The sequence below is a fragment of the Fodinibius sp. GM21 genome, from assembly GCF_058386955.1.
In genome coordinates this window covers 1-115,343 of the sequence record NZ_JBYEIQ010000007.1, presented here as the reverse complement: position 1 = coordinate 115,343, position 115,343 = coordinate 1, and the positions used below count along the sequence as shown (strand labels likewise).

Genomic DNA, 115,343 nt, shown 5'->3' with positions numbered 1-115,343 from the left:
CAGCGGAGGCGCCATCGGCATTGGAATGGGCAATGAGGTTTATATGATGGAGAATACATGGTATTCCGTCATTTCTCCGGAATCCTGCTCATCCATCTTATGGAAAACATGGGATTATAAGGAACAGGCAGCAGCGGTACTAAAACTTACGGCTGAAGATCTCGAGGGAATGGATGTTATTGATGGAATTATCAAAGAGCCGCTTGGCGGGGCTCATCGTGATTCTGATCAAGCTGCTAAAGCCGTTAAGGAACAAATTCTGGAATCCCTTAAACGGTTAAAGAAAAAATCCCCTGAGAAATTGGTTGAATCCCGTATTGATAAATATGCCAATATGGGTGAATTTAAAAAAGTATCTAATAAGAAGTAGACGGGTGTTCATTGTTTCCTGATAAAGATCCTATTTATAGCTATACCCATCAGTTGCGCAGTCGATATGGCGAAACCGACCAAATGGGATACGTTTATTACGGGCGATACCTGGAATATTTCGAGGAAGCGCGTACCGAGATGATACGGTCACTTGGATTACCCTATGCCAAATTAGAGCAAGATGGTATTATACTCCCGGTCATTCACACACAAGTAGATTATAAATCACCGGTTTTTTATGATGAGCTGATGGATGTAGAAGTATTGCTATTTGACATCCCCACCGTACGGCTCGAAACGTATTATTATGTTAAAACAGAGCGAAGAGAAGACCCCCATATTCAGGGCAAAGTTGAACTTTGTTTTATGAAAGAGGATACTCGCAAGCCGTGCCGGGCTCCGTCTGATTTTGTAAATGGGTTAAAGAACGTAGTCAACGGTTAATGCTGATATGCTAATACGCCAGCCAATATTATTTGGATCGATATTATTATTGGCTTCCATAGTAGTAGTTGTTGCCATTGGGGGTGGTTTGTTTAACCAATCTACTCCATGGCTTTTACAATGGCAGCACCAGACTTTTTATAGTTTATGTCATCAAATTGCTGATCGCTCATTTTGGATTAACGGTCAACCTATGGCTGTTTGCAGTAGATGTCTGGGGATTTATTCCGGTTTTGCATTGGGATGGGGGTTGTTACCCATACTCTCGTTAATAAAAATTACAAGGCTGGTATATATAAAGAAAATTGTAGTATTTGTGCTATTAATTAATCTTATTGATGCTATCGGAAATTTCTTTGGCCTATGGCACAATACATTGATTTCGCGAACGGTTTTAGGTGGAATGCTGGGAAGTTCAGCAGCACTAATTTTTGTCGGAGATTTTTTTCATCATAACTAAAACGAAAGGGGATCATTATGGATGAAGTAGCAGAACAACAAGCAGAGCAAAACAATCAGCCGCCGTACTGGACATCGGTGGGAATAGCAGGGTTAATTTTTGGAGTTATTGTTTTTGCATTGTCATTAGTAACCAGCTATGCAATGATTAATTCTGAACCAACCGGATCTTTATTTTCTCCGGTACAGCTGTTGGGCGTTTTTGTTTGCTTGGTGGGTGCCTTTGGGGGAATGTTGGCGATTTGGCATTATGCTAATGAATATGAAATTAGCATCAAGCTCGGAAAAGGCGCACTTATCGGATTATTTACCGGTATTTGTATTACCTTGGTGACCGTGGTGTTTAATCAGATATGGCAGGTCATCGATCCCGATATGACGCAAAAATTAATTGATAGTACAATTGCTAATTTTGAGGCAGCCGATCTACCCGATGCTACCAAACAACAGATGATTGATTCTACGGTGCAAAGTATGCGGGATCAAAATAGTATTGGCACACAGCTTTTATATAATCTGCCTATGTATGGAATTTTGAATGTTCTAACAGGGATGATTGGAGCCAAGCTCTTTGGAAAAAAGGAAGGATAATTTAGGTAATTATTTAAGTTAGTGAATAATAATTCGGCTGATTCAGGTATTATTAACTCAAATTATCAATCATGGGCCGAACGCAACGGTTTTTCTGACTGGGCGCTGGCCCTGCTTTGGATTATAACGGCGTTTATCCTTTTCCAGGTCACAGCCTCGGTAGTGGCTATTGCATTGATGGTGATGGAGGGTGGATTAAATGCAGACGCAAACGAGATGATGTCGCAACTTACGCAAAACCTGGATCTGCTTTTTATTGGCAATTCAGCGGGGCAGGTGTTATTTCTGGGATTAGCAACCTGGTTTTTTGCACGCTTGCACAGCTCTAAGGAGGGACGAAAAAAGTTTCTCCGGTTTTCTATTCAGTCGGATACACTTCAAAAATCAGCCATAACAGTTGTTTTAATTATTGCGATACAACCTACAATTTGGTTTTTATCGTGGATTAATGCTCATGTGCCCGTGCCCGAAATGTTTAGTGATATGCAAAATACCCAGATGCAGATGATCGAAAATTATCTGCGTGGTGATCACTTGCTGTTGCTAACGTTATTTCATGTAGCGCTGGTACCGGCCATTTGTGAGGAAACCCTTTATCGTGGCTATGTAATGAGCGCGTTTCAAAAAAGCTGGGGTATTTGGCCGGCTATTATCGTATCAGGATTACTCTTTGGATTGTATCATATTCAGCTTAGTAATTTAATACCGCTTGCAACATTAGGTATGATCTTCGCATATATCACGTGGGTATCAGAAAGTATTATACCGGCTATTATCGCACACTTAATTAATAATGGTGGTAGCGTGTTGGTGGGGACCTATTATCCGGAATCAGCTTTTGCAGAAATTACACCAGAATCAATGCCACCATTGTGGGCCGTAATAATCAGTCTGTTAATTTCTGCTTATATTGTATATTGGATGTATAAGAGAAATGAAAATCACACCAATGTTGGAGGTTAATTATGTTAAAGGGTTCTGAACCAAACGATATTGAAAACTGGGCTTGTATTTTAGAGGGCGGTACAGAGTACGAAGTTGAAAGTGCTAAAAATTATCTTGCCAGCCTTGATATCCCCTCTAACATCTTGTCAAAACGAGATTCCTCATTCAGTGTGAATTATGGTGAAATGGGCATGGTATATTTATATGTGCCTAACGAATACGAAGAGGAGGCCAGAAAAGCATTGTCCGAATTTGAGTTGCCGGAAGAAGGGAAAAACGAAGAAGAATAATTGATCTGTGACTGAGCTTACAAAACGCATTCTATTTGCTGTGCCGGCTGCGGCTTTCTTTATCTTTATTACATGGCTTGGTGACTTTTTTTTTGTTGGATTAGTTGTTCTTGTTACTCTTTTAATTCAGCGAGAGTTGTCTATGTTGGCGGCCGGGGCCGGATTTGAGCCCGATAACCTCTTTCCGTATACCATTGGATTGTGGATATTATTGAGTCCCTACCTGCCCCATGCACTTGTCATTGGTATGGGTATCTTTTTGCTGTTTATAGCTATTCAAATTTTTAAAACTGCTGACCATGCTCTAAACCAGGTGATTGGTACGTTCTTTTGTGGTATTTATGCCCCCCTTGGATTGTTGGCTATTATTTTGATCAGAAATACAGGTGCGGCTGAAGTTGGTTTTGCACTGACGATGGGCTTGCTTTTTATGGTCTGGGGTAATGATGTGTTGGCCTATTTCGGAGGTAAGTATCTTGGAAAGTATAAATTAGCTCCTTCCATTAGTCCGAACAAAACCTGGGAAGGTTTTTTCTTTGGGATACTTGGAGCACTGGTTGGATTAACTATAGCCTATTATGCAGTACCGGTTGACCTTTCAGCCTCACTGCTTGTATTAGCTCCTGCTACACTACTGATTAGCATATTTGGTCCCATCGGTGATTTAACTGCCAGTAGAATAAAGCGGGCAGCCAATGCCAAAGATGCCTCGGACATTCTACCCGGACACGGGGGATTTTTCGACCGTTTTGATGCCCTTATTTTAGCAAGTCCTGTATTTTATATTTACATCTACGTACTTAACATTTTTGGATATGTCTCGTTTTAAACTCGATTTTGAAAAGTTAGAACTTATACCTTCTCATCCATTTACAATAGCACGTGGGACCAAAGAAACAGTTCCCAATGTGTTAGTCAAGTTAACTGCTAATGGTGTTACCGGATTGGGAGAAGCCGGTCCCAATAGTCGGTATAACGAAGATGCAGATAGCGTCATTAATTTTCTGAACCGACTTTCTTCTTCATTTTTTGATGAGGTTAATTCTGCTGCTGAACTTCGAAAAAAAATGCAACAAATCGATCAGCCCGTACAGTCGGCAAAGACAGCCATAGAAATGGCTTGGCTGGATTGGTGGGGTAAAAATAAAGGACAGCCGCTTTGGAAATTATGGGATACTCCTTCACAAACAACGCCTGCGACCTCTTTTACAATTGGCCTTGATGATATGAGTGTAATGCAGCAAAAAGTAGAAGGAGCAAAAGATTATCCCATATTAAAAGTAAAGCTCGGTACCGATCGGGATAAAGAAATTATTATAGGTATTCGCGAGGTATCTGATCAGATTATAAGGGTGGATGCTAATGAAGGATGGCAGGATTTAGCTGCAGCTAAAGAAGCCATTCGTTTTTTAGCTGATCACAATGTGGAATTTATTGAACAGCCCATGCCTGCCTCTTGTAAAGAGGAATTGGCTGAGTTAAAAGAATGGTCGCCGTTACCTATCATAGCGGATGAAAGCTTTGTGGGCAGAGAGTATCTGGATGAAATAGTCGATCAATTTGATGGGATTAATATCAAGCTCCAGAAAGTGGGTAGCTTTGTTGAGGCTTCTAAGTTAATTGAACAGGCTCGTGAGCGAAATCTAAAAGTAATGATTGGATGTATGATCGAGAGTTCGCTGGGGATATCTGCCGGAGCACTATTGGGAACATGGGCCGACTATGTGGACCTCGATGGCCATCTATTGATCAGTAATGATCCCTTTTCGGGATTGACGATTACGGAAGAAAAAAGAATCAAACTATCAAATTCGCCGGGACTGGGAGTATCTCGAAATTAATCAGAAATTATTGCCAATTTGCGAGGTCTTCGTTTTTGCATTCAGTATAAATGCAACGATGGCAAGCAGGATAAGCACAGCATTTCGAATCAGAGTAAATTCCAGTCCGGATGCAAAACCAAAGGCGCCAAAGCAGCCACAGTTTTCAACCGACATCCCCTGAAAATAAAAGTACGAAAGCACCGAAGAGAAGCCGAAAAGCATGGCTAAGGTACCTGCCAAAGCCCATTTTAGAAATTTATTCCAGATCAAAAAGGCAGCCAATATGATTTCGAGAATGGATGTTGTAATCACAATAAAATTGGCATATTCAATAAGCCAATAGTATTTAGTAGCCAACAACTCAACGAGGTATCGGGCTTCAGAACCGCTGATGAGTTTTCCTACTCCCGAAACCAAAAATAAAATCCCCAAAAACAGACGAATGGCTGTTAATGATTTATTGAGATACGATTGATTCATTACTAAACTAATTCTTTATGGAATGCTACTGAGATTCTAAATGTAATAGCTTCATACGAATAAAAAAGAAAATATTTATGAACATTTTAATTACTGGCGCTACCGGTTTTATAGGATCCTATTTGCGAACAATGTTACTTCAAGATGGGCATTTTTTAACCATTGTAAGCAGATCCCCAAGAGAATATGAGGATGAAACAGCAAAAAACCAGCAATTTGTCTCTTGGGATGATAACCTTGTGCCGAATATGGAGGAGACAGATGCAGTTATCAATTTGGCTGGATCCTCGATATTTGGAACACGATGGACGGATGAAGTGAAAGAGAAGATATATTCAAGTCGCATAGAGTGTACCGAACAACTCGTTGAGGCAATTAAAGTAGCGGATAATCCGCCCGAGGTAATGATTTCTGCTTCGGGAGCGGATTATTATGAGCCGGCTGGCGATACGGTGTTAGATGAGTCGGCTCCGGCGGGAGAGAGTTTCTTATCGAAAGTATGTGTGGATTGGGAAGAGGCCGCCCAACCAGTGACCGAGTACGGAGTTCGTCTGGTAAATCCTCGTATTGGCGTTGTACTTGAAAAAGACGGTGGAGCGCTGGAACAGATGTTACTGCCGTTCAAACTTTTTGTGGGCGGGCCTATTGGCAGTGGCGAACAATATTTTCCATGGATTCATATGCTCGATCTATGTCGCGGATTAATATATCCGTTGCAGAATAAAGAGTTTAAAGGACCCTACAATTTGAATGCTCCCAATCCGGTAACGATGAATGAATTTGCCAGTGAGTTGGCATCCCAATTACATCGTCCGTCGCTATTTAGAGTACCGGAATTTGTATTGGATATTGTATTGGGAGAAGCAGCGAATCCCGTAATAACAAGTAAACGGATGCAACCAAAAAAGCTGCAACAACATGGATTTGAGTTTAAATTTGCTTACTTGCGACAGGCATTAGGCGATATCCTGTGATAAGGCTAATATTCTTTTAAATATTCATTGTCACCTTTTATTCTCTTTCTTCATCCGTACCGAAGATGGTCCAGGTGCGCAACCCTTCCCGCGTTTGAGCAATGAGTTCGTTATATCCATCACTGTCAATATCTGTAACAATGGGGTATTGCATGCCGCTGGTAGGCACCGAATAAATACGTTTGCTCTGTATTATTTCCCAAGCATATAGACGTCCGAAGTTTGCCAATGCGACAATATCATTTTGTCCATTCTTATCAATATCCGATACAAAGGGAGAGAACATTGGTGCGGCCGGTTGTCCCATACTCTGTGTAAATCGTAATTGTCCTTTCTGATTAATTAAAAATACCGACCCATTTGAGCTCATTGTTAAAATCATCGGTTCCTGATAGGTTTGGTTCTCATCCTGTACAGTTACATTTTGAACAGAAGGTGTTCCTACAAGTGCACTGTTTGAGGCATACACCGCTTCGATGGCAGAAGATTGGGTACTTGTTTCAAATACATTTAGTGAGTCAGCAAATAGTTGGTTCGGTCCTATGGAATATAGATAGCCGTCGGCCGCATTTCCCAATATATTGCCTTCATACAATACAGGGGAGCCGTTTAACGAAGCATTGATAAATTTTGGGAAGCCGTCTCTTTCATTGCCATTTGCTCGCCATCCATGCAGTGCGTTTTCAGCAAAAGCAAATATGGTTGTTGCTCCCTGATAATTAGTAACTGTTGGGCTGGTTGTAATTTCTGCATTTGTGGTAATCGGCCAGCCGTCAATATTCTCGCCGCGACCATTCATAAGGTGCAGCTTTCTATCTGCAGTAGCTACCATAGCATTGGGTAGGCCATCTCGGTCGATATCTTCTATGACTAACGGCGAAGTAATCTTTTCGTCGAGTTCAAATGGAAACTTGGGGAGCAACTCTCCATTGTCATTCCAACCGTAGATTTTATTACCAGCCGCAAGAAGAATTACATTTTGGTTGGTAGCATACCAGTCATAGACAACGGGAGAACCAATCGGAGTATCGGAGCCGGTGTCTGTTCGCATCACAACTGTTCCATCGGCTGCCAGGGCGTATAGATTGCCGGATTGTGTAGCAAAAATGACCTCATTTCTGTCACTGCCACCAATATCAGCTAAAATGGGTTTGCCTGTCAAGTCGGACCCGGTGGGGAATAGCCATTTTTCTTGATAAGGTGCCGATCGGTCTTCTGTTTGATACGCTTTTAAACTGAACGAGAAATTTTCGTCATTGTTTGCAGTCGTTGATGCCGTTAGGATGTCATACTTTGAGGTGAGTGCATTAAGATAATTATTGGGGGATAGAAAGGGTTCCATGAATGAATGAAAATCACTATTACCAATAAAGAATCCGCTTATTTCTTCAGGAAGATCCTCTTTTATATCCCGAAATGTTTGCTCATAGTACATGGTACGACGTCGGCTACGGTCAGAGGAAACCCCCTCGACAAGTCCTTTACGTTTTGAGATTGCTACAACATCTCCGATGATTCCCAGATAAAAATTCTGGAATGTGCAAAATGAGCTTCCTATTAGTTGGGCAATGGCATTGCTATGGATTACATAGGTGCCGTCACTGCGTTGAATATGATCATTGCGGGTAAGTGAATTAAGTGCTCGTCGCAAAGCCGGGACATCTGAAATTTTTCGCAAAAAGAGGTGTTCACCGGTAGAAAGGAATCCGGACTGTGCATACATAACCAGAGAAAACTCCGGATCAAGTGTATTTGCAATATCTGAATATGTAATTTGATCCGCGATAAGAACCGAATCCAATCTCGTGGTATCAGCAAGAGAAGTTGGGGGAACCTTTCTTGGTTCAAGACGAAATAATCCTGCTGCAGCTGCATTAGACGAAATATATTGGTCCAAAACAATGGGAGCATTGATAGATGATACGGCCGCTACCAGATCGGAAGGGGCCTTTTCGTTAAGTGGAATCATACCCGTAAGCTCGATCATGTTACCTTGGTCTTCGCCTTTTTGCGTAACGGATAATAATGTTGGCTCTGTTCCTTCAAGGGCATTCTTGATCATAGGTCGATAGGTAACCATGGAAAGCTGTTCCGCCCATTTATCAAGAGAGGGAGTGTTCATGATGATATTCCCGGCTTGGGGCGTAATATCTGACAGATTTGCCCGGGGATGCGAGCCTGTGTAGGCTCGGATTGTCTCTTCAAGTGCCAGGCTGGATTCAGAAATAAACAGATCATCATGAAGTTGGGCTGCAAAAAGTCTCCGATCACCAAGATGTAAAATGTGTATCTTCACCTTGTTGAAAGAGTATTGGTTTTGCGCAAAATCCAGATAAAAATTGTTCTGCATCCGTTCTATAAATCCTCCGGGTGCCTGTGCCATCCAGACAATGGCAAGCTGATTGTCAGCATCCGGATAGAGCGTGATGGCATTTAATGGAATCGGAGACTGCGCGGTAGAATCTACTCGAGATAAAAGTTGTACGGCCGAAGATGTGATATCATCTAATAAAGGAGTTTGAGGTGCATCAAGGACGGAATTTAGGGAAGCTGCTTCATTAGGAATGATTACAAAAGGTGCTTCTTTCGGCACGGCATCCGACCAGTTGCGATTCGGTATATCTGAACATGAGATTAAGAGTAAAACAGTACATAAAAAAATACCTGCAGCTTTAAACGTATTCATGAATGGGGATAAATTTTTCTCCGTAATAATTATTAAAATATCGCTGTTTATTTAATAGCTTGTGAGTGGGCAATTTTATTTGCAGCTTTCAAAAGTAACAATTTTGATATAAATGAACTTTCTTAATCCTCTATTTTTATTGGGGCTTTTAGCCGTAGCGTTACCTGTAATCATTCATCTGATTAATCTGCAACGGCCACAAAAGGTTGCCTTTTCAACCCTGTCTTTTTTTAATGAACTTCGTAAAAGTACAATACGTCGCATACGAATCAAACAATATTTACTGCTTGCGTTGCGAACGCTGGCAGTGTTGTTTTTAGCTCTTGCGCTGGCTCGTCCTTTTTTACCTCCAACTATAACTGGTTCAGCAAGTTCCGGTGAATCCCGATCTGTCGCTATTTTGATTGATAACAGTGCCAGCATGAGTCGGGTTGGAACGGATGGCCCGCTAATTGAGCAGGCGAAAGATATTGTTGGCCGAATAATAAGAAACGGTAGTTCCGACGATAAATTTCTTATTAAAACGACCAATATCACTGACGCTACTAATATGGGTTTTGTTAGCGCTGACCGGGCAAGTACACAGCTGGAAGATATAACATCAGTTAATCGTGGACATTATACTGAGGATAAGTTTAAGGAGATGTATCAGCAGCTGGAAGAGGCGCCAAGTCGTCAGTCTGTCCTGTATATTATTTCTGATGGACAGGTTAGCCAGCTATCAAGCTTGGAAGATATTGAACTTGGAGAGTCGGAAGAAAAGTCGATATCGGTACAACTTATTCAATTGGAAGAAGCCAAACAGCAAAATGTGGCTATCAAATCAGTTTCTCTCGAGAGTCAGTTGTTAAGTCCGGGATCGCCGATATCGTTGTCGGTGGAAGTGGAAAATACGGGTGAAGCGGCAGCTGCAAATCAGTTTTTATCGTTGCAGGTAAAAGGGGAGATGACGGGTCAATATGAAACTTCATTAGAACCGGGCGCAACAAAAGAGTTTTCATTTGAGCTTGTTCCTGAAAAAGTTGGATATCTGTCCGGTCGGATTCTTTTAGAGGGAGACGAAGTGAATTTTGATAATACAAGACATTTTGTATTACACATACCCCGAGAGCGGTCAATTTTGTTGGTTAACAATAGGCAGGAGTCCTCTTCTTTCACTTCGTATATAGCTCCGGCATTAGAAGCTGCCCGACAAACTAATGCGCGCATTCTATTTGAAGAAAAACAGATGGATGAGATTGAACAAGGGATATGGAAAGACTACGATGGGTTGATATTAAATGGACTTACTAATATTCCTGCATATTGGCATCAGGGGCTGCGAAAATATGTGCAAGATGGAGGAGGAATCTTGTTTTTTCCTTCTGAACAAGGTGATATAACAAGCTATAATCAATTCTTTTCTCTTTTTAACGCCGGACAGTTTGATAATGTGATAGGTGAGTACGCTTCATTTGAATCCATTACCAAGATGGGAGAACTTGAGGAAGGACATCCTGTTTTGGATGGTATCTTCAATAAAGAAGAGAATGAAGATATTCGAGTGGACTTGCCCTCGCTGTTCTACTATTACCATTATGAGCCCGTTTTAAATTCCAATAATTTAACACTCTTGAAAGCGGTAAACGATGATGTTTTACTTGCCGAACAAAGGTTTGGTGAAGGCATGTTGCTCATTTCTACATTAGGAGCTGATCCGGGCTGGTCTAACTTTCCGGTAAATCCTCTTTTTGCCCCCCTGTATTACCGAACCATATTATATGCATCGTCACCCGAAAGAGGTGGTCTTATGCAGCATCAGCTTGGTAATCCGTTTGAATGGGTAGAATCCATTTCTGAAACGGATATAACCCTTTCTATAAATGGGACAGATTACAAGCCGGAGGTTCAGCGGCAAGCTAATGGAATGAAAATAGTGTATGAAGGAAGAGAATGGGAGCCCGGAATAGTAGAAATATCGGCCGGTGACCAAGAAATTTTGGTAGCTGCTAATCAAGATATAATGGAATCGCACTTTGATACGTTAGATGAAGAGCAATGGCAAAATATGCTGGGCGATAAGGTTTATATGTCTGAAATTATTAGTGCAAATAACCTCTCAACAGATAAATTGGATGAACAGTTACGAACTTCTGTTTTCGGAAAAGAAATTTGGAATTGGTTTATTTGGATAGCATTGTTTTTTTTAATTACAGAAACTTTGATTACACGGTTATATAAGGCCGAATCAACATCGTAATATGATAAATTTGGATGCAGATATTGTCCTTTGGTTTGTACTGGGCATTTTTACGCTGGGTGCTGCTGTATTGGCTACTATTTCTGTAGCTAATGTTATTCGGTTGCGCAATGTGCGATTGAGTTGGAAGACCGGGAAATTAGGAGGATATCCACTGTTTTCAACATTGTTTATGCTTACCGTCTTTGTAGCGGGTGGTACGGCAATATACCGTGGAGCAATGATCGAAATAGCGCTTGCCGGCATGTATAGCTGGCTTGGGTTTTGTTGGTTTACAGCCAGTTACTTAGCAACAAAACGATATATTACTGATAATGGAATTGTGAAAAATGTGAATGAACCTTCACAAACTGTAGCTTGGCATCAGATTCGTGATTTTGTGGAAACAGAACACGAATCGTATACGCGTTATATTTTTATCTACAGTGCGGATAAACGTAATAATACGGATGAATTTATTCGCTTGGAATTGGATGTACCTCATCATAAAAAAGGTACCTTCAAAAAAATAATTTCTCATAAACTCGGACGACGTATTCGTTGTTATGTTAAAGATGATATAAACATTCAGCAGTTTAAAAAGCTGTAGCAATTACAATTAAAACTCTTAGACTTTACTCATTTGTTTGAAGAGATACGAAATTCTGATATTGTTCAAGAACGGGCAATCCTCGTAGGTGTATATGGTCCGGAAACCCCGCGCATCCAAGCTGAAGAATATTTGGATGAGCTTGAATTACTCACTTATACCGCTGGGGGCAAGACGATTGATAAGGTCTTGCAAAACCGAATGCACCCCGACCCATCGTCGTATGTAGGGTCCGGCAAACTTCGTCAGCTGAAATCGATGAAGGGCGAAAAAAAAATCGACACCTTTATCTTTGATGATGATCTTTCACCGACGCAGATTCGTAATATCGAAAAGGAAACAAAGGCCAAGGTATTGGATCGCAGTGGTTTAATCCTGGATATTTTTGCCTCTCGAGCTAAAACAGCTGCTGCCAAAACACAGGTAGAGCTGGCACAGTTACAATATCTGTTGCCGCGCCTGACTCGATTTTGGACTCACCTATCGCGCCAGCAAGGTGGTATCGGTACTCGTGGTCCCGGTGAGTCACAGATCGAGATGGACCGTCGTATGATTGATAAGCGTATAGCTACACTCAAAGAAAAGCTCGACAAGATTGATCAGCAGAGGCAGACCCAGCGCAAGGGGCGGTCAGATAAGGTTCGAATATCGCTCGTTGGTTATACCAATGCCGGTAAGTCTACTTTAATGAATGCATTGACAAATACTGAAGTGTTGGCTGAAAATCGCCTTTTTGCGACGCTTGACTCCACAGTGCGACAGTATGAAATTGGCAATCATGAAGCACTTTTGTCAGATACGGTTGGATTTATCCGAAAACTGCCCCATGATCTTATTGCCAGTTTCAAATCCACACTCGACGAAGTACGGGAATGTGATATTTTATTGCACGTAGTAGATGCCTCATCACGAGTAGTACAAGATTATATTGATGTGGTAGATGATACGCTGGAGGATATGGAGGTAAATGATAAAAAGAGTCTGCTCGTGTTTAACAAGATGGATGCCATCGATCCGCATCGCATTAATGAGCTGAAGCGGGCTTATCCCAATGCTGTTTTTATTTCTGCCGAGCGGGGTATTGGCCTTGATATGTTGGAAAATAGAATTGAGGAACTTATTGAGGAGGATTTCGTTACAGAAACAATGACTATCCCCGCAGCAAAGTACGAAGGGGTCGCGTTTTTACATCGCGAAGCAAATATTATAGAAAAAAAATACGAAGGCTCAGATATAAAGCTTACGTTTCGTATAGATAAAGCAGATTTAATGCGGCTTAACGCAATACTTGACAATATTGATACTACTGAATCAGTTATGTAACAAATTGTATTATATTATCTACTGATGCTTGCAAATAAATCCATAACAAAATCCGAGTTTGAACCTCTACGAGGCACCGATACCGTTGCAGCGGTAAGGCAACGTATGGAAGAGGAGCAGGTAAATGCCTTGCCGGTAGTAGATCCCACTACCCAAAAGCTTATTGGTCAGGTTGAATTCGATCAGCTTTCGCAGGTAGAGGACGATCAGCAGATTTCAGATCTGCAGATGGATAAAGTTGTCAAAATTTTTGAAGGTCAGCACATCTTCGAAAGTGTTCGGTTGATGTTGCAATATGAATTGAATTTGCTTCCATTGGTTAATAAGGAAGCTACTTATCTGGGAGTAATTACCAAGCAGCAAATCCTGGAGGCAATCTCCAAGATGTTGAACCTCGAACAAAAGGGATCAGTGCTGACAATAGAAATTGAGCCAATAGACTTTTCGCTCTCCGAGATAGTGCAGGTTATTGAGGCAGAGGGCGCTAAAATTCTGGGAGTGGCGGTAGAAAGTCCTGATAGTAATCATCAAGCATTTGAAGTATCCGTTAAGCTTAATCTAGAAGATATATCTCGTGTAACAGCTGCGCTCAAACGCTACGGATACTCTGTTCTTATTGAATCGGAGAGTACCGTGCTTGAAAATGATCTCGAATATCGAGCTGATGAATTGATAAAATACATAGATATGTAAAATCTATGTACATATGAAATTCCCTTCTGTTATTTGCGGAACAAAAACTCAATTCTTGGTATATTCAGTAATAACTGGAACCTGAATTTTATTTGATCAATGGTAAACGTGCGTCGAATAATTCCTTTACTACTCATCGGTATACTCACTGTATTAACACAACTCCAAGCGCAAGGAATACAGGAGTCTCCTTCCCAAGACTTCGACGATGCCGTCTTGCTTTTTAATAAAGGGCTTTTCGAAGAATCTATTGATGAATTCAAGTTTTTTATTCAGACCCACAAAAACCATCAGCTTGTTGTTTCCGCTAATTATTATTTAGCAAGAGCAAGGGCTAGGACAGACTCTGTAAATAAATCAGCTCATTTTGAAGAATTTATCAATGAATTTCCGTTTTCGAACTATTCTTCAAAATTACTTTTTGAACTTGGCCAGCAGGCCGATAGTGCAGGTCAGTACCAACAAGCGGAGACCTATTATAATCGAGCCCTGCAACTAGGACTGGATAAAAAGGGAGCTGCTAAGGCTTATTACTGGATGGGGGAATCGGCTGCAGCCGACAGCAATTTTGTACAAGCGCGGAAACATTTCATGACGCTGGCTGATAAACATCCCAAAAGTGAATGGGCAGCCAAGGCATTATATGCTCGGGGACGTTTGTACCTAAGTGAAAATAAGTACGATTCCTCAAGCGTTGCCTTTGAAGTTTTAAAAGACCGCTATCCCAATAACGAAATGACCCGTCGTGTAGGTACGGCATTGGGAGAATCCTATTACCAGCAGGGGCGTTATAAAAAAGCGATCGAGGCTCTTAAAAATGCGATGCCTCATCTTGATGATGAAATGCGTTCCAAAGCAGTTTACTTGATTGCAGAAAGCAGTAATTACCTGGGTAATTATGATGAAGCTTCAAGGTATTACAAACAATATATAAATTTAAACGAAGGAACCGACAAAGTACGTGTAGCCCATTATGGATTGGGATGGCTGTATCACAAACAGGAGATTTACCATTGGGCAGCTGATGAATTTGGAAAAGCTGCTGAGGGAGAAGATGAAACAGCACGAAAGGCCCTCTACTACAAGGCTGTGAATGAAAAGTTGGGTTCACGATATGCTGATGCATTAAATACCTTTCGAACTTTTGGTGATCGTTTTCAAGAAGGACTTTGGGTAGAACAGGCCTATTACGAATGGGCGGTGACGGCGTATGAGGTTGGTCGGCATACGGAAGCAATTAATGCCTTGCTTCCGTTGGTGCGAAGTGATCGTGAGTTAGACTGGAAAGGGAAAGTCTATACCTTACTGGGCGAAGCTTATTTTGCGAATAAAGAATATACCCGTGCTTTACAGGCTTTTGAGGCAGCCGAAAAAGTCACGGATGTTGATACGGGCATTAAGCGTCAGGCCAGATTTCAAAAAGCATGGGTGCAGTATAGTAATCATGCGTATAAAGAGGCACAGCCCATTTTTAGATCGGTATACACTGATGCTCCTGATTCTAAATTAGGACAAGAAGCACTTTTCTGGAGTGCTGATGCGCTGTACCACCTGCAGCAATATGGACAGGCGGCCCAGCAGTTTGCTGAATTTATTAATCGCTATCCCGATCATGAAATGATTGGTCCGGCTAATTACGCATTGGGCTGGAGCTATTTCAAAAACGGTGATTACAAGCAAGCTATTGATCCATTTAAAACATTTTATAAGGATTACGAAGCCCCGGACGTAGCATTATATCCCTATGATACCGATACGCAACTGCGGATAGGAGATGCCTATTATGCGATTAGTGACTACGAGAATGCCATTTCCTATTATCAGGAGGCGATAGGTGCGGAACCGGGTGGCGATTATGCAATGTATCAAATGGCGAACAGTTACTATCGGGATGAACAGACTTATGAAGCGGTAAAAACATTTCGGCGATTTCTGAGAATTTACCCTTACAGCCAGTTTGTAGAACAGGCTCAGTATAATATCGCCTATATCTATTTGAATACTGGAAACTACACCCAGGCGGTGGAAGAATTTCAGGAGGTTATTAATAAATATCCCAATACCGAATGGGCGGCACGTGCTCAGTATAACATCGGTGATGCCTATTATAATGCCGGTGATTATGAAAAAGCTATTACCGCTTATAAAGATGTGATGGAGGGATATCCACAGAGCGAGTATATCATTGAAGCGGTAAATGGCATTCAATACTCGCAGATGTCGTTGGGGCAGCCAGATTCAAGTTCGGCTATTCTGGAAGATTTTATTGCTGATCATCCTCAGACTTCAATGGCTGACAGGCTTCGATTTCGTCAGGCTGACAACCGAATGCAATCGGGCAATTACCAGGCAGCAATTGATGAATTTCAGCAATATATCAGAATCACAAATAACCAAGAGTTATTACCGGATGCCCATTTTAATCTGGCAAATGCTTACGAGCAAACCGATCAAATTGCCAAGGCAGTGGATGAGTACGAGATGATTGTTAATGAATTCCCGAACTCTAAACGGGTGGGACCTGCGCTGGCGTCATTGGGACGCATTGCCTATTCCCGGGTAAACTATCAACAGTCGTTTGAATATTTTAGTCAACTTGCCGATCAGGAACAAAAGTATCGACAAGAAGCATATATTGGTATGGGGAATGCCCAGTTGGCGATGAATAACTTGTCCGAAGCTGAAAAACATTACCAGGCGGCACTGGATAATAATGCGGACTATGAGCCTGCCAAGGTTGGATTGGCCAAAATTGCTATTGAAAAGGAAAACTACCGGCGGGCGCAAGAGTTATTGTCACCCATTGCCGAATCAAATACGACAGAAGTGGGAGCTGAAGCCCAATATTATCTGGGAGAAATTCATCAGCAGCAGGGCAATTTTCAACAGGCTGTAAAAGCCTATGCCAACGTAAATATTTTGTATGAGGCGTTTAGTAACTGGGTGGCCAAAGCGTTATTACGACAAGCGGAGAGTTATATCCAGATGGGGCAAACCGGTGAAGCACGATCTACCCTTAATACCCTTCTCGAAGATTATCCCGGGACGCCACAAGCTAAAGATGCACAGAAATTATTGGATTCACAGTAGGTTATGAATAAAGAAGTTCGTCCTGCCACCGCTCTAAACGGAACCGTAAAACTACCTCCTGATAAATCAATTTCGCACCGTTCGGTGATGTTTGCATCGCTGCACGAAGGCCGATCGGTTATTCGTAACTTTTCTTCTGCCGCCGATCCGCACAGCACTATCGCATGTATGCGGGAACTGGGGGTAAAGATCCACGAGGAGGAAAATACGGTGAAAGTGGAAGGAGTGGGGAGAGAGGGACTGCAGTCACCAGAAAGAGACTTAGACTGTGGAAACTCGGGCACTACCATGCGTTTGCTTAGCGGTATCATTGCTGGGGCTGGAATTCCGGCGCGCCTTGTTGGCGATGAATCCCTTTCAGCCCGTACGATGAAACGCATAATTGATCCGCTTACCCAAATGGGAGCCGTTATTACTGCCCGGGAAGACGATTTTGCTCCGCTAAAAATTAGTCGACCGGGAACATTGAAGCCTTTGCATTTTCCGCTTCCTATTCCCAGTGCTCAGCTAAAGTCATGCGTTTTACTGGCCGGTTTGTTTGGCGATAAGCGGACCGAAGTGATTGAAACGCTTTCGAGCCGTGATCACACCGAACGCTTGCTGAATCTTTCCATTACAGAAAAGGGTGAGGAGAAGCATATTTTTTCATCAAAAACTGATGAAATTCCTGAGCAATCGTATCGCATTCCAAATGATTTTTCGGCTGCAGCATTTTGGTTAGTAGCAGGAGCTATTCATCCCCATTCAAAAATTACGCTGCCCAATGTTGGAATGAATCCCACTCGTTTTGCGGCATTGCATATGCTAAAGCAAATGGGAGCTGATATCACTGTGAGTAATGAACATAAGGAAGGAGCCGAGCCGGTTGCAGATTTGATAGTTCGCAGTTCCGACCTTCAGCCGATTGAAATCACCGAGCAGGTTGTTCCCAACTGCATCGATGAAATCCCAATTCTGATGATTGCCATGCTTTTTGCTGATGGTGTTTCTCGTATATCCGGCGCCAAAGAGTTGCGTCACAAAGAAACAGATCGGTTGGCGGCAATGGCTGAGGTGCTTGAGAAAACCGGGGCCGATTTTACCGAATACAGTGATGGATTTGAAATTAAGGGCGCCCCCAACTTTGTGCCGGAACCGGCCTCCTATGACAGTTATCACGATCACCGTATCGCTATGTCAGCTGCTATATTAAGTATGTTGGGAGAACACCCATCGCAAATACAGCATGCCGAATGTACTGCCATTTCTTACCCATCATTCTGGGATGATCTGTCACTTCTGACGAATTGATTGCCCAATCCGCAAATCTGACAATTCACTCTTGTTGATGACGTAATAATGCCAATACGTCATAAAAGTATCCCGCCTTTACAGCTTGGCATTGTGATTGCTCACATAAAAGTGAATGCGAAACAAATGGGTAAATCCATGAATGACTTTACAGTAGATATTGAACGACAGTTGAACAAGCTGGGAAAAGATATACAGAACTTTGTTGAACGTATTGTGCCTCTGGAAGATAGAGGACATGATTTTGCCCCGGCTTGCGATATTGTAGAAAGTGATGAAACCTATGCGATAAAACTGGATTTGCCCGGTTTGTCAAAGAAAGAAATTAATATTGCTCTCAAAGAGCATGTCTTAACCGTGAAAGGCGAACGGGCTGAAGAATTAGATGATTCTGAGGTCTATCGTCGTCAGGAACGCTCGGCGGGTGTATTTTCACGTTCGTTTGCGTTGCCTGAAAATGTGAATACTGCTGAAATTGATGCGGTATTTCGCAATGGGGTATTAACAATTACAATGCCCAAATCGGATGTTCTCAGTGATGCAGAATCTATTCCGATTAAGTAAAAAATAAACTCATGTTATTTCCGAATCTGTTTGGAGTTACATGAAACACACGAAATTGCACAAAGAATTAAACAAACAACAAAAAATCATAAACTACTATTATGGGAAAGATTATAGGAATTGACTTAGGTACAACCAACTCCTGCGTTGCCGTAATGGAGGGCAATGAGCCTACTGTTATTCAAAACTCAGAAGGCGGTCGAACAACCCCATCGGTTGTGGCATTCTCCAAAGACGGTGAACGTTTGGTTGGTGCGCCTGCTAAACGACAAGCTATTACGAACCCCGAAAAAACGATCTCTTCAATTAAACGCTTCATGGGCCGCTTCTACGACGAAGTGGAAGAAGAGGCAAAGCAAGCTTCTTACGAGATTGTAAAGGGTGAAAATAACACGGCCCGTGTTCAAATTGAAGATCGCAAATATGCACCCCAGGAAATTTCTGCTATGGTGCTTCAAAAGATGAAGCAAACTGCAGAAGAATATCTTGGTGAAGATGTTTCTGAAGCGGTTATTACCGTTCCGGCTTACTTCAACGATGCGCAGCGAAAGGCTACGCAAGAAGCGGGTGAAATTGCCGGTCTTGATGTAAAAAGAATTATCAACGAGCCTACCGCAGCATCGCTGGCTTATGGTCTTGACAAGAAAGACGAAGACATGACCATAGCTGTGTACGATCTGGGCGGAGGTACATTTGATATTTCTATTCTGGAGCTTGGAGACGGTGTGTTTGAAGTGAAGTCCACAAGTGGTGATACACACTTGGGTGGCGACGACTTCGACTCTCGTTTGATTGACCATCTTGCCAAGGAGTTTAAGAAAGACGAAGGAATTGATCTCCGTGAAGATCCGATGGCAATGCAGCGACTAAAAGATGCTGCTGAAAAAGCCAAGGTTGAGCTGTCAAGTTCACAGAAAACGAACGTGAACCTGCCGTTTATTACCGCTACGGATTCCGGACCAAAGCACTTGAATATCGATATCAGTCGGTCTCAATTTGAGAAAATGATTGATGATTTGGTTCAGAAGACGCTCGATCCTTGCCAGAAGGTTCTGTCCGATGCGGATCTTTCAAAAAATGATATTGATCAGGTAATCCTGGTTGGAGGTTCTACCCGAATTCCGAAAATCCAGGAAATCGTAAAAGATTTCTTTGGTAAGGATCCAAGTAAAGGAGTTAATCCCGATGAAGTTGTAGCGGTAGGTGCTGCAATTCAAGGCGGGGTAATGTCTGGCGATGTTGATGATGTTGTACTGCTTGATGTAACGCCACTGTCGCTTGGTATTGAAACGCTTGGCGGTGTGTCAACGCAGCTTATTGAGGCCAATACAACCATCCCAACCAGCAAGACAGAAACATTTTCTACCGCTGCTGATAATCAGACCAGCGTGGAAATTCATGTGCTGCAGGGAGAACGTGCCAAGGCTCAGGATAACCGAACACTTGGACGCTTTCACCTGGATGGCATACCTCCCGCACCGCGCGGCGTACCTCAAATTGAGGTTAAGTTCGATATTGATGCCGACGGTGTTCTCAATGTAAGTGCCAAGGATAAAGGTACCGGTAAAGAACAAAGCATCCGTATCGAATCTTCTTCCGGATTATCTGAGGAAGAGATCGAGAAGATGAAAGAAGAAGCTGAAAAACATGAAGAAGAAGACGAGCGAATTCGCAAGCGTGCTGAGAAGTTGAACAAGGCTGACAGTCTTGTATTCTCTACACGCAAGCAGCTTGATGAGCACGAAGATAAGATCTCTGATGAAAATAAAGAGAAAATCGAAGCTGCACTTGAAAAAGTGAAAGAGCTCCACGACCAAGAGAAAGTCGACGAGCTTGATGAGGCCATGGAAGAATTGAATAATGCATGGTCAGAAGCTTCGCAAGAAATTTATCAGGGTGCTGCTCAAGGTCAACCCGGAGCCGGTGCAGCCGGACCGGGAGCTGCCGCAGGAGCCGCTGCCGGAGCTCCAAACGGAGCCGCCGGAGCCGAAGCTGATCAAGACAGTGACGATGAAGATGCTGTTGACGCTGACTTTGAGGTCGTTGATGACGAGGACAAAGAGTAAAACAGCACATAGATAAAAACTGATAAAAAGCCCTTCACCTGTTGGTGGAGGGCTTTTTTATTTGAAGGAAGCTAGGTTGGAAATAATTTTTTCAGCAACTGATTTAAAAGGTGTCTGAGTAGTTTCGGTAGATAGGGGGTTGGTTACAGTTTAAGGAACCGTTATATTTGCCTATTTCATTGGAATCGATCATAAGCAAATCGTATGAAGATCTTGGGCATTGAGTCATCGTGTGATGAAACGGCCGCTGCTGTTTGCACAGATGACGGACTGCAATCAAATATAATTGCTTCTCAGGCGGTTCATGAACAGTATGGCGGGGTAGTACCGGAGTTAGCATCGCGGGCGCATCATAAGACCATATGGCATACTGTACAGCAGTCCCTTGATGAAGCAGATACTTCATTGTCTGATATTGATGTTGTAGCGGTAACGCAGGGGCCCGGACTGATGGGATCGCTGTTGGTGGGACTCTGTTTTTCCAAAGGCTTGTGCCTTTCTCGAAAAATTCCAATTGTGGGAGTCAACCATATGGATGCCCATATCTATGCGAATTTTATTGATGAGCAGCCTGATTATCCCTTTGTATCACTTACTGTATCAGGCGGACACACGCAACTAGTTCATGTTTCTGCTCCATTTGAGCATGAACTATTGGGTCAAACCCGGGACGATGCAGCCGGGGAAGCCTATGACAAAATCGGAAAAATTTTGGGTTTGCCCTATCCGGCCGGACCGGTTATTGATGAGCGCTCACAGCATGGCGATCCCAATTTTCATGATTTTCCGCAGGCGATGCTGGATAACGATTTCGAGTTCAGTTTTTCGGGACTCAAAACATCAGTCAAATACTTCCTGAAAGATCAGGATAATCAAGAGCGATTTTTAGAGGATCACTTGGATGATATTTGCGCCAGTGTCTCACATGCTATTACTGAGGTATTGGTGAAGAAACTTCGTAATGCGATTGAGCATACCGGAGTAAAGACCATCACTCTGGCGGGAGGAGTATCAGCTAATTCTATGTTGCGAAGAAAGGCTAACGAATTGGCTAAAGAAACAGGGTGCAAACTACATATTCCCAAACTAGCTTACTGCACCGATAATGCTGCCATGATCGCTATTACGGGTTTTATGATGGCCGAGCGCCGAATGTATTCGGATATGAAGATGAAGCCTTTTGCGAATCTGAAGGCATTGGAAAAAATGAAATCAAAGTAGATATTTCGGTTCATCCTGAATTCATTGCAGGATCTAAATAACCTATTTCAACTGATAGAATTCTGCAATAACTTCAGAATGAGATTATCATTGAAACCGTTTTGAAGCTTCCACTGCCAAGGCATCTACTCGGTTATTTCGCTCATTATCGGAATGTCCTTTAACTTTTATCCACTCAACATCGTGTGGCTGCATAGCTGTGAGCATTTCCTCCCATAAATCTCGATTTTCAACCGGCTTCTTGTTGGCTTTTTTCCAACCGCGTTTAAGCCAGCCATCTATCCAGCCCTGTTTAAAAGCATTAACGATTAGGGCACTGTCGCTGTGGATTTTAACGTGGCAGGGCTGATTAAGCGCATTTAGCGCCTCAATTACTGCACGCATCTCCATGCGATTGTTTGTAGTATCTTTAGCACCCCCTGTCAATTCTTTCTCTTCACCATTCCATTGCAAAAGAACGCCCCATCCTCCCGGACCCGGATTTCCGCTACAAGCGCCATCTGTAAATACAATAACTGTTTTTTTCTGTTGCTTAGACATATCGATCTGTGATAGGAGCTAACTTCATTTTTAAATTTCTGGCCGCTTCAGCTACGTATTGGTCCCAATTTCTAGCATTCTCACCTGCATAAATAATGCTTCGGCTGGAGTTGATAAGGGGGATACCAGAATGTTGTTCTAATGATTTATTGAGTGCATTAATTGAGCCGCCCTGTTTTCCGACTCCGGGAATAAGCAACGGCGATTTTGGGAATTCATTAATAACAGGTTCTAATTTTTTTGCTTTGGTTGCCCCAACAACCATCCCAATAGACGTTTTGCTATCCTCTTGTTTCCCGTTTAGTTCTTTCGCAATATAGCTGGAAATCGTTTTACCATCAGCTAATTTTTTTAGCAGGATATCTTCGGCTCCCGGATTCGAAGTCAATGTCAGTACGTAAATGCTTTTAGAGGCATCGTTTAAAAATGGATCAAGAGTTTCAAAGCCCATGAGTGGATTCAGGGTTACGGCATCTACCTGAAAATACTTAAAAAAAGCAATGGAGTAATGTTCTGCAGTAGAGCTAATATCGCCCCGCTTCGCATCAGCGATTATGATCTTGTTATCCGGGATATAATCTAAAATAGCTTCGAAGGTATCCCAGCCGTCGGCACCCAGCGCTTCAAAAAATCCGAGATTAGGTTTGTAGGCTGCAGAATGTTCTGCGGTTACATCAATTACTCGTTTAAGAAATTGTTCAACTTTTGAGGGATCGGATTGCTCCGTTGAGGTGATCGGGTCTGGCATTAAAGCCAGGTTGGGGTCGAGTCCTACACAAAGCGTAGATTCAGCTGCCTGTACAGCCGATTTTAGTTTTTCGTTAAAAGTCATGCTGTCAATCATTTTAAGTTCAGCGGAAGATACAAAGGGCAGGAGGGAATCAAAATTTCAAGAAATAAAAAAAAGCGGAGGGCATATCCCTCCGCTTTAGAGCGTACCAAAAATTTATATTTAATTTGAAGCTACAGGAAATCCTTCTGGAATTTTAGCAACATTAATTTGATCAATATTGGCTCCATACGCCTCATTTATAGCTTTGATGGTTTCATTTGCAATTACAGCAGAACCTCTGTTTGTAGGATGAACGCCATCGAAGCTGAATAGTTCGCCCGGTACAGGGCGGAGATTGAGGCCATTGGTTTGGTAGCCATTTTCTCCACCAGAACTTTGAAATGCGCTAAAAGTTTCAGCAAATATTTGATTGATGTCAACAACAGTAAATCCAGCCGAAGTAGCTGAATTTACAATGGTAGCATTATACTGTTGGATAGCACCAGCTGCTTGTTCAAGTTCAGAGCTACCTTGGGGACCACCTGCAGGGCCATCAAGTACTAAATTATCTGGAATGGCTGTTTGTGGCTGTACGGGAGGTTGAGTTTCTCCAGCTTGAACTTGTGTAAAATAGGACTGAGCGGAAAGCAGTGGGAAATCGGCTTGACGCATTACGCGTGCCCCGCCGTCAGTTTCAATATAGATATCAAGATTCCCTTGCTGGGTAACGAGCTGATAACTCTGAGTTTCATCGTTAAATACTATAGCTCCTTGTTGTTCTAATTGAGTTCTTAGGTAGAATACATAGGGTATAGTTGTTACATCAGGTATGGTATAAACAGCAACATTAGCACCGGTTGAAGCCATTGCTTGAATTGATCCCTGGTAAAGCTGAGAAAAGTTATTTGGGGCAGTGATACTTTGTCCTTCTCCCCCGGATGTAACAAATCCAAGGACATCGTTATTGCCTAACCAGAAGGTAATAAACGATGGTTGTTGTTTGGCAACCTGATTATGCAGGTTAGGTGCATCTTTTTCAAGCTCGGACTGCTCCATTACAATACCATAAAATGGATTGTAAGCTGGGTTATTAGGATCTGTTGCCCGCTCATTAAGATTTCCTGAATTATTGGGATTTATATAATCAACAAGGACAGCGCCTGGTACCCCTAAATTTGTGAATGGTTTTGCTTGTTGAGTAGTTGGATTCCCCATTGAGCTATTTGTAGTTGTTTGAACGGGGTCCAAGTTAGTGAGTTCAATCCGTCCGTTACCGCTGCTAATACCGGGATCACTAATCAATGGTTGATCAAAAGATTCAGATTGGTTCACCTGTCGGGCAATGAGGTTGGGAAATGAGTATTGTTGCCCGGACTGATAAAGTGCGTTATTCTGAAAGCCGGCTGTTAAGCTATTGCCAACCGCAACGTACGAAGAAAAATCAGCATCGCCGGTATCGACCGGGTCAACATCCAGATCCTGATAATCCTTACAACTTGTGATAAGCGCCAGTACCAGAACCAGCGACAGTAATTTTTTGGAATGTTTTATCAAATAATTCATAGCGTAATATTCTTAATTCAATTATAAATTCAGTGTGAACCCAAGACCGGGAAGATTAGCATAGGTTGTATAAACACCGTCAATGCCACCTTCGTGTGTATTGGTTACTTTTCGCTGTTTGGCTCTGATAAAGATATAAGAAGCATCAACAGCGAGGTAATCGGTAACCTGATAGCTTAGTCCACCAGAAAACAACCAGCGATCGGAGTCGGGAAGGGTTGGATCTACATAACGATCGCGGATGGGATTTTCATCATAAGCAATGCCGCCGCGAAGAGTTAAGCCTTCAACAGGGAGTTCGGTGTATTCAGCTCCGAAGCGCAGTTGCCAGGAATCTTTATAGTTTCTTTCGTTTACAATAGTGCTGCCACCCAGGGCCGGTATGGGTTGATCAAACTCAATTGCTAGTTCATCATAACTTGACCAGCCCCACCACACGTAATCGAGTTCGGTGCGTAAGCCATCAATGGGTTCTACATTTACGGCAACTACATAGCTCGCGGGCAGGGTAATTTCGGCACCGCCTTGGGCCGAGGAGGGGAAGCCCACACTGAGGTTTTCAAAGGTAGCATCACCTTCAAATTCAGTTGTCACTTCGCTTCGATAAGTAAAACCAAAGGTGACGTTATCGGTTGGTTCGTACTGAACTCCGGCATTAAACCCAAAGGCCGGTTCTTTGAGATCTCCGTCGAGGGCAAACGTACCTTCAGGTGAAAAGCTCGTAACAGCGCGGCTTAACTTTACCTTGCCGTGTGCGGCAATACGTAGGCCGGCCCCAACACGAATCTTTCCAATGCCGGTGTCAGTAAACTGATATCCTACTGCAGGGGTTACAAAAATAGTTTCAATACTGGTTTCAATAGATGATCCTCGGCCAACCCAGTCGTCGGGCCATTTGGTACCCAGACCAAAAGGAGCATTTACGCCAATGCCTGCCGTTAGGTTATCGGTTATTTGATAGGAACCATAAAAGTTTGGAACCAAGAATTCCTGTTTCGTCATTTTGGTTTCCTGGCCGGTGGGGGCTAAAGGGGAAAGGTTTCGGAAAGACGAACGGGGCGCAATAATGGTAGCGCCACCAGTAATATTTATTCCTTCCAATCCACCTAAACCGGCGGGATTATAAAAAATGGTTGATGCGTCGTCTGCATAGGCCGAAAAGGCGCCGAGTACTCCGTTGGCTCGTACACTGGCCTCATAGATCGAAAATCCGCTGGAAAAAGCAGATCCCGAACACAATAAAACAAGACAAATAGTAGCAATTAATTTTCGCATAGATTCAAAATGTTTAGTTAGTTGTTGAGATGATCGTTATGGGGTAAAAATTACTTAATACTAATGAAGTGTAACCGGTTTCATGATTAGTTTACTAACAGTTAACGCCGTTAACTATAAATAATCAAAACCTTAGCAAATATAAAAGTATCAGTTTGCAATAAGCATACTTTTTTACTTCATTCGTGCATTAAATAATGTAAAAAGCAATAAAATAGTTATATGGATTGGTTTGAAGAGTGGTTTGACAGTCCGCTTTACGAAAAACTGTACGCTGATCGAGATGAGAAAGAAGCAGAGCAGCTTATTGAATTTTTAGAAGGAACACTGCTATCAGAGCAATACCATTCAATACTTGACTTGGGATGCGGGCGGGGACGGCATTCCCACAATTTAGCAAAGCGTGGTTATGATGTTACCGGAATTGATCTGTCACCGGAAGCGATTAAAACGGCCAAAGAAAAAGCCGAAGAACTGAACTTGTCAAACGTACATTTTGAAGTGCGTGATATGCGGGATCCGTTATCCCTGAAGTTTGATGCTATTGTGAATTTATTTACAACCTTTGGATATTTTAAAAGTGATAAAGAAAATGCTTCGGTACTTGATAGTGTAACACAGATGCTCAAGGATGAAGGACTTTTTGTACTCGATTATTTAAATGCGGAAAAAGTAAAACAGGATTTTGTGGCCGAGGAGGAGGGAGAGTTTCATGGAATCAGATATGAGATCAAGCGCTACATCAAAAATGGAGCTATCCACAAAGACATTGCCTTTGCTGGGGACCAATTGGATAAACCCCGTGTATACTGGGAGCGGGTGAAGTTGTATGGGTTGGATTGGTTTAAAAAAGAGATGGCCAAACGGGAGCTGGAAATTATTGATGTGAATGGGGATTACCGGGGCAGTGATTTTGACCTAGAGACAAGTCCCCGCCTACTAATAATCAGCAGGTTCTCAAAATAAGGAATAAAAAAAGGTTATCTCCAGGGTGGGATAACCTTTTTTAAAAAGTTAAATAAAATTAGTGAGTACTTACTTTGCAGAAATTCCGAAGGTGATATTTTCTGCGACTTCTTTTCCCTGTTGTTGGCTCACACAATCACCCGCACAAAGTTGAACGCTTGGAAGATTAAGTACATCTACTTCCGGGATACTGGCGCCAAAAGCATCCTCAATAACACGGATAAACTCATTAGCTAAAATGGCATTACCCCTGGGATTGGGATGAATGCCGTCCGTTGAAAATACGCCATTGGGAGAAAAGTCCGGCTGTAATAGCGTACCCTGAACTCTAATGCCCAACTCTCCATCAATTCCGAAAAGATCTGCAAAAGCCCCTAAATCGGTATTGGGGTTCCCCGGGAAACCGGCATTGATATCCAAAAGTGCCAATCGGTCGGAATTTTGGGCAACAGCGGTGGCAATAATCGTATTAAAGGCTGTGGTTCTGCTTTGAATTTGCTGCTGTTCCGGTACCGTTAAGTAGTAGGCATCTCCAAAAGCCGACTCCTGTGAGCTATATCCCAAAGGAATTACAACGCCTATGGTAGTTGGTGTTTGACTCTGTGGATTTAACTCTGTGCCAAGAACAGTCCCAGCTGATAAGGTAACAAGCTCATTTGCAGTAAGAGGGCGTGATTGTTCGTAGGGAACTAACATTTGTCGTTGTTGGGCTGATATGGCCCCTGCCTGTTCGAGCTGGTCGAACTCATTTTCGAGGTCAGGTAATTCAGGATCATTGACTAAAATGGGATTGCTGCCTTCCTGGTAATTCACCTTTCGGGCATCCATATCTTCCTGCGAACGATTGGGAAAGTTATCAGCTACTGCTTGCAAGGCAGCATTTACACCGGCCAATCCTTGATTTAGCTGCGTTGCTTCTTCAGCTGATAATTCTACGGCATCATAAGAAACAGCTTGGAAAAAGGGCACCGTTGAAACCGGTGGAATGGTAGCCACCACTCCACTCGCTGTAGTATTATTCATCAGTTGGCTTATCGTAGTAGTAAAATAATTTTGAAAATCCTGTTCGGATGTTAAAATATTGGGGTTTGAAGCTCCTGATACAGCGTAACCCAGCACATCGTTATTCCCAATCCAAAGGGTGAAAAATGAAGGTTGTGTGGCGATTGCATCTCCCAGTATGGTTGATGAACCTGGATTTGAAGCAAATCGAGCATAAAACGGGTTAAAAGCAGGGTCAGACTGCGGCCCACCAGTAGCAGCAGTTAAAAGCTGACCGACGAGAATACCGGGAACTCCGAAATTGTTGAGTTCGGCGGGATCACCGCCATAAGGAGCAATAGGGTCACCGCCTATCGTCGGAGATGGACCGGGGATGCTGGTATCCAGTTTATAGCGGCCTAATATTGGTCCTTCCTGGGGTTGTTCAACAGAAGTATTAAATCCAAGTTCAGAATTTATATCCGGTTGATTGAAATTACCGGATGTTCCTGTTTTCTGCATCTGCTGATGGATAAGAGCAGCAAGCGAATATTCTTGTCCCATGCTATAAAGAGCACCGTCCATATAGCCAGCCGTTAACGAATTGCCGATTGCTACATAGTTGCTGAAATCAGCGGACCCTGCATCACCCGAAATAGGTTCGGGAGTTGGATTTTCTTCAAGCTGATCTTCAACAAGGGAATCATAGCTTCCTTCACAAGCAAATAAGAAAGCAGCAAGAAATAATAAAGCAAATAATGTTTTTAAATAGGATATCATGGTGTCAGTAGTTTAATTCATGAATTGATCAAAAGTGAAGGAGATCATATAGATAGCTCCCAGCCGGGGATTACCAAATGAGGTTACATGCTGGCTGTTTAGAATGTTACTGCCGCTCAATTTTATTGAGGTATTCAAGGAAGGCAGGCGATAACTTACCTGAGCATCAAGTGTTCCATAGGCATCGATTACACCTTTTCCGAATGAGGATTCCCAAAGGAAGGCATCCTGCCAGCGATATACCACATTAAAGCCCACATTCGGGGTGAGCTTTCTGTTCTCGAATTTAAGATTATACCGCCACTCGGGTGTATTATATTCGGCGCGGAATCCCTGATCAATGAGATCTTGCTGCGATATCAGTTTGTTGAAGGCCACGTTTCCTCCCAACGAATATCCATCGCCGAGTATATACTTGGCTTCAAAAGCAAAGCCGTGTGCTTCAACGGTACCATCGGCGTTCACATCAAAGCCGTACGATTGAAGGCGGCCATTTGGTACATTATTGTTGATGATAGCTTCTTTACCGCTATCGGAATTGGGATCGAAACCCGGAGCAGGATCAAATCCGTCACGGGCATCTTCATTCCCTTGTTCGTTAAGATCAACTGCCTGGGTAAATTGAATTTCGGCGATAAAATCTTCATAGGCACTATAGTAATAATAAGCGTCTAAGAATAACTTGTTGTTGATAAGTGTTTTATACCCAATTTCGAATGAGTTTACCTTCTCGGTTTCGAACTCATCAAAGGTAACCGGTTCCAGCAAAGCACGGGCTTGGGCCATGGATTGTCCGGAATTGAGCGCTTCGCGGGCTTCTGCTATACTGTCATCGTAGTAAACTGTATTGCTTTCGAAGTTATAGCGATCGACCAGTACCGGATTGCTACCAATCAGACGGCGGGTTACCACATCTAGATCAATAAGCTGGGTTTGTGTGCTTGGAATACGGAATCCGCGCTGGAATGATGCCCTGATATTATGGTTTTCAGCAATCGTGAAAACGGCCGAAAATCGAGGACTGAACTGCCCGTCAAAATATTCGTTTTTATCATACCGCAGTGATCCCTGAAGATCTAACTTCTCATCAGCTAATGTTTTTGAAGCCTGAACATAGGCCCCGAACTCGTCGATATCGAATTCTTCTCCGTTATCCTGCAAGGCAAAAAGGGTTCCTTCTGAGTTCAAGTCATATCGTCGGACATTACCTCCCACGATAAGCTCTACGGTAGAGGGATCGATAATATCAGCAAAGTTGTATTTCGTTTCGGCATGCCATAACCCTGTTTTTTCGATAAACAGGGCACCCCCTTCAGCAATCGAGGTGCTTCTCAATTGATTTGATAATGATTGAAACTGTTGACTGCCAGGCTGGGCCTGGGCTTGATTTCCTGCTACACGTGCCTGCGCATGAGCCTCTTCAACAGTGGCTCCCTGGGTTCGAGCGTTCGCAAACGTTTGAAAGTAGGCAGGTACAAAAGTTTCCACGTTGATAAGTGTTGCCAAGGTGTTGGCGGCATAAGTATCTCCGGCATCTTCTTGGGTAGTATAAGCGCGGACAAAAAAGTTCGGATTTTTAACCTCGAATTTTGCTGTCCAGATATTAAAATCATCCAGTACAAATCGGTCATTTGCCGTATAGACCGAGCTGCCGGTGCCCCAGTTGAATTGCCCTAACATCTCATAGTCATCGGTTAAGCGATAATGAAGAGCACCACCCAGCTTTAAGCTTTCGGAGGTATTGTCCACGAAAGATGATTCCGGAAAACCGGTAGGAGTAAAAGCACCGGCCTCACCGTCGGACAATAAATTTCTAATGGCGGCTACATTTTGGTTGCCTGCAGCAATCTGCTGGTCTGCAATTTGCCCGATAGTGAGCAGCTGGTTGCCATAGACGTTGACGCCGTTATAAACACGGTTGCCGTTGCGTGAAGTAGCACCGCGTTCGACTACACCATAGGAGGCTGGACCTCTGTCGCGAGTATCCTGAGCAACGAAGTCCTTAGCTCGCAAATAGGAGAAATTAAACTTATACGCAAATTTGTTGTTGATGGCGTTAGCATAACGCAGCCCATAATCTTGATAAAGCGAGGGATCTTCAACATTGGAGTCAAAATGGTTGGCTCCCATTTTAACCTGTGCCGAAAGCCCTTGATACTGAAACGGACTTTTGCTATTCAGGAGAAGAATGCCGTTTACAGCATTTGGACCATAAAGTGCAGAGGCAACACCGGGAATCAGTTCAGCGCTTTCCAGATCCAGCTCAGGAATACCCACTACGTTTCCAACGGGGAAGTTTAAACCCGGAGCCTGATTATCAATACCATCAATAAGCTGAACAAAGCGGGTATTACCGTTAGCGTTAAAACCGCGGGTATTAATCGATTTGAATGTAATACTTTGTGTACTAAAATCGACCCCTTTTAAATTGGCAAGGGATTCATAAAAACTGGGTGAGGCAGTTTGCTGTATGCTTATCGCGTCTAATTTTTCGATAGATACGGGTGATTCAAGCATATTCTCTTCCACTCTGGAAGCTGATACAACGACTTCATCGCCTACAATGGCAGCTTCTGAAAGCTCGATTGTTAAATCAGTTACCGGGCTTTCGGTAATTTCTACTTCTTCGGTTCTAAAACCGACCATTGTAAAAACCAGGGTTAAAGGTGGAGCTTGTTGCACAGATAATGAAAACTGTCCATTAGTTCCTGTTGAGGTACCCACTACTTTGCCTTTAACACTTACATTTACGCCGCCTAGCACAGAACCGTCTACAGCATCCACAACGGTACCGGAAATTTTGGTTTGAGCGTAAGCTTGGGTGTTAATTGTCAAAGTAAATGTGAAGGCCACCACCAATGCCAATGATAACTTTTTTAGAATTACTCTATTCATATACATAAAGTTTTAGTGAAGGTTTGAAGTAGAGGGAGAAGGTGTACGGCAAATATAGATATCTGACATTAATGGATGATCTGTTTTGAGTAAGCCATACAAATTCCGATCCCTTATACTAATTGTTGTGATCAGTATATATTTTTTGAAGAAACCTGATCCCTTAGCTTTTAAATAAATGTAATGTATCCCTGAAGTACTTAAGAATATTAAGTATTAAATAACGAAAAGCGAATGTATTTTAAAAATTTATGGAAGGACAATAAAAGATTGAAGAGATTAGTAAAAATATAGTGGGTTAAAGAACGGTTTCTCGAAAAACCTCTTCTGCCCCATGTGGGGGATTATCCAGTGTCCACGTTTCAAAATAGAAGTGCCGCTCTGACCGCATACGCTTATTATTAATGCTAAAAAACCGGAACTCTTCATCAACTAATGGTTTAAAAGCTTCGAAAAGATGGGAGTAAATATTGTCCTCAGAAAATAAGTGTAGGTCATATCCATGATGCGCAGGTTCTTTATATAAGAGATAGGCTCCCGATTCAATGATAGTTCTTATCTCATCTTTTTTATGTCCTACCTTAGTTTCTTCATTAATAGTCAAGGTGGCCAAATCTACCTTAGGCAACTTGTCGCTATTTGAAATTACCAAGGCTTCTCCAATACGAATAGTTTCCAGCCCCTCCATCAGGGAATCAAATGATTTATTTGTAGTAGAGATAATCTGGTGATTCTTGAAAACAGAACAGAGGTTATCAAGTATTTCATCACTTTTGGAAAGAACGTCAATTCCAAATTGCTTTTTATCAAGATTTGTGCCCGTAATGTAAAATTTTGAATAGGTGGGATCCGGCTGCATAAAATCTTCAAGTGTGGTCTCGACCTCGTCTTTGGTCTTATTTGCATTGCGTTTGGCCAGTTTGTCCAGCCGAAGGTCATGATTGAAGAACAACTTAAATATTTCCATAAAAGTGATGCCTGTTTTGTATTGCCTGGAAGATTTATCAGAGGGAAAAGATACACAATACGTATCATGCAATAAACACAAATAAAAAAGCCCCATTCCGAGAAAACGGAACAGGGCTTAAAATTTTAATTTTTTAGCTTAGATCATCGTTGCAATTACAAGAGCTACAACAGACATAAGCTTAATAAGGATATTGAGGGAAGGGCCTGAGGTATCCTTGAAGGGATCTCCTACCGTATCTCCTACAACAGAAGCTTTATGGGCTTCAGAGCCTTTTTCAAGCATTTCTCCATTGTACTCATAACCTTCTTCAATCATTTTCTTGGCGTTATCCCAGGCACCGCCGGCATTCGATTGAAACAGGGCCATCAGTACACCTGAAGCAGTAACACCTGCAAGTAAACCGCCAAGCATTTCGGCTCCGCCAAGGAACCCGAAAGCAACGGGAACAACAACGGCAAGAACGCCGGGAGCTACCATCTCTCGGAGTGAAGCAGTTGTGGAAATAGCAACACATTTTTCGTATTCCGCTTTTCCAATCGCTGTTTCAAAGGTATCCTGATCTTCTTGCGACCAGTTTTCAAGCTTGGTGCCTTCGTTGCGATTCATGGCATCAAGACCAGCGCGCAGTTCAGGAATATCGTTGAACTGACGTCGTACCTCTTCAATCATTGACATAGCTGCACGTCCTACCGCTTTCATGGAAAGCGCAGAGAAGAGGAAGGGTAGCATCGCTCCGATAAAAAGAGCACCCATCACTTTGGGTTGTGTAATATTAATACCAGTTAATGCAACCTCGTGCGTTGCATTATAAGAGGTTATAAACGCAGCAAACAAGGCCAGTGCAGTAAGGGCAGCAGAGCCGATAGCAAAACCTTTACCAATAGCTGCTGTGGTATTACCAACGGCATCAAGTTTGTCGGTACGATCTCGAACCTCACCGGGTAGTTCAGACATTTCTGCAATTCCGCCGGCGTTATCAGAAATTGGTCCGTAAGCATCAACAGCCAACTGTATACCAGTGTTAGAAAGCATACCAACTGCTGCTATAGCAATTCCATATAATCCTGCAAATTCATATGATGCAATCATTGCCGTGGCAATAATTACGATGGGAATAGCGGTTGAAATCATTCCTACACCAACGCCGGAAATAATGTTTGTAGCTGCTCCGGTCGAAGATTGCTCAACGATAGATTTGACGGGACCAGTTCCGGTACCGGTGTAGTGTTCGGTAATAAGGCCAATAAGCAAACCTGCTGCAAGTCCAAAAATCGTGGACCAGAAAACACCCATGCTGGTAATGGTTAGTTCATCACCAAAGATAGTGGTATGTGCCCAGCTTTCAGGAAGCATCCATTGAATCAAGAGATAAGAGGCTACCAACATTACAGCAGCGGAAACAAATTCCCCAATGTTAAGAGCTGTTTGAGGATTTCCGCCTTCTTTAACACGTACAAAGAAGGTGCCCAGAATAGAAGTCAGAATTCCTGTTCCGGCAAGAACCAAAGGAAGAAGTACAGCAGAAAGTCCGCTAAAATTATCCGACCATTCCGGATTTGCCATAAAAGCAGCCCCGAGTACCATCGTACCGATGATAGATCCTACATAAGATTCAAAAAGGTCAGCTCCCATTCCGGCAACATCGCCGACATTATCGCCAACGTTATCGGCGATGGTAGCAGGGTTCAAAGGGTGATCTTCAGGAATACCTGCTTCAACCTTACCAACAAGGTCGGCACCCACATCTGCGGCCTTGGTATAAATACCGCCGCCTACACGAGCAAATAGCGCGATGGAAGAGGCTCCAAACGAAAAGCCGGTTACAACGGCCAGTACTTTGTTGACACTTGCGGCCGATCCGGTTCCAAACATGTCACCAAATACGAGGAATAAAACGCCGAGCCCGAGAACACCTAATCCAACAACACCGAGCCCCATTACAGAACCACCGGCAAAAGCGATTTTCAGACCTTCGCTAAGACCGCTTCTTGCGGCATTGGTTGTACGTACATTTGCTTTAGTAGCAACACGCATGCCAATAAAACCAGCAAGGCCTGAACAAAAAGCACCTATAACAAAGGAGACAGATACAAGCCAGTGCGATGTTTGGGCATTAGCTGTAACGGCCAACAGAATTGCTACAGAAATTACAAATATAGACAGAACTTTGTATTCAGCTTTTAAAAAAGCCATAGCTCCACGTTGTATGTGTGAGCTAATAGTCGCCATTTTTTTCGTGCCGGTGTCTTGCTTGTTAACCCAAGACGATTTTAGAAAGGTATACAGTAGCGCAAGTACACCACTAACCGGTATTAAGTAGGTTATTAAGGTATTCATGTCAGGTTTAGTTTATTAGTATAAGTTAGTAGTCGATTAGTTAAACTTGTTCATTGCCTGATCGATGCCTTCTCTGACAAAACAGAGAGCGGCATCCACCGCATTGTCCAAGGTTGGTTCTATAGTTGAACGCTCATCATCAGAAAAGGAGGAAAGTACATGTTGTACTTGTTGTCCTCTTGGAAATTCATTTCCAATCCCGATACGCAATCGAGGAAAAGAATTTGTCCCTAGCTTATTGATAATGTCTTTTATTCCGTTGTGTCCGCCTGCACTTCCGTCCGGACGCAAACGAATAGTTCCTACATCCAGATCCAAATCGTCATAGCAAACCAGGCAGTTGCCAACATCTTCTTTGTACCAATTCACAGCCTGACGCGCGGCATCCCCACTGTTATTCATGTAGGTGGTAGGTTTGACCAAATAAATCGAATGCCCTGCATGATTTCCTTTTCCCACATGAAAAGGGCCTTTTCCAGGCCCCATTCGTACTGACAGTGATGCTGCCAGCTTATCGATAAATTCAAAACCAATATTATGGCGAGTTCCAGCGTACTTACCCCCGGGATTTCCCAGACCTATGATTAACGGCATAAAGCAGTTACGCTGATTTGATCAACACTATTATTCGGTTGTTTCTTCGTCGCCTTCGGTTTCTTCGCCCTCTTCGGCTTCCTCACCTTCTGCAACTTCTTCGCCCTCTTCGAGTGCCTCTTCGCCTTCTTCGAGTTCTTCTTCGGCGGGTTCTTCGGTAACAAGAGATGATGTAAGTAGCGCTTCGGATTTTGGAGGACGAATAGTAACCAGCGTTCGTCCAAGATCGTCGAGCGGAATAATTCCTTCAAGCTCGAGGTCGCGTACGTGCAGAGAATCACCAATTTCTAATTCGCTGATATCAACCGTGTAAGCCCCGGGTATAAGATCGGGCTTGACGCGGATGCGTAAGATATGCATTGGTTGGAAAATACGACCGCCTCCCTCTGTGACACCGACAGGAGTACCTTCCAGTTTGATGGGTACACTCAATGTTACTTTGTGATCATCGGCCATTACATAAAAGTCGGCATGGACGGGACGATCGGTCAGTGGATGAAATTCCACTTCTTTGAGAAGGGTTTTATACTCTTCGCCATCAACAGTAATGTTAAGTATCTGACGCTTGCTTTCGCTTAGTATTTTTTCAAATTCGAGCTCATCAATTGAAAAATGTACGTTTTCGTCTACTTCAGGTCCATACATAACACACGGCACACGCATGGCATCCCGAAGAGCGTCAGCGGCCTTACGGCCTGTTTCTCTAATTTTTCCTTCTAAATCTACTACTTCTGGAGTAATCATAATCCTAAAACGTTAATTTAATCGTCAAAAAGTGCACTTATTGTATCATTGGTGTGGATACGCTGTATTGCTTCAGCAAAAATACCCGCTACGCTCAAAACCTTAATTTTGCTTGACGGTTTACGAAGCGGTACCGTATCAGTAACCAATAGTTGATCAATAGGTGAATCTTCAATTCGTTGGTACGCAGGGCCCGATAAAATAGGATGCGTACATGTTGCTATAATATTAAGTGCTCCGCGATCTTTCAGTGCGGCAGCTGCATTTGTTAGTGTGCCTGCTGTGTCAATAAGGTCATCAACGATCAGCACATTCTTGTTTTCAACTTCACCGACAATATTCATAACCTCGGCTACATTTTGTTTGGGCCTCCTTTTATCAATAAAAGCAAGCCGTGCCCCTAAACGTTTCGCATATGCTCGAGCCATTTTCAGGCTTCCTACGTCAGGAGCAACAACGACCAAGTTTTCAATCGGATGGTCGCTAAAATAATCAATAAATAACCGGCTGGCATATAAATGATCAACCGGAATGTCGAAAAAACCCTGAATTTGTGCTGCATGCAGATCCATTGTTAAAATACGATCAGCACCGGCCTCAGCAAGCAAATTTGCCATAAGCTTGGAGGCAATAGAAACACGCGGCTGATCTTTACGATCTTGACGGGCATACCCAAAATAAGGGATCACAGCGGTAACTCGCTTTGCTGAGGCCCGTTTTGCAGCATCCAGTAATAACAATAGCTCCATAATATTGTCACCCGGCGGCGGGGTGGATTGTACCACGAAGATATCTTCGCCGCGAATGCTCTGTTCGTACTTTACATAGAGCTCACCATCTGAAAACGGCTTGATGGTAACTTCACCTAAGTCTGTACCGTACTTTTCAGCAATAGCTCTTGAAAGAGCAAGATTGCTGCGTCCGGCAAATATGGCTAAAGGCGTATCCAACGAAGCGGTTTTTCAGGAAGTTATAAAAATAGAAAAGGATGGCTTTGAAGTCATCCTTTGTAATTTGTTGCCCGGGGAGGACTCGAACCCCCACTGACGGTACCAAAAACCGCTGTCCTGCCATTAGACGACCGGGCAATTATATGCCTTTTTCAACAGATGCAGATGATATGAATTTACACGTTCTGAATCAAGAAGAAATTGCACTTTTAAAAACTTTACAGTTTTGGCAATGGCGGGGACGACAGTAGGATCGCAGCTGATAGATGGATCCCAGTTTTTGCTTGTATAGGGATGGAGAAATATCTGTATTAGTAAATAACTTGAGCAGCGAAGAGGGAATATCGGCTTCATGATTTTGCCAAAGCGACCAGCATTCATTCTTTAGCTCTTCTTTGAAAAATAAATTTCCTAAAAAATACAGTGACGGCAGAAAAACAGTTCCGAAAAGAATGGAGCCCCGCTCTTGACCCAAGCCGGGTTTTGTTTGGATATTGTCGAGCAATTCTGCCCATAATGGTTTGGGATCACATCGCAACCAATGTTCGAAAGGGCGGCGATGGATCTGCCAATAAAGTTCTGCTCCTTGTTGAATACGTAGCCGAGGATGGTTTCCGGGTCGGCATCCTTTATGATTCCAGTTCATAGATATTTGAGGGCTATCGCAGTAATCAGCATTAATCGCCGAAAGTTTTAAAGCATGAATACGGAATGCATTTTTTGATAGTGATTCAATATTTTCGTTGCAGAGAAGATTGGCCAGCTCGCGCATTTGATGTCGATTGTGAGCTATCCCGAGGCCATCAAAAAGACCGGTTATGAGCATTTTTATCCATGCTCGGGATGGAGGCAGTGATGCATCATAAAAAGCCAGCTGATCATTCACCTTTTGTTCAAAATACTCTTTGTGAGCTTTTTTTAGCTGTTGGGCAAAGGCTTTGTCTGATATGAATGAAAGTTGACCGGCACAGGGGAGTTCGGGTTTGCTTTGATACTGTTCAAGGAACGACTGTAATGGCTGTGAGAGGTAAGGCGCTAAACAAAGAGTAGGAATTTGTGTTTCATCCCTTCTGCAGCTGTGGTTTTCAGTAGAATTAAAAACGACATGCAGAATAACGTTATCATAATTGGGATCGGTATGGTGGCTGTGAGCCTTCCAGTCGGATAACGACCAGTGCAGCTCAATATTTCCAAACCAGCGCAAATTGCCAATGGACACTTCCGCGGATAAAAAGTCGGGACCGTCTGACTTATTAAGTTGCCCTGTATTGTGTAGCCATACTTCCTGACCATCAATTGTTTTAAGGTTACGAAAATTGAACCGGCGGTTTTGCCAGATCCAGTGCAGCAACTTCTCGTGATATGGAGAGGCTGACTTACTCATTTAAGATATTATCATTGCTTAATGGGATAGTATCAGTGGCTTCATAAAGGTCGGGTATGTTTTGCTGAATACCCTGGTGGATATTTTTACGAAGCTTCTGGAGTTCTCGGGAGCTTTTTCGTTTGGCCAAATGGCGTTGAATTTTTGCCCACCGGTTCAACTCCAAGGCGTTATTTGACAACCAGGCTCTATTTTTTGCTCCCTTATTAGGTGATAACAGCAGCCCCGCAGCCAATCCTCCTAAAAACGAGGTGGTAAATAACAGGAAGTTGGTTTTGCTACTCATAATAAAACTCTCTTTCTATTTTTTATTTGTTTTAACTATTAATAATGTACAAAGCTGTATGTTTATTATAAATTGTTTGCAATAGTTTATTTCTAATATATAACGAATTAAAGTTAATGAACGCCGGATCAGAAATAGTATTGATGAACAAAGAACGCATTTCACGTTCTCTAAACCGAATGGCACACGAAATTGCAGAGCACAATGTGGATGATGCTCCTATTGATCTGTTTGGGATAGATGACCGAGGGTATGCGGTAGCCAGAGCTTTGGAGGATATTTTAAATCCCATATTTAATGATAAGGTACGACTGTCCAAACTTCCCCTAAAAGGAAAAAAATCAGATCCTGATTTGGAAGATATTAAGTTACAGGAAATTCACTATCCGGTTATTGTGGATGATGTTATTTTTTCGGGCAAAACAATGTTTCAGGCTCTGAAAATTATTTCGAACTATGTCAAGCCTTCAGAAATTCATACCGCAGTCTTAGTTGATCGCGGGCATCGTAAGTTTCCTATAAAAGCGGAATTTTATGGTATGGATCTGCCTACAAAATTGGATGAGCATGTCTCTGTAGTGGTAGAAAATCAACAGCTGCAAAACGTTACACTCATAAAATCTTGATTAGCGAAACTTTTATGGGCTTAAAAATGTCCATATATTCGAGTTGAAAATTTAATTATGAAGGTGATTATACCCCAAATTAATATTATGAAAAAATACCATTCATTTATTCTCTTCCTTGTTATCTCAGCTTTAATTAGTACGCCGGCTTTAAGTCAAGAGGCTATTGAAATAAGTCGATTACTTGAAAATGATAACGATATTTCTGTTAGGGACATGTCGAATGTGAATAATAAGGTAGTAGTTTCGGATACGCTTAAAGGGTGGACCGTAGATTGGGTAGGTGGACTTAACGGCTCCCAGGCTTCTTATGATAATTGGAGTCAGGGTGGTGTGAATACCATTAGTGTTACTGCTTCTACTGTGTTTAACGCGAAATACCGAAAGGGTAAATTTGCTTACGCATTGGCAACCAACTTTAAATATGGTAAGTCGCGTATAGAGGATGAGGGAACACGGAAAACGGATGATCGCATTGCGATAAATAATAAGTTTAGTTACCTCTTTAATGACGAACGGTGGAGCGCTTTTGGCAACATCAACTTTAGTACGCAATTTGATCAAGGATTTGATTATTCTACCGATCCTCCCACAGTAATATCTCGGTTTTTTGCTCCGGCGTATTTTACACAGATAGCGGGTATTTCATTTCAGCCGAAAGACTATTTTACTTCCGAAGCAGGTTTGGCGATGAAGGAAACCATTATATCCGACACAGATTTGTCCACACGCTATGGTCTTGAACCGGGCGAAAGTTTTCGTTTTGAGCCGGGTTATTCCATCGCGCTGAACTTTGAAAAGAAAATCGTGTCAAATGTTCGGTTAATCAGTTCAGTCGAAACATTTACTAATATGCAGCGGCACATAGATAATACGGATGTTAACTTCTCGAACGAGCTGATAGGGAAAATAAATGATTATCTTAACATGTCGTTTCAGTTTGTAATGGTATATGACAGCGACTTTTCCCGGGAGCTGCAAATTAAACAGGTACTTTCAGCCGGACTTTCCTACAGTATTCTATAATACAGAAGACACATTAAAAAGATATCTCAATAAAAAAGCCCCGAAACCGGGGCTTTTTTATTTATACAAGGTTGTTTGAACAGAAGCTATTCCACGTCAAATTCTATACCTTGAGCCAGCGGCATTTCATCACTCCAGTTGATGGTATTGGTTTGTCGGCGCATGTAAGCTTTCCAGGCATCCGAGCCAGATTCACGTCCACCTCCGGTTTCTTTTTCGCCTCCGAAAGCACCGCCAATTTCTGCACCGCTTGTTCCAACATTGATATTGGCAATACCACAATCAGAGCCGCGGGCACTCAAAAAGGTTTCAGCTTCTCTCATATTTAATGTAAACATGGAGGAGCTAAGACCCTGTTTAACGCCATTATGCTTGGCAATTGCTTCGTCGATATCACTATACTTAATCAAATACAGAATTGGAGCAAAAGTCTCTTCTTGCACAATATCGAACTCATTTTCGGCAATTAAGATAGCAGGATTCACATAATGTCCTCCGTCAAGTTTTTTCTTTTCTAGCATTTCTCCACCGTAAACAAGTTCTCCGCCGGCTTCTTGAACCTCCTGGAGGGCTTGTTGCATGCTCTCGGCTGCTTGCTTATCAATCAGTGGACCTACCAGTGTATCTTCATCCAGTGGATTGCCGATATTCACATCTTTGTAAATTTCGACCAGCCGATCTTTCAGCTCATCAAAAACATCTTCGTGGACGATAAGGCGTCGAGTAGAAGTACAGCGCTGACCACAGGTTCCCACGGATCCAAAAACGGTTGCCCGGGCCGCCATTTCGAGGTCGGCATTTTCGGAAACGATGATCGCATTGTTACCGCCAAGCTCAAGAATGGTTTTGCCGAGCCGCGCACCGACGGTTTTGGCGACTTCTTTACCCATCCTGATAGAACCGGTTGCCGAAATAAGGGGAATACGCTCATCTTCCGTCATCCATTCACCAACTTCGCGTCCGCCGGTAATGAGGTTGAATATGCCCTCTGGCAGATCATTGCGTTTTAACACTTTGCCAATAATATTTTGGACGGCAATGCCGCACAGAGGTGTTTTTTCGGATCCTTTCCAGATCATCACATTTCCACAGATGGCAGCAATCATGGCATTCCAGCTGTAGACAGCAACCGGAAAGTTAAAGGCTGAAATAATTCCGGTAATACCCAGCGGATGCCATTGTTCGTACATGCGGTGTTTGGGGCGCTCCGATTGCATTGTTTTACCATACAGCATGCGGGATTGGCCTACCGCAAAGTCGCAGATGTCAATCATTTCTTGTACTTCTCCGAGACCTTCTTGGTAAATCTTGCCCATCTCGTAGGTAACAAGGCGTCCGAGGTCTTCTTTATGCTTACGCAATTCGAGCCCTATCTGGCGAACAATTTCACCGCGCTTCGGGGCGGGTGTCATGCGCCATTCTTTAAATGCTTCTTGCGCTTTTGCTACTACCTTGTCGTAATCTTCGCGTGATGTCACTGTGGTATCGGCTATTTGAGAACCGTCAATTGGCGTGTGACTCGAAATGGTTTCTTTGCTTCCTGATCCGAAATAATTTTGGCCGGTACTTGTGCCCAGGTTTGTACCTTCAATACCTAATTTTTTGAGAAAATCCATAACTTTGGCTTGGTGATTTGTTAAATTTTGGTATTAAAATAAGGATCATTTTCATGATATGAAGCTTAGTCCACAAATAATTTTCATCTGATATTTTATTCAGAAGAATTTCAATACAAACAAGAACCAAGCAGTTATACATTGAACCTATCAACGGCCTCTAATCGTCAACAGACCTTACTTCGTAAATTAAATCGTAAAAAGTATCGCTACAAAGAGCGTCTTTTTTTACTGGAGGGGGCTCGTGCGGTGAAGCAGGTCATAGCGAATCAAGAGATCCATATACGGTCGTTATTTTTTGATGAAAGTCAGCGGTATTGGGAGCAATCCGACTGGCGAAGGGCGGCTGATGAATTGGAGGTCGCCACCTTATCGCAGGAGCTGTTTATGGAAGTCTCGGATACTGATACGCCGCAGGGCGTGTTGGCGTTGTGTGAGATGCCTTCGGAAGTGAGGGTTGAGGAGTTGGCCGGGCAATCAGGATTGATTGTTGCACTGGATGGGTTACAGGATCCGGGCAATATGGGCACAATTATTCGTACAGCCGGATGGTTTGGAATCTCAGGCATTATATCGGGTAAGGGAACGGTGGACATGTTTCATCCCAAAGTTGTACGGGGGACGGCAGGGGCAACGGGTACGATTCCATTTATAAATGCAGAATTATCCGAGGTTTTTGATACGCTTGAACGTGAGAACTGGCAGATTTTTCTGTTGGATGCGGGACCGCAATCGCAACCGCTGCACAAAATATCATCCATAAAAAAGGGAGTAATTGTGGTAGGGAATGAAGGACACGGTATTCGTGATGAGTTGTTGACGGGGAACCGGCATAGCGTGCAGATTCCGTCTCCGGTGGACCAACAAAATGTAGAGAGTTTGAATGCGGCTATTGCTGCATCGATAGCCCTGTATGATTTATCCGAAAAAAACTGAATTATTTAATTAAAAAATTGACAAGTATTGATTCTGACTGGCTTATTCGATAACCTGTTAGAAACATTTGCATAGAGGCTGTTTATTCCAATCTAAATCACTTTTGGCATGGCTAAATCCAAGAAAAAGAAAATTTATGTTCTGGATACCTCAGTATTGCTGTATGATTCTGAGGCGGTAAAGAATTTCCAGAAGAATGATATTGCAATTCCCATCACGGTTCTTGAGGAGATTGATACGTTTAAAAAGGGTAACGATGTTATAAATCTGCATGCTCGGGAATTCAGCCGCTATCTTGATAAGGTATCTGACAAAAACTTATTACAGAAATGGATACCTTTGAACGGGAAAACGCATGGGAAATTACGGGTTATCAGCAATGAAAATAGTGAGCTGGATGCTTCAAAAGTTTTTGGAAATGAGAAAAATGATCACCGGATTTTAAACTCGGTGCTGAAGCTGATGGAGGAGGAGCCGAACAAGAAGGTCATTCTGGTTTCGAAGGATATTAACCTTCGGATTAAAGCACGATCGCTGAATATTGATGCCGAGGACTATGAGACGATCCAGATAAAGGATCTTGATCACCTTTATCAGGGTAAAAAGGAAGTAAATTGTGACGATGCCATTATTGATAAAATTTATGATGAAGGGAAGTTGCCCTATACCGATTTGCAGGATGAGAAGCCCAATAACAATCAGTTCTTTATTTTAAAGGGGCAGTCGGGTTCGGCCCTGGGATACTTTAGAAAGGAGACTGATGCTGTAGAGCTCGTACAAAAGAGAACAGCCTATGGTGTAACGCCGAGAAATGCGGAACAGACGTTTGCACTAAATGCTATTTTAAATCCGGATAATTTACTGGTAACCATTACCGGTGCGGCTGGTACGGGAAAAACATTGCTTGCACTGGCCGGCGCGCTGGAACAGCGACGAAACTTTCATCAGATATTTCTGGCACGACCCATTGTTCCGTTGAGTAATAATGATATAGGCTATCTGCCGGGCGATATCAGCTCTAAAATTGATCCCTATATGCAGCCGCTCTGGGATAATTTATCGTTTATCAAAAATCAGTTTCCCGAGAGCAGCAAAAAATTCCAGAAGGTGGATGATATGCTGGAAACTGATAAGCTGCGTATTATTCCGCTGGCATATATTCGCGGACGCAGTTTGTCGAACGTAATTTTTATTGTGGATGAGGCGCAAAATCTGACCCCTCACGAAGTGAAAACGATTATTACCCGAGCGGGTGAAAACACGAAGATTATTTTTACGGGTGATATCTTTCAGATTGATACACCTTATCTGGATACTGAGAGCAACGGGCTGTCATTTCTGGTGGATCGCATGTACGATAGTGAGCTGTATGCACATATTAATCTGGAGAAGGGAGAGCGATCAGAGTTGGCAAATTTGGCCAGTAAGTTGTTATAAATTTATACCGCAGGTATTCAGGTATATCAACAGAATACGAATTAAAACAAATTTTCTAACCCGTTTACTTTCGCAGCTATTTTTAATCTAGATGTTGGGCAGCGATCCAGCCGGTAGTCCAGGCCGACTGGAAATTATATCCGCCGGTAATGCCGTCGATATTCAGCACTTCGCCGGCAAAATAAAGGTCGTCTATTTTTTTACTTTCCATGGTTCCCATATTTATTTCGTCCAATGGAATGCCACCGCTGGTAACAAATTCTTCTTTATAGGTGGTCTTACCCTCAATCTCATAGTTGGCATTCGTCAGTTCTTGCGTAAGATGATGAATTTGTTCGTTAGATAATTCTGCCCATCTTGTTTTGTGATCAATATTAGCCAAACTAAGGAATCGATTCCACAAACGGTTAGGGATAGGGAAGACATCTTGTTTTTGCGTTGTTTTTCGGGCGTTTACATCCCGAAGCTTTTTAAGCTTTTGTTGAACCTGTTTTGAAGTGAAAGGATGCAACCAATTGACCTGAATTGTAAAATCGTAGTTCTGTTTATAAAGATATCGCGCAGCCCAGGCAGACGTTTTTAATACCGCCGGTCCGCTGAGTCCCCAATGCGTAATCAAAATTGGGCCCTCATGTTGATAGGAAGTGCCCGCAATGCTGACAGATCCATTGGCTATCGAAATCCCGGATAGATTCTGAAATATTTTCTTTTTGAAGTTGAATGTAAACAGTGATGGAACAGGCTCAACAATAGAATGTCCAAGATCTTCCAGCCACTTATAGGTACTGCGGCGATTGGAGCCGCCGGTTGCAATAATTACGGAATCAAAAACCTTGGATTCTTTGTTTTTGATTCCCAGCTCAAATCTTGGGTCACCGGTGCAGGCAATGGTTTCCACCCGATGCCGGGTAAGTACATCTACGCTGTGATTATTAGCTTCCTTTTTCAGGCAATTGATAATGGTTGTCGAGTCATCCGTGATAGGAAACATGCGTCCGTCGCTCTCTGTTTTAAGCTCAACATCTCGTTCTTCAAACCATGTTACCGTATCGGATGGCTGAAACTGTTCAAATGCCCAGCGGAGTTCACGACCACCTCTGGGGTATGCTTTGGACATCACTTCAGGATCAAAACAATGGTGGGTTACATTACAACGTCCACCACCTGAGATGCGAACCTTGGAAAGAACTTCGCGACTTTTTTCAAAAATAGTGACCTTGAGTTCTGGGTTGAGGCGTGCTGTATTTACGGCGGAAAAAAATCCAGCCGCACCACCGCCAATGACGGCAAGTTTGTTGGATGGTGTCATATTTCTTAAAGATGGATGAACTCAGAAGTTATTGAATCGCCCCAGAAAACATTCGCATGTGCATCAAAATCGTCGGTAGAATCGGTGGTGAGAAACCTCCGCGTTCGATTTTGGGTGCATTTTTCTTCGATTTCGGGGTGTCGGTTTAAATAATCGGCAAGGCTTTTGGCTACAATCTCACCTTGGCTTAGAATTGTGATGTCATCTTGAACATACTGTTTGATTTTGTCAATTAGCAAGGGATAGTGGGTACAAGCCAGTAACAGCGTGTCTATTCCTTTGGATTGAGACAGAATTCTATCGATATGTTGTTTTACGAAATAGTCAGCGCCTTCACTGTCAAATTCTTTGTTTTCTACAAGTGGCACCCACATTGGACAGGCTTCCTGGTAGACTTTCAATTCCTGGAATTGCTTTTTGATCTCCATCACATATGAATGGGAATTTACGGTACCGCTTGTTCCAAGGATTCCCACATGCCCGGTTTTAGAGTAGTTTCCTATTACTTCTGCCGTGGGACGAATTACTCCGAGCACTCTACGTTTTGGATCAATATTTGGCAAATCTTTTTGTTGGATCGTTCGAAGTGCTTTGGCCGAGGCGGTATTACATGCCAAGATTATCAAGTGACAGTTTTGATCGAAAAGATACTTAACGCACTCCAGCGTGTAGTGATAAATTGTATCAAAAGAGCGGGTTCCATAGGGGGACCGTGCATTATCGCCAAGATAAAGATAGTCATATTGCGGTAGCTCTCTGACAATATCCTTCATGACGGTCAGTCCACCGAAGCCGGAATCAAAAATGCCAATAGGGGCAGAACTCATGTAATGTGATAGGAATTATTGATCTTGGTGTCAAATAAATGATCTAAAACTAAGAAAAATATCCCAATTCCTAATCTGCTAATCCTAATTAAGTTGTCGTGCAAGCACCACAGTCTTTTTAAAACTCAGGTCGTTCCCTGAGGTACTATCATAAGCTTCAAAAACAACAATATAAATACCGATACGGTTGCGGCTGTTGTCATCTTTTCGCCCATTCCAGATAAGCTGTCCCTCAAATCCGGCCTGTTTGTTGTCGGCCAATGTGCGAACAAGTCGTCCGTAGCGATCATATATACGAACTTTTATCAGATAGTCCTGCTGATCAAGCTTATAGTTGATGAACAGATTGTCTTCATAGCCATCACCATCCGGTGAAAAAGGATTGGGATCGAAACTGATTCCTGTTTCTTGATCAATTTGGGCGTTTTCCTGGTAGATGGAATTCTCTGATTGAGGGGTACCGCCTTTTTCTGTGGTACTGGATCCCCAATTCGATTCATCATTGCTTGACCCATCCGGAGAGATACGTTCAAGGGCAATACCACGACTATCGATAATATTGGGGTTGTGCCAGCTTTCATCATAAAAAACGGAATCGATGGTGGCCCCCGTACTGTCGGCTATGTAGATAGCGTCATCAGAAGAGCCCAAACTTAGACTGGATCGATCTGCCCGCATAATGGATTGCATATTTGATGATGGCAGATCAAAAAAGAGGGCAGTTTGACTCTCTTTAAAGTTTGAACTCTCATCGGCATGGATGAGTACATAACCTTTCGGAGGAACCCATTTTGCTGTTGTAGATACCGGTTGAATATCACGAATATTTCCGTTTTCATCGGGTTCGTCATGTAGAAAGAGTCCTTCGAGGGAAATAGCATAATCCTGCGTATTACGCAGTTCGATATACTCAGTTTGATCGGGTTGGTTGTCATCGGCTTTGGCCAGAGGATTAAACATAATCTCATTAATAACCAGATCTCCATTTTGTAGCGGTTGTGCTACTGAAATCTCAGAACTTGTTGTTGTGTTTCCCTTTACATCGGTCAGACTTTCTGCCCGTATTGTCGTGCTATTTGCAATAATATTATTGCTCATTGAAGCTGCTGAAGACAATAAAATCACATTAGCACTGGTTGAGTCAAAATCAGTGATTGAAAGACGCTCTGCTCCGGCATAAAAAGCAACATCATCAGTTAGACGGATAAATTCATTAAACTGAATTTTAAAATTTCCTTTATTCAATACTTTAGAAAAAATCATCCGTGGAGAATCGGTATCCTCTTGGAAAGTGATATTTTGGTTTCCTGCGGAAATGCCCCTTTCAGAGTTATTGGTTTGCCAGTTTGAGGCATCATTTGAAGCTCCTAATGGATCGTTACGTTCTAGGGAAGCTCCGTCGGTATTGCCACCCCAGCTCTGGTAATAGCGCAGAGAATCGATTGTAACGCCCTTTTGATTTCGAATATAGATGTCATCGGGAGTATTATTATTTAAAGAGGGGAATTCACTTATGGCAACAGCATTGGGAATAGCCGCTGCAAAATTTTGATTTCTGGTAAGCACGATAAATTCCCCGGCTTCGAGTTGCGTGGGAACGTCGATAGTGGTTTCAGCGCTGTAATCACCGACCACCCATTCGGTTAAATTGAAATTTTTATCTGTTGTATTGTAAAGTTCAATAAAATCAGCCTTTCCTCCGGATCCGGGGTTATAGAGTATTTCATTGATAACGATTTGTCCTGACTGAGCTTTATCAATTTGCAGGTAATTGAGTTCCCGGGAAGCATTTGTTAAGGTATTGCCAAAGATGTCAGAGATATTGGAAACGGTTACTTCATAGGTTTGTCCGTTAGTAAGTGCCTGTTCCAAAAATAGGGTCACCCTTTCATCCTGAACCGATATTAGCTGAATACCTATTGACGGGTCGAGTTGGTAATTTTGTTCATCTGTAGCTGATGGGGATGCTACTTTTTCTGAAAACGTAAGCTCAATCTTGTTGGTGTCGATGCTAATTAGGTTTTCTAAAGTAGGCGATGCCTGATCTTGAGGGACCTCATTTTGTGATCCTGGGGAACCAAATCCATTGGGAGCATCACTCCAGTTTTCACGAAATGTTCCTGAGACTGCTGTTGTGCGTCGCTCAAGTGCGACTTCGTCGCCACCCCAGCCAGAAGTATATTGCAGGGAATCTAACAATGTGCCACTTTGATTTCTTACGACGATCTGGTCGCCACTGTTATTAAGAGCAGGGAAGTCGCTCATTGCAAGAAGTGCAATATCGGGGTACTTTGTTAACAATGTATTGTCAGGGACTATTACTACGAAACTATCCGGGGGTACGATAAAACGTGCATTGGTAATAGTTCCTTGTATACCACGATTATCGCTTAGCGTCCATCCCTCAAGGTTAAACGATTTATTAGATGGATTATAAATTTCGATGTATTCGGTACTACCTGATGGGGGAACAAAACTAAATTCATTCACAAACACATCGCTTGAATTGGCATTTGAAACCTCATAATAGGTGAAGGAGGTATCCACAGGAGAAATCATATTGCCAAATAGATCTGCAATATTTTCTATGCCAAGAGTATAAGTTGCCGCATTTTGCAACTGACTACCGAGCGTTAATAAAACGGTATCGGGAGCTAAAAGCTGGGTATTTGCTACTGAAAAAGCATTAGAGATGGTATAATTACTGAGATCTTCTGCTGAATTTTTATCCAATTGTTCAGAAAAAATTAGAGTCAATTCTGTATTGCTTTTGATCTCAAATTCTTCAATTGTCGGAGCTTCACTATCAGGTTCAATATTGTTCGATGACCCCGGCGTCCCGAACCCATTGGGGGTATTGCCCCAGTTGCTTTGATAGGTGCCGGAAATATTGATAGTGCGTCGTTCGAGGGCTATTTCATCACCGCCCCAGTCAGAGATGTATTGCAGGGAATCCAGGAGAACGCCGTCTTGATCCCGGATAATAATTTGGTCTCCGCCATTATTGAGGGCCGGAAAATCTCCCATTGTCAACAGCGCGATAGTGGGGTAATTAGGTTCAATAGTGTTATCAGGAGCAATTACCACAAAACTGTCTGGAGGCACGATGAATTGATTGTTGGAAATGACTCCTTCAAAACCATCGCGGTTATCACTGAGCGTCCATCCCTGCAGATCAAGTGATTTGTTAGAGTGATTGTAGAGTTCAATATATTCGGAGCTGCTTGCCGGCGGGGCGTACATAAATTCATTAATGGCCACATCACCGGAATCTACCGGAGACGGATTGTAAAAGGTGAAGGATGTATCAGTGGAAACAAGAGTATTTCCAAAAATGTCTGTGGCATTATCGATGGATAGGGTATAATTCCGGGCATTTTGCAGGTCGGACCCCAGAGAGAGCTCAACGGTATCGGCTGCGGTCTGATTAACTGATGAAATACTGCTGTTGGTAATCCCATAGTTGCCGGCTTGATTCAGGCGCTCATTAAAAGCCAATTGCAGAGTTTGTGCTGATAGAATGTTCAGCTCAATAAACTTGGGAGGTGTGGTATCTTCAGCAATCTCATTGCTAACGCCCGGCGTGCCGCCATTGGAATTGGGAGAGTCGCCCCAATTTTCTTTGTAGATACTCGGAGCAGACGATGACCGTCGTTCCAGTGCTACATCTGTACCGCCCCAATCCGAGTTGTAGGTCAGGGAATCTGCTTTTGCACCCGTATCAGTAATTAATTGTACTGCATCAGGTGTTGAATTATTGAGAGCAGGGAAGCCAGTTTCATAATAAGTTCTATTGCCCCAAAGATCAGTCAGTTCAGTAGTGTCTGCTGAAATAACTAAGAAGCTGTCAGGCTCGATGGGGATAGGGTCGGAACCTAAATTGGAACTGCTGTTGTTATCTGCTATTTGCCAATTGGCAAGGTTTAGATACTTATTACTCGTATTCCGTATCTCGATATATTCTTCTGTAATTGTTGACGGATAATCGTAGGCAAATTCATTTATAATGATATCCCCCGGGGTATAGGAGTCAAAAAATTGAAATGGAAAACTCATATTGGGATCGATAGTGTTGCCTTCGTTGTCAGCAATGCCGCTGACATTAAGAGTGTATTGTCCGCCGTAAATGGGATTATTATATGAGAGTTGAACAACATCGCCCGCAATACTAAGATTGGTGGGATTCCCGATGTTTGGAGTAATACTAAAGTCTGATGTTTGAACACTGGCAGGATCGAGATCCAGATTAAAAGAAACTTCAAAAGTCTTATTATCTGCGACGGTAACATTTTGGATGTCGAGCGGTGGATTAACTTTCGTTACCTTGATATCATCGTATTCGAACAAGCTGGATCGGGTGCTGGTATAATCGCTGAATAGACCGATGAATTCACTTTGGCTATGTGTATTATCTGTTGCCGTCCCCTGCGAGGTATAAGTAGTGCCTCCGGCGGGATCAGCAAGCAGTTCCCAATTACCGCCAAGATCCCGCATGACTCGTATCCGCACTGTTACAGGGTCCGAGTCAACTAATCCATCGGTTCCATCGATAATTTTTATTGCACTGCTCCCATCCTGACGATAGAGACTTACTTCATCTTCGGTATCGCCTATTTGAACAAAATAACCCTCAATATTGCCTTTCATATCTTGATTATTAGCAATAATATAAAATCTTGACAGATTGCTACTCGATGGGTTGAAACCGAGTTCAATATATGCTTCCCATTCGCCATAAGCAGCTGTTGAGGGTGTACTGATTACCGCTTCAGCAGTTTCACTGGATGCATCAAGCTGAAGCATGCTTGAAGTATTTACAATATGTTTGGATTCACTATCGGTCCAAGTGGGATTACTTATAAAATCACCATCACTAAAATCATCATCAATTGTAACGGTTTGTGCTCGTGTCTCTGCAGAAATGAAAGTGATTATTAATAAAAAAAGTGCTGTAATGGTATATCGCATAATGATTTGACCCCGAAAAAATTATGGAAGAATACTTTGGAAGGGCATGAATGGCAAGAAAATTAAGGTTTGATAAAAAAGAGGGTGAAACTGCTATCCACAGCTTCACCCCGGAAGGACATTTGATATTACTCTCTATTTCAACGGCTTATACGCTTTTATGCGTTTCTGTTAGTAAGACCATTGAGAAGACAAATCCTTACAAAATTTTTCCAATTTTTTATATAATCATCTTTACAAAATACATAGCTCTAATAACTACGCATGGATTACACAAATAGCTCGACCATTCCATTCGAATCTGTTGATTACAACCATGGATTACAGGTGGCCAAAGGGTTGCTGAAACTGACTGAAAGTGGTATCGAACTGGAGTACCAAGTGCAGGATAGTTTTGTGGGAGTCATTAAATCAGATGTCAAAAACCTGCATTTGGACTATAAAGATTTGGATTCTATCGAGTTCAAAAAGGGATGGTTTAGTGCAAAAATCATTTTGAAAGCGACTTCGATGCGTGTTTTACAGGATCTGCCCGGAAATGAACTTGGCGAATGTAAACTTAAAGTAAAGCGAAAGCACAAGGATAAAGCTCAACAAACAATATCACGGGCGCGGGTAGCACTATCTGAGTTTAAGCTTGATCAACTTGGGGAAGGCGATTCTGATCAGTGATTTTCATCCCAAATAAAAGCCTGCCAGGATAGATTCTGACAGGCTTCTCGGGTAATTTTTTTTAAATTTTAGGTTATCGGATGTACTCTCTTGCAGCCAAGAGTTCAGCGTTCAATATAGCTCCTCCGGCAGCACCGCGAATGGTATTATGAGCCATAGTCACGTATCCCAAATCCATAACGGTTCCTTCGCGCAGACGTCCCACTGCCGTTTGCATACCGCCTTCACGATCAGCGTGGAGTCGCGGCTGTGGATAGCGATCTTCTTTGTAAAGCCGCACAGGATTAGCTGGGGATGAAGGTAGATCCAGGTCTGCGATAGGGTTTTCCCAGTCAGTAAAGGCCTGTTCGGCTTCTTCGATTGATGTAGGAGGATTTTTCAGTTTTACCGATACCGAAAGTAGGTGCCCTTCAATCGTGGGGACGCGCACGGCCGTAGCCTGTATTGTAAAAGTATTAAAGGCGATAGAATCGTCCGATAGGGCGCCTAACACTTTGGTGGCTTCGGTCTGTACTTTGGGTTCTTCTCCACCGATATGAGGCACAACATTGGCCACAATGTCCATGCTGGAAACGCCGGGATAGCCCGCTCCGGAAACGGATTGCATAGACGTGACTATCAAAGAATCGATGCCGAAAGCATCGCGCAATGGACGAAGGGACATCGATAGAGGCACCGATACGCAATTTGGATTGGTAACGATCCATCCATTTCCATCAGAATCAAAATCTTGTTTTTTAATAAGCTCTGCGTGATCGGGATTTACTTCGGGAACCAGCAGGGGTACCTGGTCGTGCATGCGGTAGTTTTTGGCATTGGAGATCACAGGAATGCCCGATTCGGCAAAGTTCTTTTCGATATCTCCGGCCACGGAGGAATCCAACCCTGAAAACACAAAGTCGACACCCTCAAAATTAGCTGGGTCACATTCTTGAACCTGAAGGTCGGCAGTATTAGCTGGCAGTTCAGTTTTCTCAATCCAGTGGACGGCCTGTTTGTATTTCTTTCCGGCCGAGCGTTGTGAGGCGCCCAATACTTTTACCGTGAACCACGGATGGTTTTCTAAAAGACGAATAAATTTTTGTCCGACGGCCCCGGTAGCACCGAGTACGCCAACCTGGAAAGAATGCATAATATTATTTCTTGATTAGTTTAGGTAATTCAAGGTGAAGTTATATAAATGGGATGAATGCAGAATCATTCCCATGGACCGCCAAAAATACGCATAAAAGGATAATTAATTAAAGCTGTAATTTTTTCTATCTTTGGGCTTCGTAAAATCATTGTTTTAACCCAAATTTTAGCACGTACATGTCAGTTACCGAACTCGATAGTTTAGATACGCTTGTATCATTGGCGAAGTCCCGCGCTTTCATTTATCAATCATCAGAAATATACGGCGGACTTGGAGCCGTGTATGATTATGGTCCGCTGGGGGCCGAGCTGAAACGAAATATCCGTGATATGTGGTGGAAGGATATGACTCAGCGTCACGACAATATTGTGGGACTTGATTCGGCTATTTTTATGCATCCCAAAGTGTGGGAGGCCAGCGGCCATCTGGATGGATTCAACGATCCGATGATTGATGATAAGCAATCGAATAAACGCTATCGGGCGGATATGTTGATTGAAAATCATATTGCCAAGTTGCGCAGCGATGGTAAGGCCGATAAGGCTGATGAGCTTCAGGAATTGTTGGATACGGCCGGATCGCGTAAGGGCGTGTGCGAAGATCTGCATCAAATTATTATGGATGAAGAGATCCGAGCTCCCGAGTCCGGCGCGTTTGACTGGACCGAGGTGCGCCAGTTTAACTTGATGTTCAAAACCCAGTTTGGGGCGACGTCATCTGGTGGGGATGGTGATGATGCTGTTTATTTACGTCCGGAAACGGCCCAAGGCATTTTTGTGAATTTTAAAAACGTGATGGATACCGCCCGGCAGCAAGTGCCGTTTGGCATTGCTCAGGTTGGGAAAGCGTTTCGAAACGAAGTTGTGGCGCGACAGTTTATCTTCCGCATGCGGGAGTTCGAGCAGATGGAGATGCAGTATTTTGTAGAGCCGGGTACCGATAAAGAAAGTTATGATTATTGGCTTAACAAACGCCTTGACTGGTTTAAAAAACTGGGCATTCGTGAGGATAAGCTTCGTACACATCCGCATCCCGAAGATAAATTAGCCCACTACGCAGAAGCTGCTGCCGATATTCAGTACGAATATCCTATTGGCTGGCAAGAGGTTGAAGGTGTTCACAACCGCACCGATTTTGATTTGAGTCAGCACAAGGAGTTTTCGGGCAAGAAGCTGGAATACTATGATCAGCAGAAGCAGGAAAAATATGTGCCTTATGTTATCGAGACTTCCATTGGGCTCGATCGTACGGTGATGATGGTGCTCTGCGATGCCTACCGCGAGGAGGAAGTGGATGGCGATACGCGAACGGTATTGAAAATGAATCCGCAGCTGGCGCCAACCAAAGTGGGCATCTTTCCGCTCATCAAAAAGGATAAGTTGCAGAATCTGGCGCATAAGATTACGGACGATTTGCGCGAAGATTATAACGTGCTGTATGATGAATCCGGATCCATAGGCAAGCGTTATCGTAGGCAGGATGAAGCGGGAACGCCCTTCTGTGTGACGGTCGATTTTGATGGCGTGGAATCCGAAGGTGAAAATACGGTGACCATCCGCTATCGCGATGATATGACGCAGGATCGCGTTCCGGTCAGTCGTTTAAAGGAGGTGATCGATGACAAGATGAAAGACTGGAATGCAGAATAGTCAGATAAAAAAATGGAGTCCAACCTGTGAGGTGGACTCCATTTGAGTAAAAAGCTTATATCTGGTACCGTAGCTCTGCTGCGGTACCTTTTTTACTGGATAAGTGATTTTGGTCTGATGCAGGAGAAGCAAATGGTAGAGAAAGGGGGGCATTTCGCAGCGGAGCTACGAAACGAGGATATTGAAGAGATGTTGATATAGGTGTCATCCTGAACTCGTTTCAGGATCTGTAGTATTTAATAAGAAAAGGAGTTCACTTTTGAAGTGAACTCCTTTTTTGTTTGAATTCGTAATGAATTACATATCAGCGTTAGCAACGCCAATTACGCCACATCCCATGCGAGGACCTGCAGCACCGGTTGGCTGTGACTCAAGATCATCTTCACCGCCGTGAATAATAACTCCACGCCCCATAATACTTTCAGGTCCATTTAGTGCGATGGTATTATCTACGTAATCGATAGTGGCATTACCATCGGCATCAGCCTCGAGGTTGCCCATATCGCCAACGTGGCGGCTTTCGGCATCAGGTCCTGCATGTGGATTATCGGCTGGATTATAATGTCCGCCGGCAGAAGTACCATCATCGGCGCGGCAGTCACCATATTGGTGGATGTGAAAGCCGTGCTTACCTTCTTCCAATCCACTGAATTCGCCTTGCACGCGAACGCCATCCTCAACCTTTGTAAAAGTAACATGGCCGGTCGCATTACCATTTTCAGTAGGATGGACAACGGCTACCGCTTCTGAAAAATCAGTCGCCGGTTCGGTTGTGGTTTCTTTCTGTTCCATCTCCTGTTGTGCGCATCCTATCGCGAAAAAGAGCAATACAAAAGAGAAAAAATACTTTTTAAATGATTGCATAAATAATATGATGTTTTGTTTTTGTTCGAGTTCCAATCCTAAGGCTTTAACAAGAGCTAATGTATTGGCATTCAATGAAATTTAAAAGTATCGATCGGCCCAGGCAGCAATTACTTCCGCCACAAAAATGCCGTCTTCTTCTTTGTTAAGTAAGTGATCGGCATCATCGAGTGATACAAAACTTTTGGGATGACGGGCCATTTTATAGAGGTGTGCGGCATTGTCTATGCTGACAATTTTATCGATCGGGGAATGGAAAATCATGAGAGGACGATCCAGCTTTTTCACTTTATCATCCATATTATTCTCCTCCAGATCAGCCAAAAACTGCTTTTTGATCGTAAAATCACGTCCGGCTAGTGTCACAGTAGCTTTGCCTTTCGTTTTTATGGTATCAAGCTTGGCCCCAAACTTGTCTTTGATGCTGGTGGGACTGCTGGGAGCGGCAATGGTTGCTACCGCTTTTGAGGATTCGATGCGTGAAGCCGCCTGAATCATTGCTGCTCCGCCCAGTGAATGTCCGATTAGGATAGCCGGACCCTGTAAATGCGATTCCATATATTCAGATGCAGCAATGAGATCTTCGATATTGGAGGAAAAGTTGGTATCGGCAAAATCACCCTCACTTTCGCCCAGCCCCGTAAAATCAAACCGAAAGACCCCAATATTGTGTTTGGTGAGGGTTTTGCTCAGGGTTTTAACAATTTTCAAATTCTTTGAGCAGGTAAAACAGTGCGCAAAAAGGGCATAACTTCGAGCTTCATCGTCAGGCTGATCTATCCGCGCTGCAAGTTGGTTTCCAAAAGCACCTTCGAATGTAATTTTTTCTGATCGCATGAGTGGTCCTCAATTTATATTTTATATGACTCTCTTTTGGCAAAAAATCTATTTCAAATAATTATAGTATTATGAGTGAACAATCAACACCGTTATTTCACTTGGCATTTCCGGTCTCGGATCTTGATGAAACCCTTACCTTTTATCGGGATGTTCTCGGTTGCGATACCGGGCGCAGCTCAGATAAATGGATCGACTTCGATTTTTGGGGACACCAGGTCGTTGCACATTTAAGCCCCGAAGAAGCCGGAAAGTCGAGCATGAACGATGTGGATGGACATGCCGTACCGGCCAAGCACTTTGGGCTGATTTTGGAATGGGAACAGTGGGAGGAGCTGGCCGAACGATTAGAGAGCGAAGGTGTGGATTTTATTATTGAACCCTACGTTCGTTTTGAGGGTAAGCCCGGTGAACAGGCCACGATGTTTTTCAAAGATCCCAGTGGCAATGCACTTGAATTCAAGGCCTTCCGGAATAAGGATCAGATTTTTGCGACCTAATGATGGACATGAGTAGTGAGAGGTGAGTATTGAGAAGGTGGCTTTCTCACTACTCATGACTCATTACTCACTACAATTATCAACTAAATTCTTCCTCAATTTCGCTCATCTTCGTTGCCAGCTCTTCCCACTCGGCATAGATCTCAACGAGTTTTCCTTTGAGTTTTTCATATTCCATCGAGATCTCTTTGACCTGCTCTTCATCATCATAGAAATCCGGCTCAGCCATCAGGTCTTCAATCTCATCTTTTCGCTCTTCAAGCTTTTCAATTTTGTCTTCCAGCGGATCAATTTTCTTTTTCAGTGGCTTTAGCTTGTCATACTTTTTCTGGCGTTTTTGCGCCGCAATTCGGCGCTCCTCCTTGCGCGATAGTCCGTTATTAGAAGATTCATTCCCATTATTCTGCTGGTTTTCCTCTTTTTCCTCCTCTTCCCGCTCTTCGACTTTATCCAAATAATATGAGACGTTCCCGTGAAAGGTGTTGGTCTCATTGGGACGCACTTCCAAGACTTTATCCACAGTGGGATCGAGGAAGTCTCGATCGTGACTCACAATCATATAGGTACCTTCGTATTGCTCGAGCGCCTGCTGTAGAATATCTTTAGATTGCATATCGAGGTGGTTGGTAGGCTCATCAAAAATAAGGAAGTTCGCCGGCTGCACGAGCATGCGCGCCAGGGCCAGCCGACTTTTCTCTCCACCCGACAACACCGACACTTTCTTAAACACATCATCCCCCTGGAAAAGAAAACATCCCAAAATGGTACGAAGGCGCGTTTCGTCCGTCTTTGGGGCAGCTTCCCGCATGATTTCGAACACTGTTTTATCGAGATCCAGCTCATCGGCCTGGTGCTGGGCAAAGTAGGAGGTGGTCACATTGTGGCCGGGTTCGCGTTCGCCGGCATCAAAATCTTCCAGTCCGGCAAGCATGCGAATCATCGTCGATTTTCCCGCGCCATTGGGACCCACGACCGCAATTTTGTCTCCGCGATCAATGGAGTAGGAGAGATCTTCAAATACTACATTCTCGTCGTACTGTTTACGGATGTTTTTGAGCCGCATCACCACCGCGCCGCTTCGTTCGGGGGGGGGAAACTCAAAGAAAATCTCTTCCTCACGTTCATCAAGCTCAATTTTATCCATTTTCTCCAGCTGCTTGATACGGCTTTGCACTTGCGCCGCCTTGCTGGCGTTATAGCGAAACTTGTCAATGAACTCCTGAATCTCTTTGATCTCCTGCTGCTGATTTTCATAGGCCTTGCGCAAATGTTCTTTTCGCTCGGCATGTTTTTCCTCGTAATAATCGTAGTTACCGGCATAATCCAGCAGATCCCCATATTCCAGCGCCAGCGTGCGCGTGGTGATCTTATTCAGAAACGCCTTGTCGTGCGATACAATGATGACCGCGCCCTCATAGCCATTCAAAAATTGTTCGATCCAGCGGAGCGACTCAATATCAAGGTGATTCGTGGGCTCATCCAACAGCAGATACATGGGACGCTGGAGCAGCAACTTCCCCAATGCGATACGCATCAGCCAGCCGCCGCTGAATTCAGTCGTAGAGCGTTCAAAATCATCCGGCGAAAAGCCGAGTCCCATCAACACCTTCTCGATGTTCGATTCCAGCGCATAAGCGCCCGATTGTTCAATACGATTTTGGAGCCTGCCCACTTCCTCCATTGCCGATTGATATTCGGAGGTTCCTTCCTCAAGTTCGCCAAGTTCTTCACGCGCTTTTTGCACTTTCTCTTCCAGCTCCTGAATATCAGCGAAAGCACTTTCCATTTCCTCATAGACTGTTAAATCCGGATCGGGATCAACGCCATCCTGCGGCAGATAGCCGACCGTTGCAGCCTTCGACATGGTGATATTTCCACCGTTGGGTTCGATTTCACCGGCAATAATTTTTAGCAGCGTCGATTTACCGGCGCCGTTGGGACCTACGAGTCCGACGCGTTCACCGGGATTAATGATGGTGCTTATTCCATCGAGCAGGGTTTCATCCCCAAAAGAAAGTGATATTTTTTCGAGTTGAAGCAAGGAGATAAGTTCTTTAAAATTGGCACTTAATATAATCAACAAAGCGCTTTGGCTAAATGTTAATTTCAGATAATAATTCGAAATCTTTAATCACATAAGACTGTTCAATAAGGTTTTTTAATCAGCTGTAATCCTGCTATTTTTGGTCTATGTATTTACTGTTTTTTTATTTAGCACTTGCTATAGGGGTATCGTTTCTGTGTTCAATTTTGGAAGCGGTATTACTTTCCGTGAGCCATTCCTATATTGCCATCATGGAGCGGAAGGGCACAAAGGTTGGAAAGCTTTTGCATCAATATAAAGAGGATGTGGATCGTCCGCTTTCGGCCATTCTTAGTTTAAATACCATCGCTCATACTGTGGGTGCTGCCGGAGTGGGGGCGCAGGCGCAAATTGTGTTTGGGGATGCATACGTCGCTATAACTTCGGCTGTGCTTACCTTCTTGATTTTGGTACTTTCTGAAATTATTCCCAAAACCATTGGGGCCACCTACTGGAGAAGTTTGGCACCAATGGCAGCCAAGACCCTGCGCGTATTAATGTTTTTGATGTATCCGCTGGTAATAATGTCGCAGGCAATTACGCGCTGGCTTTCGCAGGATGAAAAGATCCCCAGTTTTAGTCGAGAGGAGTTTGGCGCGCTGGCTGATCGCGGAGTGGAAGAAGGTATTTTTGAAGAGGAAGAGTCTCGTATTTTTAAGAATTTGATTCGCTTTAATTCCCTGCGCGTGAAGGATATCATGACCCCGCGGACGGTGGTGGTCGGTTTTGACGAGAATTTGAAGGTTGCCGATGTGAGTGAAAATGTCGAGCGACTTCATTTTTCGCGACTTCCAGTGTATGGAACAGGCCGGGATGAGGTTACGGGTTATGTGCTTAAAAATGATTTATTGTTGATGATGGCCCGTGGCGAAAGTGAAAAAGCCCTAAAGGAGTTGAAACGGGATATCCTGATTGTGCCCGAGATGATGCCGCTGCAGGATTTCTTTGAGCAGTTGATGAAAAAGCAGGAGCATATCGCCATCGTCGTTGATGAATACGGCGGTTTTGCCGGGGTCGTTACCATGGAAGATCTCGTAGAAACACTACTTGGGATGGAGATTATTGACGAGGTGGATACCATCGAGGATATGCAGAAAATGGCCCGCAAAAAATGGATGGAGCGTGCTAAGCGGTTGGGCATCGTTCCCGAAGATACCGAAGAAGCTTCATCACTGGACTCCGCTTCATAAAAGATATCAAGCTTTTTTACACTTTACACATTTTTGGTATTGATTCAGGTAGCAAATCTCGTTTTTATTTGACAGTATTACTGATCATACAAATAAGCAGAGTCTTAGGCTAATCGGGAGTATTTCTATGTAATTTTAAATGCGACTTACATTTTTTTACTGTTTAAAGTTCGCCATTTGTATAAATATTTGTGAGTTTTTGTTGGGAAGATTAAACAAGCTGGTTTCCCGATGGGAAAAAATTAATTGGGATCTTTTTAAAGAGCATGTATAGTTTGTGTCCTTAAGGGGATAATGAAGATATCAGCAGCAGGTGTAACAATACAAGGGAAAGAAATGCTCTGAGGGATGCAACTCATCCTGGTCAAAACTTATAGCATTAGTTGGGATGCCTGTGAATATGATCGTTAATAGCATCAACTTTGATGTAAGAACTGTCATCATATGTTTTCAATCTTCCAATAAGATTACCCCAGATCTTTTATGAGCTTTAAGAAAGAACGACATTTTGATGCAGGACTATTGATTACAATATCGGCTTTCGCAAATCTATGACTATAGCAAAAGAAAAAAAGGAAGAGCCTGGAAATAATCTGGTGGAGAGGATTCGCCAGGGGGATGAGCAGGCTTTTGAGAAGCTTTTCTATGAGTACTACTATGATTTATGTTCTTTTGCCTATCAGTTCACAAGCTGCAATGAACGTGCGAAAGATCTTGTGCAAGAGGTATTTTTTAAAATTTGGAAACGCCGGAAAAAGTGGAAAGTGCACCGTTCTGTTAAAGCCTATCTTCTAAAAGCAGTTCGTAATTCTGCCATTAATCATATCAATAAAAGAGATAATCGAAGTGAGGTTCGGGAGATATTTTCGAGAGAGATTCCGCAAAATATAAAACGATCGATTGATCAAAGATTTGATAAAAAAGATGAGTTAGTTGATCAAATCTGGGAAGCTGTTTTAACAATGTCTAAACGCCGGCGCCGGGTATTCATCCTTTATCACCGGCATGGCCTTAGCTATAGCGAAATTTCTGAAGTGTTGGATATTAGTCGCAAGACTGTTGAAAATCACATGGGATTGGCTCTTAAAGATATTCGCGCACAAATAGGGTGAAAAAGTACTACAGAGAGGACGATTTGCACAGTAATCCCTTTTCTTAAAACCCTCCCAGTGTTCTCAAAACACAGTTTTTCGGCAAACAAAGTTTTTATTGGGGGGAGTGCTTTTCGCAACTGTCTTATAAATGAAGATAAGATCGATTATTTAAAGACATTGTGATGGACTTAAATGGAAAAGAGTATCAATTGATTGCCAGTTATTTGGCAGGCGAATGTACCGACCAGGAGCAAAAACAAGTTGAGCAATGGATTGAGCAGAGCGAAGACAATAAGAAAAAGGTTCAGGAATTACGTCGTATCTGGCAGCTTTCCCGAGATGCCGTTTCCTCTCAGGATATGGAGTTGAATATCGATCAAGAATGGGATCGGTTGGGCAGACAAATCAAAGAGCAGAAAGCTTCATCAAGTAATAAAAATTCCGATCAAAAAGGATATTGGTCTTTTCGGAGTTCATCCATTCATTCGGGGACACAGAAATTTATTCGAATAGCTGCATTATTTTTGGTTGCGGGACTTTTCGGGGTTTTGTCGTACCACAGTTGGTATCAACCAGATAAAAAAGAACAAGTATTGCGCCAAATTAGTACTGATAATGGTCAGAGAGCCAATCTTACGCTGGCTGATGGTACTGAAGTTATGCTTAATGCTGACAGTGAACTTAAACTTCCTACAAAGTTTGCCTCTGATATTCGTGAAGTTCATCTGGATGGTGAAGCCTATTTTAAAGTATCAGAAAATGAGGAGAAGCCATTTTTAGTACACTCAAACGGGTCTACAGTGCGTGTTTTGGGGACGGCCTTCTCCGTAAGGGCATACCCGGAGGACGAGCAAGTTCAGGTTGTTGTTGAAGAAGGACGTGTTTCGTTTGGAAAGGAAAAGCAAGCCGAGGATCAAAAATCGATTTTAAGTCGGAATGAGCTGGGAACATTTGATCTTGCAACAAGTACCGTAGCTACCCGAACCGTAGATGATATTGAACTATATATGAGCTGGAGAAACGGATACTTGAAATTTGAGAAAAGCCGATTGAATGAGGTGGCGAAGGCCCTGGAACGGCGATATGATGTGGAAGTTAGTTTTGAAGATCCGGCTCTTAAGGAGCTTCTGCTCACTGCATATTTGAAGAGCCGGTCGCTCCGCAATGTCTTGGATGTTATTACGACATCATTGGAGATTAAATATCAATTAGATGAGAATAAGGTCACTTTTATGAAATGAGTAGACCATGTAAATGACTTTTTGCAACCGGTTTCATTAATCAGAAAAAGTAGTAGCTCAAAAGCGATAGTTTTTAAATAAAAAATCAATCCAAAAGGAGGTTCTATGAAAGAATCGTTATTGCATATTTTGTCAAAGTCGGTGCTCTGGTGCCTGGCGGTATTGTTGGTTTCGCCGGTAAGCCAGGCGTATACGACCGATGCTCAGGGGCAGTATTTAACGTCTGCTGCAAATGAGACTATTAGCAAGTCGTTTTATTCGGTTAGCAAGTATTCCGATCGCATTCCGGAATTACAGAGAACCGTTTCCGTTGATGTGGAGAATGCTCCGATACGAGAAGTGTTGGAAAACATTGTATCTCGAGCAAATTTGGGCATAGCTTACAATGCTGAAATGCTTTCTCTGGGACAGCCGATAACCGTTGATATGAATAATGTGACTGTTGCTAATGCGCTACAAAAAGTACTGAATGATACCCCATTTGAGGCGGCAATCTCCAAAACACGAGAAATAGTACTCCGGGACCGTCCTGATCCTCAACCGTTGGTAATACAGTTCCAGCAAGAAATTTCTGGTACGGTAACAGATGCCGAAACAGGTGATCCGCTACCCGGCGTTAATGTGATGGTGCCCAATACAACAGTTGGTACGTCAACCAACGAGAATGGTGAATATTCAATTTTAGCTCCTGATGAAGCTGATAGCTTAGCGTTTTCTTTTATTGGATATCAGCGGCAGGTAGTTCCCATCAATGGACGAAGTACTATTAATGTAGAACTGCAATCGGAGGTACAAACCTTTGCAGATGATGTGGTTGTTACGGCTTTGGGAATTACACGTGATGAGCGATCCATTGGATATTCTTCCCAGGAAGTAGGAGGAGATGAACTTACGTATTCTCAGGATCAGAATGTCATTGGTTCACTGTCAGGTAAAATTGCAGGAGTTCAAATTTCCGGATCCTCTGGTGCAAGTATGGGAGGTACTCAGACCATTAAAATTCGTGGCGTTAATTCGTTAAGCGGCGAAGGTCAGCCGTTAATTGTGGTTGATGGTACGCCCATTTCCAATCAGAATTTCGCCGGTAGCGGCGGAGCCGATTTCGGTAACTTGGCACAGGATGTAAATCCCAATGATATCGAATCTGTGAATGTGCTTAAGGGACCTGCGGCCTCTGCCTTGTATGGTATTCGTGGCCAGTATGGTGTGGTAATGATTACAACTAAAAGTGGCTCCGGACAAAGAGATTTCTCTGTAGAATTTAACTCCAGCTTTGAAGTACAGCGAGCCGGAAATTTCATGGAGTATCAGAATAAATATGGTGCCGGCTATAAACTGGATTTTAATACTCTTAGCAATGGTGATCCCTACGTAGCAACAAACTGGGATGAAAGTTGGGGACCCAGAATGGATGGTACCATGGTTCGCGAATTTTTCAGCTTTTATCCACAGGATCCACGATATGGTGAGCTGACCCCGTTTGAGCCACAGCCGGATAATGTGAAGAATTTCTTTGAAACAGGTTTTAAATCCAACCAGGGCATTACGATTGCCGGAAGTGGTGAAAATAGTAATTATCGGTTAAGTTTTAATGATGCCAGAACAGAAGGAGTTTACCCGAATACCTGGCATAAACGAAATAATCTGGGTGTAAGTGCCGGTATTGATGTAAGTGAAGATTGGCGGTTTACCACCAATCTTAACTATGCCCGAAACAGTGGCCAGCGACCTCCGCAGGGGTATGGTTATGGCTCCCAATACTTTCGACAGTGGTTCCAGCGTAATGTGAGCATGGAAGAACTGAAGGATTATCAATACGATGATGGTACCATCAAGCATTGGAATATTGGTGTTCCTTCCTCAGGAGAAACGCCCAGCCCTGCTTATTGGGATAATCCTTATTTTCTGGCTAACGAAAATGAAACTCAGGATGACCGAAACCGTGTGTTTGGTGATTTCGGGATAGAATACAGTGTCATGCCCGAACTTACATTAAAGGCCTCGCTCCGAGGAGATGTTTATGTACAGCATATCGAATGGAAGTCAGCAGTCGGTGGTACGGGAACGTCCGGCTACACGGTGGGTAAATACGAAAATCGAGAAATGAATTACGATATCTCGGCTGAGTATACCAACAGTTGGGATAAGATTTCTTTAGATGCTACGCTCGGCGGAAATATCTATGATCGTAATTATTCATACCTTCGTCAGTCGACAGTAGGTGGGTTGTCAACGCCGGGTTATTATAATATTGAGGCTTCTGTTGATCGTCCCGATAATACGTCTTATAAACTTGAAAAGCAGATATACAGTGCCTACGGACTGCTTTCGCTGGGATTTGATGAGACATATTTTGTGGATGTAAGTGTAAGAAATGACAAGTCATCCACCTTGCCAGAGGATAATAATTCATACTGGTATCCATCGGTTTCCGGTAGTTTCGTCTTTAGCGAACTTATAGACTGGGATCCGCTGACATTTGGTAAGCTCCGGTTGAGTTATGCACAGGCAGGATCTGATTTGAGTCCATACCAGACCACCTCTGCATATAGCATTGGTACTGTTTATGACGGTACAAACACACTTTCCGTACCTAATAACCTGAATAATTCGGAGATTGAACCCTCATTTTCACACTCCTATGAAGGTGGTTTCGATTTAAGTTTCTTTGGACGCTTGAAGCTTAACTTTACCTATTACGAACAGCAGAGCAAAAACCAGATTATTCCGCTTGAAATTTCAGGAGCCAGCGGATACAGTTCTGCTACTATTAATGCCGGACTTATCGAAAACAAAGGTATTGAGATAGCACTTTCCGGAACCCCTATTGAATCGAAAGATTTCATGTGGGATTCAAAGTTTAACTTGGGAAGAAATCAAAACCAAGTTGTTGAGCTTCATCCCGATATTGATTTATACGAACATGGGAGTCATGTTTACTCGGGCACTCGCAGTTACTTGAACTCTTATGAAGGAGAAGAATATGGGGTTCTGGTAGGGCAGGCATATGAGCGCGATGAAGAGACCGGCAAAATTTTATTAGATGACAATAATTTGCCGATCTGGACGGATGCTACCCACAATTTTGGAAGTGTTCTTCCCGAATTTACCGGTGGTTTCCAGAACACGTTCAACTATAAAAACTTTAGCCTTGCAACGATGATTAGCTTCCAGTCTGGCGGACAGTTCTTTAGCTGGTCGCGAATGCTGGCCCACAAAACAGGTTTGGCGCCCGCTACGGCGGCGGTCAATGATCGCGGTAACAATGTTCGCGATCCTGTTGCAGAAGGTGGTGGGGTTCATGTGGAGGGTATTTCAGCCTCTACAGGACAAGAAGTTTCCACTTACGTTGATGCGCGCGACTATTACAGAGGTGTACTTGGTGATGATATCTATGAAGATTGGGTGACCGATGCTTCGTATATCAAGCTAAGTGAAGTTAAATTTGGATATACGTTTGGCAACGATTTGATGGATAGATTGCCCGTCCGTTCAGCCGAAGTTGCTGTGTATGCCAAAAATCCGGTTATGATTTGGCAGGCGGCTCCGAAAGGGTTAGATCCCTCAGAGCTGTCATCAGGAAGCCAGGATATCACCTGGACAGAGACGGGACAGTTGAATACCGTCCGCACATTTGGCTTCAACTTAAGCTTAACTTTCTAAGAGTATAACTATGAAGAAACTACTATTATCCATAACGGTTATTGCATTTCTGGTTAGCAGCTGCGAAATCGCAAGCTTTGATGACGATATAAATAAAAACCCTAACTTACCGAGCGAAGCTGAAGCTTCTCAGCTTATTGCCAATGCGATGCTTTCGCTGCCATCATTGAGTTCATCTCCACAGGGAGAGTACAATGCGCAGTATTTATCGGAGATCATATATATTGATGATTCCCTATATCCTGAAAGTACAACCAGCTTTTACTGGCTGTATCAGGGGCCTCTAATTAATCTTCAAACAGCTATTGAGAACACAAATGTTGCTAACGAAGCGGCTGTTGCCAAGATCCTTAAAGCCTATTATTTCTGGCATATGACGGATCGTTGGGGAGATATTCCTTATTCAGAAGCGTTGAACGGAACCGAAGATTTTACTCCGGCCTATGATACGCAACAAGAGATTTATGAAAGTCTCTTTGCATTGTTAAAAGAAGCCAGAGATCAGCTTGAAGTCGGAGCGGGACTTTCAAACGATATTATGTATGATGGTGACATCGAAAAGTGGAGAAAGTTTAGCAATACCGTTCGCATGCTGATGGCGCTTCGTCTTTCCGAAGTAGATGCAACATGGGCCGAAGATGAGTTCACCAATGCCTTGGATGATGGAATTATGACTTCAAATGATGATAATTTCGTCTTCCAGCATCTGGCTGATGAAAACAATGAAAACTACTGGTACAACCAGATCATACGACAGTCTCGGATATGGTGGGCAATTCCAGTTAGGATAATCGATATGATGGAACCTTATAATGATCCAAGGCTCCCCGTTTATGGAGAACAGGCTGCAAATACCGGTGATTATACCGGCCTGCCATTTGGTACTCCAAACAGTGTTGAGGCTGATGACTACTCACTATTGGGAACGGATATTTATGAGCAGGATGCTCCGGTTTACCTGGTTACCTATGCCCAGGCCAAATTTGCATTGGCCGAGGCGGCCGAGCGCCAATGGATTACTGATACCCCAGAAACACATTATAATGAGGCTGTTGAAGCTTCTATTATACAGTGGACGGGCAGTGATGCTGGGGTTCAAAATTACCTCTCTGAGCCAGATATTGCTTATAACCCTGCAACCACAGAAGAGGGCATAGAGCAAATTTCGGAGCAGCGGTATCTGCACCTGTTTATGCATGGATACGAGGCATGGGCAGAATACCGCCGAACCGGCTATCCCGATAATATGGTGAATCCACAAGGCAGAGACCTACCATTGCGACAGGCTTATACGTCAGATGAGGCCTTGAATAATACCGAAAATTATGAAGAAGCGGTTGATCGTCAGTTTGGCGGTGATAACTCAATATACGGCCGAATCTGGTGGGATGTGGAAAACCCTTAAACGAATAAATGCTGGGTAGTAATTATTAAACTGTACAAATACTTTGGTAAAAGGCACAGGAGTTACATTTCCTGTGCCTTTTAGTTTACCATTAATAATTTTCTAAAGGATTTAATGCAATGAAATACCGATTTTTATCAACACCGTTAATTATATTCCTGCTTGTCTCGCTGATAGCTTGCGGGCCGGTCCAAAAACAAGATATTCAACAGAAAATCAGGAATACCTCTCAGCACTTTGCCCCCGACAGCAGGGTAGCTTTATTTGATGTAGAAGCAGTATCAAATAACGGAGAATGGATTCTGAAGGGAGAAACAAATCTCCCCGATGCCAAAGCCGCATTGCTGGATTCCCTTTCAGCAATGAACGTTACGACCGTTGACAGCATCAGTGTATTGCCCGATGAAAACCTCAAAGGCAAGACTCTGGGAATTATTAATAACTCGGTAGCAAATCTTCGATCGCGACCCTCGCACCCGGCACAACTAGTAACACAAGCTACCTTGGGGATGCCTGTAAAAGTACTTAAAAAAGAAGGCAGCTGGTATTTTGTACAGACCCCGGATGATTATTTGTCATGGGTTGATTATGGAGGAATCCACCAAATGAGCCAAGAAGAATATGAAGATTGGAAGTTATCCGATAAAATGATCTATATCGAAACCAATGGCTATGCGTATGAGCAGCCGGATCGAGAATCGGTAAAAGTTTCTGACTTAGTAAGCGGAAGTATTTTGAAAGTCACAGGAACAAAAGGAAATTATTATGAAGTTAGCTACCCTGATGGCAGAACCGGATTTGTAAGTCGTTCTGAAGCTCGTTCTTTTGATGACTGGAAGGCCTCAGTTAAAGCATCAGAGAATCGACTGGTAGAGCAAGCAAAAACAATGAAAGGTGCGCCTTATCTGTGGGGAGGAACATCCTCTAAAGGCATGGATTGCAGTGGTTTTACAAAAACGATCTACTTTATGAACGGCTGGATTATTCCGCGTGATGCATCACAACAAGTGCATGCGGGTGAATTGGTTGACTCTACCGGTAACTTTGAGAATTTGCGTCCGGGAGACATGCTATTTTTTGGCAGAGAAGCAACCGAAGAACGTAACCGGCGTGTCGTGCATGTGGGCATGTGGATAGGCAACGATGAGTTTATCCATTCTGCAGGGCGGGTTAAAGTAAGCAGCATTGATCCGGAAGCGGAACATTACGATGAGTATAATCTCAATCGCTATCTTGAAACCCGTCGGTATCTGCAGCATAAAGAGGGCAATATCACTGACGTGAAAGATATGTACGATATATAATGATTAAGGTAATACAACTGGGATTAGGCCCCATTGGGCAGCGGCTAACACGCTATCTGTCAGAACGTGATGGTATACATATTGTGGGAGCGGTGGACCCTGATCCCCCAAAAGTAGGCAAAGATCTGGGTAGGCTTGCTGAAACTGAAAAGCTTGGAGTTTCTATATCTGCAGATCTTGACACTTGCTCAGCTGTTGATCAAGCTGATATTGCAGTCATATCTACAGTTTCATCCCTGCAAAAGGTGGAACCTCAGATTCGAGAGGCTGCTGATTATGGATTGAATATTGTATCTACATGTGAAGAGCTTTCTCATCCCTGGCAAACACAGCCTGGTCTGGCCAAGCGTATTGATGATTATTGCAAAGAAAAGAAGATTTCGTGTGTAGGGACTGGTGTTAATCCCGGATTTTTAATGGATTATCTGCCCTCAGTGCTGACATCGGTTTGTCGTAAGGTAAAGCATGTAAAAGTTGAGCGCGTACAGGATGCACGTCCACGTAGAAAGCCATTCCGGGATAAGATTGGCGTGGGTCTCACCGAGTCGGAATTTGAACAGAATCGAGAAAAGATACGTCATGTAGGGCTCCCGGAATCGGTTTATATGATTGCCGATGCTATGAATTGGGAGCTAACCAATGTGAACGAAGTGCTGGAACCCGTACAGGCTGAAAATCCTATCCAAACGGAAAGTGGAACGGTAACCCCGGGGAATGTTGCAGGAGTACGACAAGTCGCTCGGGGGTATCAGAATGATCAGGAAGTTATTAGATTGGTCTTTGAAGCAGCCGTTGGAATCGACGAATCGCATGACAGCATTTATGTAACCGGAGATCCAACGTTTAATTCAACGATCGACGGTGGAATAAACGGCGATATTGCGACGTCTTCTATCATTGTAAATGCGATTCGTGCAATTCAAAATGCTTCGCCTGGACTTAAAACGATGCTTGATATAACAGCTCCCACATATTTTTGTGGAACGAATGAAAAGAACCTGGCTGAATACTAATCTTCATTGTTGAGCAAAATGGAAAAGAAACTTATCATAATATCTTTTTTGATGGTTTTGCTGGCAGCCGGCTGTCAATCCACAGCGGAACTTGCCGGTGATGAAACCCCCAAAAATAAAATTGAAGCATCTCCACTGGCAATAATGATCGATACTTCACGGGTATTTTCTTCCCATCTAACCGGATTTGCCCTTTATAATCCGGAGACAGATTCAATGATTCACAGCCAAAATGCCAACCGCTATTTTACCCCGGCGTCGAATACCAAACTTTTTACCTTTTATACCGGGTTAAAACTCCTGCCGGATTCGCTAAAAGCATTGGAATACGAAGTTCGAGGGGACTCACTAATTTTTTGGGGTACGGGCGATCCATCTTTTTTACATCCCGATTTTGGTAACAATAAGGTTTACGAATTTCTTAAAAACCGGGATGAAGATCTCTATTTCTCTGATGCCAATTTTGATGATGAGTTGCTGGGCCCGGGGTGGTCGTGGAGTGATTACCAGTATTATTATCAGACCGAAAAGGTGCCTTTTCCTATCTTTGGTAATGTAGCCCGATTTACCATACAAGAGATTGAACTTCGCAAGATCACCGAAACCGACAGCAGCTTGGCAGTATCTCCCAAATATTTTCAATCGTTCGTAGAAGAAAATGGTCACCGCGATGATTTTCTACACCGCGGAATGACAAATAATACATTTTCCTACGAACCGGAAGGCGATACAACTACTTATACTATAGATAAACCGTTTCACTACAGTCCCAAATTAGTGACCGAGATGTTATCAGATACACTCGGCAAAGAAGTAAAATATGTGGATGTTGAGCGTCCAAAATCCCCCAAAACAATGTACAGTATAAAATCTGATACGGCTTATAAACGTATGCTACAGCCGAGTGATAACTTTATAGCTGAGCAGCTGCTACTGGTGACGGCCTCAGAGCTTGGGAAACCACTGAATTCCAGAACGGTTATCAAAAAGATGAAAGAGGAATATTTGAATATGTTTCCGAGAGAACCACAGTGGGTGGATGGATCGGGATTGTCGCGCTATAACATGTTTACGCCCCAATCTATGATTCGCTTGCTGGAGGCTATCGATGATGAATTTGCCGATGATGAAAAGTTATTTCATTTGCTTCCGGCAGGGGGTGATCGGGGAACAATCAGTAATTGGTATGGCCCTCGTGACGACAGGCAAGATCCGTATGTTTTTGCAAAGACCGGAACACTGAGCAACAACCATTCACTTAGTGGTTATTTAGTGACCAAGAGTGGTAAAAAGCTCTATTTTAGCTTTATGAATAATCACTACGTAGGTTCTTCATCTGTAGTCAAAGAAGAGATGGAAAAGGTGCTCTGGTATATCCACACTACCTTCTGAGGTTACGTTTTTGACATTAAAAGTAAAACTCAGCCGAATAGTTTTTGATGGATCTGCTTTACAACGGTAAGCACCTTGTCTTTATCGATCACCAGATTAAGGTTTCCTTTTGAATGACTGTAGGAAATTAAATTTTTCGGAACGTTTTTAACCTCGGAAAGAATATCTGTAATCAGGGATTTGTCCTTTTTACAGCCAACGAGGCTGATGATACCCTGATTGTTTAATACGTCTACTGATCCGTAGCCGCTAAGTTGTTCAATAGCATTATCGAGATTAGAACCATTTTCGATACCAATAGAAACGGAGGCCTCGGTTGTTGTTACTACGTCCACACCCAGATTATGCCAGCGAAGGATGTCAAAAACACCTGCCAAAAATTCGTATCCCATTACTGTTTGTGATGAGGTAACGGTCACTATTGTACAATTTTCTTTGTAGGCAATTGCTTTAACTGATTCCCGATTTGAAGATTCTGTAGAGATACAGGTACCGGGTTCATCAGGTTCAAAAATATTTTTTACCCAGACCCGAATCTTCTTTTTTGACGCCGGTTTGGTTGTAGAGGGGTGCAATACTTTGGCACCAAAATAGGCCAGTTCTGTTGCTTCTTGAAAACTGAGTTGTGGGATTGGTTTGGCATCCGGTACAAAGCGGGGATCGCAGGTAAAAATGCCGCTTACATCAGTCCATATTTCAATGGCTTCGGCATCAAGAGCTGCACCGATGAGGCTTGCAGAATAATCGGACCCTTCAAAACCAAGCGTGGTAGTATTTCCGTTTTTATCCATCCCATAGTAACCACCCATTACTGGAATTTTATCTTTTGCTATGAGCGCTTTAAGAGATACGGCTTGACTAGCTATATATTCTTCATCGGGATTAGCTTGTCCAAATTCAGAGTCGGTGCGAATAATGTTATTGGCATTGACCCACTGGGTGGTGAGACCTGCCGCTGATGCACATTGAGCGAATAAATAAGATGACAACTTTTCTCCTATTGAAGCGACCGCATCCTTCTTTTGCTCAGCTAATTCTTGTGCATTGTTGATGGCATTCAGCTGAGTATTCAGCTCGTCAATCTGCTTTTCGATCCAAGCATTGGAATTCTTGACTAAGTGATTCTTATCCGGATAATTGGTTAAAAACTCCGCAGTTAATTTTTTGTGACGTTGTTTGATATCTGCAGCGATACCTCGGGCTTCTTCGATATCATCGAGTGCTGCTGTTGCTGCTTTTATAAGTTTACGAGTTGTACGAGCCGTAGCAGAAACGACTACAACAGGAGATTTGTATTGAGTAATGATATTAATAACCTGCTGCCAGGTATTGGCATCGCTCATTGAAGTACCGCCGAACTTGAGAATGCGCATCTGCTACTATTTATGGTGATAATTTGTTTATGAGCGTAAAAATAGGGGGGGACTGATTTTACAAATGAAATATTGACCTATTGCAGCGTTGATAATCGTTTAAACCCTTTCTTTTCAAGAAGGGGGCGCTGGTTTTTCAAAAACTCCTTAACCTGGTTGATTGGGATGGCTTGAGTGATGCCGTAATTAATACGAGTTTTTTGTTGCACAAACACTGAATCGGTATAGGGGCGTCTTATTCGAGTGTAGTTATCATTTTCGGGACGAGGTACAAGTATTTGTTCTCTGGTAGCCGTTGACGAGTTTGCAATCCCCACCCATTGGAAAGATTTAAAATTGTTGTTGCTGGCTAAAATCAACCCTCCGCTGATACCGGGATTAAAAGTAGCATCAGTAATAAAAAAGCGATCATTCCAACTTTCTGAAGAGCTGGCCAATCCCCGAGTTACCATAGGATAACTTTTGGGAAATCCGAGCACATAGATTAGCGAACCCAGCTGTAGAAAATCACTGTTTCCGGCTTTAATTGAGAGAGGATATAATCCCAAATTTCCTGCTTGATCAAATTCTACGTTCAACAGGGCTAAGTCAAAACGTTTATCGGTAGCTAAAACCTTAAATGGTTGTAATTCAGAAGAAGTGTATACAAGATTAGTCTGATTTTTTTTGATGCTTATAGATTCAATATAGGTTTCATCAGGTATGTCCGGTCCTCTGTAATAGGTGATCATGGTATCGGGGAAAAAGACCGTATGTTGACAGGTAACCAGCAGTGAATTGCTGTTATTTTGGCCAAGAATAATAGCTGTACCACTCGTACTTTCTTCCGCGGATGTTTGAGATGTAGCAATATCTTTTGGGTTGTTGGTTTTAATATCCGCTAATGTTATGGCTTTTCCACTAAAATTATAATTGTTATAGAATCCGGTAGAAACAATTCGAACAACCGATTGTTGGGCATCTTTTAGTTGAGAGCTAATATCTTGGTGTGGGAATGCGGAAGTGTAGTATTCAGAATATTCTGTTTGTTGCTGCTGGGCAGAAGATTCTGAAGAAACTGATTGCTGTGAGCTACTGCAAAAAGTAAGTGTTAAAGCAATCGTAAATAACGATAATATTGTCAACCCATTTTTCATCGTATAGTTGATTAGTTAATCATAAACTTGCAACAATATAACGTAACAAGTTATTTGGGAGTAATACCATTTAAGTTTACAAAAACCTCCATCCATATTGAAAACGAATTGGTAAAACGAGTAGTATATGATGCAACACCATATTTTTAACTACCCAAGATCTTAAGTATCAATTGAAGCAGCTTCCTGCTTAATTTGTTGTCGGATTTCATCATCCAAATGGATATAAAATGCCTGGTCTCCGTTGGCAGGTGAGGGTGGGTTATCGATGGTATAGGGACGAATTTCGTTGTTTGAGGTAATTAAAAAAAGCGGGATATATTGCTCTCCTATTTGTTCTTCAAATTCATCCGCAGGATTTTCTTCATCGAATGTCATTGATTGTATTGTTACGTGTGTTGAAAAGAAACGCGATAAATTTTCAAAATTTAGGCGTTCATGAAATAAAATACGGCCACTCAGATGACTGGTAACATCCTTGTTTTCCATCTGTCCCTGAGTATTGGGGGCCAGCTGAAAAACATGGGACCGGCCAAAAATTTCGCCAAAGCGAAGGGCGGCAAGTGAATTTGTTTCATCGTTGGGGGTTAGAGAAATCATTCGCCCAACGCCATCAAGGTTTAATTCTTCCAGTGCAAACTCAGATAGAATATTACCGTGATAAGTTTCGAGTCCCTGGGATCTTGCACGTCTTATATTTTTCCAGTTTGAATCTGCAACTAACACTTTAAATCCTTCATCTTTAATTGCTTTTGCAATTTTAAGTGCCCAGCTGTGGGCACCGAGAATCAAGAGGCCGTTTGGTACGGGTTTGGCAACACCTAATTTACGTGCTACCCAAGCAGCCGGCAGTCCATAAATAGCAACGGTCCCAATAATCACAAGAAAAACAATAGGTACTAGCTGGTCGGCATGTTCAAAACCATTTTGAGCTAAAGAAATCGCAAAAATGGAAGAAATTGATGCTGCTACAACACCACGCGGTGCCATCCAGCAAAGAAAAAGCTTTTCACGCCAGTTGATATCTGAAAAATATGTAGAAATATATACGCCAACCGGCCGAGCAATAAGGATCAGAATAGCAAGGAAGGCGGCAAGGCTCCAGCTTAAATTTTGGATTAAACTGCTTAACTCTACCCGTGCTGCCAGAAGAATAAATAGAGATGACAGAAGAAGCACCCGCAAGTTTTCTTTGAATTCTGTGATGTGGTGAATACGTGCCGTTTTTTGATTGGCCAAAGCGATGCCCATCAGAGTAGTGGCCCAGAGCCCCGATTCATGTTGAAGCATATTGGAAATTGTAAAAACAGTGACGACTACCATTAGATTTACAGGATTCTGCAGATAGTCGGGGAGCAGGTGACGCTTCAGTAAAAAGTATATCAAGGCGGCACCACCTAGGCCTACCAAGGTGCCAAATAAAATTGTTTTCATGATACTCATCACGGCGACACTGGTAGCAGCAGAAAAACTGGTACTTAAAATTACTTCAAAGACAAGAACAGCAAGCATAGCCCCAATGGGATCTATGACAATGCCCTCCCATTTTAAGATGGAGCCAACTTGTCCCGAAGGACGAACCTGACGCAGTAACGGGATAATAACAGTGGGTCCTGTAACTACAAGAATGGCCCCGAGCAGTATGGCAAGTTCCCAGTCAAATGCAAACAGGTAGTAAGCCGAAACGGCAGTAATACCCCAAGTTAAAACCACCCCTATACTTACAAGGTTGCCGACCGTACTACCAATATCTTTGAGTTCAGAAAAACGTAGACTTAAGCCTCCTTCGAATAAAATGATAGCAACAGATACCGAAATAAAAGGAGAAAGCAGATCACCCATTAAATGATCCGGGTCAAGGAGTCCAAAAACCGGGCCGGCAAGAACTCCACTGATCAGCAAAAGGAGTATAGCGGGTAATTTAAAACGCCAGGCAACCCATTGTGCGCCAATACCAAACAGTAAAATACTTGTTATGCCAATTAAGAGATGTTCACCCATGAATTGTGGGAAGTAATTTTGTAGTTATCACAAACCGTGAAAATCTATAAAAGAGGTCTTAGAAACAAAATTAATCCTGTTTTTCTTTGTATGGCATATTAAATACCGAATTTCTTCAAAAGAATAAGATAACAGATGTTTCTATTATCCCAATTTGATTAAAATTAGTTAAAATCACTCTAATAATTTTAGGTATGATACAATCCTTTTATTTTAGCATAACCTAAATAATGTAAAACTATTGGTCATTGTCTGATGGACAGCCGAACAAAAAATAAACTTATTACAGAATTTGCCTGGCTGTTGGGAATTATTCTTGTATCAGCTGCATTGGAATATGTTATAATTATATTTTTTAATTTACATCCGATATTGAGCGTTAAAATACAGGGATTCATCGGGCTGGTTGTAATTGCATATATTATTCGCATGGTAGCACGGATAGGTGAACAGGGCATTATTATTTTTGAGGATGAGGAACAGGATCAAATCGACAAACAGCAATAACATTTCTCAATAATTTTAACAAGCTGTTTTTTCAATTCTGAATAGCTTTTAAACCATAATTATTTCACTTTGTCAGAACTGAAAGATTCTAAAAAACTGAATAAAACACTTGGGGCATTCGATGTATTTGCAATAGCAACGGGAGCCATGTTCAGCTCCGGTTTGTTTTTATTGCCGGGCTTGGCTGCAAGTGTAACGGGTCCGTCTGTATTCTTAGCTTACTTGGTATCGGGCATATTGGTACTGCCCACAATGTTGAGTAAAGCGGAACTTGGTACAGCTTTTCCCCGGGCCGGTGGAACCTACTATATTATTGATCGCACCTTGGGCCCACTAATGGGCAGTATCGGTGGATTTGGGTCTTGGCTATCGCTGGTTTTCAAGAGTGCTTTTGCGCTGATTGGTATGGGGGCTTATATATCAATCTTTTTCGAAGTACCAATAACCCCGGTTGCAATAACTCTCACCATTGCTTTTGGTGCACTTAATGTTTTTGGAGCAAAAGAAACGAGCAGGCTTCAAAATATCCTTGTGATTACACTCCTGTCTGTTATGGCTTTTTATCTGGTACAAGGGTTTTCGCATCTTTTCTCATTGAATATACTGGATGTTCATCGTGAGAAATTTACGCCCTTTTTTAAGGATGGGATGCAAGGATTCTTTGCTACGGTGGGAATGGTATTTGTTTCTTATGCCGGACTGACAAAGGTTGTAAGTGTAGCGGAGGAGGTTGAAGATCCGGACAGAAACATACCGCGGGGAATGTTCCTCTCAATTATTACAGCTATTGTAGTATATGTCGCAGGCGTTTTTCTGATGACGTCTGTGTTGGAACCTGAAGCATTCTATAAAGATTTAACTCCTGTTGCTACTGCCGGCAATGTGTTTTTGACTTGGCTGCCGGGGGATACAGGCCTAATTTTAGTGGTCATCGCTGCTATTGCCGCATTTGCATCTACAGGAAATGCGGGTATTATGTCGGCCTCTCGTTTTCCATTGGCTATGGCACGTGATAAGCTGGTTCACTCCAAATTTTCGAAACTAGGTAAGTTTGATACTCCGGTTTATTCAATTGTTGCAACTACCGGAATGATGATATTTTTGCTGCTGGTCTTTAATGTAAAAGAAGTGGCCAAGCTTGCAAGTGCTTTTAAGCTGTTGCTGTTCGGGTTGCTCAATTTGGCCGTAATAGTGATGCGCGAAAGCCAAATTGAAGAATATGATCCCGGATATAGATCACCGTTTTATCCCTGGGTACAAATGCTCGGGATGTTAACTTCAGGACTGCTTATTTTTGAGATGGGGCTTCTGTCCATCTTGTTTACTGTAGCTATTACTATTCTGTCGGTAGCATGGTATTACTACTATGCCTATGGTGAGATTGATCGGCAGGGGGCTATCTTTCATGTACATGAGCGATTAGGGCAATATAAAGACCGTGGGCTTGAGCACGAAATGCGACATATTTTGCAGGAAAAAGGTTTGCGCGACGAAGATCCATACGAGCTAGTTGTTAGCAAAGCTACTATCTTGGATGTAACCGATAGTCAGACATCATATGAAGATGTTGTGGAAAAAGCCTGTACTACACTGGCAACAAAAGTGAGTATGGATAAAGAAGAGTTGATCAAGGCATTCCACAAAGAAGATGATTTTGGAGCTCTTTCGATTGGTAAGGGGGCCGCGCTGAATCATACAAGAATACCGGGAGAGACGGAACCGGAGCTATTTATTGTGCGGATAAAAGATGGGTTGGTTACACGAGATACTTGTTTTGAGGATGATACCGAAGACCAAGAAAAACATACGTTTTATGCTCTGTTCTTTTTAGTTAGTTCAGAAAAGGATGCCACCCAGCATCTGCGGTTTTTAGCACATATGGCAGAGATGATCGATCAGGAGAACTTCTTTGATCGCTGGATTTCGGCAAACGATGAGGCCGGACTCCGAGAAGTACTACTCAGGAATGAACGATTCATCAATATTTATATCCGCTCTAATGATAAAACGTCAAAGCTGATTGGAAAGAAAATATATGAGATTGATCTGCCGGGTGAAAGCCTGGTGGCCATACTGGAAAGAGGAGATAGTGTAAATATTCCCCACGGAAATACAGAAATTCGTGAGGGAGATAAATTGTCTATCATTGGTCAGGTAGAGGATATTGAGCAGATAAAAGAGCTCAAAGAAAATTAACTAAAATGGAATGCAGAATATGTATAGAAATATCGCATTTAACACTTTTACCAATTGGAAAAGTTTTATAAGAAATTGACTTATTTTCTTAAACTCTGAATCAAAATTTTATCAAACGCTTTAACCTGGAATAGTATGCAGCACGAAAAACTGGAAAAACAACTTGGATTGTGGGATGTATACGCAATTGCCACAGGGGCAATGTTCAGTTCCGGATTTTTTCTATTGCCGGGTATTGCTGCGGCAATAACAGGTCCATCGGTATTCATTGCGTATTTTGTTTCGGGGCTTCTTGTTTTACCGACAATGTTTAGTGTAGCAGAGTTAGCAACGGCCATGCCCAAAGCAGGAGGTACATACTATATTATTGACCGTAGTCTTGGTCCTGTTATGGGTACGGTTGGCGGCTACGGCTCATGGCTGGCACTGGTATTAAAAAGTGCTTTTGCCTTGATTGGGATGGGGGCTTACATCTCAATTTTTATTGAGTTGCCTATTTTACCGGTAGCCGTAGTGTTGACACTTGTTTTTGGCATTTTAAATATCGTAGGTGCCAAAGAGACAACGGCTTTACAGAAAGTATTGGTTGCCGCCCTGATAAGTATTATGACTTTTTATATTGCTCAGGGACTATTCTCTATTTTTTCTGCTGACTTTTTTGAGGTTACCCGCAATCAGTTTACGCCTCTTTTTATTGGTGGTGCTACCGGGTTTTGGGCTACAGTCGGAATGGTTTTCGTATCATATGCGGGGCTCACAAAAGTTGCCAGTGTAGCTGAGGAGGTTAGAAATCCCGATAAAAATATCCCATGGGGTATGTTCCTCTCTATTATGTCGGCTATATTCGTTTATGTTGCCGGTGTTTTTATTATGGTATCAGTATTAGAACCTGGTGAATTTCGAGAAGATCTTACTCCTGTTGCCACTGCAGGAGAAGCTTTTATGAACTGGTTGCCCGGTGATCTGGGATTAATACTTGTTGTAATTGCTGCGGTAGCCGCATTTGCATCAACCGGAAATGCAGGTATTATGTCGGCCTCAAGATACCCGTTGGCAATGGCCCGTGATAAACTTATTGATAGTCGATTTTCCAAAATAGGATCAATGGGTACTCCGGTGATTGCAATTATTGCCACCGTGTTTTTAATGATCTTTTTTCTTGTAGCTTTTGATGTTTCCCAAGTAGCCAAGTTGGCCAGTGCTTTTCAACTTCTCCTGTTTGGATTATTGAATCTGGCGGTAATTGTGATGCGCGAAAGTAAAATTGAGGAGTATGATCCCGGTTTTAATTCACCGTTTTACCCTTGGGTACAGATTATAGGAATGATTCTTTCTGCTGTTCTTATTCTGGAGATGGGACTTCTCTCAATTCTCTTTACGTTAGTAGTGAGTATTTTCAGTATAGGTTGGTTTTATTATTATGCATATGGCAAGATTGAGCGTGAGGGGGCCATCTTTCATGTTACCGCTCGTCTCGGTAAGCGCAAAGATCAAGGGTTGGAGCGAGAAATGCGTGGCATACTTCGAGAGAAAGGACTGCGTGAAGAAGATCCTTACGAACATGTAGTGGCCAGTGCTGCGGTTATTGATGAACCAAACAAAAACTTGAGTTATAAAACGATTATAAAACAGGCTTCTGATATTTTTGCTGATCGTTTAGATATGGATCAGGAGTTTCTTGTTAATAGTTTTTGCAGGGCTCAGGATATGGGAACCATACCTCTTGGCAATAGCACCGTTATTAATCATATCCGGGTTGAAGAAGACTGTGATCCGCAGATGGTGTTGGTGCGTATTCCGGAAAGTATAACGGTTTCTACTGAGGGATTTGAGATTCTCGATGAGGATGAAACAGGAGAGGTTGAAAACTTGTGTGCAATGATCTTTTTGGTGAGTTCATCCGAAAATTCCAGTCAGCACCTGCGATTAATAGCCCACTTGGCTGAGATGATTGACAGTAGACACTTTATTGAACGATGGAAAAGCGCTGAAAATGAATCAGAGCTGCGAGAGATACTCCTGCGAGATGAACGTTTTATCAATATTACTATTAGCGAAGATAATAAAACCAAGGAGCTCATTGGCAAAGAGATAATGGAAATTGATCTCCCAGGCGAGAGTTTGGTAACTATTCTAAAGCGAAACGGAGATATCAAAATACCCCACGGACATACTTTATTGGAAGAGGGGGACGAGTTGTCGATCATAGGAGAGGTAGAAGATATCGAAAAAGTGAAAGAATGGCGTAAATCTGATGGCGGCTAATGAAATTCGTATTATCTAAGATTGCGCAAAATGTTATATTCAACACGTAATTTTAAAGTAAAAAAATAGGAAAGTGACAGATAACAGTAACGGTTTAGTAAAGAAGATTAAGGGCTTTTTCCAAAAAGACTCGGCGGCAGGTATGATGCTTTTGTATTCTACCATCCTTGCCCTAATTGTAGCAAATAGCCCACTTTATGAGTGGTATCATCACTTGTTAGAACTACACATATCGATTGGCGTCGGCGATCTTGTGATTGATGAATCGGTTCACCACTGGATTAACGATGGCTTGATGGCCATATTTTTTCTGCTTGTTGGATTAGAAATCAAACGAGAATTGAAATATGGAGAGCTTTCGACTGTTCAGTCGGCTCTATTACCGGCAGTTGCAGCAATTGGAGGAGCCGCTTTACCGGCATTAATATACTGGGGCTTTAACGCAGGTACAGGTTACATGGATGGCTGGGCCATACCGATGGCAACGGATATTGCTTTTGTTATCGGTATTGTGGCACTGCTTGGGTCTCGTGTGCCGGTTTGGGCCAAGGTTTTTGTAACAGCTATCGCAGTAGTGGATGATCTTATTGCTGTTCTCGTGATTGCCTTTTTCTACACCGAGTCAATCAGCATGGTAGCATTGGGCGTTGCCGGCCTTTGTTTGCTTGTATTGATGCTGTTTAATTACCGAGGAGTCAACAAAATTTCTCCGTATATGATTATTGGATTTATTATGTGGTGGGCTGTTCTTAAGTCCGGTGTTCACGCAACAATCGCCGGGGTAATGCTTGGTTTTGTGATGCCAGCCAGTCGGGGATGGAGCTTGGAACGTTTGAAAGAATACGCCCAAGAAGGCTTTGACCTGTTTAAACAGGCTGAAAACGAAGATATGCCCGTTACAAAAGAACAGGCGCTCCATCATATGGAAGAAACGGTGAGTCACGCAGAATCGCCGTTGCACCGACTGGAGCATAAACTTCACTTCTCGGTCTACTTTTTGATTATGCCGATCTTTGCTTTTGCTAACGCGGGTGTTGTCTTTGATCCTGAAGTGATGGGACATGCTTTTGTTTCTACTTTGACTTGGGGAATCGCAATCGGATTATTTGTAGGTAAGCAAATCGGTATTTTAGGGTTTACCTGGATTCTCACCAAGTTAGGTTTTACTGATTTAGCCGACAACAAGGAAACCTGGAAGGTGGTGTATGGCGTTGCTCTGCTCGCGGGAATTGGATTTACGATGTCACTGTTTATTGCAAATCTTTCATTTGAAGCCGGATCGGAACTTCTTGAATTTGGAAAAGTTGGTATTTTGATTGGTTCTCTTGCCAGTGGCCTGTTGGGTTATTACTTCCTTAGCCGCCGTCCGGATTACGGAGCAGAAACGCAACAACCCTACGATGTTCCCGAGGGAAGCGAGGCAACTTCTTAATAAATTCATCATTTATCGTTGGTAAAAAAGGCGGCCTTTGGGTCGCCTTTTGTGTTGGATTATCCCTCAAACAAAATATGGGAAGCTTACAAGATCACTCAGTAATTCTGGGATTATCTATTGCCCCCTGAAGTTGAATAGTAAGTCCGTCCTTGGACTTAGGGAGTGAGATGGATAGAAGCTTTTCAATGTTATTTAAGACATTGTCAAATCTCTCTGAAAAGTCAGAGATTACAATATTCATATTTAGAAATTCGGAATTTTGCATGGGCTGTTTGAGAATAATATTTCCCTGCCCGGTAAGTAAAGCCAATTCCGACCTGATAGAAGATTTAATCTCTAAGGTATCATCAGCTTGAGATACGGGTTTTGTGCGTAGTTCGGCAGATTGGAAGGGGATAGCATCGGTTGGGTATCCAAAACCTTTGATAAAGAAACTATACTTGTTTTGAAATGATTCGGAGGGCGTCCAAAGCAGGGAATCTAACCGAATATCATGAGTACCCTCTTTCCAAAAGTTTGTTTGTGTTCTTGAAATGCTGGCTGAATAATTCAGGCTTTGTGCTGTTACTTTTGAAAGTAGTGTGCGGGGAACAGAAAAAGTTATATTGCTCCCTTTGATTTCAAGAGATTGATCGGTACCAAAAGCAGTTCCCTTGACAGCACTTTGAATACCGGCAAGGGCATTGCCCTGATACGTAATGGTAAGTGAGTCAGATTTTATTTCTTGCAGCTCTTCTCTGTTTGTATAGGAAGGAGATACGGCAGTAATTGATGCTTTATCTAAACGATGTAATCCGTATTCCACTCCGCCAAAATAGATATTAAGGAAATCGAGATATCTCAGGTCGAGCATAAGTTTTTGAGCCCGTTCAATGTGATTGCCCAAAATTACATTCAGGCCGCTAATAGTGACATCTGCTGAAAAGGGAGCAATATTTATTTCAGAATACTGAACCGATATTGCATTTGATTGTCCTGCTTGCTCTTGGATAGCTTTTTTAATTTGCTTTTCGGCTTGTGAAGCCGCCAAATAATGATAGCCAATAATAGCTAAAGCAAGCCCCAGAATACCTATGAGATAATATTTTTTCTTCGTCATAGGCTATGTTTTTTAATTGGTTAGCTTGCTCAGGATCTCCTCAAAAGTATAAGCATCTTCCTCGCTTGCTTTCATATTACGAAGGGTGAATTTGCCCTCGGCCAGTTCATTACCGCCAACAATAATTACATGACGGGCATTTTCACGATCGGCGTCCTTCATTTGCGCTTTAATCGAGCGGCCAATGTAATCCATAGATGCTGAGAGTCCGGCCTTGCGAAGTTTCGGAAGGTGCTTGAGTCCCCAGGTACGGGCTTCTTCGCCCAAGGTGACGATATATACATCGAGCATTTCTTCTTCCACCAGATCTATGCCAAGCTCTTCACAAGCAATGAACAGTCGTTCCATGCCTGCTGCAAATCCCACGGCCGGAGTATGTTGGCCACCAATCTCTTCGATGAGAAGGTCATAGCGACCGCCGCCGCCAAGTGCATCTTGGGCGCCCAAATCAGGACTGATTAGCTCAAAGGCAGTGCGCGTATAGTAATCGAGTCCGCGGACTAAATAGGGATCTTCCTCGAAGGGGATTTCTAGTTTATTTAATAACTCTTTGACGCGGGCGTAGTGAGCCTCAGTTTCTTCCGTAAGAAAGTCAGTTATCACAGGCGCATCATCAATAAAAGGTTGGTCCTCCTCCTCTTTAGAGTCCAGAATTCGCAACGGATTTTTTTCGAATCGTTCCTTGGAAATATCACTCATATCGTCGAGATGAGGACGAAAATAATCTTTGAGTGCTTTGGTATATGCCTTTCGACTTTCGGGATCTCCAACAGAATTTATCTTCAGGGAGGTATTGCTGATGCCGACGCGATCATAAATGGACATCATCAGTGCGATAATATCAACGTCGGCAGCAGGATCATCGGCCCCAATAATTTCGGCACCAAACTGATGGAACTGTCGCTGGCGACCTTTTTGCGGTTTTTCGGCGCGGAACATTGGTCCAATGTAATAGAGATTTTGCGTGCCGCCGCGCTGTTCCAAGTGGTGTTCAACAAAAGCGCGTGCCACAGGCGCGGTACACTCGGGTCGCAGCACATATTGATCCTCACCGCGTTCAAAGGCGAACATTTCCTTGGAGACGATATCTGTCAACTGACCAACGCCGCGGGCGATAAGTTCAGTCTGCTCCATGATGGGCGTACGGATTTCCTCAAAGTTAAACTTTTTGGCCTCTTCGTGGATGATACGCTCCAGTGCTTGCCATTTTTCTACTTCGCCGGGCAGGATGTCTACCATTCCCACATGCGTGCTAAAGGTCGATTGCGCCATGAATAAAAATCAGTTCGGTTCTAAAAATAATTCGCTCCTAAGATAACGGAGGTTAAGGAGAAATGGAACACGGATACGGGAGCTAATTTTGTAAGGATGAACTTTGTTGAAGGTCTTACAATTAGCCGCGGACTTTCACGGATATAAACGGATTCTTGAAGATATGTTAAAACATCGGAAATTGAGCAGGAAAATAATCAGAAGTTTTTATGACGTTTATAATGAACTTGGGACTGGATGTAGAACAACAAGTTCCAATATCAGTTTATTTTAAAGGTCATGAAGTTGGAAAGTACGTGGCTGATCTTATCGTAGAAGGTAAGATATTAATATAATTAAAATCTGTACCTTCATTATTGTCTATACATGAAGCCCAAGTTCTAAACTATTTGAAAGCCACAGATATTAATATTGGGTTATTGATGAATTTTGGAGATGAACCGGAGTTCAAACGTTTTGTTTACGATCTAAAAAGAAATAATTGATACTATATCCGTTATAATCTGTGTTGATCCGCGGCTTACATCCCCGTCAATACAATTTTGCCGGTATTCTTATTGTTTTTCATCCGTTGATGGGCTGTTTCTGTTTCTGTCCAATCAAAAGTAGAATCAATAACAGGAGAGAGGGTCCCGGTTTTAAACAGGGAAAGAGTCTTACGGGCAAAATCTTTTGTAAGGTTAATTTTATATTGCTCGGATCTATTCCGTAATGTTGATCCCATAATCGAGAGACGTTTTCTGAGAATGGGAATAAGGCTCATTTCTTCTATTTTGTGTCCGCCCAAAAACGACAGGTAAACCAGCCTGCCATCCATTGACAGGACTTCCATATTTTTGTGCCAATACGGTTTGCCGATAAAATCGACCACTACGTTTACTGAGTCAGCCCCAATTTCGCTAATGATTTCTTCTGCATAATTTTGCTCTTTATAATTGTAAGCAAAGTCGGCGCCCAATTCTCTTGCTGTATCCAACTTGTGCTGTTTTCCGGCCGTTGCAATAATTTGTGCATCATATACGTGATGTGCCAGCTGAATAGCAGAAGTTCCCACGCCACTGCCTGCAGCATGAATAAGCACGGTTTCTTTTTCTTGAAGTGTGCCTAACCAATCCAATGCTTGGAAAGCCGTTAAAAAAGTTTCGGGGATAGCTGCAGCTTCTTGAAAAGATAGATTTTCCGGAATCTCCATTGCCATTTCTTCGTGGATGGTACAATATTCAGCATATCCGCCGCCAGCCAGTAATCCGAATACACGATCTCCGGTTTCCCACTTGGTAACGTTACTTCCCACTTTTTCCACTACACCGGCCATCTCGAGCCCCAAAATTTCACTGGCTCCATCAGGAGGAGGATAATTTCCGGTACGCTGAAGCAGGTCGGCACGGTTAAGCGCTGTAGCTTTAATTTTTACAAGGATCGACTTCTCTGGAAGGTTAGGATCCGGAACTGTACCAATTTTAAGAGCATTTTGTTTGTCATTATTGAGGACTTGTATTGCTTGCATGATGGTAGATGATTGTTTAGTTCTTTCGAAAAATTAATGCTTTTGCTTGATTGAGCATACCTTCAATAAGTTGGTTCAGTTCATCGGAAATATTCATGGCCCACAAAGGAAGGACATAGATGACAGTAACAACAACAGAACGCACAAGTATATCTAAATAGTTGTTTGCAGGATGGGGGATGATGTACGCAATTATTAGCGAAAGAATCCCAACAAAGACGATTAGCAACATTTTCCATTGGAAGGGCTGCATAGAGAAGCGTAACCAGACGTAAAACAGTTTGAGCGCATTATACATTATAATTGCTGTCCCGGTCCCTATGGCGGCGCCAACGATCCCGTATATTGGGATTAATATATAATTCAAGATTACAGTGATAATAATGAGCAGTATCGTTGAATAAAGGTCAAATCGGTAGTGCTTGGAATTGAGGATAATTGCGCCGTTAATGCCAGTTACCATGTCAAACATGTTGGCCATGCCAATAATAACAATGACCATAGCACCTCCTGAGTATTCTTCGGGCAAAATATCCATGAGGTTATAAAGGCTTGCAATGACTCCGCAGAATAGTAATCCGCCAGCTAAAACTTGGTTTAAGGAAGATCGTTTATAGATCTGCTCGATAAGCTCAAAGTTGCGTTCTTTGAAGGCATCGGCAATCACCGGTGATGATATTTTATAGATTGATTGCCGGGTTATAGTAATAGCCGAACCAATGTAGAATGCGATGGCATAAATGCCGGTATCATCCAGTCCTGCCAGGGAGCTGAGCATAATAATATCAATATTGGAGACAATAATTGACGCAATGCCTCCGAAAAAAGAAAACAGGCTGTAGTTCATCATCTTTTGAATGAGCGCCCTGTCTAAAAAATCGAAATCGGGGATGAGCGATGCGCTGGAGGTCCAGAGCATATAGACAAAAAGAATAAGGAGAATAATGCCGTAGTTTAGTACAAAGAGAATAACAAACTGATAAAAAGTAACCCATCCCATGAAATAGATGATGAGCAACAGGGCTGTTAGAACACGTACAGCAACATCCATGAGGAAAGAAGAGAGAACGGTATCATAGAGTGCCTGTACAAACTTGGTGATGACGTGAAAAAACAGAATGGAGAAAGCCAGCGGCAATATAAACCAATAATAGTCGACAAGAAGCTCGGAACGTTCTACAAAGTATTGGGTGATTTGTGGACGGAAGACATAGAGTCCCAATCCAAGCAGTATAAAACCGGTCAGGGGTACAATAAGAGATAAAAATAAGAAGCCATGATGATTTTCTTCCTTATCTCTAAAAAAGGGAAAGAATCGTATGATGGTATTTTTGATTCCGAGGCTGCCCAGCTGGGTCGAAACCATGGCTAGTGATAGCAGCACTCGGGTAAGTCCATACTGCTCGGGAGTAAGAATATTGGGATACATCCAGATCGTAACCACAAATCCCAAGGCTACGCCTATATAAGAAATGATTGTATTCTGAATGCTTTGCCTGAATATGACTCCCAAAACGGTTCTTCGTTATTTAAAAAAGGTGCGAGAACTTACTAATATTTTTGATTGGTTATTAATAGAGCTGCACAGTAAATATCACAATCCAAGTTTCCGTTTTAAAATATTTTTGCAAGCAGGTAGGACGTACCTCTTATCATGGATTGAGAGTTCACGAAGGTAGCTTAGTTTACCGCTTAAAATAATTTTAAAAGCTGTATATATCTCCTCGAGTGCTATTCGGATGTGAATACTGTCGTGGTATTTATGATTTGAATATTCATTAAATGCAAAAAGCATGGTTTTTAAGGACTCGAGATAGTTATTTAAATGCTGTGCCTGGTTGCTTAAATCACTCCATGAATTGGAATGTCCACTTCGATAGCAGCTCATTATATCCGGCAGGCCCCCAATTTTACCACATTCAATAGCCAGAAGATATAGCGAGTAGTCACCGACATAGGCATTCACAAACCAGTTTGGCATATTTGTCAGCATGTCATTCCGAAAAAAGACACTGTTTGTAGCGCAAAACCCACCACCTTTCTCAATGATTTTTTCGGGATAGATAATGGATTGCGTCTTGATATTTGGGAAGATAGATTTCTTTTTCCCTTTTGTATCGACTACATAGGCATTATGGAGGGACAAGGAAAGGTCGGTGTTTGATTCCATATGGTCATACTGTTTCTGCAATTTTCGGGGATCAGTCCAATAGTCATCACCGTCGCAGAAAGCTATATATTTTCCTCGGGCAGCTTTTAAGGTTTCCAAAAAGTTATGTCGGCCGGTGGGATTGCCATTAATATACCGCACATCGTCTCTGGAGCGGAGAAATAACCGAATGTTCTCCTGGTGATTATCTGCTAACTGCTTGCATATTTCTCGTGTTCCATCCGTGGATTCATCTTCGCCTATAATAATTTCTATCGGGAAATTGGTTTTTTGATCGAGTGCGTTGTTTACGCATTTTTTGATGAACGCAGCATGTTGATAGGTGGTAATACAGACTGATACCTGCGGTTCTATCTTGTTTACCGCTTTTTCTGTTCCAAGGTATTCCATCCAAAATGGTTTTCAATTTCGATAAATCGCTCATCCGTTTTAATCTCATTTATTATAACGGGATTAAGCTGACTTATCCATTCAAATCCGGTTTTATTTTTACGATATACGTCATAGGGATCATCTGATGTGGAAGCAGTGCTTTCTCTTAAAAAAGATTCCGTTTGCTGTTCTACGGGAAGCTCCGCAAAATCAAATAGTTCTTTGGTGTATTTTTGAGGATTATCAACCAGCTTTTCATAGCACAGCAAGTGAAAACGATTAGGGAAGTTCTCACTAAGTCGTAGAAACATTTGGGTGGCATCCAGCCAGCGTTCATATCCGTAAAAATCATGTTCAGAAGTATTCTTCTTATGAGCATACCGCCATTCCTCTAATAAATCCCATTGCTTATCGAATTCTTTTGGAGCGTTATACCAGGAATGGATCGTACCACAGGGATGTCGGACAATACCGATCACCTTGATTTCTGATTGTTTTAAAAGGTTCTCAATAATATCGATGTAGCGTACCTCCTTCCAAACCAGATGGGTATATTCTCCTTTTGAAAATGTTGGTGTTTGATTCCCGCTTATATTCTGTTTTTGACAAACAAATTCATCATCGGTCTGCAGAAGCTTTACGTGAAATCGGGCAATCTCTTGCGAGCTGCTCTCAGAACTCAGACTCCCATCAAATGAATAGGCAAAAATCGGCTGATAGCGATACACCACATTTGGAGAGCTGTTAAAAATTTGACCGAGCCAGGAAGTCCCCGATCTGGGCACACCAAAAATTGCTGCGTTCTGCATATTATACCAGGTTATAGGCTGTTAAAAGATCGGTGCGTATTTTTTCCGGAGAATTAAACATCATAACATCAATAATCGATAATCCCGCTACAAAATCGTTATCAAACTGATCATATTCTTTTAGGGAAGGTTCGATGAATTTTAATGTGATTCCCTCTTTCTGGAAGTGCTCTTTATTATAAAGCTCTTTTCCACCCGTAGGATTTATATAGGTTGTCATTTTCTCTTGTTTACAGATGTTTATAAGTCGTTCTGCCTTTCCTAGTTTAGCGTTATTGTATTCCTCAGAACTGATTTTGAATATAGTATTTAGATTTAGGTAGCTACAGGTTTGGTAGATACTTTGCATTGCCAAATCAGCAATATAGCTGCTTTCGGTGTGCAGTACCTTTTTGACAATAGGAAATATATCATCAAAAAAAGGAGCATTACTATAAGAAAACTTGATCTTTCGGAGAAGTTTGCCCCGCTTTTTTTCGGTCATTGCATGTTTGACCTCATTGATGAGCTTGTTCTGTGAGGCATCTTTACATGGGATCGTGAAGTAGTTTGCCTTCCCATTTACGAGTACTTTATTTCTGTTGATCCATCCCCGGGTAATAAAATTCACATCATCATAAAAAACAAAGGTCTGTACCTCCGATATCAGTTGGAAATATCCTATGTAGGGAAATAGATATGGCTGGACAATTCCGATACTCATGCTATAAACTGTTTATAAGTTCGTGCTTCAAATTTTGTCGGTCTTGGAGAAGATTCGAGATTTCTTTGTTTGATCGTATTTTTTGATTCAGAAGTTCTTTGACCTTGTTAACGTATTGATAATTAGTTTCTCCGATAGCAGGAGACCATTTCCCATCAGTTTCTAATTGGTACCCAAGATTTTTCATCAGCTGTTTACAAACCGACTCAACAATCAAGGTTTGTTTTTGAGAGAGAATATCTATGTAATTCTGCTTATTAGATGAATCAATGGGTTTGTTCAGATTTTTCCACAACACATTTCGATTGGCTTCCTCATTATGTTGCTCATTTTTAAAGCACTGGTCGTCAACATTCAGGTTCAAATACGTTAAGAGCGGCGTTAAGGTTTGTTCTGTATCCGTAATAAGTTCTTCATAACTAAGTTGATGATATGAAAGGTTATAGGCGTGATGTAAGGCAAGGCACTTTTTTTGATCTTCCTTCCACGACTGGGCTGCTTCGTAGGCGGTGAAATAAAGCATATTATTTTTGAACCAGGAACTCACAACATCGCGGGGGTCACGGTGCAGAAAGATCCAGTCAATATCAGACAAGCTGGACATCACTAGCCCGCCATAATTGAACAGATGTCTTTCTTTGCATACATATCCCAATTTATTTTCTTCTCGGGCTTTGGTAGCATATAAAGCGTCTACAGTTTCAATAAAGTTCTGTGGGGTGAATTCTGAATAGATATCTTCCCCTGATATCGTGAGATTCCAGTTACTGAATGGGTGATTGGCATATGTTATCAGGCGTGAAATAAGCGAAATGCTGTTTTCCCTTTTTCTGAGATCTCCAAACTTTTCAACATGAGGAGTAAAGCTGTCAAAAAACTGGGGAGAAACCGGCGCTGATAGATCTGGATGATTGCCCAGAAGAACGCGCAGCAAGTTGCTGCCAGACCGTTCTGAATAGAGGATAAAAACTCGTTTAAGCTTCATGGTTAAACGCTTTTTATGATCTTACAGATTCTGGCAATGGTCTGTTCAGATAGTTCATGATAAAAAGGTAGACATAAAATCTGTTTCGAAATTCGATTTGCAACAGGGGTGGTGTTCCATTTATTCACATAATCGAGTTCAGACAGCAGGGGATAGAAGTAACGTCGCGTTTGAATATTCGCTTCGGTTAACTTTGATTGTACTTCGTCAACTTGTTTTTCACTATTGAATAACACCGGGTAATAAGAAAAATTGTATTCCGAATGAGACTGTATGGTAGGTTTACTAACATCAACATCTTTTAAATAGCGGTCGTAAATCCCACTTAATTTTTTGCGCTGGGCAAGCACCGAATCAATATATCGGAGATTTACCAGCCCCATCGCCGCATGTAGTTCAGAATTTTTGCCGTTGATGCCGACGCCGGTAAAGTTGTTTAGGCCATCGTGGCCAAAATTGCGCATAAGGTTTATTTTTCTTCGCAATTCGGGATCATCTGTTACGACTGCTCCCCCTTCTACCGTGTGGAAAAGTTTTGTGGCGTGAAAGCTGCATGTGCTGATATCTCCGTAATTAAAGATGGATTTGCCTTTGTATTTTGTTCCAAAACAGTGTGCAGCATCATAAATGACCTTGAGATCATGTCGGTCAGCAATAGCTTGTATGCCTTCAATGTCACAAGGATTTCCATATACATGGGTCGCTATAATGGCCGATGTTTTTGGAGTAATTACCTCTTCAATTTTTTGTGGATCCAGATTAAATGTTTCCGGATGGATATCAACAAAAACAGGGGTATAGTTTTCCCATACAATACTGCTTGTAGTTGCTACATACGAAAAAGGTGTTGTGATAATTTCGCCTTGCAGGTTAAGGGCTTTCATGGCAATTTGAAGTGCAATGGTACCATTGCTAACCAAGCTTAGCTCTTTGACTCCGAGATAATTGATCAACTCATCTTCCAGCTTCTTTACCAAAGGTCCGTTATTTGTAAGCCAGTTCCGCTCCCAAATATCTGCCAGGAAAGACTCGTATTCCTCACGAGGAGGTAAAAAGGGTTGTGTAACGGGTATCTTATCTTCCATCGAATTCGTTTATTTACGAGCAGTTTTATTATAAAAAGATGCTCATCAGGATTTATTTGAATGCTTTTTATAATTCTTATCTACGCTGACTCCCAAAAAGTCGCCCAGCCTTTTCCACTTATCAGGATCTTTAAGGTGTGCGGTAAAAAGCCTCTCCGGGTTTGCGTTTTCAAAAAAAGTAATGACCTCATTATTGTAATTCTCATAAACCTTTATATAGTGCTTCCTTTTGCCTTGTAGGCTCATGAGGTTATCGCTTTCGTTAAGTGATGGATGAAAATTATCGTCATTTACCAGTTTTTTATAGAATTCCGGTAATCGATTATACACTTGACAATGGCGAAAGGTGTTTCCCGGTGTTTTTCCACCAGAATGTCTCACCATTGAATCAAACCATTCATCACTATCCCGCTGGAATAAAATAAATTTACTACTTGGGAAGCGGTCATACAGCTTTTTGTACATATCGGGATGATACCACGGTGAATCTTCAAAGGCATTGTAAGCTTGAAAAGCAGTAGAGTTAAAGATTGCCTCATAGTTGCCTATTGAGGAATTATATGGCCAATTGTAATAGTTTGAAACTGGCCATCCAGCCACAGAATAGCCGTGATCAGCAAGGAAGTCACCCGTAGAGGTGGTGCCGGTTCGCTGCATGGATATGCAGAACACTCGATCTTTTGAAGGCTTAATAAGTTTGTCGAGTGCTCTCCTCGCAAATATATTTACTCCTGTTGGAAAATTCTTTGTTAACTTCGTAATCATAAAATATTCATTGTGGGAAAAGTAATTATATGTTAGAACCAAGACTTGTTCCCACGTATTTAAAACGTATATGATGGAAATAATTTGAAAATTAAGGCTTCTTTGTCCTTAATCAAGTCAATATTCTCCTGCGAATAATATTCTCTGTACGAAAAGTCATCTCGGCTGGTATTAGCTTTGTTGTGATCATAAATTACTTGGAGTTTATCCTCAGGCCATCCAAACTGTTTTAGATATTTAAACAGTTCATCGCGCAGGTTTTCTTGATACAGGAAATCGGCGTTATAAAAGTGGCGGTCTTTTAGCTCCTCAATACTATCTATTGAGGATAGCAATTCTAAATAGTTTTTACCGAAAAGTTTGATGTAGTAGAGGCTGTAAATACCGATATCTAGCGTGATGTTATTTTTTTGTTTGGTATTTTCAAGGTTATAATTCAATACCAAATCAAGATATTCAGAGAAACTGAGATCAGGGAAATTGGGGAATAGCCGTTTGAGTTTTTCCTCTTTTAAAACCGGATTTCTCTTCCACCAGCCAAATTTATATTGTGATACATATCGGTCGAATGGATTTCGTATGGTGCTTACTATGGGCTTGTGTTCGTGCTTCTTTGGAATTTCGTCGCATCCTTGGTGCTGTGTCTTAATTTTTTCCCCATTGTAGGCCAGTGCCTTGGACATGTATTTTTTAGCATAGTTCGTGCGTTCTTTATCGAAGAGGTAGTAAAAATAGTCCGTTATTTTTTTCTCTTCGAATTTATTGGATCTGCCATCGTAGATTTTTTTTAGGCACTGGGTGACAAATGACCCGGCATTTTTTGGAAAATGAATAAAGACAAAGTCGTTTGTTAAGATCATTATCAGGAAAATAGTATAAATCTGAGCTGATGAAACGGGAAGCGTTTACGGAGTGACCGAAAGGTAGCCTTCTATAATCCATTTACGAAATTTGATAAGCATCACAGCCTTTGAAAATTGAAGGGTTAGTGTATACGGTAGAAATAATCCCAGTGTTACCAACATTTTAAAAAGTTCGCCGGCACCTTTTATAAATTTATCAGCTTTAGTTCTTTCTTGCAGTTGTAATGCAATACTCTGACCTAAGCCAATGGCTTGTCTTCTGATATATTCTTTGGTAAGCCGCTGTTTATCAACCCGATGATATAGGGTTGCTTTAGGCACGTAATAGATATCCGTATTCGCTGTTTTCAGACGCTGAAAGAACTCTTTTTCTTCACTGGCTTTTAATTGATTACCCTTGCGTCCAAGCTCTGTATCAAAAAAGCCGTGCTGATCAAAAACGGAGCGTTTAAATGCCATATTTCCACCAAAGGGATATTTGTGGCGTTTATATTTTTTTATAGAATCTCCCAAATTGTGATGACCCAGCAGAGGAAGTAAAAAGTAGGACATCCAATCAGGGCGTGGATCATCAAACTGAACCTCAATTCTTCCACCTGCACATTGTGCGGTTGGATGGGTATCAAAGAAATGAAGCCAGTTGTTGATAAAGTCAATGTCAGTCGAGATATCATCATCAAGAAATGTGATGATCCGGTTTTTTGCCTCTTTAGCACCTCGGTTGCGTGCGAATGAAAGTCCCTGCCGCGATTCTTTTACGTACCGGATATGGTGCTTAGGAAAACCATCAATAAATTGTTGAGCAATAGCCGATGTTTCGTCTGTTGAATTATTGTCGACAATCAAAAGCTCGAAACGGTTGGGGTCGGCTTCATTTTTGAGGAGAGAATGAAGCGTGTCTTGTAGATAACCTGCCCTGTTATAGGTGCATATGACAAAAGAAATGCCGGGCGCTGTTGCCATAACTTTTTATGCTTGATCCTGTTTTCGAAAGGATTTAACAACTATGGCGATTCCCAGTATGTATAACACAATATGTCCCGCCCAGGCAATGCGTCCGCCCCAGATATTTGAAATCGGTTCATACGTTAGGTTTACCGAATGTTCACCGGCCGGAATTTGTAATCCGCGCAGTACAAAATTGGTTTTGTAAATTTCCGTGGGTTCGCCATCGATTGTCGCTTCCCATCCCTCGGGATAATATATTTCACTCAGTACTAAAAACTGATCTTTTTCGGATGCAGTATTGAGCGTGATTTCATTGGGTTTATAGTTTTCAATGGTAATCTGAGCCGTGGTATCAGCGGATGAACTAACCGCATCGTCTGTTTCTACGATAGCTGTTGAAGAGGGGGCAAAATTGGCCGAAGGCTTCATACGGTCTACAGCTTGTTGTGGTGAGCCAACAGTGGCAACGGAATCCACAAAAAAGGCTTTGGACAGTACGTCATCGTTGCGGTATACCCGCTGGTTATTTTGACTGAATACCTCAGTATAACCCCCGAAAGGAAGCTGCTGCTGAATAGTTAGATACTTTGTATTCAGCATATCGAGCACAGCGTGGTTGAATCCCGTTTGGTTATCCATCAACAAATGATCAATCAGATCTTGGTAATGAGCCAGCTTTGCCCCGGAGTATCCGCCGATGGTCGGATAAAAGTATGATGGAATAGCGTTGTTGAAGGGATTGCGATTCAATGGGAATACGCGATAAGGATAGCCCTCTCCGGAATCAATATTTTGCATAATAAACTTATCAGCGGGCGTTTGCTGGCGTTGGATCATTTGTTCGGCTTCAAGCGTATCCGAAGCCATTTGCTCCTCGTTAACGTAGCGGCTGTCAACACTAAGCATATCGTAGGCTGTGAGAGCCAATAACCCAATAAGCAGATATCCTTTGCTAACTTTTTGTTTCACAAAGCCAACAATAAGCCCTGCGGCGAGCAACGTTAAAATGAGGTAGCGGGTGGAATCATTACTGGCCATCTCTTTGCGATTGGGTTTTAACCTTGTGTTAATAAAGTTTTGTACCCGCTGTTGAACCTGGGGATTATCAGGGGATACATTATTCTGTTGAGCTACCTGTTGTGCATATTGTTGGAATTCACCGGGTTTTTCAAAAGAAAGAAGAGCATTGCTTCCAAAGGCAAAAATAACCCCCAGTCCAATAGCTAGACCGATCGGAGTGTATAATTCCTTTAGTGATTTCTGTTTATCTTTAGCAATATCAAAAAGAGCCTCTATGCCATATACGGCTACTACCGCAAAACAGAAAACAGTAGCAATGAGCCAAGTTTCCGGAACGCGGAATTTAGCAAAATAGGGGATGTAATTGAAGGCAAATTCATTAAATGCCGGCAGGTTATGCCCCAATGAAAACAGGAGGGTTAGCGAGCCCACGCCAAAGAATAGGTACTTTATTTTCTTCCGATACGTAAACAGTCCTATCAATGCCAAGACAAAAGCAATAGCTCCAAAGTAATGTGGACCGCTGGTAAATGATTTTGGTCCCCAGTAGGCTTCGCCGGATGATCCGCCGTAGAGTCCCGGGATAATGAGCGTTAGTAATTCCCCGACTCCTTGCGACCAGCTAAAAGCGTATTCGAGTGTGAGTCCGCCGCTACCACCTGATGATGCCAGCGTAGAGCCAGCCCGAGTGCTGTACTGTGAATATTCATAAAGCCGCCAGTATAGGTCAATGCTGCAAAGAATGCCCAAAATACCGGCCCCAAAAGCGATACCCGTTCGCTGCGCCCAATCCCAGAGTTCCTCTTTTTTGTAGGCCAGCCAACTGTCGTAGATCCACCAAAAGCCCAGCAGGTACAAAAAGTAATAGGTTATCTGGGGATGATTTGCTCGGAGTTGTAGCATTACCGCCAGCGCAAATGTAAAAAAGGCTAATAGTTTTTTTTGAGATTGGGAAATCATATAATAGCCGACGAACATCCAGGGAACAAACGAAAAGGCCATAAACTTGGCATAATGGCCGGCTTCGATAACAATGGGCAGATAGGTTGTAAATCCGATGAGGATAGCTCCGATGGCTGCCGAAAATGGGCGCACTTTTTGAACGACAAAAAAGAGATAGGCGCCACTTAAGAGTATCCAAAAGAATGCCAGGGGATGAGCTTGACCGCCCATCCATTGAAAGAAAGAATCGATGCTGGGCGGTGGAGGAGGATTATGAATAACAGTTGATGGCATGCCCGAAAACATATTGGATGCCCAGAGCGGATGCTCATCGTAGGTGTCAACGTGTTCGATAACAGACTCAGCTCCGGCCCTCCACTGCAGTACATCATTACCTAGAAATTGCTTGCCACCGAAAAATATAGCTGAATATAGCAAAAGTGGGAGAATGAAAAGTACAGCCAACGAAATAGTATGTTTCTTGTTGGCTGATAGTTTTGAAATAAAATCTTCCCTTAAAGAATGGGTTTGCTCTTTTTTACTCAAAGTGGAGGATATTTAGATAGAATAAAAATGTATTTCTGAACTGTTGCATATATCCATTAACTGATATGCTAACGGAGGATATGCCTTTTGAAAGTATTCTTATTCGATAACTCGAGGCACGCGGAAATAATCAGTGTCGGCATCCGGCGCGTTTTTAAGAGCATCTTCGTGAGAAAGTGGCTCTTTTGCTTTGTCATCACGCAGGCGATATTCCAAGTCGATGACGTGCTCAAGTGGTTCTACATTGGATGTATCAAGCTCTTCAAGGGTTGTCATATAGTCGAGGATCTGGTTCATATCGTTCACCAGCGACTCCGTTTCTTCTTCACTCAGTTGTAAACGAGCCAAATCAGCAACGTAGTTTACGTCCTTTTTTGTTACAGACATGTAGTATGGATTTTAGCAGTTATAAATGGCAATTAAGTTAAGAAAACAGCAGCTAAGTTTACAATTCTTTCGAAGCCTCCTGGAAACGATATATTATTGATAAGTGCTGTGGATAGTTAGTTTAATAATTGGCATTTTACGATTTAAATGAAATAATACAGGATGATAAAGAAGAAAGTTACGATTGTTAACGATGCCGGTTTGCATGCTCGACCAGCAGCCGCATTGGTGAAATTGGCATCAAAATTTGAATCCGATTTTTACATCCATCTCTATGGATATAAAGTAAATGGAAAGAGTATTCTTGGGGTAATGACACTTGCTGCTGAAAAAGGGGCCGAGCTTGAGTTAGAACTCAACGGACCTGATGAGGAAGAGGCTACAGAAGCTATTACCGAGCTTATTGGTGATGGATTTGGTGAAGTTTATGAGGATGGAAATGAGTGATCAGAAAAATAATAAAGAGAGATATATTTCCGGGGCCCCTGCCTGTCCTGGTATCGTGATAGGTAACACGAGTCTCTACCAACGTGTGCGCCCGCATGTTTCTGATTCGCAGATCTCTAACAATGAAACGGAAGCCCACATCCGTAAATTTCATGAGGCTCTTGATATAGCCGAGGAAGAACTGCAGGCATTGTTACAAAATACTGATTTGAAAGCATCGTCTGACCTTATACAGATGCAGATTGCTATTTTAAATGATCCAGAACTAAGCGATCGGGTAGAGCAAGAAATTTCAGCAAACAACAAACCTGTTGATTCGGCGGTAGAAAGTATCTTCCGAAGTTATCTGCAGGTGATTCGCCAAAATCATGGAGATACATTCCAAAATAAATCAGTAGATATTTCTGATATCCGTGACCGTTTGTTACAGATTCTACATAACAAGAGAGATGATATTAAAGAAGGTACGATTTTAGTGGCTCGGGAGTTGAGTCCGCGGGAAATTATCTCATTTTCCAATCGCGATATAAAAGGATTAATTACAGACCGGGGCGGTGCCACTTCGCATGCAGCAATTATTGCCCGGTCAATGAATATTCCCACTGTGGTCGGGACTAAAAAAGCGACCGAAGTTATTAGCTCCGGTGATGAAGTTGTGCTAGATGGGCGCAATGGAGAGGTAGTTGTTGCCCCTAAAAATGAAACCCGGAAAAAGTATAAGAGCTTGATTGCTCAGCAGAGCAAGAAACAGGCCGATTTTGAATCCCTCTGTAAAAAGCCGAACAAAACATCTGATGGAGCACCATTCACATTGCAAGCTAATATTGAGTTTGCAGAGGAGCTGAGTATTGCCAATAAATATCAGGCTGAGGGTGTGGGATTATTGCGAACAGAATCACTTTATCTGAGTCGAGAACAGTTTCAGAATATAGATCACCAGGTTGCTTTTTATTCTTCCCTTCTTGAACTAGCTGCTCCCCATCAAGTTACAATACGTTTGTTTGATGTGGGGGGAGATAAGTTTTTTGGGGATGAAGAAAAAGAGCAGAATCCCTTTCTCGGTTGGAGGGGAATAAGGATGTTATTAGAGCAGTCAGAACTGTTAAAAAATCAGTTGCGGGCAATTTTAAAAACGTCTGTTGATTTTGTGGGACGAATTCGCATATTAGTCCCGATGATTTCGACGATTGATGAAATTAATAAGCTTAAAAATATTATTGATGAGGTTAAGGATGAGTTGTTGGGAGAGGGAGTTGAAATTGACGAAAATATCCCATTGGGCTTGATGGTTGAGGTCCCGAGTGTAGCTTTGAAGGCTGATATTTTTGCCCGGCATGCCGATTTTTTGAGTATTGGGACTAACGATCTGACACAATATACTTTGGCCGTTGATCGGGGGAATGAACGAATATCGCACTTGTATGATCAGCGCCACCCGGCTATTTGGCGATTGATGAAAGAAGTGTTTGAAGCAGGTAAAAATAACGAAGTACCGGTAAGTGTATGTGGGGAATTGGCTTCGGATCCTATTGCAGCATGCTGTTTGATGGGAATCGGTATCAATACCTTAAGCATGAATGCAGTGGTATTGCCGTCGGTAAAACAGTTGTTAAGATCAAATTCATATGCGGATATGCAACAGCTTGCTGAAAAGGCCTTAAAAGCAGAAACGTTGGATGATATTGACCAGATATTTTCTAATTGGGAGAAAAAAGAATAAGTATATATGACTTTGGAGGATATTAAATCGATTGACAGCCAAAATATGTGGGAGTTTTTAACCACCTTCCCAGAGCAGTGGAAAGAAGCAGTGGAACGAACAAAGGATATTGAGCTAAATATTGATGACGAACGCATATCCAACATATGTTTTGCGGGGATGGGGGGGCTCAGCAATGGGTGCTGATCTTATTCGATCGTTTTGCTACGACAGCAGTCCGTATCCTATTCAGGTTGTCCGACACTATGAAATCCCAGGCTGGGTAGATGAAAATACCCTATTTGTAGGGTGTAGTTTTTCTGGTAATACGGAAGAGACTTTAACGGCTTTAACAACGGCGCGTGAAAAAGGAGCACAAACCATAGCTGTGACAACCGGTGGTGAGCTGATGGTTAGGGCAGCTAAAGAGGAATTTGATTACATTAAAATATCGCGGGGAATGCCTCCGCGGGCGGCACTCGGATATAGTTTTGTGCCGTTATACAGGATTTTCCAGTATCTTGGAATAGTTGATGAGCGTGATGGGGCATTAAAAGACACCGCCCGGTTTTTATCTGAACAAAATGAGTTGTTTTCAAATCCCGAGGATAACGAAGCACTGAATTTAGCGGGAGAGCTAAATGATACCCTCCCGATTATTTACTCTGACGGTACGATGATGGAGTCTGTGAATCTGCGGTGGCGAAATCAATTTGCAGAAAATTCTAAAACGCTGGCATATGGCAATACACTACCGGAAATGAATCACAATGAAATTGTGGGATGGGAGCGTATTGTACATCTCACCGGCCGCTTGTCGGTGATCCTCTTGATTGACAAGGAGGATAATCCGAGGGTACAACGGCGTATGGAGATAGTAGAGGAGCTGGTGGAAGATCAAACCGCTTCGATGCATATTCTTAAAACCCGGGGACAAACACGTCTTACACGTATGTTTTCACTTATTCAATTGGCTGACTGGACAAGCTTTTACCTGGCTATCGTAAATAATGTAGATCCTACTCCTATAGCTAAGATAGACTTGTTAAAGAGTAAGTTATCCGAGGCGTAGGCATAATGTTTAATCTATAGTATTTTAAAACGTTGAATTCAACATTCGATCAGTCCGTTTTTTTACAAAAACTGAATACCCAATGGCTGGGCCACAGTATTCATTATTTCGAGGAGTTAGAATCAACAAACACCTACCTTAAAAAACTACCATCCGAAAAAATTGAACATGGGTTGTTTTGTTTGACAGATCATCAAACCCGGGGGAGGGGACAATATGAGCGGAAGTGGGAATCCGGAAAGGAAAAAAATCTTACGTTCTCAATTGTGTTAACCCCTGCTGATGTCGGCCGTTTCCATGTACTGACATTAGCTTGTGCATTGGCAATTGTTGAAAAGCTGAATGAGTTTTTAAATGCATCATGCGCAGCTATAAAGTGGCCCAATGATATAATCCTGAACGATAAAAAAACGGGCGGTATTTTAACTGAAGCGGTCTTTAGCGGTAACACATTTGATCGCTTAATTATTGGGATTGGCCTGAATATCAATCAGCAAAAGTTTTCCGGTGAATTGGAAGAAGTTGCCACTTCCGTTGCGCTTGAGAAGGAAGAAGATATTAATCGAGAGCAGTTTTTGGCCGACTTGCTAAACCGAATCGAGTACCAATATACCTTATGGGAACAGCAGCAACCTTCATTAATAAAGACCATAAACCGGAATATCATTGGGTATGGACAGTGGGTTGGTCTTAAAATTGATGATGAGGTGCAAGAGGAATTATATAAGTTGTTAGGTATAGATGAGAACGGTGCATTATTGATGTTGAACAGGGACGGCGGAATAGATTCATTTTCTTATGAGCAGATCCAACTTGTCACTAATTGAACAGAGTGTTAGGGAATCGATAGATTCCGCTTTTGATACCACAGTACCTCTCTTAATTATTGCAGTCAGCGGCGGTGTGGATTCTATGAGTTTACTCCACAGCTTGTTTAGGCTAAACATCTCCGGAATAGTTGCGCATGTAAATTATCACAAGAGAGGAAAAGCATCTGATAAAGATGCAAAGCTTGTTGCAGAAAAAGCAAAGGAGTGGGGATTCGAATTTGAGCTTAGAGATGTTGATCCCAAAGAAGCTCAGGGAGAAAACTTTCAGCAGTGGGCTCGTGATGTTCGGTATCGTTTTTTTAGGGATTTAGTTGAAGCGTATGACGCCGATGGAATTGCGTTGGCACATCACCGAGACGATCAGTTAGAAACGATATTGCAAAAAATTTACCGCGGTGCGGGTATGGCCAGTTGGAGCGGGATGGATGTATGGGATGGAGCGCTTTTTCGTCCATTGTTATCTGTCTCAGGCCAACAAATTGAACAATATGCTGAACAAAAAGGAATTCCATATCGGATCGATGAGTCTAATTCAGAAAATAATTTTGCCCGGAATTTTTTACGCAATCAATGGACGGCAAAATTGCAAAGATTTTTCCCGGGATGGCAAGATAATATCCTAAGGCTAGCAGAAGAAGCCCAGAATTATGAGGATGCGCTGGAATGGATTGCTGACCGAATATTGGATGAAACCGGACTTCAAAAACAGGCTTTTGATGAATTGGAGTCAGGCTTGCAGCGAGCTTTGGTATTGCATCTTGTAAAAAAGCAAGAACCTGATATCCAAATATCGCAACGGAATTTGCATCGGGTCAGCGAACTTAAAAAGCTTCAGACAGGAAAAAAGATTGGACTGACATCAGGAATTTCGATTGTTCGAGATCGTGAGCATTATGTGGTTACTAAAAGTGATGAGGACGCATTCAGGCCTCAAACACTTTCTCGCATCAGGTTAAAGAATTCGGAAGTTGAGGTTGGTAGTCAGCTATTAACGGTAGAACAGTTGGCCGATCCTGATTTGACCAGAGCTCTTTTCATGGATGCTGATAAAATGTCCTGGCCTGTCACCGTGCGGCAATGGAAAGAAGGTGACCGTCTGCAGCCATTGGGAATGCAGGGGCATCAAACCGTTGCCGAGCACTTAACGAATCGAAAAGTAAGTGCTGTTGATAAGGAAAAAGTACTCGTTATAGAATCTTTTGAAGAAACAATCTGTGCTCTTATCTTTCCGCCAATTAAAAATCAGTCATCCCGGGGCACTATTTCGGAGCAGGTTAAGTGCGATGCCAAAACGAAATGTTACCTCATAATTAAGTAATTATATTGTTACATGTCATTATACACGCCTGAAACCGTTAGTTGTAACGGCGAAATATTTAGTATATACCTTACTCAAAAAGAGCTTGACGAACGAGTAGCCGAACTTGGGGATGAGCTTTCGGCAAAGTATGAGGGAAAGAATCCAATTTTTATTGGCGTGCTTAACGGTGCATATATTTTTCTGTCGGATCTGATGCGACAGGTGGATATCCCCTGCGAGGTCGACTTTTTAAAGCTCAGCAGCTACGGCGATGAAAAGGTATCGTCGGGAGAAGTAACTGATCTTAAAGATATTGATGCCGATATTGAAGGCCGGCATGTGATTTTGGTAGAAGATATTGTGGATACCGGACTCTCGATGAATTACCTGGTGGATAAGTTGCAGAAGAAGAATCCCGAATCTATTGCTACTGTAACACTTCTGCACAAGACAGAGGCAACGCACCACGACGTGCAGCTCGATTATGTGGGATTTAAAATTCCCACCCTCTTTGTGTTGGGATACGGCTTGGATTATGCCCAGGAGGGAAGAAACTTAGCACAAATTTACATTCTTGATAGTGATCCGGAGGAATAACTATTCTTAGAAAAAGAAATTTCAGTTAAGCATTGATAAAATTTGCTAAGGCACTTATATTTGCGACTCTTTATTGGAGAGGTGGCTGAGTGGTCGAAAGCGCTCCCCTGCTAAGGGAGTATACCCCCATACGGGGTATCGAGGGTTCGAATCCCTCCCTCTCCGCTCAACTACGCCAAGGCTTCGTTGAGCAGGCTTAGTAAAGCTTGCTCGGCGAAGCTTTTTTAATTGAGGATTTTGGGATAGGTGATTTGAGTTAATTTCATTATTCCCCATGCAGGGTGACTACAAGCTTTCGGTTCCCTCCATTGTTTCGATGTTCGCATAGATAAATCCCCTGCCAGGTTCCCAGATTTAACTTTCCATTTGTGATAGGGATATTCACTGAATGCCCCAATAACGAGCTTTTGATATGCGAAGTCATATCATCGGGGCCTTCGAGTGTATGCTCATACAGAGAGGTGTCTTCTGGTACCATCCGTTTAAAATGAGAGGCAAAATCTCGTCGTACGGAAGGATCCGCATTTTCATTGATGGTGAGGCTGGCACTGGTATGCTGAATGAAGATATGCGCAATACCTGTATTTATGTTCTTTATTTCAGGGACTTGCTTTAACACTTCATCCGTGATGATGTGAAAACCCCGTGATTTTGCCGAAAGGGTAACCTTTGTCTGATACCACATTGGAATTAAGAATTAGAGAATGAGAATTACATTAGATCAACGTTATCAACTCTGATATTTAGGAGTAACGATCTGTTGTTTATACTCTGCCTTTTATGTTACACTTCTGCCGATTGCACTTAACCGAACAGTCCTTGAATGTTTCCGCCATCGTGACTGATGGTTTGCCCGGTAACATAAGAAGCATGAGGAGATAAAATCCAACCTGCCAGTGAGGCGATTTCTTCACCTTTTCCAAAGCGTCCAACCGGGATCGAAGCTTCCATTTCTTCACGGATTTCCTCCATTGATTTGTCAGACTCATCTGCAGCTTTCTTAATTACCCGTTCAATGGCCGGTGTATCGTGGGATCCCGGCGCGAAGACATTCACCGTAACACCTTGCTTGGCCACTTCCTGTGATAACGACTTGGCAAATCCTACCATGCCTGCACGGAACGAATTGCTGAGCACTAAGGAGGGAATAGGTTGTTTAACAGACTGGCTTTCTACAAACAGAATGCGTCCATATTCTTTTGAAGTAAAATATGAAACTAACCGTAGCACCAATTCAATTTTCCAGCGCATGACATTTTCATAAGCCTCATCCCAATCATAAATAGCTGTTTCGAGCGGAGTTAGGGCCGGAGGTCCTCCTGCATTAATAACTACCCCGTGAAGTTGGCTATTACCAATAGCTGCTTCAATTTTGTTGTGGGTATCATCATCCGTTAAGTCACCGGCTACAATATCTACTTGCCCATTATATGATTCTTTGAGTTTATTAAGTTTTTTCTCGCGGCGGGCAACAGCAATAATGCTTGCTCCCTCATCCAATAAAAGTTCTGCGATTGCACGTCCAAATCCACTGCTTGCTCCGCAAACAATAAAGCGCTGGTTGTCAATTTTTAAATCCATATCAGTATCAAATCAATAATTTCTATTTAGTAATAATGATTACTAAGGTAACTGTTCAATATCAGTGATGCTAAAATTGAACTATTGGTGCTCAATGAATAATCAGCTAAAGTCAAAATCCTCGAAATGTATGCTTTTACCTGGTACCTGCAGCTGCCGGAATTCCTTTAATAGCGATTGCCTCATTTCTTTGGGACCACAGATAAAGATTTCTCTTCCTTTGAAATCTTGAATTTCCTTAACGGACAAAAAACCTTCTCGATCAGCACAAGTTAAGTAGAAAGAAAAGCCTGATAATGTACTTTCAAGTTCTTTAAATTTCTCCACATGGACGGCTTCTTCTTTATTATTGACGCAGTAATATAACTCTGCATCAAAGTCAGATGGAGGTGGCTCCATAAGTAGATTATTTGCCCAGCTGATAAATGGAGCGATTCCTACACCACCGGCAATCCAGAGCTGTGGCTGATTGGAATCATTATAATTAAACCGACCATATGGTCCCTCGATTAATGCTTTAACACCAGGTTGAAGAGTTTCAAAAAGGTGATTGGTATAATCTCCTAAGGCTTTAACAACTATAGTTATATCATTTTCTGAAGTAGTACTGCAGATAGTAAAAGGATGGGCTTCGTTGCTGATAGAAGAATGACGGTAGCTAAAAAAACAAAATTGTCCCGGAATAAACTCTAGTTGACTACGATCAGGTGTAAGGGTCACTTCCATAACGTTGTTATTAAGTCTATTTACCTTTTTTACGGTATAAGACTTTTTATCGGTAATCCAGTCAAAGAAAACAGATTTGTAAAAAAAGCTGATAACTCCGAGAAGGGAGAAAAATCCTACATAAATGGCGAGCGGAATATTGGCATTGACCAATGCATCCAATAGAAAAAAATGTGGAATAATTAGCAGAAAAACGATGCCCGTAAGTTTGTGGGTTAGCTTCCACTTGTCGTAGGGAATTTTAATAACCAGGGTAACCAGCATCAATAAGAAAAATACCAGTAGGGCCCAGCTGCCAAGGTCGATTGCGAGCCGGCGGTGAGTGGGGAGTAGGTATTGTATCGCTTTCCCGACATCTTGTGGCACCCATCGTGCGGCTAATGCTAGCGGGTGATAAAGGATCAGGAAAAATGCTGCTTTCCCAATGGTGTGGTGCGTTTGATAGACTTTGTCTAAGCCGCCAAATAGGTCTTCAATCCATCGAAGTCGGGTAGAAAGTACGAGAGAAAAACTGTATAGCACAAAGCCAAGAAGACCAGCCAACTGACTGTTGCTAATAAGCCAGGGATTCAGGTTGTGTCGAAAAGTCGTTTCGGGATAAGAGATCACCCAAAGAGGTATTGCCAGTATGGTAAGGCCAATTATTACGCTTGTTGCAACTGTTTGTTTGCTTCGCATTACTCCATACCTAAATAACTTGGGTTGGTTACTAATGCCCAATGTAGGTCAGGGGCAGTTGACAGTCAACCTATGGAATATTGTAATATTTAAAACAATAAGATTTTATGATAAGGAATTGGGTAAATAAAGCCGTATCTTTGCTGGCTAAATTTTATAGGATTGTCAGGCTCATCGACATGCACTTCTGCGTCATTCTAAAGTAAATTTATAATGATACCATCGTATTTTGGCGCTGTTTGAGGTATTCAATCCGATTTTAATCAATACTGTTTATGTACAAGGATATTAGAAATATTGCGATTATTGCTCACGTTGATCACGGCAAAACCACATTGGTTGACGAAATGTTGAAACAGAGCGGAACGTTTCACGAGCACGAAGAGGTAGCCGAACGTGTGATGGATTCCGGTGATCTGGAGAAAGAAAAAGGCATTACCATAAGCTCCAAGAATACAGCCGTTAAGTGGGGAGAAACCAAGATTAATATTGTGGATACGCCTGGCCACGCCGATTTTGGGGGAGAAGTGGAGCGCATCCTTAAAATGGTAAATGGGGTAATTATTCTGGTGGATGCCGCAGAAGGTCCGCTGCCACAGACAAAATTTGTGCTGCGAAAATCACTTCAATTGGGATATGAACCTATTGTTGTGATTAACAAAATAGATCGCAAGGACGCGCGTCCTGATGAGGTATTGAATGAAATTTTTGACCTCTTTGTAATGCTCGATGCGACTAATGAACAGCTTGATTTCCCTATCATCTATGCTGAAGGGATCAACGGTATTGCCAAAAACGAACTTGAAGACGACAACGATGATTTGAGTCCGTTATTTGAGCAGATTATTGAAACCATTCCTGCTCCCGAACAAGTAATGGATGCTCCCTTTAAGATGTTGGTGAGCAGTATGGACTGGAACGACTATGTGGGGCGAATTGCCATCGGACGCGTAGAACAGGGAACTATTGAGCAGGGGCAACAGATTGCACTGCTCGATCGCAATGGAAAACTCAAAGAAAAAGCCAAGGCGACAAAGCTTTATACGTTTAATGGATTAAAGCGTGAGCCCGTTGAAAAGGCGATTGCAGGAGATATTTTTGCCCTGGCTGGGTATGAAAAAGTAGATATTGGTGATACGCTTACTGCCACCACCGATATGACGGCACTCGACTACTATGACATTGATCAGCCAACGATGGCGATGTTTTTCCGTGTGAATGATTCGCCATTTGCCGGCTTGGAAGGGGAATATGTGACTTCAAACCAGATTAAAGATCGCCTGATGCGTGAGACGCGAACCAATGTTTCCATTGAAGTGGAGCAGACCGATGATCCGGATATATATAAAGTATCGGGACGTGGAGAATTGCAGCTTGCTATCCTCACTGAAACAATGCGGCGCGAGGGATATGAATTTGCGGTATCTCGGCCGGAAGTGCTCTTCAAAGAAATTGATGGTCAAAAGCACGAACCTTTTGAAGAGGTGGTTGTAGATGTTCACGAAGATTATAGTAATCGTGTGATTGACAACCTCCAACAACGGAAAGGAATTATGACATCAATGACGCAGGAAGGCGAAAATAATCGCCTGATATTTAAGGTACCTTCTCGCGGCTTGATCGGATTCCGGGGCGAAATGCTTACCGAAACGCGCGGCACCGGCATAATGCATCAGCAATTTGATGCTTACGAGCCTTTTGCAGGTAAAATCCCGGGTCGCAATAGCGGAACATTGATTGCCTTGGAAAAAGGAGAAGTAACGAGTTATGCCCTCGAGGGTCTGCAGGATCGCGGGACATTTCTGGTTGAGTCCGGCGATAAGGTTTATGAGGGACAGGTTGTTGGTATCAATAATCGTTCTGATGATTTGGTGATTAATGTGGTCAAGAAGAAAAACTTGACAAACCATCGTGCTACGCAAAGTGCAGATGAGGTGAAAATTGCTCCCGCCAAGAAGATGAGTCTGGAGCAGTGCATCGAGTTTATAGATGATGACGAACTGCTGGAAGTAACACCTAAAAGCTTGCGAATCCGTAAGAAATATCTCGACTTCAACGAGCGGAAACGAGCAAAGAAGAACAAAGAGTTTGCATAAACAGCTTTGAAGCTTCGTTCGCTTCAAGGTAGGATGTGATTCGCTACTAACTTTTTATCGGTAATGGCTGAACAATGCCGGACAAAAAACGAAATACCGAAGAGCGGCTTGCCGAACTCCTCGATAACAAGTATCGGATTCCCGGCACCAATATCCGTTTTGGGATTGATCCCATAATTGGACTCGTTCCCGGGGCAGGGGATGTGATGGCCGGAGGCGTGTCCCTATATTTCTTGATTAAAGCGGCCCTTTTACAAGCCAATGGCGCCGTGTTAGCTCGAATGTTTATGAATATCCTTATGGATGTGCTAGTTGGATCCATACCGATACTGGGCGAAGCTTTTGATGTCTACTGGAAGACCAACCTGCGCAATGCCCGCATTTTGGAGGAACTGCAACAACATCCACAGAAAACAACCAGTGAAAGCCGCCTGTGGATATGGTTCGTGGTTGTACAATTTATTGCTATTCTTATCGCAATTATTTTGCTTATCGGATGGCTAATTGCCGAAGCCATAGGATTGCTGATTTCATAGTGTAACAAAGGCAATTATCCCATCCCGTAAAATTTACTTCTCTCTTTATAATAGGGCATAAACACTTTTTTTAATTCTTGGTGCTCCGAATTTTGCAGGTCGGGATCATGATTCATAATCTTCCAAGCTGCTGATTTGGCCTGTTCCAGAATCCATTGGTCTTCAACGATATCAGCCACACGAAATTCGGGGAGGCCACTTTGCTTGGTGCCCAGAAAATCGCCTGGTCCGCGCAGCTTCAGATCAGCTTCGGCAATTTCAAATCCATCACTTGTCTGGGCCATTTTTCGCAGGCGGAATTTCCCTTCTTTACTTACTTTTTGTCCGTGCACTAATATACAGTAACTCTGTCGCTTGCCACGTCCAATGCGTCCCCTTAGCTGGTGGAGTTGGGAAAGCCCAAATCGCTCTGCATGCTCTACAATCATAATACTTGCGTTAGGTACATCTACCCCTACCTCGATAACGGTAGTAGATACAAGTACCTGAATTTCGTTATTAATAAATTGCTGCATTACTGTTTCTTTTTCATCAGAATCCATACGACCGTGAAGCAATCCTACTTCAAAATCTGAGAAACGTTTTTTGAGTTTCTTATATCCGGCGGTAGCATCTTTGAGATCCATTTTCTCGGATTCCTCCACTAACGGATAAACCACATATGCCTGTCCGCCTTCCTCGAGTTCTTTTTCTACAAAGTTATAAATATCGCCGTGTTTACTTTGATGACGAACAGCTGTTTTAACGGGTTTTCGTCCACCGGGCAATCCTTTTATGACAGAAATATCCAGATCACTATATAAGGTCATGGCCAGCGAGCGGGGAATAGGGGTGGCCGACATGACCAGCACATGGGGATGTGAACCTTTAGTGAGAATTTCGGCGCGTTGCTTTACGCCAAAGCGGTGCTGTTCATCAATAACAGCTAATCCGAGATTGTTAAAAGCAACTTGATCCTGAATGACGGCATGAGTGCCGACGACGATATTACAATTGCCGCCTTCAATATCAGTAAGAATATCGGTTCGCAAGCTGGTTTTTTGATTGCCAACCAGTAGCCGCACATTTAAATCCAGCGGATCTAAATAATCTGAGAGCGTGCGGAAGTGCTGCTCGGCCAGAATTTCCGTGGGAGCCATAAATGCGGCCTGGTAGCCATTATCCAGGGCCATCAGGATAGCACCAAGAGCAACAATTGTTTTCCCTGAGCCGACATCGCCCTGGATAAGTCGATTCATCTGTTTGCCTGATCGCACATCTTTTTTGATATCCGATAGAGCGGACTTTTGTCCGTTAGTTAGTTCAAAGGGCAGATGCACGTTAAAAAATCGCTGTGTGTAATTTCCCATATCCTCAAAAAGAGGACCTTGGTTTTTTTCGATTATTTCGTGCTTGGTTTTGGCTACACTCAGTTCAAAAAGAAAGAGTTCTTCAAACTTGAATCGCTTAAAGGCCTGTTTGTATTCGGATTGTGATTCGGGAAAATGGATCATACGATAGCTTTCGTGTCGCTGGGGCAGATTATGCTGATCTCGAATGACATCAGGTAAAAATTCCGGCGGACGCTCATGTTTCAGGATTACCTTTTGCCATTGGTGTATGAGCTTGCTGGTAATTCGGCGTTTCGAAAACGTTTTATTGCTGGGATAAATGGGTACTATCTGTTTTAGGTCTTGAATATCTGTGTTGTCACCAACCTTGTCCCATTCTGGATGAGCCATCGATACATAGCGCCCATATTGCTTCGCCTTTCCGAAGAAGGCCACTGCATCGCCTTCAGAAAACTGCTTCTTTATATAGTACCCTCCTTTAAACCATACGCCTTTCAGGGATGCGGTATCATCCTGCAAGATAACTTCGAGTCTTTTCTTTTTACCGTATCCTTTTTGCTGTATTTTCTTGATGCGGCCAACCACCGTTACTTCTTCGCCCTGACCTTTCACCTGCCGGATTGAAAGGACCGTTGTACGGTCTAAATACCGGTGTGGAAACCAATTTAGCAGATCCAACAGCGAATCGATTCCGCTCTCAGAAAGGGCTTTTAATCGCTTGGTGCTTAAGCTTGGTAGATCGACTAATTTCAAAATAGATATACTGATATATTACTTTATACTACTTATTTGAACAAAATTGAGCTACTTTATGGGCGGTTTGTAAACTAATGAGCCCGATGGGATAAAAATAGAAATAAATCATATTTTTTTCTTGCATTAGTAGGTGCAAAATCCTTATCATTGGCAACTCTTGTTCGACCGAAAAATCAATTAAGCGTTTATAAATCGTGCCTACAATACAACAACTTATTCGTAAAGGTAGAAAAAGCAAGCCGAGTAAAACAACGGCGCCTGCCTTGGAAAACTGCCCACAAAAGCGTGGGGTCTGCGTTCGAGTGTATACTACTACGCCCAAAAAGCCAAATTCGGCTTTGCGTAAGGTTGCTCGTGTACGTTTGACAAATGGATATGAGGTAACTGCATATATTCCCGGTGAGGGACACAATTTGCAAGAACACAGCATCGTGCTTGTTCGTGGCGGTCGTGTTAAAGACTTGCCTGGTGTTCGTTACCATATCGTGAGGGGAACACTCGATACTGCTGGTGTTGAAGATCGCAAGCAGGGTCGAAGTCTTTACGGTACTAAGAAGCCTAATTAGATATAATTGTTGAGTAGGAAATAAACCGATAAGAATATGAGAAGAAAGACAGCAGATAAGCGTGATGTACAACCGGATCCCGTATTTGGTGATAAGCTGGTAACGCGCTTCGTAAACAATCTGATGAGAGACGGCAAAAAGAACGTTGCCCGAAAAATTCTTTATCAGGCTTTTGAAATAATTGAAGAAGAAACCGGTGAAGAGGGTATGGATGTATTTAAAGAAGCCCTCAGTAATGTAACGCCGGTTGTTGAGGTTCGCGCACGACGAGTGGGCGGTTCGACATACCAAGTACCTGTGGAGGTTCGTCCCGATCGCGGTACTGCACTTGGAATGCGTTGGTTAATTTCGGCCAGCAAGGGGCGAAATGATAAATCAATGGCTCGACGAATATCTCGGGAGCTGTTGGATGCATCAAATAATGAAGGCGGAGCGGTAAGAAAGAAGGATGAGGTTCACCGCATGGCTGAAGCAAATAAAGCATTTGCGCACTTTAGATTTTAAACGATTTACGATAGTAATTTATAGTAATGGCTGAGACGAAGACAAAAACAGATCCAAAAATAGTAGACCGCATTAAACGTACCCGTAATATTGGTATTGCGGCTCACGTAGATGCTGGTAAGACGACGATGACGGAACGAATCCTGTATTATACAGGTATTACTCATCGTATCGGTGAAACGCATGATGGTGCATCTCAGATGGATTGGATGGATCAGGAGAAGGAGCGAGGTATTACAATCACTTCTGCTGCTACGCACTGCATCTGGAAAGATCACCGCATTAATATTATTGATACTCCCGGTCACGTTGACTTTACCGTTGAGGTAGAGCGCTCGCTTCGTGTTCTGGATGGTATGATCGGTGTTTTCGACTCAGTTGGTGCCGTTCAGCCGCAATCAGAAACGGTGTGGCGGCAAGCTAATAAGTACGATGTGCCTCGGATGGCTTTTGTTAATAAGATGGACCGCGTAGGTGCGGATTTCTTCAATGTTGTTGAAGAAATGAGGGATAAGCTGAATGCCAATCCGGTTCCAATTCAAATTCCAATCGGAGTTGAAGATACCTTCCGTGGCGTTGTTGATCTTATTAAGATGAAGGGTATCATCTGGGATGAGGAGTCTCTTGGAATGGAGTATGATGAGATTGAAATTCCTGATGATCTCAAAGAGAAGGCCGCAGAGTATCGCAAGGTAATGATTGAGTCTATTGCTGATCATGATGATGCTCTTATGGAAAACTATCTGATGGATCAAGAAATTAGTGAAGAAGAGATTGAGAACGCTCTCCGAGAAGCTACACTGAACAGAGATATTACGGTAGTAATGTGTGGGTCTGCTCTTAAGAACAAGGGCGTGCAAACGGTACTTGATAAAGTGATTAAGTATCTGCCTAGCCCTTATGATATTCCTCCAATTGTCGGTAAGCATCCCCAGGATCACGACAAGAAATTAGAGCGAAAGCCCAGCGTGCAGGAACCGTTTTCTGCTTTGGCATTTAAGATTATGACAGACCCTTATGTGGGTAAGTTGACATTCTTCCGTGTGTATTCCGGGGAATTGGAAAAAGGTTCATATATATATAATGCCACGACGGGTGAAAAGGAGCGAGTTGGTCGTATCCTTGAAATGCACGCTAATGAAAAGAAAGATCTCGAAATTGTACGTGCCGGCGATATTGCTGCTGCAGTTGGGGTTAAGCAGGTGAGAACCGGAGATTCTTTTTGTGATTTGGAGGACCCAATACTTCTTGAGGACATTACATTTCCCGAACCGGTTATTAAGCTGGCTGTAGAGCCTAAATCAAAAGCTGATGCCGAAAAGTTGCAGAACGGATTGATTAAATTGGCTGAAGAGGATCCTACATTCCAGGTCAATACTGATGAGGAAACGGGCCAGACCGTTATTGCCGGAATGGGTGAGCTTCATTTGGAAATTATTGTTGATCGATTAAAGCGAGAGTTTAAGGTTGAGGCCAACGTTGGTGCACCTCAAGTATCTTATCGCGAAACTATTACTTCAAGCGTAACACACCGCGAAACCTACAAGAAGCAATCTGGTGGACGTGGTAAGTTTGCCGATATGGAATTTGAAATTGGGCCGCTTGATCATTTTGAAGAGTTTGATGCTGATGACAATAACGTATCCGTTGATGAGGAAGAAGGATTTAAGTTCATCAATGAGATAAAAGGTGGTAATATTCCAACGGAGTTTATTCCCTCTGTTGAAAAAGGATTCAAGGAGGCCATGCATTTTGGTATTCAGGCTGATTATCCGGTTGAAGATATAGGGGTTCGCTTGTATGACGGATCATATCATGATGTAGACTCTGATCAGGTTAGTTTTGAGCTTTGTGCTAAGATGGCATTTCGTCACTCTACAAAAAAGGCTTCACCGAAGATTCTGGAGCCGATTATGGATGTCGAAGTCATTACTCCCGAAGACTTTATGGGAGATGTGATTGGAGACCTCAATGGACGACGAGGTATTATTGGCAAGATGGATAACAACAAAGAAGGTTCAGTTGTGAAAGCCAAAGTGCCTTTGTCAGAAATGTTTGGATATACGACTGATCTTAGATCAATGACGCAGGGACGTGCAACTTCCACAATGGAATTTGCTGAGTTTAAGATTGTCCCTGATAATGTAGAAAAAGAAATTCTGGAAGAACGATCTTAAACATCATTAACTAATAGTATTATGGCAAAAGAGACATTTCAGCGAAACAAGCCACATGTAAACATAGGAACGATAGGTCACGTAGACCACGGGAAGAC

96 protein-coding genes, 2 tRNA genes and 1 pseudogene (1 of these 99 running past the window's edge) are annotated in these 115,343 nt (G+C 42.6%); 54 read left to right on the top strand and 45 right to left on the bottom strand.

Features of this window, described 5'->3' with window-relative positions; translation table 11 throughout:
* The 8 genes in view from ACT3IB_RS15035 to ACT3IB_RS15000 are tightly spaced (at most 21 nt apart) and all read left to right on the top strand, a layout consistent with a single transcriptional unit that may run on beyond the window.
* Positions 1-370 carry the final stretch of an acetyl-CoA carboxylase carboxyltransferase subunit alpha gene (locus ACT3IB_RS15035; RefSeq protein WP_491539850.1) on the top strand. It extends 596 nt beyond the left edge of the window, so only the last 370 of its 966 coding nucleotides appear in the window; its start codon lies off the left edge, out of view; its stop codon occupies positions 368-370.
* An 11-nt stretch (positions 371-381) separates the two neighbouring features.
* The gene (locus tag ACT3IB_RS15030) at positions 382-816 is read left to right on the top strand and encodes an acyl-CoA thioesterase (protein ID WP_491539849.1); all 435 of its coding nucleotides are present in this window, start codon (positions 382-384) and stop codon (positions 814-816) included.
* Between the two features lie 7 nt (positions 817-823).
* On the top strand, positions 824-1,276 hold the full coding sequence (locus tag ACT3IB_RS15025) for a DUF2085 domain-containing protein (RefSeq protein ID WP_491539848.1): 453 nt from the start codon (positions 824-826) through the stop codon (positions 1,274-1,276).
* Between the two features lie 17 nt (positions 1,277-1,293).
* Positions 1,294-1,866 (top strand): DUF4199 domain-containing protein, encoded by a 573-nt coding sequence (locus ACT3IB_RS15020; protein WP_491539847.1) that lies wholly within the window; start codon positions 1,294-1,296, stop codon positions 1,864-1,866.
* 21 nt (positions 1,867-1,887) lie between these two features.
* Entirely contained in the window at positions 1,888-2,829 is a 942-nt protein-coding gene (locus ACT3IB_RS15015) for a CPBP family intramembrane glutamic endopeptidase (RefSeq protein ID WP_491539846.1), read from the top strand.
* A 2-nt stretch (positions 2,830-2,831) separates the two neighbouring features.
* On the top strand, positions 2,832-3,101 hold the full coding sequence (locus tag ACT3IB_RS15010; RefSeq protein ID WP_491539845.1) for a putative signal transducing protein: 270 nt from the start codon (positions 2,832-2,834) through the stop codon (positions 3,099-3,101).
* 7 nt (positions 3,102-3,108) lie between these two features.
* The gene (locus tag ACT3IB_RS15005) at positions 3,109-3,930 is read left to right on the top strand and encodes a phosphatidate cytidylyltransferase (RefSeq protein ID WP_491539844.1); all 822 of its coding nucleotides are present in this window, start codon (positions 3,109-3,111) and stop codon (positions 3,928-3,930) included.
* On the top strand, positions 3,917-4,942 hold the full coding sequence (locus tag ACT3IB_RS15000) for a dipeptide epimerase (RefSeq protein WP_491539843.1): 1,026 nt from the start codon (positions 3,917-3,919) through the stop codon (positions 4,940-4,942). Before ACT3IB_RS15005 ends, ACT3IB_RS15000 begins: the two co-directional genes overlap by 14 nt.
* Here the strand turns inward: ACT3IB_RS15000 and ACT3IB_RS14995 are convergent, their stop codons facing one another.
* On the bottom strand, positions 4,943-5,404 hold the full coding sequence (locus tag ACT3IB_RS14995) for a MauE/DoxX family redox-associated membrane protein (protein WP_491539842.1): 462 nt from the start codon (positions 5,402-5,404) through the stop codon (positions 4,943-4,945). It abuts the gene before it with no gap.
* A 77-nt stretch (positions 5,405-5,481) separates the two neighbouring features.
* On the opposite strand from ACT3IB_RS14995, the gene ACT3IB_RS14990 reads away from it, so the two are divergent.
* Complete coding sequence (locus tag ACT3IB_RS14990) at positions 5,482-6,378, top strand: TIGR01777 family oxidoreductase (RefSeq protein WP_491539841.1); 897 nt, start codon at positions 5,482-5,484, stop codon at positions 6,376-6,378.
* A 37-nt stretch (positions 6,379-6,415) separates the two neighbouring features.
* Here the strand turns inward: ACT3IB_RS14990 and ACT3IB_RS14985 are convergent, their stop codons facing one another.
* Positions 6,416-9,064: a hypothetical protein gene (locus ACT3IB_RS14985; RefSeq protein ID WP_491539840.1), complete on the bottom strand. Its 2,649-nt coding sequence runs from the start codon at positions 9,062-9,064 to the stop codon at positions 6,416-6,418.
* Between the two features lie 112 nt (positions 9,065-9,176).
* On the opposite strand from ACT3IB_RS14985, the gene ACT3IB_RS14980 reads away from it, so the two are divergent.
* From ACT3IB_RS14980 to tsaD, 9 genes are all read left to right on the top strand, one after another.
* Entirely contained in the window at positions 9,177-11,303 is a 2,127-nt protein-coding gene (locus ACT3IB_RS14980; protein ID WP_491539839.1) for a BatA domain-containing protein, read from the top strand.
* Position 11,304: 1 nt separating this feature from the next.
* A complete protein-coding gene (locus tag ACT3IB_RS14975) occupies positions 11,305-11,892 on the top strand; it encodes a hypothetical protein (protein WP_491539838.1) in 588 nt (195 codons plus the stop codon).
* Between the two features lie 33 nt (positions 11,893-11,925).
* A complete protein-coding gene (gene hflX, locus ACT3IB_RS14970; protein WP_491539837.1) occupies positions 11,926-13,215 on the top strand; it encodes a GTPase HflX in 1,290 nt (429 codons plus the stop codon).
* Between the two features lie 24 nt (positions 13,216-13,239).
* Positions 13,240-13,908 carry a CBS domain-containing protein gene (locus ACT3IB_RS14965; protein ID WP_491539836.1) on the top strand — a complete coding sequence of 223 codons (669 nt, stop codon included), beginning with the start codon at positions 13,240-13,242 and terminating at the stop codon, positions 13,906-13,908.
* 108 nt (positions 13,909-14,016) lie between these two features.
* On the top strand, positions 14,017-16,998 hold the full coding sequence (locus tag ACT3IB_RS14960; RefSeq protein ID WP_491539835.1) for a tetratricopeptide repeat protein: 2,982 nt from the start codon (positions 14,017-14,019) through the stop codon (positions 16,996-16,998).
* Between the two features lie 3 nt (positions 16,999-17,001).
* Positions 17,002-18,288: a 3-phosphoshikimate 1-carboxyvinyltransferase gene (aroA, locus tag ACT3IB_RS14955; protein ID WP_491539834.1), complete on the top strand. Its 1,287-nt coding sequence runs from the start codon at positions 17,002-17,004 to the stop codon at positions 18,286-18,288.
* Positions 18,289-18,426: 138 nt separating this feature from the next.
* Positions 18,427-18,852, top strand: a complete 426-nt coding sequence (locus ACT3IB_RS14950) for an Hsp20/alpha crystallin family protein (RefSeq protein ID WP_491539833.1) — start codon at positions 18,427-18,429, stop codon at positions 18,850-18,852.
* A 101-nt stretch (positions 18,853-18,953) separates the two neighbouring features.
* The gene (gene dnaK, locus ACT3IB_RS14945; RefSeq protein ID WP_491539832.1) at positions 18,954-20,918 is read left to right on the top strand and encodes a molecular chaperone DnaK; all 1,965 of its coding nucleotides are present in this window, start codon (positions 18,954-18,956) and stop codon (positions 20,916-20,918) included.
* A 204-nt stretch (positions 20,919-21,122) separates the two neighbouring features.
* Complete coding sequence (gene tsaD, locus ACT3IB_RS14940; RefSeq protein WP_491539831.1) at positions 21,123-22,139, top strand: tRNA (adenosine(37)-N6)-threonylcarbamoyltransferase complex transferase subunit TsaD; 1,017 nt, start codon at positions 21,123-21,125, stop codon at positions 22,137-22,139.
* 87 nt (positions 22,140-22,226) lie between these two features.
* Here tsaD and rnhA read toward each other — a convergent pair whose 3' ends face one another.
* The 4 genes from rnhA to ACT3IB_RS14920 form a co-directional block, all read right to left on the bottom strand.
* Positions 22,227-22,679: a ribonuclease HI gene (gene rnhA, locus ACT3IB_RS14935; RefSeq protein WP_491539830.1), complete on the bottom strand. Its 453-nt coding sequence runs from the start codon at positions 22,677-22,679 to the stop codon at positions 22,227-22,229.
* Positions 22,672-23,511: an orotidine-5'-phosphate decarboxylase gene (gene pyrF / locus ACT3IB_RS14930; protein ID WP_491539829.1), complete on the bottom strand. Its 840-nt coding sequence runs from the start codon at positions 23,509-23,511 to the stop codon at positions 22,672-22,674. The genes rnhA and pyrF overlap by 8 nt, the downstream gene beginning before the upstream one ends.
* Before the next feature lie 120 nt (positions 23,512-23,631).
* Positions 23,632-25,014: an SGNH/GDSL hydrolase family protein gene (locus ACT3IB_RS14925; protein ID WP_491539828.1), complete on the bottom strand. Its 1,383-nt coding sequence runs from the start codon at positions 25,012-25,014 to the stop codon at positions 23,632-23,634.
* 21 nt (positions 25,015-25,035) lie between these two features.
* Positions 25,036-26,289 (bottom strand): OmpP1/FadL family transporter, encoded by a 1,254-nt coding sequence (locus tag ACT3IB_RS14920; RefSeq protein ID WP_491539827.1) that lies wholly within the window; start codon positions 26,287-26,289, stop codon positions 25,036-25,038.
* Between the two features lie 222 nt (positions 26,290-26,511).
* Here ACT3IB_RS14920 and ACT3IB_RS14915 point away from each other — a divergent pair, with 222 nt between their 5' ends.
* Positions 26,512-27,255, top strand: a complete 744-nt coding sequence (locus tag ACT3IB_RS14915) for a class I SAM-dependent methyltransferase (RefSeq protein ID WP_491539826.1) — start codon at positions 26,512-26,514, stop codon at positions 27,253-27,255.
* Between the two features lie 69 nt (positions 27,256-27,324).
* Here ACT3IB_RS14915 and ACT3IB_RS14910 read toward each other — a convergent pair whose 3' ends face one another.
* From ACT3IB_RS14910 to ACT3IB_RS14865, 10 genes are all read right to left on the bottom strand, one after another.
* Complete coding sequence (locus tag ACT3IB_RS14910; RefSeq protein ID WP_491539825.1) at positions 27,325-29,016, bottom strand: SGNH/GDSL hydrolase family protein; 1,692 nt, start codon at positions 29,014-29,016, stop codon at positions 27,325-27,327.
* 12 nt (positions 29,017-29,028) lie between these two features.
* Complete coding sequence (locus ACT3IB_RS14905) at positions 29,029-31,911, bottom strand: TonB-dependent receptor (protein WP_491539824.1); 2,883 nt, start codon at positions 31,909-31,911, stop codon at positions 29,029-29,031.
* Positions 31,912-32,209: 298 nt separating this feature from the next.
* Entirely contained in the window at positions 32,210-32,878 is a 669-nt protein-coding gene (locus tag ACT3IB_RS14900; RefSeq protein ID WP_491539823.1) for a hypothetical protein, read from the bottom strand.
* Positions 32,879-33,016: 138 nt separating this feature from the next.
* Positions 33,017-35,218, bottom strand: coding sequence for a sodium-translocating pyrophosphatase (locus tag ACT3IB_RS14895; protein WP_491539822.1), 2,202 nt, complete (start codon positions 35,216-35,218; stop codon positions 33,017-33,019).
* 36 nt (positions 35,219-35,254) lie between these two features.
* A complete protein-coding gene (pth, locus tag ACT3IB_RS14890; RefSeq protein ID WP_491539821.1) occupies positions 35,255-35,812 on the bottom strand; it encodes an aminoacyl-tRNA hydrolase in 558 nt (185 codons plus the stop codon).
* Between the two features lie 30 nt (positions 35,813-35,842).
* Complete coding sequence (locus ACT3IB_RS14885; protein ID WP_491539820.1) at positions 35,843-36,556, bottom strand: 50S ribosomal protein L25; 714 nt, start codon at positions 36,554-36,556, stop codon at positions 35,843-35,845.
* Between the two features lie 17 nt (positions 36,557-36,573).
* Complete coding sequence (locus ACT3IB_RS14880; protein ID WP_491539819.1) at positions 36,574-37,506, bottom strand: ribose-phosphate diphosphokinase; 933 nt, start codon at positions 37,504-37,506, stop codon at positions 36,574-36,576.
* Positions 37,507-37,573: 67 nt separating this feature from the next.
* Positions 37,574-37,644 (bottom strand) — tRNA-Gln (locus tag ACT3IB_RS14875).
* A 52-nt stretch (positions 37,645-37,696) separates the two neighbouring features.
* Positions 37,697-38,890 carry a DUF2851 family protein gene (locus tag ACT3IB_RS14870; RefSeq protein ID WP_491539818.1) on the bottom strand — a complete coding sequence of 398 codons (1,194 nt, stop codon included), beginning with the start codon at positions 38,888-38,890 and terminating at the stop codon, positions 37,697-37,699.
* On the bottom strand, positions 38,883-39,176 hold the full coding sequence (locus ACT3IB_RS14865) for a hypothetical protein (RefSeq protein ID WP_491539817.1): 294 nt from the start codon (positions 39,174-39,176) through the stop codon (positions 38,883-38,885). Before ACT3IB_RS14865 ends, ACT3IB_RS14870 begins: the two co-directional genes overlap by 8 nt.
* 116 nt (positions 39,177-39,292) lie before the next feature.
* On the opposite strand from ACT3IB_RS14865, the gene ACT3IB_RS14860 reads away from it, so the two are divergent.
* Entirely contained in the window at positions 39,293-39,802 is a 510-nt protein-coding gene (locus tag ACT3IB_RS14860; protein WP_491539816.1) for a phosphoribosyltransferase family protein, read from the top strand.
* An 87-nt stretch (positions 39,803-39,889) separates the two neighbouring features.
* A complete protein-coding gene (locus ACT3IB_RS14855) occupies positions 39,890-40,828 on the top strand; it encodes a DUF3078 domain-containing protein (RefSeq protein ID WP_491539815.1) in 939 nt (312 codons plus the stop codon).
* Positions 40,829-40,914: 86 nt separating this feature from the next.
* On the opposite strand, the gene amaB is transcribed toward ACT3IB_RS14855, so the two are convergent.
* Positions 40,915-42,444 (bottom strand): L-piperidine-6-carboxylate dehydrogenase, encoded by a 1,530-nt coding sequence (amaB, locus tag ACT3IB_RS14850; RefSeq protein WP_491539814.1) that lies wholly within the window; start codon positions 42,442-42,444, stop codon positions 40,915-40,917.
* Positions 42,445-42,585: 141 nt separating this feature from the next.
* Between amaB and ACT3IB_RS14845 the strand changes: the two genes are divergently transcribed.
* Positions 42,586-43,380 carry a TrmH family RNA methyltransferase gene (locus ACT3IB_RS14845; RefSeq protein WP_491539813.1) on the top strand — a complete coding sequence of 265 codons (795 nt, stop codon included), beginning with the start codon at positions 42,586-42,588 and terminating at the stop codon, positions 43,378-43,380.
* A gap of 108 nt (positions 43,381-43,488) precedes the next feature.
* The gene (locus ACT3IB_RS14840) at positions 43,489-44,817 is read left to right on the top strand and encodes a PhoH family protein (protein WP_491539812.1); all 1,329 of its coding nucleotides are present in this window, start codon (positions 43,489-43,491) and stop codon (positions 44,815-44,817) included.
* Positions 44,818-44,899: 82 nt separating this feature from the next.
* Here ACT3IB_RS14840 and ACT3IB_RS14835 read toward each other — a convergent pair whose 3' ends face one another.
* The 3 genes from ACT3IB_RS14835 to ACT3IB_RS14825 form a co-directional block, all read right to left on the bottom strand.
* Complete coding sequence (locus ACT3IB_RS14835) at positions 44,900-46,126, bottom strand: BaiN/RdsA family NAD(P)/FAD-dependent oxidoreductase (protein WP_491539811.1); 1,227 nt, start codon at positions 46,124-46,126, stop codon at positions 44,900-44,902.
* A 5-nt stretch (positions 46,127-46,131) separates the two neighbouring features.
* Positions 46,132-46,953 (bottom strand): glutamate racemase, encoded by an 822-nt coding sequence (murI, locus tag ACT3IB_RS14830; protein WP_491539810.1) that lies wholly within the window; start codon positions 46,951-46,953, stop codon positions 46,132-46,134.
* A gap of 84 nt (positions 46,954-47,037) precedes the next feature.
* Positions 47,038-51,921: a lamin tail domain-containing protein gene (locus ACT3IB_RS14825; RefSeq protein ID WP_491539809.1), complete on the bottom strand. Its 4,884-nt coding sequence runs from the start codon at positions 51,919-51,921 to the stop codon at positions 47,038-47,040.
* A 264-nt stretch (positions 51,922-52,185) separates the two neighbouring features.
* Between ACT3IB_RS14825 and ACT3IB_RS14820 the strand changes: the two genes are divergently transcribed.
* Entirely contained in the window at positions 52,186-52,593 is a 408-nt protein-coding gene (locus ACT3IB_RS14820; RefSeq protein ID WP_491539808.1) for a hypothetical protein, read from the top strand.
* A 73-nt stretch (positions 52,594-52,666) separates the two neighbouring features.
* On the opposite strand, the gene asd is transcribed toward ACT3IB_RS14820, so the two are convergent.
* A complete protein-coding gene (asd, locus tag ACT3IB_RS14815; protein ID WP_491539807.1) occupies positions 52,667-53,725 on the bottom strand; it encodes an aspartate-semialdehyde dehydrogenase in 1,059 nt (352 codons plus the stop codon).
* Between the two features lie 179 nt (positions 53,726-53,904).
* On the opposite strand from asd, the gene ACT3IB_RS14810 reads away from it, so the two are divergent.
* Together ACT3IB_RS14810 and ACT3IB_RS14805 are read left to right on the top strand one after the other, a co-directional pair.
* Positions 53,905-55,377 carry a glycine--tRNA ligase gene (locus ACT3IB_RS14810; RefSeq protein WP_491539806.1) on the top strand — a complete coding sequence of 491 codons (1,473 nt, stop codon included), beginning with the start codon at positions 53,905-53,907 and terminating at the stop codon, positions 55,375-55,377.
* Positions 55,378-55,419: 42 nt separating this feature from the next.
* The gene (locus ACT3IB_RS14805) at positions 55,420-55,578 is read left to right on the top strand and encodes a hypothetical protein (protein WP_491539805.1); all 159 of its coding nucleotides are present in this window, start codon (positions 55,420-55,422) and stop codon (positions 55,576-55,578) included.
* Between the two features lie 96 nt (positions 55,579-55,674).
* Here the strand turns inward: ACT3IB_RS14805 and ACT3IB_RS14800 are convergent, their stop codons facing one another.
* Positions 55,675-56,241: a superoxide dismutase family protein gene (locus ACT3IB_RS14800; RefSeq protein ID WP_491539804.1), complete on the bottom strand. Its 567-nt coding sequence runs from the start codon at positions 56,239-56,241 to the stop codon at positions 55,675-55,677.
* 81 nt (positions 56,242-56,322) lie between these two features.
* A complete protein-coding gene (locus tag ACT3IB_RS14795) occupies positions 56,323-57,078 on the bottom strand; it encodes an alpha/beta hydrolase family protein (RefSeq protein WP_491539803.1) in 756 nt (251 codons plus the stop codon).
* A 71-nt stretch (positions 57,079-57,149) separates the two neighbouring features.
* Here ACT3IB_RS14795 and ACT3IB_RS14790 point away from each other — a divergent pair, with 71 nt between their 5' ends.
* A complete protein-coding gene (locus tag ACT3IB_RS14790; RefSeq protein ID WP_491539802.1) occupies positions 57,150-57,578 on the top strand; it encodes a VOC family protein in 429 nt (142 codons plus the stop codon).
* A 79-nt stretch (positions 57,579-57,657) separates the two neighbouring features.
* Here ACT3IB_RS14790 and ACT3IB_RS14785 read toward each other — a convergent pair whose 3' ends face one another.
* Complete coding sequence (locus tag ACT3IB_RS14785) at positions 57,658-59,658, bottom strand: ABC-F family ATP-binding cassette domain-containing protein (protein ID WP_491539801.1); 2,001 nt, start codon at positions 59,656-59,658, stop codon at positions 57,658-57,660.
* 110 nt (positions 59,659-59,768) lie between these two features.
* On the opposite strand from ACT3IB_RS14785, the gene ACT3IB_RS14780 reads away from it, so the two are divergent.
* The 8 genes from ACT3IB_RS14780 to ACT3IB_RS14745 all read left to right on the top strand — a co-directional run bounded on the left by ACT3IB_RS14780 (position 59,769) and on the right by ACT3IB_RS14745 (position 71,963).
* Positions 59,769-60,851, top strand: a complete 1,083-nt coding sequence (locus ACT3IB_RS14780; RefSeq protein WP_491539800.1) for a CNNM domain-containing protein — start codon at positions 59,769-59,771, stop codon at positions 60,849-60,851.
* Positions 60,852-61,402: 551 nt separating this feature from the next.
* On the top strand, positions 61,403-61,963 hold the full coding sequence (locus tag ACT3IB_RS14775; protein WP_491539799.1) for an RNA polymerase sigma factor: 561 nt from the start codon (positions 61,403-61,405) through the stop codon (positions 61,961-61,963).
* A gap of 164 nt (positions 61,964-62,127) precedes the next feature.
* On the top strand, positions 62,128-63,186 hold the full coding sequence (locus ACT3IB_RS14770; RefSeq protein ID WP_491539798.1) for a FecR family protein: 1,059 nt from the start codon (positions 62,128-62,130) through the stop codon (positions 63,184-63,186).
* Positions 63,187-63,291: 105 nt separating this feature from the next.
* Entirely contained in the window at positions 63,292-66,849 is a 3,558-nt protein-coding gene (locus tag ACT3IB_RS14765) for a SusC/RagA family TonB-linked outer membrane protein (protein WP_491539797.1), read from the top strand.
* Positions 66,850-66,859: 10 nt separating this feature from the next.
* On the top strand, positions 66,860-68,254 hold the full coding sequence (locus ACT3IB_RS14760; RefSeq protein WP_491539796.1) for a SusD/RagB family nutrient-binding outer membrane lipoprotein: 1,395 nt from the start codon (positions 66,860-66,862) through the stop codon (positions 68,252-68,254).
* 119 nt (positions 68,255-68,373) lie between these two features.
* Complete coding sequence (locus ACT3IB_RS14755; RefSeq protein WP_491539795.1) at positions 68,374-69,558, top strand: C40 family peptidase; 1,185 nt, start codon at positions 68,374-68,376, stop codon at positions 69,556-69,558.
* The gene (locus tag ACT3IB_RS14750) at positions 69,558-70,571 is read left to right on the top strand and encodes an NAD(P)H-dependent amine dehydrogenase family protein (protein ID WP_491539794.1); all 1,014 of its coding nucleotides are present in this window, start codon (positions 69,558-69,560) and stop codon (positions 70,569-70,571) included. The genes ACT3IB_RS14755 and ACT3IB_RS14750 overlap by 1 nt, the downstream gene beginning before the upstream one ends.
* Before the next feature lie 18 nt (positions 70,572-70,589).
* Positions 70,590-71,963 (top strand): D-alanyl-D-alanine carboxypeptidase, encoded by a 1,374-nt coding sequence (locus tag ACT3IB_RS14745; protein ID WP_491539793.1) that lies wholly within the window; start codon positions 70,590-70,592, stop codon positions 71,961-71,963.
* A 29-nt stretch (positions 71,964-71,992) separates the two neighbouring features.
* Here the strand turns inward: ACT3IB_RS14745 and ACT3IB_RS14740 are convergent, their stop codons facing one another.
* From ACT3IB_RS14740 to ACT3IB_RS14730, 3 genes are all read right to left on the bottom strand, one after another.
* The gene (locus tag ACT3IB_RS14740) at positions 71,993-73,336 is read right to left on the bottom strand and encodes an aspartate kinase (RefSeq protein ID WP_491539792.1); all 1,344 of its coding nucleotides are present in this window, start codon (positions 73,334-73,336) and stop codon (positions 71,993-71,995) included.
* 77 nt (positions 73,337-73,413) lie between these two features.
* Positions 73,414-74,472 carry a S1 family peptidase gene (locus ACT3IB_RS14735; protein ID WP_491539791.1) on the bottom strand — a complete coding sequence of 353 codons (1,059 nt, stop codon included), beginning with the start codon at positions 74,470-74,472 and terminating at the stop codon, positions 73,414-73,416.
* Between the two features lie 162 nt (positions 74,473-74,634).
* Complete coding sequence (locus tag ACT3IB_RS14730; RefSeq protein ID WP_491539790.1) at positions 74,635-76,473, bottom strand: cation:proton antiporter; 1,839 nt, start codon at positions 76,471-76,473, stop codon at positions 74,635-74,637.
* Positions 76,474-76,728: 255 nt separating this feature from the next.
* Here ACT3IB_RS14730 and ACT3IB_RS14725 point away from each other — a divergent pair, with 255 nt between their 5' ends.
* The 4 genes from ACT3IB_RS14725 (at position 76,729) to nhaA (ending at position 82,873) form a co-directional block, all read left to right on the top strand.
* Positions 76,729-76,980 carry a hypothetical protein gene (locus ACT3IB_RS14725; protein WP_491539789.1) on the top strand — a complete coding sequence of 84 codons (252 nt, stop codon included), beginning with the start codon at positions 76,729-76,731 and terminating at the stop codon, positions 76,978-76,980.
* A 69-nt stretch (positions 76,981-77,049) separates the two neighbouring features.
* The gene (locus ACT3IB_RS14720; RefSeq protein ID WP_491539788.1) at positions 77,050-79,176 is read left to right on the top strand and encodes an amino acid permease; all 2,127 of its coding nucleotides are present in this window, start codon (positions 77,050-77,052) and stop codon (positions 79,174-79,176) included.
* A gap of 135 nt (positions 79,177-79,311) precedes the next feature.
* On the top strand, positions 79,312-81,441 hold the full coding sequence (locus ACT3IB_RS14715; protein WP_491539787.1) for an amino acid permease: 2,130 nt from the start codon (positions 79,312-79,314) through the stop codon (positions 81,439-81,441).
* Between the two features lie 73 nt (positions 81,442-81,514).
* Positions 81,515-82,873, top strand: a complete 1,359-nt coding sequence (nhaA, locus tag ACT3IB_RS14710) for a Na+/H+ antiporter NhaA (protein WP_491539786.1) — start codon at positions 81,515-81,517, stop codon at positions 82,871-82,873.
* A 94-nt stretch (positions 82,874-82,967) separates the two neighbouring features.
* On the opposite strand, the gene ACT3IB_RS14705 is transcribed toward nhaA, so the two are convergent.
* Positions 82,968-83,975 carry a hypothetical protein gene (locus ACT3IB_RS14705; protein ID WP_491539785.1) on the bottom strand — a complete coding sequence of 336 codons (1,008 nt, stop codon included), beginning with the start codon at positions 83,973-83,975 and terminating at the stop codon, positions 82,968-82,970.
* 12 nt (positions 83,976-83,987) lie between these two features.
* Positions 83,988-85,247 (bottom strand): histidine--tRNA ligase, encoded by a 1,260-nt coding sequence (hisS, locus tag ACT3IB_RS14700; RefSeq protein WP_491539784.1) that lies wholly within the window; start codon positions 85,245-85,247, stop codon positions 83,988-83,990.
* A 209-nt stretch (positions 85,248-85,456) separates the two neighbouring features.
* Between hisS and ACT3IB_RS14695 the strand changes: the two are divergent.
* A pseudogene (locus ACT3IB_RS14695) lies at positions 85,457-85,732 on the top strand (GxxExxY protein).
* A 35-nt stretch (positions 85,733-85,767) separates the two neighbouring features.
* Here ACT3IB_RS14695 and ACT3IB_RS14690 read toward each other — a convergent pair.
* The 12 genes from ACT3IB_RS14690 to gatC all read right to left on the bottom strand — a co-directional run bounded on the left by ACT3IB_RS14690 (position 85,768) and on the right by gatC (position 98,349).
* Positions 85,768-86,754 carry an NAD(P)H-quinone oxidoreductase gene (locus ACT3IB_RS14690; protein WP_491539783.1) on the bottom strand — a complete coding sequence of 329 codons (987 nt, stop codon included), beginning with the start codon at positions 86,752-86,754 and terminating at the stop codon, positions 85,768-85,770.
* A gap of 16 nt (positions 86,755-86,770) precedes the next feature.
* Positions 86,771-88,267: a lipopolysaccharide biosynthesis protein gene (locus tag ACT3IB_RS14685; RefSeq protein ID WP_491539782.1), complete on the bottom strand. Its 1,497-nt coding sequence runs from the start codon at positions 88,265-88,267 to the stop codon at positions 86,771-86,773.
* Between the two features lie 81 nt (positions 88,268-88,348).
* Positions 88,349-89,314 (bottom strand): glycosyltransferase family 2 protein, encoded by a 966-nt coding sequence (locus ACT3IB_RS14680; RefSeq protein WP_491539781.1) that lies wholly within the window; start codon positions 89,312-89,314, stop codon positions 88,349-88,351.
* Positions 89,284-90,105 (bottom strand): sulfotransferase family protein, encoded by an 822-nt coding sequence (locus ACT3IB_RS14675; RefSeq protein ID WP_491539780.1) that lies wholly within the window; start codon positions 90,103-90,105, stop codon positions 89,284-89,286. The genes ACT3IB_RS14680 and ACT3IB_RS14675 overlap by 31 nt, the downstream gene beginning before the upstream one ends.
* A 1-nt stretch (position 90,106) precedes the next feature.
* A complete protein-coding gene (locus ACT3IB_RS14670) occupies positions 90,107-90,808 on the bottom strand; it encodes a WbqC family protein (RefSeq protein WP_491539779.1) in 702 nt (233 codons plus the stop codon).
* Position 90,809: 1 nt separating this feature from the next.
* Entirely contained in the window at positions 90,810-91,793 is a 984-nt protein-coding gene (locus ACT3IB_RS14665) for a sulfotransferase family protein (protein ID WP_491539778.1), read from the bottom strand.
* 2 nt (positions 91,794-91,795) lie between these two features.
* Positions 91,796-92,878 carry a DegT/DnrJ/EryC1/StrS family aminotransferase gene (locus ACT3IB_RS14660; RefSeq protein WP_491539777.1) on the bottom strand — a complete coding sequence of 361 codons (1,083 nt, stop codon included), beginning with the start codon at positions 92,876-92,878 and terminating at the stop codon, positions 91,796-91,798.
* A 45-nt stretch (positions 92,879-92,923) separates the two neighbouring features.
* Positions 92,924-93,643: a sulfotransferase gene (locus ACT3IB_RS14655; RefSeq protein WP_491539776.1), complete on the bottom strand. Its 720-nt coding sequence runs from the start codon at positions 93,641-93,643 to the stop codon at positions 92,924-92,926.
* A gap of 59 nt (positions 93,644-93,702) precedes the next feature.
* Complete coding sequence (locus tag ACT3IB_RS14650; RefSeq protein WP_491539775.1) at positions 93,703-94,503, bottom strand: sulfotransferase family 2 domain-containing protein; 801 nt, start codon at positions 94,501-94,503, stop codon at positions 93,703-93,705.
* Positions 94,504-94,548: 45 nt separating this feature from the next.
* A complete protein-coding gene (locus tag ACT3IB_RS14645) occupies positions 94,549-95,469 on the bottom strand; it encodes a glycosyltransferase (RefSeq protein ID WP_491539774.1) in 921 nt (306 codons plus the stop codon).
* 6 nt (positions 95,470-95,475) lie between these two features.
* Positions 95,476-97,962: a YfhO family protein gene (locus ACT3IB_RS14640; protein WP_491539773.1), complete on the bottom strand. Its 2,487-nt coding sequence runs from the start codon at positions 97,960-97,962 to the stop codon at positions 95,476-95,478.
* A 99-nt stretch (positions 97,963-98,061) separates the two neighbouring features.
* Complete coding sequence (gene gatC, locus ACT3IB_RS14635; protein WP_491539772.1) at positions 98,062-98,349, bottom strand: Asp-tRNA(Asn)/Glu-tRNA(Gln) amidotransferase subunit GatC; 288 nt, start codon at positions 98,347-98,349, stop codon at positions 98,062-98,064.
* Between the two features lie 162 nt (positions 98,350-98,511).
* On the opposite strand from gatC, the gene ACT3IB_RS14630 reads away from it, so the two are divergent.
* The 8 genes from ACT3IB_RS14630 to ACT3IB_RS14595 all read left to right on the top strand — a co-directional run bounded on the left by ACT3IB_RS14630 (position 98,512) and on the right by ACT3IB_RS14595 (position 104,459).
* Entirely contained in the window at positions 98,512-98,796 is a 285-nt protein-coding gene (locus tag ACT3IB_RS14630) for an HPr family phosphocarrier protein (protein WP_491539771.1), read from the top strand.
* On the top strand, positions 98,789-100,516 hold the full coding sequence (ptsP, locus tag ACT3IB_RS14625; protein WP_491539770.1) for a phosphoenolpyruvate--protein phosphotransferase: 1,728 nt from the start codon (positions 98,789-98,791) through the stop codon (positions 100,514-100,516). The genes ACT3IB_RS14630 and ptsP overlap by 8 nt, the downstream gene beginning before the upstream one ends.
* Positions 100,517-100,528: 12 nt before the next feature.
* Entirely contained in the window at positions 100,529-100,702 is a 174-nt protein-coding gene (locus tag ACT3IB_RS14620; RefSeq protein ID WP_491539769.1) for a hypothetical protein, read from the top strand.
* Positions 100,692-101,567 (top strand): bifunctional phosphoglucose/phosphomannose isomerase, encoded by an 876-nt coding sequence (locus tag ACT3IB_RS14615; RefSeq protein ID WP_491539768.1) that lies wholly within the window; start codon positions 100,692-100,694, stop codon positions 101,565-101,567. Before ACT3IB_RS14620 ends, ACT3IB_RS14615 begins: the two co-directional genes overlap by 11 nt.
* A 32-nt stretch (positions 101,568-101,599) precedes the next feature.
* On the top strand, positions 101,600-102,394 hold the full coding sequence (locus ACT3IB_RS14610) for a biotin--[acetyl-CoA-carboxylase] ligase (RefSeq protein WP_491539767.1): 795 nt from the start codon (positions 101,600-101,602) through the stop codon (positions 102,392-102,394).
* On the top strand, positions 102,366-103,715 hold the full coding sequence (tilS, locus tag ACT3IB_RS14605) for a tRNA lysidine(34) synthetase TilS (protein WP_491539766.1): 1,350 nt from the start codon (positions 102,366-102,368) through the stop codon (positions 103,713-103,715). Before ACT3IB_RS14610 ends, tilS begins: the two co-directional genes overlap by 29 nt.
* A gap of 12 nt (positions 103,716-103,727) precedes the next feature.
* Positions 103,728-104,294 (top strand): hypoxanthine phosphoribosyltransferase, encoded by a 567-nt coding sequence (hpt, locus tag ACT3IB_RS14600; protein WP_491539765.1) that lies wholly within the window; start codon positions 103,728-103,730, stop codon positions 104,292-104,294.
* A 75-nt stretch (positions 104,295-104,369) separates the two neighbouring features.
* Positions 104,370-104,459: transfer RNA gene (locus ACT3IB_RS14595), tRNA-Ser, on the top strand.
* 100 nt (positions 104,460-104,559) lie between these two features.
* Here the strand turns inward: ACT3IB_RS14595 and ACT3IB_RS14590 are convergent.
* The 3 genes from ACT3IB_RS14590 to ACT3IB_RS14580 all read right to left on the bottom strand — a co-directional run bounded on the left by ACT3IB_RS14590 (position 104,560) and on the right by ACT3IB_RS14580 (position 107,279).
* The gene (locus ACT3IB_RS14590) at positions 104,560-104,979 is read right to left on the bottom strand and encodes a secondary thiamine-phosphate synthase enzyme YjbQ (protein WP_491539764.1); all 420 of its coding nucleotides are present in this window, start codon (positions 104,977-104,979) and stop codon (positions 104,560-104,562) included.
* 119 nt (positions 104,980-105,098) lie between these two features.
* Positions 105,099-105,875: an SDR family oxidoreductase gene (locus tag ACT3IB_RS14585; protein ID WP_491539763.1), complete on the bottom strand. Its 777-nt coding sequence runs from the start codon at positions 105,873-105,875 to the stop codon at positions 105,099-105,101.
* Between the two features lie 102 nt (positions 105,876-105,977).
* Positions 105,978-107,279, bottom strand: coding sequence for a ferredoxin reductase family protein (locus ACT3IB_RS14580; RefSeq protein ID WP_491539762.1), 1,302 nt, complete (start codon positions 107,277-107,279; stop codon positions 105,978-105,980).
* A gap of 275 nt (positions 107,280-107,554) precedes the next feature.
* Between ACT3IB_RS14580 and typA the strand changes: the two genes are divergently transcribed.
* Both typA and ACT3IB_RS14570 read left to right on the top strand, forming a co-directional pair.
* Complete coding sequence (gene typA / locus ACT3IB_RS14575) at positions 107,555-109,375, top strand: translational GTPase TypA (protein WP_491539761.1); 1,821 nt, start codon at positions 107,555-107,557, stop codon at positions 109,373-109,375.
* A 74-nt stretch (positions 109,376-109,449) separates the two neighbouring features.
* Positions 109,450-109,911, top strand: coding sequence for a DUF4112 domain-containing protein (locus ACT3IB_RS14570; RefSeq protein ID WP_491539760.1), 462 nt, complete (start codon positions 109,450-109,452; stop codon positions 109,909-109,911).
* A gap of 14 nt (positions 109,912-109,925) precedes the next feature.
* Here ACT3IB_RS14570 and recG read toward each other — a convergent pair whose 3' ends face one another.
* Positions 109,926-111,995 (bottom strand): ATP-dependent DNA helicase RecG, encoded by a 2,070-nt coding sequence (gene recG / locus ACT3IB_RS14565; protein WP_491539759.1) that lies wholly within the window; start codon positions 111,993-111,995, stop codon positions 109,926-109,928.
* Positions 111,996-112,192: 197 nt separating this feature from the next.
* Here recG and rpsL point away from each other — a divergent pair, with 197 nt between their 5' ends.
* The 4 genes from rpsL to ACT3IB_RS14545 all read left to right on the top strand — a co-directional run.
* Positions 112,193-112,564 carry a 30S ribosomal protein S12 gene (rpsL, locus tag ACT3IB_RS14560; RefSeq protein WP_095607485.1) on the top strand — a complete coding sequence of 124 codons (372 nt, stop codon included), beginning with the start codon at positions 112,193-112,195 and terminating at the stop codon, positions 112,562-112,564.
* A 36-nt stretch (positions 112,565-112,600) separates the two neighbouring features.
* A complete protein-coding gene (rpsG, locus tag ACT3IB_RS14555; protein ID WP_491539758.1) occupies positions 112,601-113,068 on the top strand; it encodes a 30S ribosomal protein S7 in 468 nt (155 codons plus the stop codon).
* 26 nt (positions 113,069-113,094) lie between these two features.
* On the top strand, positions 113,095-115,245 hold the full coding sequence (gene fusA, locus ACT3IB_RS14550) for an elongation factor G (RefSeq protein WP_491539757.1): 2,151 nt from the start codon (positions 113,095-113,097) through the stop codon (positions 115,243-115,245).
* 21 nt (positions 115,246-115,266) lie between these two features.
* A partial coding sequence (locus ACT3IB_RS14545) for a hypothetical protein (RefSeq protein ID WP_441000376.1) occupies positions 115,267-115,343 on the top strand: 77 nt, incomplete at its 3' end.

Bases quoted from the DNA above. Each gene is read 5' to 3' on its own strand.
- ACT3IB_RS14925 (WP_491539828.1), bottom strand. From the start codon at position 25,014: ATGAATTATTTGATAAAACATTCCAAAAAATTACTGTCGCTGGTTCTG.
- ACT3IB_RS14825 (WP_491539809.1), bottom strand. From the start codon at position 51,921: ATGCGATATACCATTACAGCACTTTTTTTATTAATAATCACTTTCATT.
- rpsG (WP_491539758.1), top strand. From the start codon at position 112,601: ATGAGAAGAAAGACAGCAGATAAGCGTGATGTACAACCGGATCCCGTA.
- ACT3IB_RS14660 (WP_491539777.1), bottom strand. From the start codon at position 92,878: ATGGAAGATAAGATACCCGTTACACAACCCTTTTTACCTCCTCGTGAG.
- ACT3IB_RS14905 (WP_491539824.1), bottom strand. From the start codon at position 31,911: ATGAATAGAGTAATTCTAAAAAAGTTATCATTGGCATTGGTGGTGGCC.
- hisS (WP_491539784.1), bottom strand. From the start codon at position 85,247: ATGGCGCAATCGACCTTTAGCACGCATGTGGGAATGGTAGACATCCTG.
- tilS (WP_491539766.1), top strand. From the start codon at position 102,366: ATGAGCAGATCCAACTTGTCACTAATTGAACAGAGTGTTAGGGAATCG.
- ACT3IB_RS14715 (WP_491539787.1), top strand. From the start codon at position 79,312: ATGCAGCACGAAAAACTGGAAAAACAACTTGGATTGTGGGATGTATAC.
- dnaK (WP_491539832.1), top strand. From the start codon at position 18,954: ATGGGAAAGATTATAGGAATTGACTTAGGTACAACCAACTCCTGCGTT.
- ACT3IB_RS14750 (WP_491539794.1), top strand. From the start codon at position 69,558: ATGATTAAGGTAATACAACTGGGATTAGGCCCCATTGGGCAGCGGCTA.
- ACT3IB_RS14765 (WP_491539797.1), top strand. From the start codon at position 63,292: ATGAAAGAATCGTTATTGCATATTTTGTCAAAGTCGGTGCTCTGGTGC.
- ACT3IB_RS14900 (WP_491539823.1), bottom strand. From the start codon at position 32,878: ATGGAAATATTTAAGTTGTTCTTCAATCATGACCTTCGGCTGGACAAA.
- ACT3IB_RS14995 (WP_491539842.1), bottom strand. From the start codon at position 5,404: ATGAATCAATCGTATCTCAATAAATCATTAACAGCCATTCGTCTGTTT.
- asd (WP_491539807.1), bottom strand. From the start codon at position 53,725: ATGCATTCTTTCCAGGTTGGCGTACTCGGTGCTACCGGGGCCGTCGGA.
- ACT3IB_RS14860 (WP_491539816.1), top strand. From the start codon at position 39,293: ATGAACGCCGGATCAGAAATAGTATTGATGAACAAAGAACGCATTTCA.
- ACT3IB_RS14840 (WP_491539812.1), top strand. From the start codon at position 43,489: ATGGCTAAATCCAAGAAAAAGAAAATTTATGTTCTGGATACCTCAGTA.
- ACT3IB_RS15000 (WP_491539843.1), top strand. From the start codon at position 3,917: ATGTCTCGTTTTAAACTCGATTTTGAAAAGTTAGAACTTATACCTTCT.
- ACT3IB_RS15010 (WP_491539845.1), top strand. From the start codon at position 2,832: ATGTTAAAGGGTTCTGAACCAAACGATATTGAAAACTGGGCTTGTATT.
- ACT3IB_RS14705 (WP_491539785.1), bottom strand. From the start codon at position 83,975: ATGACGAAGAAAAAATATTATCTCATAGGTATTCTGGGGCTTGCTTTA.
- gatC (WP_491539772.1), bottom strand. From the start codon at position 98,349: ATGTCTGTAACAAAAAAGGACGTAAACTACGTTGCTGATTTGGCTCGT.
- ACT3IB_RS15020 (WP_491539847.1), top strand. From the start codon at position 1,294: ATGGATGAAGTAGCAGAACAACAAGCAGAGCAAAACAATCAGCCGCCG.
- ptsP (WP_491539770.1), top strand. From the start codon at position 98,789: ATGAGTGATCAGAAAAATAATAAAGAGAGATATATTTCCGGGGCCCCT.
- ACT3IB_RS14915 (WP_491539826.1), top strand. From the start codon at position 26,512: ATGGATTGGTTTGAAGAGTGGTTTGACAGTCCGCTTTACGAAAAACTG.
- ACT3IB_RS14920 (WP_491539827.1), bottom strand. From the start codon at position 26,289: ATGCGAAAATTAATTGCTACTATTTGTCTTGTTTTATTGTGTTCGGGA.
- ACT3IB_RS14760 (WP_491539796.1), top strand. From the start codon at position 66,860: ATGAAGAAACTACTATTATCCATAACGGTTATTGCATTTCTGGTTAGC.
- ACT3IB_RS14990 (WP_491539841.1), top strand. From the start codon at position 5,482: ATGAACATTTTAATTACTGGCGCTACCGGTTTTATAGGATCCTATTTG.
- ACT3IB_RS14950 (WP_491539833.1), top strand. From the start codon at position 18,427: ATGAATGACTTTACAGTAGATATTGAACGACAGTTGAACAAGCTGGGA.
- tsaD (WP_491539831.1), top strand. From the start codon at position 21,123: ATGAAGATCTTGGGCATTGAGTCATCGTGTGATGAAACGGCCGCTGCT.
- ACT3IB_RS14570 (WP_491539760.1), top strand. From the start codon at position 109,450: ATGCCGGACAAAAAACGAAATACCGAAGAGCGGCTTGCCGAACTCCTC.
- ACT3IB_RS14580 (WP_491539762.1), bottom strand. From the start codon at position 107,279: ATGCGAAGCAAACAAACAGTTGCAACAAGCGTAATAATTGGCCTTACC.
- ACT3IB_RS14675 (WP_491539780.1), bottom strand. From the start codon at position 90,105: ATGCAGAACGCAGCAATTTTTGGTGTGCCCAGATCGGGGACTTCCTGG.
- ACT3IB_RS14770 (WP_491539798.1), top strand. From the start codon at position 62,128: ATGGACTTAAATGGAAAAGAGTATCAATTGATTGCCAGTTATTTGGCA.
- ACT3IB_RS15025 (WP_491539848.1), top strand. From the start codon at position 824: ATGCTAATACGCCAGCCAATATTATTTGGATCGATATTATTATTGGCT.
- ACT3IB_RS14780 (WP_491539800.1), top strand. From the start codon at position 59,769: ATGTATTTACTGTTTTTTTATTTAGCACTTGCTATAGGGGTATCGTTT.
- ACT3IB_RS14810 (WP_491539806.1), top strand. From the start codon at position 53,905: ATGTCAGTTACCGAACTCGATAGTTTAGATACGCTTGTATCATTGGCG.
- ACT3IB_RS14740 (WP_491539792.1), bottom strand. From the start codon at position 73,336: ATGCGCATTCTCAAGTTCGGCGGTACTTCAATGAGCGATGCCAATACC.
- ACT3IB_RS14665 (WP_491539778.1), bottom strand. From the start codon at position 91,793: ATGAAGCTTAAACGAGTTTTTATCCTCTATTCAGAACGGTCTGGCAGC.
- typA (WP_491539761.1), top strand. From the start codon at position 107,555: ATGTACAAGGATATTAGAAATATTGCGATTATTGCTCACGTTGATCAC.
- pth (WP_491539821.1), bottom strand. From the start codon at position 35,812: ATGCCGTTAATCATAGGTCTGGGAAATCCCGGGGGTAAGTACGCTGGA.
- ACT3IB_RS14795 (WP_491539803.1), bottom strand. From the start codon at position 57,078: ATGCGATCAGAAAAAATTACATTCGAAGGTGCTTTTGGAAACCAACTT.
- ACT3IB_RS14670 (WP_491539779.1), bottom strand. From the start codon at position 90,808: ATGAGTATCGGAATTGTCCAGCCATATCTATTTCCCTACATAGGATAT.
- ACT3IB_RS14745 (WP_491539793.1), top strand. From the start codon at position 70,590: ATGGAAAAGAAACTTATCATAATATCTTTTTTGATGGTTTTGCTGGCA.
- ACT3IB_RS14655 (WP_491539776.1), bottom strand. From the start codon at position 93,643: ATGATTACGAAGTTAACAAAGAATTTTCCAACAGGAGTAAATATATTT.
- ACT3IB_RS14800 (WP_491539804.1), bottom strand. From the start codon at position 56,241: ATGCAATCATTTAAAAAGTATTTTTTCTCTTTTGTATTGCTCTTTTTC.
- ACT3IB_RS14725 (WP_491539789.1), top strand. From the start codon at position 76,729: ATGGACAGCCGAACAAAAAATAAACTTATTACAGAATTTGCCTGGCTG.
- ACT3IB_RS14650 (WP_491539775.1), bottom strand. From the start codon at position 94,503: ATGATCTTAACAAACGACTTTGTCTTTATTCATTTTCCAAAAAATGCC.
- aroA (WP_491539834.1), top strand. From the start codon at position 17,002: ATGAATAAAGAAGTTCGTCCTGCCACCGCTCTAAACGGAACCGTAAAA.
- ACT3IB_RS14590 (WP_491539764.1), bottom strand. From the start codon at position 104,979: ATGTGGTATCAGACAAAGGTTACCCTTTCGGCAAAATCACGGGGTTTT.
- ACT3IB_RS14895 (WP_491539822.1), bottom strand. From the start codon at position 35,218: ATGAATACCTTAATAACCTACTTAATACCGGTTAGTGGTGTACTTGCG.
- ACT3IB_RS14775 (WP_491539799.1), top strand. From the start codon at position 61,403: ATGACTATAGCAAAAGAAAAAAAGGAAGAGCCTGGAAATAATCTGGTG.
- ACT3IB_RS14630 (WP_491539771.1), top strand. From the start codon at position 98,512: ATGATAAAGAAGAAAGTTACGATTGTTAACGATGCCGGTTTGCATGCT.
- hpt (WP_491539765.1), top strand. From the start codon at position 103,728: ATGTCATTATACACGCCTGAAACCGTTAGTTGTAACGGCGAAATATTT.
- ACT3IB_RS14690 (WP_491539783.1), bottom strand. From the start codon at position 86,754: ATGCAAGCAATACAAGTCCTCAATAATGACAAACAAAATGCTCTTAAA.
- ACT3IB_RS14730 (WP_491539790.1), bottom strand. From the start codon at position 76,473: ATGGGTGAACATCTCTTAATTGGCATAACAAGTATTTTACTGTTTGGT.
- ACT3IB_RS14645 (WP_491539774.1), bottom strand. From the start codon at position 95,469: ATGGCAACAGCGCCCGGCATTTCTTTTGTCATATGCACCTATAACAGG.
- ACT3IB_RS14975 (WP_491539838.1), top strand. From the start codon at position 11,305: ATGATAAATTTGGATGCAGATATTGTCCTTTGGTTTGTACTGGGCATT.
- ACT3IB_RS14680 (WP_491539781.1), bottom strand. From the start codon at position 89,314: ATGGAATACCTTGGAACAGAAAAAGCGGTAAACAAGATAGAACCGCAG.
- ACT3IB_RS14985 (WP_491539840.1), bottom strand. From the start codon at position 9,064: ATGAATACGTTTAAAGCTGCAGGTATTTTTTTATGTACTGTTTTACTC.
- ACT3IB_RS14585 (WP_491539763.1), bottom strand. From the start codon at position 105,875: ATGGATTTAAAAATTGACAACCAGCGCTTTATTGTTTGCGGAGCAAGC.
- rnhA (WP_491539830.1), bottom strand. From the start codon at position 22,679: ATGTCTAAGCAACAGAAAAAAACAGTTATTGTATTTACAGATGGCGCT.
- ACT3IB_RS14910 (WP_491539825.1), bottom strand. From the start codon at position 29,016: ATGATATCCTATTTAAAAACATTATTTGCTTTATTATTTCTTGCTGCT.
- ACT3IB_RS14735 (WP_491539791.1), bottom strand. From the start codon at position 74,472: ATGAAAAATGGGTTGACAATATTATCGTTATTTACGATTGCTTTAACA.
- fusA (WP_491539757.1), top strand. From the start codon at position 113,095: ATGGCTGAGACGAAGACAAAAACAGATCCAAAAATAGTAGACCGCATT.
- ACT3IB_RS14885 (WP_491539820.1), bottom strand. From the start codon at position 36,556: ATGATTACTCCAGAAGTAGTAGATTTAGAAGGAAAAATTAGAGAAACA.
- ACT3IB_RS14965 (WP_491539836.1), top strand. From the start codon at position 13,240: ATGCTTGCAAATAAATCCATAACAAAATCCGAGTTTGAACCTCTACGA.
- pyrF (WP_491539829.1), bottom strand. From the start codon at position 23,511: ATGACTTTTAACGAAAAACTAAAATCGGCTGTACAGGCAGCTGAATCT.
- ACT3IB_RS14855 (WP_491539815.1), top strand. From the start codon at position 39,890: ATGAAAAAATACCATTCATTTATTCTCTTCCTTGTTATCTCAGCTTTA.
- ACT3IB_RS14835 (WP_491539811.1), bottom strand. From the start codon at position 46,126: ATGACACCATCCAACAAACTTGCCGTCATTGGCGGTGGTGCGGCTGGA.
- amaB (WP_491539814.1), bottom strand. From the start codon at position 42,444: ATGGATTTTCTCAAAAAATTAGGTATTGAAGGTACAAACCTGGGCACA.
- ACT3IB_RS14755 (WP_491539795.1), top strand. From the start codon at position 68,374: ATGAAATACCGATTTTTATCAACACCGTTAATTATATTCCTGCTTGTC.
- ACT3IB_RS14615 (WP_491539768.1), top strand. From the start codon at position 100,692: ATGGGTGCTGATCTTATTCGATCGTTTTGCTACGACAGCAGTCCGTAT.
- ACT3IB_RS14790 (WP_491539802.1), top strand. From the start codon at position 57,150: ATGAGTGAACAATCAACACCGTTATTTCACTTGGCATTTCCGGTCTCG.
- ACT3IB_RS14820 (WP_491539808.1), top strand. From the start codon at position 52,186: ATGGATTACACAAATAGCTCGACCATTCCATTCGAATCTGTTGATTAC.
- ACT3IB_RS14980 (WP_491539839.1), top strand. From the start codon at position 9,177: ATGAACTTTCTTAATCCTCTATTTTTATTGGGGCTTTTAGCCGTAGCG.
- ACT3IB_RS14870 (WP_491539818.1), bottom strand. From the start codon at position 38,890: ATGAGTAAGTCAGCCTCTCCATATCACGAGAAGTTGCTGCACTGGATC.
- murI (WP_491539810.1), bottom strand. From the start codon at position 46,953: ATGAGTTCTGCCCCTATTGGCATTTTTGATTCCGGCTTCGGTGGACTG.
- ACT3IB_RS14865 (WP_491539817.1), bottom strand. From the start codon at position 39,176: ATGAGTAGCAAAACCAACTTCCTGTTATTTACCACCTCGTTTTTAGGA.